120 protein-coding genes, 2 tRNA genes, 1 pseudogene and 1 riboswitch (1 of these 124 running past the window's edge) are annotated in these 114,541 nt (G+C 42.8%); of the genes and pseudogenes, 69 read left to right on the forward strand and 54 right to left on the reverse strand.

The genetic code is table 11. The features are described from left to right. The 6 genes from L3V32_RS03740 to L3V32_RS03765 all read right to left on the reverse strand — a co-directional run. A protein-coding gene (locus L3V32_RS03740) for an ABC transporter ATP-binding protein (RefSeq protein WP_104974192.1) crosses the window boundary here: on the reverse strand, positions 1-251 show its start. 742 nt of this gene lie to the left of the window's left edge; only the first 251 of its 993 coding nucleotides appear in the window; its start codon is at positions 249-251; its stop codon lies off the left edge, out of view. Between the two features lie 9 nt (positions 252-260). Then, positions 261-1,244 carry an ABC transporter ATP-binding protein gene (locus tag L3V32_RS03745; protein ID WP_182034924.1) on the reverse strand — a complete coding sequence of 328 codons (984 nt, stop codon included), beginning with the start codon at positions 1,242-1,244 and terminating at the stop codon, positions 261-263. Between the two features lie 10 nt (positions 1,245-1,254). Further along, the gene (locus L3V32_RS03750; protein ID WP_074191232.1) at positions 1,255-2,187 is read right to left on the reverse strand and encodes an ABC transporter permease subunit; all 933 of its coding nucleotides are present in this window, start codon (positions 2,185-2,187) and stop codon (positions 1,255-1,257) included. A gap of 9 nt (positions 2,188-2,196) precedes the next feature. Then, complete coding sequence (gene oppB / locus L3V32_RS03755) at positions 2,197-3,117, reverse strand: oligopeptide ABC transporter permease OppB (RefSeq protein ID WP_005377838.1); 921 nt, start codon at positions 3,115-3,117, stop codon at positions 2,197-2,199. 144 nt (positions 3,118-3,261) lie between these two features. Beyond that, positions 3,262-4,872, reverse strand: coding sequence for a peptide ABC transporter substrate-binding protein (locus L3V32_RS03760; RefSeq protein ID WP_237283827.1), 1,611 nt, complete (start codon positions 4,870-4,872; stop codon positions 3,262-3,264). A gap of 262 nt (positions 4,873-5,134) precedes the next feature. Then, positions 5,135-6,241: a M20/M25/M40 family metallo-hydrolase gene (locus tag L3V32_RS03765; RefSeq protein ID WP_237283828.1), complete on the reverse strand. Its 1,107-nt coding sequence runs from the start codon at positions 6,239-6,241 to the stop codon at positions 5,135-5,137. 538 nt (positions 6,242-6,779) lie between these two features. Between L3V32_RS03765 and hppD the strand changes: the two genes are divergently transcribed. The 8 genes from hppD (at position 6,780) to L3V32_RS03805 (ending at position 12,393) form a co-directional block, all read left to right on the forward strand. Next, positions 6,780-7,853 (forward strand): 4-hydroxyphenylpyruvate dioxygenase, encoded by a 1,074-nt coding sequence (gene hppD / locus L3V32_RS03770; protein ID WP_237283829.1) that lies wholly within the window; start codon positions 6,780-6,782, stop codon positions 7,851-7,853. After that, positions 7,846-8,976, forward strand: coding sequence for a homogentisate 1,2-dioxygenase (locus tag L3V32_RS03775; RefSeq protein WP_005388948.1), 1,131 nt, complete (start codon positions 7,846-7,848; stop codon positions 8,974-8,976). The genes hppD and L3V32_RS03775 overlap by 8 nt, the downstream gene beginning before the upstream one ends. A gap of 9 nt (positions 8,977-8,985) precedes the next feature. Then, the gene (locus L3V32_RS03780) at positions 8,986-10,023 is read left to right on the forward strand and encodes a fumarylacetoacetate hydrolase family protein (RefSeq protein ID WP_047008690.1); all 1,038 of its coding nucleotides are present in this window, start codon (positions 8,986-8,988) and stop codon (positions 10,021-10,023) included. A gap of 21 nt (positions 10,024-10,044) precedes the next feature. Continuing rightward, positions 10,045-10,713, forward strand: a complete 669-nt coding sequence (gene maiA, locus L3V32_RS03785; protein ID WP_161442322.1) for a maleylacetoacetate isomerase — start codon at positions 10,045-10,047, stop codon at positions 10,711-10,713. Between the two features lie 196 nt (positions 10,714-10,909). After that, on the forward strand, positions 10,910-11,569 hold the full coding sequence (locus tag L3V32_RS03790; RefSeq protein WP_046874874.1) for a DUF2726 domain-containing protein: 660 nt from the start codon (positions 10,910-10,912) through the stop codon (positions 11,567-11,569). Between the two features lie 120 nt (positions 11,570-11,689). Beyond that, entirely contained in the window at positions 11,690-12,028 is a 339-nt protein-coding gene (locus L3V32_RS03795) for a hypothetical protein (protein ID WP_046874875.1), read from the forward strand. A gap of 179 nt (positions 12,029-12,207) precedes the next feature. Further along, a tRNA-Val gene (locus L3V32_RS03800) sits at positions 12,208-12,284 on the forward strand. Positions 12,285-12,316: 32 nt separating this feature from the next. After that, positions 12,317-12,393: transfer RNA gene (locus tag L3V32_RS03805), tRNA-Val, on the forward strand. A 198-nt stretch (positions 12,394-12,591) separates the two neighbouring features. Here the strand turns inward: L3V32_RS03805 and L3V32_RS03810 are convergent. The 6 genes from L3V32_RS03810 to L3V32_RS03835 all read right to left on the reverse strand — a co-directional run bounded on the left by L3V32_RS03810 (position 12,592) and on the right by L3V32_RS03835 (position 19,804). Then, entirely contained in the window at positions 12,592-13,797 is a 1,206-nt protein-coding gene (locus L3V32_RS03810) for a tyrosine-type recombinase/integrase (protein ID WP_237283830.1), read from the reverse strand. Positions 13,798-14,035: 238 nt separating this feature from the next. Next, positions 14,036-14,224: a hypothetical protein gene (locus L3V32_RS03815; protein ID WP_021453797.1), complete on the reverse strand. Its 189-nt coding sequence runs from the start codon at positions 14,222-14,224 to the stop codon at positions 14,036-14,038. A gap of 324 nt (positions 14,225-14,548) precedes the next feature. Beyond that, positions 14,549-15,076, reverse strand: a complete 528-nt coding sequence (locus L3V32_RS03820) for a siphovirus Gp157 family protein (RefSeq protein ID WP_021453095.1) — start codon at positions 15,074-15,076, stop codon at positions 14,549-14,551. Continuing rightward, positions 15,069-18,233, reverse strand: a complete 3,165-nt coding sequence (locus tag L3V32_RS03825; protein WP_237283831.1) for a hypothetical protein — start codon at positions 18,231-18,233, stop codon at positions 15,069-15,071. The genes L3V32_RS03820 and L3V32_RS03825 overlap by 8 nt, the downstream gene beginning before the upstream one ends. A gap of 12 nt (positions 18,234-18,245) precedes the next feature. Beyond that, complete coding sequence (locus tag L3V32_RS03830) at positions 18,246-18,425, reverse strand: hypothetical protein (RefSeq protein ID WP_127463331.1); 180 nt, start codon at positions 18,423-18,425, stop codon at positions 18,246-18,248. A gap of 710 nt (positions 18,426-19,135) precedes the next feature. Beyond that, a complete protein-coding gene (locus L3V32_RS03835; RefSeq protein WP_024702645.1) occupies positions 19,136-19,804 on the reverse strand; it encodes a LexA family transcriptional regulator in 669 nt (222 codons plus the stop codon). Between the two features lie 108 nt (positions 19,805-19,912). On the opposite strand from L3V32_RS03835, the gene L3V32_RS03840 reads away from it, so the two are divergent. The 8 genes from L3V32_RS03840 (at position 19,913) to L3V32_RS03875 (ending at position 23,886) form a co-directional block, all read left to right on the forward strand. Then, positions 19,913-20,134, forward strand: coding sequence for a helix-turn-helix transcriptional regulator (locus L3V32_RS03840; RefSeq protein ID WP_021486590.1), 222 nt, complete (start codon positions 19,913-19,915; stop codon positions 20,132-20,134). Between the two features lie 19 nt (positions 20,135-20,153). Continuing rightward, complete coding sequence (locus tag L3V32_RS03845) at positions 20,154-20,618, forward strand: YmfL family putative regulatory protein (protein ID WP_025526421.1); 465 nt, start codon at positions 20,154-20,156, stop codon at positions 20,616-20,618. Beyond that, entirely contained in the window at positions 20,615-20,833 is a 219-nt protein-coding gene (locus L3V32_RS03850) for a hypothetical protein (protein ID WP_005495414.1), read from the forward strand. Before L3V32_RS03845 ends, L3V32_RS03850 begins: the two co-directional genes overlap by 4 nt. A gap of 65 nt (positions 20,834-20,898) precedes the next feature. Beyond that, a complete protein-coding gene (locus L3V32_RS03855; RefSeq protein WP_237283832.1) occupies positions 20,899-21,852 on the forward strand; it encodes a helix-turn-helix domain-containing protein in 954 nt (317 codons plus the stop codon). Beyond that, entirely contained in the window at positions 21,849-22,229 is a 381-nt protein-coding gene (locus L3V32_RS03860) for a hypothetical protein (protein ID WP_065766470.1), read from the forward strand. Before L3V32_RS03855 ends, L3V32_RS03860 begins: the two co-directional genes overlap by 4 nt. Further along, positions 22,222-22,872: a DUF1367 family protein gene (locus tag L3V32_RS03865; protein ID WP_065766468.1), complete on the forward strand. Its 651-nt coding sequence runs from the start codon at positions 22,222-22,224 to the stop codon at positions 22,870-22,872. Before L3V32_RS03860 ends, L3V32_RS03865 begins: the two co-directional genes overlap by 8 nt. A 168-nt stretch (positions 22,873-23,040) precedes the next feature. Beyond that, the gene (locus L3V32_RS03870) at positions 23,041-23,442 is read left to right on the forward strand and encodes a recombination protein NinG (RefSeq protein ID WP_203480291.1); all 402 of its coding nucleotides are present in this window, start codon (positions 23,041-23,043) and stop codon (positions 23,440-23,442) included. Between the two features lie 36 nt (positions 23,443-23,478). Next, positions 23,479-23,886 carry an antiterminator Q family protein gene (locus L3V32_RS03875; protein WP_025526414.1) on the forward strand — a complete coding sequence of 136 codons (408 nt, stop codon included), beginning with the start codon at positions 23,479-23,481 and terminating at the stop codon, positions 23,884-23,886. Positions 23,887-23,974: 88 nt separating this feature from the next. Here L3V32_RS03875 and L3V32_RS03880 read toward each other — a convergent pair whose 3' ends face one another. Continuing rightward, positions 23,975-25,405, reverse strand: coding sequence for a hypothetical protein (locus tag L3V32_RS03880; protein ID WP_115206455.1), 1,431 nt, complete (start codon positions 25,403-25,405; stop codon positions 23,975-23,977). Positions 25,406-25,414: 9 nt separating this feature from the next. Then, complete coding sequence (locus L3V32_RS03885) at positions 25,415-26,263, reverse strand: hypothetical protein (RefSeq protein WP_031855940.1); 849 nt, start codon at positions 26,261-26,263, stop codon at positions 25,415-25,417. 423 nt (positions 26,264-26,686) lie between these two features. On the opposite strand from L3V32_RS03885, the gene L3V32_RS03890 reads away from it, so the two are divergent. From L3V32_RS03890 to L3V32_RS03905, 3 genes are all read left to right on the forward strand, one after another. Beyond that, positions 26,687-27,811: a PIN domain-containing protein gene (locus L3V32_RS03890; protein ID WP_237283833.1), complete on the forward strand. Its 1,125-nt coding sequence runs from the start codon at positions 26,687-26,689 to the stop codon at positions 27,809-27,811. Positions 27,812-27,952: 141 nt separating this feature from the next. Then, positions 27,953-28,465 (forward strand): GNAT family N-acetyltransferase, encoded by a 513-nt coding sequence (locus L3V32_RS03900; RefSeq protein WP_237283834.1) that lies wholly within the window; start codon positions 27,953-27,955, stop codon positions 28,463-28,465. Positions 28,466-28,618: 153 nt separating this feature from the next. Further along, the gene (locus tag L3V32_RS03905; RefSeq protein WP_203480283.1) at positions 28,619-28,960 is read left to right on the forward strand and encodes an SH3 domain-containing protein; all 342 of its coding nucleotides are present in this window, start codon (positions 28,619-28,621) and stop codon (positions 28,958-28,960) included. 343 nt (positions 28,961-29,303) lie between these two features. Here the strand turns inward: L3V32_RS03905 and L3V32_RS03910 are convergent, their stop codons facing one another. The 3 genes from L3V32_RS03910 to L3V32_RS26215 are packed head-to-tail and all read right to left on the reverse strand — an operon-like array spanning position 29,304 to position 30,981. Next, positions 29,304-29,666, reverse strand: coding sequence for a hypothetical protein (locus L3V32_RS03910; RefSeq protein ID WP_229617336.1), 363 nt, complete (start codon positions 29,664-29,666; stop codon positions 29,304-29,306). Between the two features lie 50 nt (positions 29,667-29,716). Continuing rightward, a complete protein-coding gene (locus L3V32_RS03915; RefSeq protein ID WP_043037417.1) occupies positions 29,717-30,286 on the reverse strand; it encodes a hypothetical protein in 570 nt (189 codons plus the stop codon). After that, positions 30,286-30,981: an AHH domain-containing protein gene (locus L3V32_RS26215; protein WP_203480281.1), complete on the reverse strand. Its 696-nt coding sequence runs from the start codon at positions 30,979-30,981 to the stop codon at positions 30,286-30,288. The genes L3V32_RS03915 and L3V32_RS26215 overlap by 1 nt, the downstream gene beginning before the upstream one ends. A gap of 298 nt (positions 30,982-31,279) precedes the next feature. On the opposite strand from L3V32_RS26215, the gene L3V32_RS03925 reads away from it, so the two are divergent. From L3V32_RS03925 to L3V32_RS04060, 28 genes are all read left to right on the forward strand, one after another. Then, positions 31,280-31,615 (forward strand): YegP family protein, encoded by a 336-nt coding sequence (locus tag L3V32_RS03925; RefSeq protein ID WP_021454216.1) that lies wholly within the window; start codon positions 31,280-31,282, stop codon positions 31,613-31,615. Positions 31,616-31,791: 176 nt separating this feature from the next. Continuing rightward, a complete protein-coding gene (locus L3V32_RS03930; RefSeq protein ID WP_237283835.1) occupies positions 31,792-32,610 on the forward strand; it encodes a peptidoglycan-binding protein in 819 nt (272 codons plus the stop codon). Next, entirely contained in the window at positions 32,607-32,777 is a 171-nt protein-coding gene (locus L3V32_RS03935; protein WP_203480276.1) for a hypothetical protein, read from the forward strand. Before L3V32_RS03930 ends, L3V32_RS03935 begins: the two co-directional genes overlap by 4 nt. 459 nt (positions 32,778-33,236) lie before the next feature. Next, positions 33,237-33,725, forward strand: a complete 489-nt coding sequence (locus tag L3V32_RS03940) for a hypothetical protein (protein WP_021453976.1) — start codon at positions 33,237-33,239, stop codon at positions 33,723-33,725. After that, entirely contained in the window at positions 33,703-35,142 is a 1,440-nt protein-coding gene (locus tag L3V32_RS03945) for a phage terminase large subunit (RefSeq protein ID WP_237283836.1), read from the forward strand. The genes L3V32_RS03940 and L3V32_RS03945 overlap by 23 nt, the downstream gene beginning before the upstream one ends. Then, on the forward strand, positions 35,142-36,209 hold the full coding sequence (locus L3V32_RS03950; RefSeq protein ID WP_140296833.1) for a DUF1073 domain-containing protein: 1,068 nt from the start codon (positions 35,142-35,144) through the stop codon (positions 36,207-36,209). Before L3V32_RS03945 ends, L3V32_RS03950 begins: the two co-directional genes overlap by 1 nt. Positions 36,210-36,221: 12 nt before the next feature. Continuing rightward, positions 36,222-36,716, forward strand: coding sequence for a hypothetical protein (locus L3V32_RS03955; protein ID WP_021453511.1), 495 nt, complete (start codon positions 36,222-36,224; stop codon positions 36,714-36,716). Beyond that, positions 36,713-37,615: a hypothetical protein gene (locus L3V32_RS03960; protein WP_131169397.1), complete on the forward strand. Its 903-nt coding sequence runs from the start codon at positions 36,713-36,715 to the stop codon at positions 37,613-37,615. The genes L3V32_RS03955 and L3V32_RS03960 overlap by 4 nt, the downstream gene beginning before the upstream one ends. A 61-nt stretch (positions 37,616-37,676) precedes the next feature. Further along, positions 37,677-38,339 carry a hypothetical protein gene (locus L3V32_RS03965; protein WP_237283837.1) on the forward strand — a complete coding sequence of 221 codons (663 nt, stop codon included), beginning with the start codon at positions 37,677-37,679 and terminating at the stop codon, positions 38,337-38,339. Between the two features lie 111 nt (positions 38,340-38,450). Beyond that, positions 38,451-39,377, forward strand: a complete 927-nt coding sequence (locus tag L3V32_RS03970) for a hypothetical protein (RefSeq protein ID WP_203515855.1) — start codon at positions 38,451-38,453, stop codon at positions 39,375-39,377. A gap of 48 nt (positions 39,378-39,425) precedes the next feature. Continuing rightward, positions 39,426-39,725, forward strand: a complete 300-nt coding sequence (locus L3V32_RS03975) for a hypothetical protein (protein WP_139832014.1) — start codon at positions 39,426-39,428, stop codon at positions 39,723-39,725. Next, positions 39,725-40,261: a hypothetical protein gene (locus L3V32_RS03980; protein ID WP_237283838.1), complete on the forward strand. Its 537-nt coding sequence runs from the start codon at positions 39,725-39,727 to the stop codon at positions 40,259-40,261. Before L3V32_RS03975 ends, L3V32_RS03980 begins: the two co-directional genes overlap by 1 nt. Continuing rightward, a complete protein-coding gene (locus L3V32_RS03985; RefSeq protein ID WP_021454039.1) occupies positions 40,254-40,664 on the forward strand; it encodes a hypothetical protein in 411 nt (136 codons plus the stop codon). The genes L3V32_RS03980 and L3V32_RS03985 overlap by 8 nt, the downstream gene beginning before the upstream one ends. Then, on the forward strand, positions 40,657-41,688 hold the full coding sequence (locus tag L3V32_RS03990) for a hypothetical protein (protein ID WP_024701088.1): 1,032 nt from the start codon (positions 40,657-40,659) through the stop codon (positions 41,686-41,688). Before L3V32_RS03985 ends, L3V32_RS03990 begins: the two co-directional genes overlap by 8 nt. Next, positions 41,688-42,125, forward strand: a complete 438-nt coding sequence (locus L3V32_RS03995; protein WP_005495347.1) for a hypothetical protein — start codon at positions 41,688-41,690, stop codon at positions 42,123-42,125. Before L3V32_RS03990 ends, L3V32_RS03995 begins: the two co-directional genes overlap by 1 nt. Next, on the forward strand, positions 42,125-42,487 hold the full coding sequence (locus tag L3V32_RS04000) for a hypothetical protein (RefSeq protein ID WP_031819766.1): 363 nt from the start codon (positions 42,125-42,127) through the stop codon (positions 42,485-42,487). The genes L3V32_RS03995 and L3V32_RS04000 overlap by 1 nt, the downstream gene beginning before the upstream one ends. Before the next feature lie 159 nt (positions 42,488-42,646). Further along, a complete protein-coding gene (locus L3V32_RS04005) occupies positions 42,647-43,918 on the forward strand; it encodes a hypothetical protein (protein WP_029833099.1) in 1,272 nt (423 codons plus the stop codon). Further along, positions 43,915-44,496 carry a hypothetical protein gene (locus tag L3V32_RS04010; protein ID WP_237283839.1) on the forward strand — a complete coding sequence of 194 codons (582 nt, stop codon included), beginning with the start codon at positions 43,915-43,917 and terminating at the stop codon, positions 44,494-44,496. Before L3V32_RS04005 ends, L3V32_RS04010 begins: the two co-directional genes overlap by 4 nt. Further along, positions 44,493-44,813, forward strand: a complete 321-nt coding sequence (locus L3V32_RS04015; RefSeq protein WP_005495340.1) for a hypothetical protein — start codon at positions 44,493-44,495, stop codon at positions 44,811-44,813. The genes L3V32_RS04010 and L3V32_RS04015 overlap by 4 nt, the downstream gene beginning before the upstream one ends. Further along, the gene (locus tag L3V32_RS04020) at positions 44,803-45,246 is read left to right on the forward strand and encodes a hypothetical protein (RefSeq protein WP_005495338.1); all 444 of its coding nucleotides are present in this window, start codon (positions 44,803-44,805) and stop codon (positions 45,244-45,246) included. Before L3V32_RS04015 ends, L3V32_RS04020 begins: the two co-directional genes overlap by 11 nt. A gap of 115 nt (positions 45,247-45,361) precedes the next feature. After that, positions 45,362-45,634: a hypothetical protein gene (locus L3V32_RS04025; RefSeq protein WP_025579421.1), complete on the forward strand. Its 273-nt coding sequence runs from the start codon at positions 45,362-45,364 to the stop codon at positions 45,632-45,634. Then, on the forward strand, positions 45,631-47,289 hold the full coding sequence (locus L3V32_RS04030) for a hypothetical protein (RefSeq protein WP_237283840.1): 1,659 nt from the start codon (positions 45,631-45,633) through the stop codon (positions 47,287-47,289). The genes L3V32_RS04025 and L3V32_RS04030 overlap by 4 nt, the downstream gene beginning before the upstream one ends. Then, the gene (locus L3V32_RS04035; RefSeq protein WP_025818233.1) at positions 47,289-47,651 is read left to right on the forward strand and encodes a hypothetical protein; all 363 of its coding nucleotides are present in this window, start codon (positions 47,289-47,291) and stop codon (positions 47,649-47,651) included. Before L3V32_RS04030 ends, L3V32_RS04035 begins: the two co-directional genes overlap by 1 nt. A gap of 2 nt (positions 47,652-47,653) precedes the next feature. Further along, positions 47,654-47,956: a hypothetical protein gene (locus L3V32_RS04040; protein WP_021486499.1), complete on the forward strand. Its 303-nt coding sequence runs from the start codon at positions 47,654-47,656 to the stop codon at positions 47,954-47,956. Then, the gene (locus tag L3V32_RS04045; protein ID WP_025510244.1) at positions 47,953-48,771 is read left to right on the forward strand and encodes a hypothetical protein; all 819 of its coding nucleotides are present in this window, start codon (positions 47,953-47,955) and stop codon (positions 48,769-48,771) included. Before L3V32_RS04040 ends, L3V32_RS04045 begins: the two co-directional genes overlap by 4 nt. Positions 48,772-48,782: 11 nt before the next feature. Then, a complete protein-coding gene (locus L3V32_RS04050) occupies positions 48,783-50,261 on the forward strand; it encodes an Ig-like domain-containing protein (RefSeq protein WP_237283841.1) in 1,479 nt (492 codons plus the stop codon). Further along, a complete protein-coding gene (locus L3V32_RS04055) occupies positions 50,261-50,662 on the forward strand; it encodes a hypothetical protein (protein ID WP_237283842.1) in 402 nt (133 codons plus the stop codon). Before L3V32_RS04050 ends, L3V32_RS04055 begins: the two co-directional genes overlap by 1 nt. A 3-nt stretch (positions 50,663-50,665) precedes the next feature. Next, positions 50,666-51,709 carry a hypothetical protein gene (locus tag L3V32_RS04060; protein ID WP_237283843.1) on the forward strand — a complete coding sequence of 348 codons (1,044 nt, stop codon included), beginning with the start codon at positions 50,666-50,668 and terminating at the stop codon, positions 51,707-51,709. 36 nt (positions 51,710-51,745) lie between these two features. On the opposite strand, the gene L3V32_RS04065 is transcribed toward L3V32_RS04060, so the two are convergent. The 6 genes and pseudogenes from L3V32_RS04065 to L3V32_RS04090 all read right to left on the reverse strand — a co-directional run bounded on the left by L3V32_RS04065 (position 51,746) and on the right by L3V32_RS04090 (position 56,691). After that, complete coding sequence (locus tag L3V32_RS04065) at positions 51,746-52,300, reverse strand: porin family protein (RefSeq protein WP_237283844.1); 555 nt, start codon at positions 52,298-52,300, stop codon at positions 51,746-51,748. Between the two features lie 576 nt (positions 52,301-52,876). Continuing rightward, positions 52,877-54,139, reverse strand: a complete 1,263-nt coding sequence (locus L3V32_RS04070; RefSeq protein WP_025501418.1) for a DUF6575 domain-containing protein — start codon at positions 54,137-54,139, stop codon at positions 52,877-52,879. Positions 54,140-54,143: 4 nt separating this feature from the next. Next, positions 54,144-54,524, reverse strand: coding sequence for a hypothetical protein (locus tag L3V32_RS04075; protein WP_237283845.1), 381 nt, complete (start codon positions 54,522-54,524; stop codon positions 54,144-54,146). Positions 54,525-54,573: 49 nt separating this feature from the next. After that, positions 54,574-55,287 carry a site-specific DNA-methyltransferase gene (locus tag L3V32_RS04080; RefSeq protein ID WP_025501416.1) on the reverse strand — a complete coding sequence of 238 codons (714 nt, stop codon included), beginning with the start codon at positions 55,285-55,287 and terminating at the stop codon, positions 54,574-54,576. A 466-nt stretch (positions 55,288-55,753) separates the two neighbouring features. Beyond that, on the reverse strand, positions 55,754-56,050 hold the full coding sequence (locus L3V32_RS04085; RefSeq protein ID WP_237283846.1) for a YkgJ family cysteine cluster protein: 297 nt from the start codon (positions 56,048-56,050) through the stop codon (positions 55,754-55,756). Between the two features lie 72 nt (positions 56,051-56,122). Beyond that, positions 56,123-56,691, reverse strand: a pseudogene (locus L3V32_RS04090) (GNAT family N-acetyltransferase). A gap of 49 nt (positions 56,692-56,740) precedes the next feature. Here L3V32_RS04090 and L3V32_RS04095 point away from each other — a divergent pair. After that, complete coding sequence (locus tag L3V32_RS04095) at positions 56,741-58,306, forward strand: hypothetical protein (protein WP_237283848.1); 1,566 nt, start codon at positions 56,741-56,743, stop codon at positions 58,304-58,306. Positions 58,307-58,465: 159 nt separating this feature from the next. Here L3V32_RS04095 and L3V32_RS04105 read toward each other — a convergent pair whose 3' ends face one another. From L3V32_RS04105 to L3V32_RS04135, 6 genes are all read right to left on the reverse strand, one after another. Further along, a complete protein-coding gene (locus L3V32_RS04105) occupies positions 58,466-58,891 on the reverse strand; it encodes an N-acetyltransferase (RefSeq protein ID WP_237283849.1) in 426 nt (141 codons plus the stop codon). 154 nt (positions 58,892-59,045) lie between these two features. Beyond that, the gene (locus L3V32_RS04115; RefSeq protein WP_025787433.1) at positions 59,046-59,354 is read right to left on the reverse strand and encodes a hypothetical protein; all 309 of its coding nucleotides are present in this window, start codon (positions 59,352-59,354) and stop codon (positions 59,046-59,048) included. A gap of 143 nt (positions 59,355-59,497) precedes the next feature. Beyond that, entirely contained in the window at positions 59,498-59,998 is a 501-nt protein-coding gene (locus L3V32_RS04120) for a GNAT family N-acetyltransferase (protein ID WP_203496104.1), read from the reverse strand. A 183-nt stretch (positions 59,999-60,181) separates the two neighbouring features. Beyond that, on the reverse strand, positions 60,182-61,153 hold the full coding sequence (locus L3V32_RS04125) for a hypothetical protein (RefSeq protein ID WP_237283850.1): 972 nt from the start codon (positions 61,151-61,153) through the stop codon (positions 60,182-60,184). A 600-nt stretch (positions 61,154-61,753) separates the two neighbouring features. Next, a complete protein-coding gene (locus L3V32_RS04130) occupies positions 61,754-62,050 on the reverse strand; it encodes a YkgJ family cysteine cluster protein (RefSeq protein ID WP_074191235.1) in 297 nt (98 codons plus the stop codon). A gap of 223 nt (positions 62,051-62,273) precedes the next feature. Beyond that, positions 62,274-62,720: a DUF3291 domain-containing protein gene (locus L3V32_RS04135; protein WP_237283851.1), complete on the reverse strand. Its 447-nt coding sequence runs from the start codon at positions 62,718-62,720 to the stop codon at positions 62,274-62,276. Positions 62,721-63,108: 388 nt separating this feature from the next. Between L3V32_RS04135 and L3V32_RS04140 the strand changes: the two genes are divergently transcribed. Next, a complete protein-coding gene (locus tag L3V32_RS04140; RefSeq protein WP_237283852.1) occupies positions 63,109-64,605 on the forward strand; it encodes an EAL domain-containing protein in 1,497 nt (498 codons plus the stop codon). A gap of 173 nt (positions 64,606-64,778) precedes the next feature. On the opposite strand, the gene L3V32_RS04145 is transcribed toward L3V32_RS04140, so the two are convergent. Next, complete coding sequence (locus L3V32_RS04145; protein ID WP_237283853.1) at positions 64,779-65,666, reverse strand: DMT family transporter; 888 nt, start codon at positions 65,664-65,666, stop codon at positions 64,779-64,781. Between the two features lie 110 nt (positions 65,667-65,776). Between L3V32_RS04145 and L3V32_RS04150 the strand changes: the two genes are divergently transcribed. The 5 genes from L3V32_RS04150 (at position 65,777) to L3V32_RS04170 (ending at position 68,490) form a co-directional block, all read left to right on the forward strand. Continuing rightward, positions 65,777-66,259 carry a MarR family winged helix-turn-helix transcriptional regulator gene (locus L3V32_RS04150; RefSeq protein WP_005393451.1) on the forward strand — a complete coding sequence of 161 codons (483 nt, stop codon included), beginning with the start codon at positions 65,777-65,779 and terminating at the stop codon, positions 66,257-66,259. Between the two features lie 24 nt (positions 66,260-66,283). Beyond that, entirely contained in the window at positions 66,284-66,637 is a 354-nt protein-coding gene (locus L3V32_RS04155; protein ID WP_005393450.1) for an MmcQ/YjbR family DNA-binding protein, read from the forward strand. Positions 66,638-66,712: 75 nt separating this feature from the next. After that, a complete protein-coding gene (locus tag L3V32_RS04160; protein ID WP_012841889.1) occupies positions 66,713-67,147 on the forward strand; it encodes a DUF962 domain-containing protein in 435 nt (144 codons plus the stop codon). Between the two features lie 208 nt (positions 67,148-67,355). Further along, entirely contained in the window at positions 67,356-67,667 is a 312-nt protein-coding gene (locus L3V32_RS04165; RefSeq protein WP_046874879.1) for a hypothetical protein, read from the forward strand. A gap of 208 nt (positions 67,668-67,875) precedes the next feature. Next, positions 67,876-68,490, forward strand: a complete 615-nt coding sequence (locus L3V32_RS04170) for a sugar O-acetyltransferase (RefSeq protein ID WP_237283854.1) — start codon at positions 67,876-67,878, stop codon at positions 68,488-68,490. Positions 68,491-68,534: 44 nt separating this feature from the next. Here the strand turns inward: L3V32_RS04170 and L3V32_RS04175 are convergent, their stop codons facing one another. The 7 genes from L3V32_RS04175 to metA form a co-directional block, all read right to left on the reverse strand. Then, the gene (locus L3V32_RS04175) at positions 68,535-69,626 is read right to left on the reverse strand and encodes an outer membrane protein (protein WP_237283855.1); all 1,092 of its coding nucleotides are present in this window, start codon (positions 69,624-69,626) and stop codon (positions 68,535-68,537) included. Position 69,627: 1 nt separating this feature from the next. Further along, complete coding sequence (locus tag L3V32_RS04180) at positions 69,628-70,104, reverse strand: hypothetical protein (protein ID WP_104971622.1); 477 nt, start codon at positions 70,102-70,104, stop codon at positions 69,628-69,630. A 9-nt stretch (positions 70,105-70,113) separates the two neighbouring features. Beyond that, complete coding sequence (locus L3V32_RS04185; protein ID WP_374268750.1) at positions 70,114-73,281, reverse strand: response regulator; 3,168 nt, start codon at positions 73,279-73,281, stop codon at positions 70,114-70,116. A gap of 157 nt (positions 73,282-73,438) precedes the next feature. After that, complete coding sequence (locus L3V32_RS04190) at positions 73,439-75,598, reverse strand: GGDEF domain-containing phosphodiesterase (protein WP_237283857.1); 2,160 nt, start codon at positions 75,596-75,598, stop codon at positions 73,439-73,441. Further along, positions 75,598-76,527 carry a phosphate/phosphite/phosphonate ABC transporter substrate-binding protein gene (locus tag L3V32_RS04195; RefSeq protein ID WP_104971625.1) on the reverse strand — a complete coding sequence of 310 codons (930 nt, stop codon included), beginning with the start codon at positions 76,525-76,527 and terminating at the stop codon, positions 75,598-75,600. Before L3V32_RS04195 ends, L3V32_RS04190 begins: the two co-directional genes overlap by 1 nt. Positions 76,528-76,796: 269 nt before the next feature. Next, positions 76,797-77,522, reverse strand: a complete 726-nt coding sequence (gene pilW / locus L3V32_RS04200) for a type IV pilus biogenesis/stability protein PilW (RefSeq protein ID WP_109168405.1) — start codon at positions 77,520-77,522, stop codon at positions 76,797-76,799. Between the two features lie 178 nt (positions 77,523-77,700). Beyond that, complete coding sequence (metA, locus tag L3V32_RS04205) at positions 77,701-78,642, reverse strand: homoserine O-succinyltransferase (RefSeq protein WP_006741610.1); 942 nt, start codon at positions 78,640-78,642, stop codon at positions 77,701-77,703. A gap of 340 nt (positions 78,643-78,982) precedes the next feature. Here metA and L3V32_RS04210 point away from each other — a divergent pair, with 340 nt between their 5' ends. Then, a complete protein-coding gene (locus tag L3V32_RS04210; protein ID WP_047008701.1) occupies positions 78,983-79,369 on the forward strand; it encodes a DUF6559 family protein in 387 nt (128 codons plus the stop codon). 173 nt (positions 79,370-79,542) lie between these two features. Continuing rightward, on the forward strand, positions 79,543-79,878 hold the full coding sequence (locus tag L3V32_RS04215; protein ID WP_237283946.1) for an SMR family transporter: 336 nt from the start codon (positions 79,543-79,545) through the stop codon (positions 79,876-79,878). Between the two features lie 74 nt (positions 79,879-79,952). On the opposite strand, the gene L3V32_RS04220 is transcribed toward L3V32_RS04215, so the two are convergent. Further along, a complete protein-coding gene (locus tag L3V32_RS04220; protein WP_237283858.1) occupies positions 79,953-81,380 on the reverse strand; it encodes an APC family permease in 1,428 nt (475 codons plus the stop codon). Positions 81,381-82,076: 696 nt separating this feature from the next. Here L3V32_RS04220 and L3V32_RS04225 point away from each other — a divergent pair. Then, complete coding sequence (locus L3V32_RS04225) at positions 82,077-83,027, forward strand: LpxL/LpxP family Kdo(2)-lipid IV(A) lauroyl/palmitoleoyl acyltransferase (RefSeq protein WP_041853039.1); 951 nt, start codon at positions 82,077-82,079, stop codon at positions 83,025-83,027. A 70-nt stretch (positions 83,028-83,097) separates the two neighbouring features. Here the strand turns inward: L3V32_RS04225 and L3V32_RS04230 are convergent, their stop codons facing one another. Next, on the reverse strand, positions 83,098-84,570 hold the full coding sequence (locus L3V32_RS04230; RefSeq protein ID WP_237283859.1) for a carboxypeptidase M32: 1,473 nt from the start codon (positions 84,568-84,570) through the stop codon (positions 83,098-83,100). Between the two features lie 223 nt (positions 84,571-84,793). Between L3V32_RS04230 and L3V32_RS04235 the strand changes: the two genes are divergently transcribed. Both L3V32_RS04235 and L3V32_RS04240 read left to right on the forward strand, forming a co-directional pair. After that, positions 84,794-85,429 carry a LysE family translocator gene (locus L3V32_RS04235; RefSeq protein ID WP_005393419.1) on the forward strand — a complete coding sequence of 212 codons (636 nt, stop codon included), beginning with the start codon at positions 84,794-84,796 and terminating at the stop codon, positions 85,427-85,429. Continuing rightward, positions 85,429-85,995: a hypothetical protein gene (locus L3V32_RS04240; protein WP_005393418.1), complete on the forward strand. Its 567-nt coding sequence runs from the start codon at positions 85,429-85,431 to the stop codon at positions 85,993-85,995. Before L3V32_RS04235 ends, L3V32_RS04240 begins: the two co-directional genes overlap by 1 nt. Positions 85,996-86,109: 114 nt before the next feature. Here the strand turns inward: L3V32_RS04240 and L3V32_RS04245 are convergent, their stop codons facing one another. Continuing rightward, positions 86,110-87,486 carry a sodium:alanine symporter family protein gene (locus L3V32_RS04245; protein ID WP_237283860.1) on the reverse strand — a complete coding sequence of 459 codons (1,377 nt, stop codon included), beginning with the start codon at positions 87,484-87,486 and terminating at the stop codon, positions 86,110-86,112. Positions 87,487-87,608: 122 nt separating this feature from the next. Next, positions 87,609-87,708, reverse strand: a riboswitch (glycine riboswitch). 528 nt (positions 87,709-88,236) lie between these two features. Here L3V32_RS04245 and L3V32_RS04250 point away from each other — a divergent pair. Together L3V32_RS04250 and L3V32_RS04255 are read left to right on the forward strand one after the other, a co-directional pair. Next, entirely contained in the window at positions 88,237-88,395 is a 159-nt protein-coding gene (locus L3V32_RS04250; protein WP_005377784.1) for a hypothetical protein, read from the forward strand. A 31-nt stretch (positions 88,396-88,426) separates the two neighbouring features. Then, positions 88,427-89,161 (forward strand): hypothetical protein, encoded by a 735-nt coding sequence (locus L3V32_RS04255; protein ID WP_046874891.1) that lies wholly within the window; start codon positions 88,427-88,429, stop codon positions 89,159-89,161. 91 nt (positions 89,162-89,252) lie between these two features. Here L3V32_RS04255 and L3V32_RS04260 read toward each other — a convergent pair whose 3' ends face one another. Beyond that, positions 89,253-89,636 (reverse strand): hypothetical protein, encoded by a 384-nt coding sequence (locus tag L3V32_RS04260; protein WP_005393414.1) that lies wholly within the window; start codon positions 89,634-89,636, stop codon positions 89,253-89,255. Positions 89,637-89,736: 100 nt separating this feature from the next. Next, positions 89,737-90,102 (reverse strand): VOC family protein, encoded by a 366-nt coding sequence (locus L3V32_RS04265; RefSeq protein ID WP_005393412.1) that lies wholly within the window; start codon positions 90,100-90,102, stop codon positions 89,737-89,739. A gap of 219 nt (positions 90,103-90,321) precedes the next feature. On the opposite strand from L3V32_RS04265, the gene L3V32_RS04270 reads away from it, so the two are divergent. Next, positions 90,322-91,578: an MFS transporter permease gene (locus tag L3V32_RS04270; protein WP_237283861.1), complete on the forward strand. Its 1,257-nt coding sequence runs from the start codon at positions 90,322-90,324 to the stop codon at positions 91,576-91,578. A gap of 114 nt (positions 91,579-91,692) precedes the next feature. Here the strand turns inward: L3V32_RS04270 and L3V32_RS04275 are convergent, their stop codons facing one another. The 11 genes from L3V32_RS04275 to proV all read right to left on the reverse strand — a co-directional run bounded on the left by L3V32_RS04275 (position 91,693) and on the right by proV (position 103,804). Continuing rightward, positions 91,693-93,642, reverse strand: coding sequence for an LTA synthase family protein (locus tag L3V32_RS04275; protein ID WP_237283862.1), 1,950 nt, complete (start codon positions 93,640-93,642; stop codon positions 91,693-91,695). 186 nt (positions 93,643-93,828) lie between these two features. Beyond that, a complete protein-coding gene (locus tag L3V32_RS04280) occupies positions 93,829-95,241 on the reverse strand; it encodes a HAMP domain-containing sensor histidine kinase (protein ID WP_176320659.1) in 1,413 nt (470 codons plus the stop codon). Next, entirely contained in the window at positions 95,231-95,887 is a 657-nt protein-coding gene (locus L3V32_RS04285; protein WP_005393404.1) for a response regulator, read from the reverse strand. The genes L3V32_RS04280 and L3V32_RS04285 overlap by 11 nt, the downstream gene beginning before the upstream one ends. A 3-nt stretch (positions 95,888-95,890) precedes the next feature. After that, a complete protein-coding gene (locus L3V32_RS04290) occupies positions 95,891-96,526 on the reverse strand; it encodes a tetratricopeptide repeat protein (RefSeq protein ID WP_053807342.1) in 636 nt (211 codons plus the stop codon). A gap of 14 nt (positions 96,527-96,540) precedes the next feature. After that, positions 96,541-97,335 carry an SDR family oxidoreductase gene (locus L3V32_RS04295; protein WP_237283863.1) on the reverse strand — a complete coding sequence of 265 codons (795 nt, stop codon included), beginning with the start codon at positions 97,333-97,335 and terminating at the stop codon, positions 96,541-96,543. An 8-nt stretch (positions 97,336-97,343) separates the two neighbouring features. Further along, complete coding sequence (locus L3V32_RS04300) at positions 97,344-98,027, reverse strand: TenA family transcriptional regulator (protein ID WP_237283864.1); 684 nt, start codon at positions 98,025-98,027, stop codon at positions 97,344-97,346. A gap of 25 nt (positions 98,028-98,052) precedes the next feature. Continuing rightward, the gene (locus L3V32_RS04305) at positions 98,053-99,612 is read right to left on the reverse strand and encodes an AMP-binding protein (protein WP_237283865.1); all 1,560 of its coding nucleotides are present in this window, start codon (positions 99,610-99,612) and stop codon (positions 98,053-98,055) included. A gap of 80 nt (positions 99,613-99,692) precedes the next feature. Beyond that, positions 99,693-100,304, reverse strand: coding sequence for a thermostable hemolysin (locus L3V32_RS04310; protein WP_237283866.1), 612 nt, complete (start codon positions 100,302-100,304; stop codon positions 99,693-99,695). 216 nt (positions 100,305-100,520) lie between these two features. After that, the gene (proX, locus tag L3V32_RS04315; RefSeq protein WP_005393392.1) at positions 100,521-101,528 is read right to left on the reverse strand and encodes a glycine betaine/L-proline ABC transporter substrate-binding protein ProX; all 1,008 of its coding nucleotides are present in this window, start codon (positions 101,526-101,528) and stop codon (positions 100,521-100,523) included. Further along, positions 101,521-102,612 (reverse strand): glycine betaine/L-proline ABC transporter permease ProW, encoded by a 1,092-nt coding sequence (gene proW, locus L3V32_RS04320; RefSeq protein ID WP_237283867.1) that lies wholly within the window; start codon positions 102,610-102,612, stop codon positions 101,521-101,523. The genes proX and proW overlap by 8 nt, the downstream gene beginning before the upstream one ends. Positions 102,613-102,616: 4 nt before the next feature. Next, positions 102,617-103,804 carry a glycine betaine/L-proline ABC transporter ATP-binding protein ProV gene (gene proV, locus L3V32_RS04325; protein ID WP_005393388.1) on the reverse strand — a complete coding sequence of 396 codons (1,188 nt, stop codon included), beginning with the start codon at positions 103,802-103,804 and terminating at the stop codon, positions 102,617-102,619. Between the two features lie 438 nt (positions 103,805-104,242). Here proV and L3V32_RS04330 point away from each other — a divergent pair, with 438 nt between their 5' ends. From L3V32_RS04330 to L3V32_RS04360, 7 genes are all read left to right on the forward strand, one after another. Then, positions 104,243-106,123: a DUF294 nucleotidyltransferase-like domain-containing protein gene (locus L3V32_RS04330; protein ID WP_006741594.1), complete on the forward strand. Its 1,881-nt coding sequence runs from the start codon at positions 104,243-104,245 to the stop codon at positions 106,121-106,123. Beyond that, on the forward strand, positions 106,123-106,869 hold the full coding sequence (locus L3V32_RS04335) for a 3'-5' exonuclease (RefSeq protein ID WP_101911959.1): 747 nt from the start codon (positions 106,123-106,125) through the stop codon (positions 106,867-106,869). The genes L3V32_RS04330 and L3V32_RS04335 overlap by 1 nt, the downstream gene beginning before the upstream one ends. A gap of 191 nt (positions 106,870-107,060) precedes the next feature. Further along, the gene (locus L3V32_RS04340) at positions 107,061-108,722 is read left to right on the forward strand and encodes a BCCT family transporter (protein WP_005393381.1); all 1,662 of its coding nucleotides are present in this window, start codon (positions 107,061-107,063) and stop codon (positions 108,720-108,722) included. 313 nt (positions 108,723-109,035) lie between these two features. Then, positions 109,036-109,569 carry a diaminobutyrate acetyltransferase gene (ectA, locus tag L3V32_RS04345; protein WP_005393379.1) on the forward strand — a complete coding sequence of 178 codons (534 nt, stop codon included), beginning with the start codon at positions 109,036-109,038 and terminating at the stop codon, positions 109,567-109,569. Between the two features lie 34 nt (positions 109,570-109,603). After that, on the forward strand, positions 109,604-110,869 hold the full coding sequence (gene ectB / locus L3V32_RS04350) for a diaminobutyrate--2-oxoglutarate transaminase (RefSeq protein ID WP_005393371.1): 1,266 nt from the start codon (positions 109,604-109,606) through the stop codon (positions 110,867-110,869). Positions 110,870-110,884: 15 nt separating this feature from the next. Next, positions 110,885-111,271 (forward strand): ectoine synthase, encoded by a 387-nt coding sequence (locus tag L3V32_RS04355; protein WP_005393369.1) that lies wholly within the window; start codon positions 110,885-110,887, stop codon positions 111,269-111,271. Positions 111,272-111,355: 84 nt separating this feature from the next. Beyond that, positions 111,356-112,777: an aspartate kinase gene (locus tag L3V32_RS04360; RefSeq protein WP_005393366.1), complete on the forward strand. Its 1,422-nt coding sequence runs from the start codon at positions 111,356-111,358 to the stop codon at positions 112,775-112,777. A gap of 180 nt (positions 112,778-112,957) precedes the next feature. On the opposite strand, the gene L3V32_RS04365 is transcribed toward L3V32_RS04360, so the two are convergent. After that, positions 112,958-114,523: an arylsulfatase gene (locus tag L3V32_RS04365; protein ID WP_237283868.1), complete on the reverse strand. Its 1,566-nt coding sequence runs from the start codon at positions 114,521-114,523 to the stop codon at positions 112,958-112,960. Positions 114,524-114,541: the final 18 nt, after the last annotated feature.

The raw sequence follows: 114,541 nt of genomic DNA on the forward strand, positions 1-114,541 counted from the left end.
CCGCGCATGTCTTGACCTTTCCAAGTCAACTCGCCATGTGTAGGTTCAATTAAGCGAAGTAAGGCGCGTGCAAGCGTTGATTTTCCGCAGCCTGATTCCCCCACAATGCCAAGTGTTTCGCCTCGATAAACATCTAAGTCGATACCATTGACCGCTTTCACGATTTTACGTCGACTTGGAATAAGGTGACGCGACACAGGAAAGTGGACGTTTAAATCACGAGCAGACATGAGGACTTCTTTTTTATTCATAACGCCTCCTTAAGCTTTTATTTGAATAGGAGTGATAACACTGGGTGCGTTAACGTGACAGGCAATGGACTGGCTCGTGTTTAATGGAGAAAACCGTGGGGTTTCGTATTGGCAACGCGTCTCTCGATGCTCGCACCGCTCTCTAAACGGACACCCTTGATGGTTAATCAACGCACTTGGTGGGTTACCTGGGATGGTTGGTAAACGTGGCATATCTTCAGTGATAGAAGGAATAGCCTTTAGCAGGCCTTGAGTATAGGGGTGCGCAGGTTGAGCGAACAATGTCTCGGTATCTGATTGCTCCATTTTTTGACCACCATACATGACCAATACGCGATCACACATCTCGGCGACGACGCCCATGTCGTGAGTGATCAGTAAAATAGCCGTGTTGAACTCTTGTTGTAAGTCTCGTAATAGCGTCAAAATTTGAGCCTGAACGGTTACATCTAACGCGGTGGTTGGTTCGTCTGCAATTAACAGCTCGGGCTTACACAACAACGCCATCGCTATCATGATTCGCTGACGCATTCCGCCAGATAGCTCGTGAGGGTATTGATTCATCCGAGTTTCGGGAGAGGGAATACGCACCGCATCCAACATGTGAATCGATTCAACTTTTGCTTGTTTTCGGCTCATTCCTTTATGAATCATGAGAACTTCACAAAGCTGTTTGCCAATTTTCATGAATGGATTGAGTGACGTCATCGGATCTTGAAAGATCATTCCGATTTTCTCTGCACGGATGCGGTTGAGCTGCTTTTTAGACATCGCGAGTAAATCATCACCGTGGAACATCGCGCTGCCAGACACGGCGCCGTTGTCCGCGGTTAACCCCATTAATGCGAAAACAGACTGGCTTTTTCCCGAACCTGATTCCCCAACAATCCCAAGAGTTTCGCCCGCTTTAATCGAGTAGGAGAGATTACTGACCGCTTGCACTTGCCCATCTGGCGTATCGAAGCGCACGTTCATGTTTTCAATAGATAGCATGGGTTTGTCCTTATCGGTCTTTCGGGTCAAGAGCATCACGTAAGCCATCGCCGATGAAGTTAAAACAAAAGAGGGTGGCAACTAAAAACAGAGAGGGAAAAAGCAGCATCCACAATGCAACGTCAATCGTTTTTGCGCCTTCGGAAATTAGGATTCCCCAGCTCGTGTCGGGTGGTTGAACACCAAGCCCTAAGAAGCTTAAAAACGATTCGAACATAATAAATCCTGGTACCATTAAGGAGGAATAAACCATCACGATCCCAAGCACATTAGGCAGAACATGGCGTCGGACAATTGTCAATTTAGAAACCCCAATAGAGTGCGCGGCTTCGATGAACTCTCGCTTTTTGAGACCGAAGGTGACACCACGTACAACACGAGCAATGCCCAACCAAGATACCATTCCGATCACGATAAAAATCAGATAGATGTTATTGCCAAAAAGGGTAACGAACAGGATAACCATAAACATAAATGGTACCGAATCGAGCACCTCAATAATGCGCATCATTACGCTGTCGACAACGCCACCAAGATAGCCGGAAATACTTCCCCAAATCGTACCAATAACAACGGCGACTAAGGCCCCAACAAAACCCACCAAAATAGAGAGCCTGCCGCCTTGCATCGTGCGAGCAAAGACATCTTGCCCGAGGTCATCAGTACCAAAGTAATGGCCACTGCTCAGTGAAGGTCTCCCTAGCTCGTATGGATCGATGAGCACTTCCCAGTCAATTTCATCATGGCCAAAAGCGGCAAGAGAGGGGCCGAAGGTGATGCATAAGGTAATGAACGCCAAAACATACACTGATGTCATCGCGGCTCTGTTTTTACGAAATCGAGTCCATGCATCCTGCCAAAGACTGCGACCTTCGACGGCTTCAATATTGTCGACGACTTGATCTTGAAGAGCTTGTGTATCCAGTTTTTTGATCGTTAACATGCCGGACTCCTAAACGCGTATACGAGGGTCGATAATCGTATATAGCAAGTCGACCACAAGGTTAAAGAAGATAGTGAGTGAAGCGACAATCAGAGTAATGCCCATTACTAGGCCGTAGTCGCGGTTGAGAGCCCCAGACACAAAGTGTTGTCCCATGCCACCTGTACCAAAGAAAATGTCGATAATCACCGAGCCTGTCACGACAGACACAAACGCAGGGCCGAGCATCGCAACGACGGGAATCAAGGATGGTCGCAAAGCGTGATGGAATAAAATGTAGGTTGTGGACAAACCTTTGGCTTTTGCCGTTCGAATGTATGGTTGGTTGAGCGTTTCAATCATTGCGCCACGCATGACGCGTGCAATACTCGCAATGGAGCCAATCGCCAGGCTGAGCACGGGAAGAACAAGAAAAGCCAGTTTTCCTCCTTCCCAACCACCAGCAGGGAACCAGCCAAGCTGAATAGCGAAAATCATGACTAAAACTGGAGCAAGCACGAACGCTGGAACTACAACTCCAGTCATCGAAAGTGTCATCAGGCCGTAATCTAGGCGGCTATTTCGGTTCAATGCCGCAATGGTGCCAAGTAACATGCCAAGTGGAACGGAGATACAAAAAGAGAGTACGCCTAATACTGCTGAAACTGGCCATGATTGTGCGACGAGCTGTGTAACACTGAAGTCTTGATAAACGAAGCTCGGACCGAGATCTCCTTGTATGAAATTACCAATGTAAATCCAAAACTGAGTAAGGAAAGGTTGGTCCAGATGGAATTTTGCTTCAATATTCGCACGCACCACTTCTGGCATAGGCCGTTCCATATCAAATGGTCCCCCTGGTGCAATGTGCATCAGCCAAAATGATACGAGTGCGATGAATAGAAGCGTGGGGATAGCGATAGCTAATCGCTTAACAATGTACCAAATCATGATCCATCATCCTTTGGTCATCCGAAATCACTTCGAACGGTTATGAATAAAAAATGGTCTGAGCTCAGGTTGCCTTCTCCACCGAGAGATATGAGGAACGACAAGTAAACATTGAACTTGCCGACTCAGACCGAAAACATGCTTTTAGAGGGCTTTCACATAGACATTCTTGCGGTAATACGACGACTCAGGGTTTGTCAGTTCGTAGCCGCCCACATAAGGCTTGATGAGGTATTGATCGTTACCCGGACGATAAATAGGAATAATGGCCATGTCTTCAATCAGCATGCTTTCTGCTTGTAGATACAGTTCTGATGGATTGCTCATGGTCTTTGAACGAGCCATTAACTCGTCGTATTGCGGGTTGTTATAACGAGAATCGTTGTACTCGCCATTAGAAACAAAGATATCTAACCACGTAGAGGCTTCATTGTAGTCGGCCGTCCAGCCGCCGCGAGTAATGTCGGTCGGCTCTTTAAGTGCGTAGAACACTTTCGGTTCTAGCTGTTTTATTGTGACTTGCGCACCCAAGCGGCTTTTCCACATACCTGCCATGGTCGTTGCCACTTTTACGTCCATCGAGAAAGTTGGTACGGTAAACGTTAACTTAAGCGGATTGCTTTTATCGTATCCAGCTTCTGACAGTAATTGCTGCGCTTTTTCGATACGTTTATGGCGGTTCCAAGTTGCGAACTCAGGAGTGTGAGATTTAAAACCATCTGTTTGAGGTGGCACAAGGGTATACATTGGAACCCCACCGTTTCTCAAGATAGCACTCGTTAACAGTTGACGGTCAATGGCATATGAGAGGGCTTTACGGACCCGCACGTCTTTTGTTGGTCCTTGTTGAGTGTTGAGGTAATAGAATGTGGAGCCAAGAGACGCACTGGTGCTTGCCACTTCTTGCGGGCGTTGTTGAATTAACTTTTTCTTCTGAGCGGCAGGAATGGAAACCGCTTGGTCTATCTCACCAGCGAGGTAGCGGTTTAGCACTACGTTTGCATCACCAATTGGTAGCCAGGTGACTTTTTCCAGCACTACATTGCTTGCGTCCCAGTAATGTGGGTTTTTAACCATCACCATTTTTTCGTTAACTTTCCATTCAGAGACAGTAAACGCACCATTTGTAACGATATGTTCTGGCTGGGTCCAACGGTTGCCATGTTTTTCAACGGTCTCTTTGTGAACGGGGGCAAGCACTGGATGACTTAATAGTTTCGTAAAGAAGGGAATCGGCTCTTCGAGTGTTACCTGGAATGTTTTTTCATCCAGCGCCTTCACGCCCAAAGACTCGGGTTCGGCTTCGCCCTTCATAATGGCTTGTGAGTTTTCGATATTTGGAATGGCCGCAAACCAAGCGTACGGCGAAGCAGTGCTTGGATTCAGTAAGCGTTGCCAGCTGTAGACAAAATCTTGTGCAGTGACCGTTTCGCCATTTGACCATTTTGCATCACGTAAGTGGAAGGTATAAACCGTATTGTTGTCATTGACTGACCAAGACTCAGCAACACCAGGAATGGTTTTACCTTGCTTATCTTGAATGACCAGACCTTCAAACAGGTCTCGACCGAGATTAAAAGCGGGCTCTGCGGCTTGCTTGGCTGGGTCAATAGAAGTAACTTCAGCCCCATTGTTTAGCGTAATTTCCTGTGTCTCATCGAGGGTCACACCTGCGGGATACGGCGCGGCATAGCTTGATGTTGCCAGTATTGGACTCATCATCGACGCTAATAAAAGCAACTTAGGTAATTTCATCCTTGTCTCACTCTTTTCATCCTGAAAGATGCTAGAAATGTATATTGTATAAATTGTCCACACAATCGAGTTTTAACAATGTTGTAACAGGGTGCCAAATGTTGGGCTATTTGGTATCAAAAAGTGAGCTGGGGGGGATTGATATGGAGCTGGTGCTAAGTCTGCATTACGGGGTAGGCTTTGTTTCGCGCAAATAAAAAATCCCCTTCAAGCGCGCGCTAAAAGGGGAGGGTAGTTCGTCTGCTCTTCAAAAGGTACGACGTTAACTGACTAGGAAATGTTTTACGAACTCAGTGATTTTGACCATATCACTTACCGCGATAAACTCTTCTGTCGTGTGTACTTTTGCCATGCCAGTTGAAAGATTGACCGTTGTGAGACCTTTCTTGTTAAAGTTGTTAGCATCGCTACCGCCGCCAGTGCCTTTTGTGAAAGCCTCAATTCCCAACTCTGCAAACGCCGCTTTTATAGCGCTAACGTGTGGGTGGTTTTCTTCAATAACAAATGCATCGTAGGCTCGGCTAGATTCAATGTCGACTTCTGCACTGTGTTTTTCACAGACAGACTCTAATGTTGAGATCATATGATTGACCTGAGCATCTAGTTTATCGCCATTCAGTGAGCGTGCTTCTGCCACGATTTTTAATTCAGGCATAACAATGTTTGTGGCCTGACCGCCATTCACTATACCGATGTTGGCTGTCGTTTCTTCGTCGATGCGAAGCAGCTTCATTTGGTTGATAGCATCTGCCGCCACCATGATCGCACTGATGCCTTCTTCTGGCGCAAGCCCTGCATGTGCTGGTCGACCTTTGATTGTTGCCACGATTTTTTGCTGGCCTGGGGCTGCGGTCACAATAGTGCCAATAGGACCACCCGTATCTAACACGATTGCTTCCGTTGAAGTGACGTGTGACATATCGAAGTATTGTGAACCGAATAAACCGCCTTCTTCATACACGGTGAAAGCAAGTTCTAACGTTTTGTGCTCACGGTTTTCCGCTTGAATACAACGAACGGCTTCCATGATGGCAGCAATACCAGATTTATCATCGCCACCAAGAATCGTATTGCCTTTTGAACGGATAATGCCGTCTTCGGTGATTGGCTCAATGCCAACGCCCGGTGTGACCGTATCCATGTGGCAGCTCATTAGGATAGAGCCGTCTTTTTTGCCGTCTAAACGAGCGTACACGTTAAAGCCGTTAGAAATGTGCTCAGGCACTGGAAGCTTGTGCACGGTAAATCCTAGCCCGCCTAGCTGCTCTGCCAGTGTTTCTGCAATTTGTTTTTCGTTTGTTGATTCGCTATCGATACGTACTAGTTGGCAAAAATGTTCAACTAAGCGTTCTTGATTGATGTGTGTCATTAGATGTCTCTTTTTCTGATCGAGCGTGAAGCACTGTCGCTAGGGCTCGATAGGGAACAGAGCACCACTTATGGCACAGTTACTTTTGAATAAAACTGAGGTGAATCAATAAAGGGGGATCCATGACACGATTCTGACCGATGAGTCTTTCGAACTGTATGAAGCGTCACGAAACATTACTTTTGATGTTTTACAGGAGCAAATGAATAAATCGGATAGAGATAGGGTGCAATAGATTTTCAATCCCCTTTTACTTTTGAGCTACGTTGCCAAGATAAAATACCAAAGTAACAACTTGTTTACATTTTATGTGTTTGCGTAAAGCCGAAAATATCAATCTAAAATATTGAAAATAAGTAGTTTATTTGATGTTTACGAAAGTGGGTTCGATGAGTTTTCTGTGTGTAACATATATTTTACAATTATGCGTAAAAATCGCCAAGGTAAAGATTTCTCCCAACGTATTCCAATTTCTCAAGACCTGCGCCAAGTTAGAAAAATAAGTCCAAACAAAAGCTACTGAGACAAGGAGAAAGTCATGGTTGATGCATATAACCCACTAGGAACAGACGGATTTGAGTTTGTTGAATATACCGCTGCTGACAACAAAGGCATTCAACAGCTTAAAGATCTGTTTATATCGTTAGGTTTTGCGGAAATTGCAAAGCATCGCTCAAAAGAAGCGTGGTTATATCGACAAGGTGACATTAGCTTTATTGTGAATGCGCAGCCGCATAGCCAAGCTGAGGGATTCGCCAAAGTTCACGGTCCGTCGGTTTGTGGCATGGCATTTCGTGTGAAAGACGCCACCGTTGCTCTGGCGCATGCGTTAGACAATGGCGGTAAAGAATATAAAACGGAAATTGGGCCGATGGAGCTTAGCATTCCTGCTATTTATGGCATCGGTGAAAGCTTGCTTTATTTTGTCGATCGTTATGGAAAGCAGAGTATTTATGATGTCGATTTTCGTTTTTATGATGATGCTGATGAGCGTTTATCAAAAGCGAATGTTGGTCTTTACGAAATCGACCACTTAACGCACAACGTTAAGCAAGGCAACATGGATGTCTGGTCTGGTTTCTATGAGCGCATTGGTAACTTCCGCGAAATTCGTTATTTCGATATCGAAGGTAAGCTGACTGGTCTTGTCAGCCGTGCGATGACCGCACCTTGCGGCAAAATCCGAATTCCTATCAATGAGTCGTCAGATGATAAATCACAGATTGAAGAGTTTATCCGTGAATACAATGGCGAAGGTATTCAACACATCGCATTGACCACAGACGACATCTACGAAACGGTCAAAACTTTGCGTGAGCGAGGCATGGACTTTATGCCAACGCCAGATACTTATTACGAGAAAGTCGATCAGCGTGTTGAAGGCCACGGTGAAGATGTAAGCAAGCTTCGTGATTTGCAGATTCTTATTGATGGTGCGCCAACGAAAGATGGCATCTTGCTACAAATCTTTACTCAAACCGTTATCGGCCCTGTGTTCTTCGAAATCATCCAACGTAAAGGCAATGAAGGCTTTGGCGAGGGTAACTTCAAAGCGTTGTTTGAATCGATAGAAGAAGACCAAATTCGCCGAGGAGTATTGAGCGATGCATAAATGGATCACATTCCCTCACCGGGAGGGAGTGTGCTCTAAACAAGCGCATGCTGACTTCCCGGAAGAGGCAATTTATGAACGTGAGGCAGGTCGAAGTGGTTTTTTTGGCCCAGCAACACATTTTCATCATCAACATGCCCCAACGGGATGGTCTGAGTGGGAGGGCGAGCTACGTCCACGAGCGTTCGATTTTAATTTAGTCGAGAAAGCCAGCCATATTACCCCTTGGGCAGTCCCGCATCTATTACACAACGCGAATTGTAAAGTTCGTGTCTGGCGTATGGATGAAAAAATGGACTTCTTGGTGAGAAACGCTGATGGCGACGAACTGCTATTCATCCACCAAGGTACGGCAGATCTGTATTGTGATTATGGTCATTTGAAAGTGAGCGAAGGGGATTATGTCATGATCCCACGCTCAACGAGCTGGCGTTTAGAGCCTAGCGAGCCGATGTTCATTTTGATGATCGAAAACACCGATGCGGCCTATACATTGCCCGAAAAAGGCATGGTTGGAAACCACGCGGTGTTTGATCCGGCGGTTTTGGAAACGCCGTCGATCAACGATCAGTTCCGTGCTCAATATTCTGAGAATCAAACACAGGTTCAGGTGAAACGCCACGATAAAGTCAGTGTTATCACTTACCCATTCAACCCGTTGGATGCGATTGGTTGGCATGGTGATTTGGCGGTGGTAAAAGTGAATTGGCGTGATATTCGTCCACTCATGTCACATCGTTACCACTTACCACCTTCTGCACATACTACATTTGTAGGAGCAGGATTTGTGGTGTGTACCTTTGTTCCTCGTCCAATTGAAAGTGATCCTGGAGCGCTCAAAGTACCGTTCTACCACAACAATGACGACTATGACGAAGTCTTGTTCTACCATGCAGGTGACTTCTTTAGTCGTGACAACATTGAAGCGGGTATGGTGACATTCCATCCAGCAGGATTTACACATGGCCCTCACCCGAAAGCTTTCAAAGCAGGGCGAGAGCATAAGAAAACTTTTACCGACGAAGTCGCGGTCATGATCGATACGCGTCACGCACTTCAGTTTTCGGATGAGCTGGAAAAAGTAGAAAACAAAGAATACGTCTATAGCTGGCAAGAGAAGTAAGAGGCAAGGATGAAATTAGCAACCAAGAAAAATGGCACTCGTGACGGTTTGTTGATGGTCGTGAGCAAAGACTTAACGCGCTGCGTACCTGCGACAGAAATTTTCCACCCAATGAATTTGGCACCGACGATGCAGGTGGCGCTTGATAACTGGGATGCGCTAGCACCGCAGCTGGAAGAGCTGTACGTCGCACTGAACAACGGTACGGTCGCAGGGTATGAAGAGTTTGAAGCGCACTACTGTGAGTCGCCGCTTCCTCGCGCTTATCAGTGGGCTGATGGCAGTGCTTACGTAAACCACGTTGAGTTGGTTCGAAAAGCTCGCGGCGCTGAAATGCCTGAAAGTTTTTGGACGGATCCGTTGATGTACCAAGGAGGCTCTGATGCCTTTATTGGACCTTGTGACAACATCGAGTTTGCGAGTGATGAATGGGGTATTGATTTCGAAGGTGAAGTTGCTGTGGTAACTGGTGACGTACCAATGGGCGCGAGTGTTGCAGAGGCTCAGGAGTCGATTCGTTTGATCATGCTGGTGAATGATGTGTCGCTGCGTGGACTAATTCCCGCAGAATTAGCTAAAGGGTTTGGTTTTTTCCAATCTAAACCTTCCTCTGCGTTTTCTCCTGTGGCAGTAACACCTGACGAACTAGGCGATGCGTGGTACGAGAACAAAGTGCATTTACCATTGGTCTCGACATACAACCACAAGCCGTTTGGTCGCCCAAATGCGGGTATCGATATGACGTTTGATTTTGCAGACTTAATTGTTCATGCGACTAAAACGCGCCCGCTATCTGCTGGGGCGATTATTGGTTCTGGCACGGTATCTAATAAGCAAGGCACCGAACATGGCACTTCGATTGAGGAGGGTGGCGTTGGCTATTCATGTATCGCGGAAGTTCGCATGATTGAAACCATTCGTGATGGTAAACCGTCGACTAACTTCATGTCGTTTGGAGATTCAATCAGATTGGAAATGTTCGATGCGGATGGCAACAACATCTTTGGCTCGATTGACCAACAAGTTAGCCAATATCTCAAGCATTAAGAGCGCCAGTTGGGAGACGATATGAGCGATAGCATGGTTTTGTACGGATATTGGCGGTCTTCAGCGGCGTATCGTGTGCGTATTTGTTTGAATCTTAAAGAGTTATCGTATGATTCAAAATCGGTACACTTGGTGCGCAATGGTGGCGAACAACACAGTGACGAGTACCATGAGTTAAACGCTTCTGAACTGGTTCCTGTGTTGGTGGATGGGGAGGTTCAGTTAACCCAGTCACTGGCCATCATTCAATACTTAGAAGAACACTATCCGGATGTCACTGTGATCCCCGAGCAAACGCCGCTTCGATATCAAGCACTGGCTTTGGCTCAGGATATTGCAATGGAGATTCATCCCCTGAATAACTTAAGAGTTCTGCAGTATTTAGAGGGGGAGTTAGCTTGCGAGCCAGAGCGCAAAGTCGCTTGGATTCATCACTGGATTCACAAAGGTTTTACAGCATTAGAAGAGAAACTTCAGAAGCATCGTAAACTAAATGGTGATTGTAAGTTTAGCCTGACAAGCTCGCCATCTATTGTCGATATTTGTCTGGTACCACAATTTTATAACGCACAACGCTTTGGTGTAGATACTTCTCTTTATCCAACCATTAACGCGGTTGTGCAGTCATGCAATCAACTGCCTGCTTTTATTGATGCGATGCCAGAGAATCAGCCAGACGCTAATAGTTGATTCTTAGCATCATAATGTATTAACAAAAAATTTAAACGAGCCAATCCAAGTGTGTGATTGGCTCGTTTTTATTGGGGAGTCAAATTTTCTGTATCACGCTATCGTAGTGGCTCCTCAAAATTGCGAGGTTTTGTTGCTCTGCATAGCATTTCCATTTACGCTTTGAGCAACGAGTTGTTTTGGATGCACTTTATTTATGACCAACATTTTTATCATTGTTGTTCTTCTGGTTTTATTCTTCTTTGTTATTCAAAAGTACGTGATTAAGCACGACGACACGCGTGATTATCCTTATCGCTCGAAAGGTCCTCTGCTCAGAGGTCAAGAGGGTGCGTTCTATAATGCGTTAAGAGCGGCGGTAGGGGAGCATGCCGTAGTATTCGCGAAAGTAAACATGTCCAGTTTGGTTACGCCAAAAGAAATCAAAAATAAGAAGCAGTTTTTTGTCGCGAACAATCGCATATCTCGAAGTTATTTTGATTACGTTATTTGTGATCCTAGGACGCTAGAGCCGCGTGTGATCGTTGAATTGGATAACGGGCAAGAGTTAAGCAAGGGCAAGGTAGAAAGACAAAAGTTACTGATCCATGTTTGTAAGACGGCAAACCTACCTTTAATCGGCGCTTCGATAAAGCACAGTTATCAAGTTGGGCGATTACGTCGTTTGCTTGCGGCACATATAGATTTGATTGAGCCTGATAAAGAAGTGCGCTTTTGCAAAAAATGCGGCAGCCCGATGATCATTAAAACCGCAAGCCAAGGTGAATTCAAAGGTCGACGCTTCTTTACTTGCAGCCGCCAACCAAATTGTACTTACACCGAGAATTACAATGTGGTGTTTGAGTCGGACGACTAAAGACGACAGTTGAACAGCAAAACTGATGAGGCTTTGATTCGAGACAATCAAAGCCTTTTTTGTATCAGTCCTCAAGGCAAGACCTATACTTTGAAAAAGAGTGCAGAATAGGGAAGCCATATGCGATACGGATGGATTTTGTCAGCGTTGTTCATCGCATCTAATGTTAGTGCGATACCTAATTTGAAACCACTGGAGTGTGAGTTAACGGAGACACCCCAAGATCATTTCTTGTTTTACCGAGAGCAAATGGTTTACCACAGTGAGCAGTTTGTCATATTTCAAAACTTCAAAGGCAGGGTGAGCACTCAAGTGGATGTTAAAACAGGAGAGTTGATCCGTACAACCTATATCGGCGAACCATTTAAACCTAAATATCAGATTTTGTTTGGTACTTGCCCCAATGTATCGCAAACCTTACAGATTTGGATGCTCAGTGAAGTGCCTTACGACAATTAAGTGAGATAATAAAAGTTATATAGATCACACTTTTAAACCCTACAGGCCCAGTCCTTGTCGATAAAATCATCTGAAAACGCGTGTTGAGTTTACATTTTCGCCAAACGGTTCAAAGTTGGCAAATTTGTGCTTGCACCGTCGTTCGCTTATAGCTAATATCCTCGTCGTTCCAGAGAAATGCGTCCGTAGCTCAGCTGGTTAGAGTATCGCCTTGACATGGCGGGGGTCGGTGGTTCGAGTCCACTCGGACGCACCATTCTGAATTGAATGGTTAGGAACACAAAATTTGGGTCCGTAGCTCAGTTGGTTAGAGTACTACCTTGACATGGTAGGGGTCGGCGATTCGAGTTCGCCCGGACCCACCAAATTTTAGAAGAAGCCCACCTTTCTGGTGGGCTTTTTTGTGTCTGTAACTTATTGATATTCAAGTGAAATTCCTTCTTTTGTCCTTTTTTCTCCCCTTGTTATTACTCTGCGTTAGTACTGAGTAAAGTTCGAGGGGGTGGTAAAAGGGTGGTAAAAAGGTGGTAAAATACAGTAGTTTGTACAGCGCTTGAAATGGGCTATATTGCGACGCTTATGGCTGGTACTTCATGCCATTCTACGTCGTGACTATCAGTGTAAATCTGAGTGGTTCTATCACTGGCATGTGCCATGCGTTGGCGAGGGTTTACACCCATTTCATCGATGAGTTTTGCCGATAGTCTCCGGATTTCATGGAAAGTAGGGCGCTTTGCTTTTTCTACGTTAGAGTACAAACCGAGTTCGTCGCGTACTTTGGAAAATGTTTCGCTGATCATGCGACTGGTTACTTGGTAACGGTGGTCACACTGCTTAGCTATATTATTGTTTCTTGCAGGTCTACGATGCACTACGTAAGGGCAATGTAGCTTATCTGTTTTAGATAGCTCTACAACTTCTTTAATAGCGCTTGTCACCGGAATAGCAACATAAGACGTTTTAGCATTCTTAACCTTTGCTCGGTGTATGTACAAGGTACCAAATACCATTTCTCCGTTCTCTGGTTTTGGAGTATCAAACCAGACAATTCCACACGTATCCGGTTTTGGTTTTGGTATCCGGTATTTTATTCTATGTAGTTCAGCTACTGCGTGAGTCGATTGAATCGATAACCCCATAGCTACTTTTAAAAATAGAGGGGCCTCTTTTTCAATTGCTTTGAATGCCTCTATATCTAAATCCAAGCGTTCTTTCTTATTATCCGAAGCATTTAGCCGTTTCGGTTTTTTGTTCAACATGAAGTTTTCACCAATTGCGGATTCATCTGCTAGATAGCTAAAGATCTTCTTTAATCGAGAAAGTTTCTTGTTATAAACCTCTTTGGATTTATCACCATAATATGTATTTAGAAAGTCGTTCATGGTTTCTAAGTTAATTGACTTGGAAAACTTGTCTCCTAAAAACTCATTAAGTCGAGCTATATCACTCGATACTTGTCTAAGGATTTCTACTGACAGTTCTTCTTCGTTTTTAATTCTAACCATTACATGCTCAAGCCACTCATTCATCGGGCGGTTGAATTTGTCTTTTCTAGATCTAGGGGAAATTTGGAAGTGTTGTGTTGGTCTGTGCTCGTCATTGTATGCGTTAGCTGCTGCAATAATGTCATCTAAAGAAAACTCAGCTGGCATTAGCATTTTGGTACCATCGATAAGAGTAAAGCGATACCTTGTTTGGCCTTTTCGTTTTTCTACATACAAGTGTTTGGGAATGCGCTCACGACCAGTAGTTCGCTTGCGAGCATTCATAGGTTAACTGCCCCCGTTCATCAACTTTAGAAGCTGTGCTGCTTTGGGTGTAGTAGTTAACTCTGGGTCATTCGCTGCGTCAGGTATGCAAATGAGCCAGCGGCCGGTAGGTGTTTTACGAGCCTGAAGGATTCCTTGTCTGATCCAATTTCGAATAGTTTGGCTGCAAAGAGCAGGATAATAATTGCGTTTGTATTGGGGAATGGTCATTTCACGCATTTTAGAAGTCTCCGATTACCTAATCATTTGAACTTGTGTCAGAGTTCATTTCTTTGATTTCAATTTCGATGATTTTTGCTTCCAAGTTTGTAGCGCTACAACCACCATCCCATTTTAGGTCACAGTTATCACACCCTAAAATGTTGCATTTAGTGTTCACGACATTTATCAAACGTTCATTTAGTTCTTCTTTGTATGAGTTACTCATAGCATTACCTCTGTTTTTTGCAGATTGACGAGCGACGGTAATAGCGTCTCGATGAGACTGGTTGTTTATATTTAGCTCATGCAATGCAATAGGTTTCTTATTTTATAGTAGTGAGAAATTTCATTGCTTCAAGATGCAGCCCTATAGAGACAACGAGTGTACCCGTAGGCTTAGTCGATAGAGTGTGTCGGCTCGAACCACGCCTCGCTACTTGTGGTGAAGAAGGGCTCACTGGTGGGTAGATTGAATAGCCCCGTTGTTTTAAGTAGTGAAAAAATGCCTCAGCTAAGTGAGGCTCAATTTGTAGGGTGAATATACTCATTTTTATTTTCTCAGTACGACTTGTTGAGGCTGAGACTCATACCAAGCAAAATCTAGCTCTTCACCATCATCTAGCGCTTTTCTTATTGCGTCCTCATCAGGGACAAAACGAACTTCGCGTATTAGATATTTCTCAGGAAGGTGGGCTTCCTCGTATCGAAGTTTGGCTGGATTGTTTTTGATGTAAAAAGTACCGTATGCACCTTTCATTTTTTCGATATTTAACATTTGGAATAAATTCAGAAGCGGGTAGGTCATTCGACTGCGTTCGTCTTTTAAAGACTTGGCGCGGTCACCGTATGGTTTTGCTTGCTCGGCATATACTTTTTTCTCCGCATCTGCCAGCTTCGCTGCTGTTTCTAACTTATCCATGTATCGACGGTAGGCCATGAGTTTGTCATCAATAGAACACTCGATACCTGCCAAATTATCCGCAATGGTTTGCTCGTCCCATTCTTCTTGTTTGGCCAGCTCCAACAGGTCAAAGACCTGCTGGTTAATATTGTTCATGCTTTCTGTCTTATCAGCCATTTGCCTGATCCTTATCTTTAATGTCAGCGTTGAAGTCTTTTATTGCCGATTCTGCTTGCTCCGCGATTCGAGAAAGCGCTTTGTCTTTCTTGGCTTTGCTTGCCTTGTCGTGGGTAGGGATTGCATCCAGAGCTGTTTCAGCTAGCTTTTGAAGTCGCTTGATTTCTGCCAGAGAAGGAGCAGTAGAGAACTTGTCAGTGTATGACTTAGCCTTATCTAGCGCCTGTTGTGTTGCTTTCGCATCAAACTCAAGCTGTTTAAGCGCATTGTCGGTTGTCTTCGTCATTTGCGAACGGTTGATGATGTTTTCATCGTCGTATTCACCCATGTATACGTCACCACAAATGCCTAACATTGAAAGCGCTTTACCTGTCGCGTCGGTAAGTGACTTTTTACGGCACTCTCCGTTTTTGATCATGCGACTGTAATTGTGTGACCAATAGAAACGCTCAGTCTCACCAAAAGCTGTTAATGTGCATCGTTCGCCACTGTTAGGGTGGATGTACCAAAGCTCAACTTCCATGTTGTGGACGGACTCATTCACTCCGGTATACGTACCGTTAGCGAAAATTGGCAAACCGTCCTCAATCCACTCCCGCTTAACATCGACACCCCAACCTTTGCCACGAGGACCAAATATTTCGGTTGCTTTCATTTGGCGGTATTGAGCATTGATGGATAATCGACCTGTCGATGGGTCTTGCTTAGTGAAATTCAAATCGGTTTTAAATGACTGATTCCAAATACCCATATTTGAATTGCTTTCGTCTAAATCGACATCTGGAATTTCAGGATCGTTAGCTGGCTCTTGCTCTACAATATTTTGAGGAACGTCAGTGCCGCTAATGTTGTTATCAGAATCGGCAAGATGCTCATCATTAGCAGATTCGGGTAAAGGTGCGTTTTTGGTAACCTTAGGCTTTCCATTACCATCGGTTGGTTCTTTTTTGCCTTGTTCTGGTAACTTTTGGGCTTCTTTTTGTTCATTATTGCCACTTGAAAGCTCATTATTACCATCGGCTTTGGGTTGGCCGGTAAACTTCATTACTAGGTTAACCGACTCAGTTGAATGCCAAATGATCACCGGATTTTTAAGCTGTTTGATGTAATCAGCTAAAGCGTTAATGTCGGTGTCTTTGGTAATGATTTTTAATAAGTGGGTATAGGCACGCTCAGGTGTTACTGCGTGATTTTCATGTGCCAAGCGTTCAGCTATGGCGAGCAAGAGAGATGGATGCTCTACTTCTGATATCAGAGTGTTGGATGCTGGCTCCATACTTTCAATAAGTTCGATATTTTCTCGAAAGACAGCGCGAAGAGTTCGGATGTTTAGAAATGATTTTGACACCTCGCTTGCATCATCAAAATCAATGTTGCGTATGTTTTCTAGTGTTTTGTCTTTAACGAAAGTTAAGTATTTACCGTTGTGTTCCCGTTCTCCGTTGTGCCAATTAGTGAGTTCATCTACTACGGCAGCAAGCTTCTCTCCTGCCTCTTCATACTGCTCTGTTGTTAGATATGGGCTACCATCACTAATGCGAGAAAATATTTCAGCAATAAAGCATTCATACTCATTTTCTAAATTATGTGCTGGTTTGTGTTGAATGTTATTTTTAGTAACCGTACATCTGGCCACTAGATACTCAGCCTCACTTTCATTAAATAAAACCCCACATCTTTCCAAGCCGTTAATTGTCTCCACTAGTTCTTCGATGTCGGTTTGAGCTGTGATGTGAGGTTGTAGTGCATCCATAGCGAGTTTTACTTCGCCCTCTGTCATTCTTGCTGTAGGGCGACGAGCTAGGCGTTCACGTACTGCATTTTCTATTGGTGAACATTCGTTAGATGGTAAGTCTTCGCTATCCATCACCTCAATGCAATTTTCTTCGAACTCCTGAATGTATGGAGATTTCATAAAAATCTTAGCTAGACTTAATGAGCTATCGTACTTGTACAGAGCGTCAATAATTGCCTGACCAGCCATCTTGATCACTTCTTTTCGGGTGGTAGCAAACTCACAGCCAAAGTCGTTAGCGTCACCGAATGCGCGTTCTGCTTTCTGATTGCCTTCGACAGCATATTGCCACCCGTCGTCACCACAATCTCGGATTGCAATAACGACGTGTAATTCATCGGTTACAGGGAGAGCGGCTTTCCAGCATTTAGGTTCAATGATGGATTCATTGGCTGCTGGCTTGTCGATAACATCTTCAATATGTTTCATCGACTGTTTCGTTTTCTCGGTTAGTACGGCAGGAAGGTAAGGTTTTAAGCTCTCGGTGAAAGCTTCTAAATCGTATAGAACATCAATCGTTACCATTGAGTTCACATGCTCAATTGCTTGATTTGGGGATTTATCTAAAGGCCAGATATCCGCAAAATGACCTTCAACAACTTCTAAATAATCGCTGTGGGCTTCTAATGCGTTCTTTGCGTCTGGGTGCTGTGATAGTGCTGTTATAAACAGTTCACTGGGTTCTTGAAATGCATGATAAAAATCATGTTTCATCGTTGCGGAGACAAAGGTTTTTTGGTCTTCTGGGCCAAACTCATCTTGGTAATCTAGGAATTTTTCAAGGCGTTCCACCGCTTTATCAATCGCGTCGTCACGTTTTTCTTCGGTTCGGTCTAAGTTCATTTTTTCGTGCTTATCGAAGTCACCAAACTTAAATCGGAATCCGTAAGCATATTGGCTATGGCCAACTCTCAGAATGAAGACCTTAGCAGCTTTCATACTGTCGGTTTCGCTACTGTAAATGAAAGAGGAATCTTCAACTTGAGGATCTTTTGTGTCGTAGTATCCATCTTGGCCTAGGGTAGGGTACGGGGTATCCGGAACATTTATTTGTTGTTCATCTGAGTGAATGAACTCGCCTTCGTCAAACCCCTTGGCTTCTAATTCTATAATTGCTGCGTTGTAATCTTCTTCTGATATTTTTTCGGCCTTAACGCCTTTGAAGAAATCACTGTATCCGGAATTTTCATTTTCGGTGCATAGTGGGTGAGTTGCTTCAACCTTGCAAACAGCTTCCGATTTGGCTAGTTCTTGGGTTGCGGCTTTAATGTAGTGAATTACAGGTTCCAAATCGCCAGATTCTTTTACCGCTTTGTGCGATACCTTTTTATTACAGGTTAATTTGAAATACTTATCAGCCATTTTAAGGTGTCCTTATACAGCTAAGCTGCCTTGAATTTTGAGGGAAGATGCAGTTTCAAAATTTTCTTCAACCGAGTCAGGACTACGGAAACCATGCTTCCGGCAGTAATCGGTCATAATTTTTCGATCGTGCGGTAGTTTTTTTACCGAGAGCCAGAACTGCTCAACGGATTCTTGGGAAGGTCTGTCCACAGTCAATTCCTTAGTAGAGACATTAAACAGAACACGCATAAGCCAGAGCTGGCTAGGTGGGAGAGAGGTTGCAATGGGTGCGCTCTTTAATACCTCTAAAGAAAGTCTTGTGCTTGTTGGGACGTGTGTGTACTAGGGTAAATTGCGGTACCGGATAAAAATTAATACACAGATCTTAAAGACCGGTCCGATACCGCAATTTTGAAATGCCCCTAACGCGATTTATCAAGGCTCAGTCGGTTGTCACTATCAAAATCGACCGACCGTTAAGAGCATTTCAAAATGGCTCTCATAAGAAAGCCAAAGCCCGTTACTACTAGAGTACCTATGGGATAGGTCTAGTCACCTCACTATGTCGGGTGACCGTAGATTTACTTTCGTTACTCATCTATCAGCCCTTTGCTGATAGGTGCTCTCAAACGTTTTGTACCACCTAGTGGTCTCGCTCATCCGTTTAAGTGTTTCACGCCATCGAAAGCGGGGCGTATCAGTTTATTTTGGGTTTCCAACAGTTTTAAAGAGCCTCAAGGCATCGCCTTGGTATAATTAATATTCCATAATGGTATTTGAATGTAAATGCCAAAATGGAATTATTTTTGATGGTAGGATGAATTCTGAAATATGGGGGGCAGATTTTAGACAATAAAAAACCGCCACTAGGGCGGTTATCATCAAATTGGTGGGGGGATTACTCTGTGTAGATTCTATGCTCAGGTAAGTTTGACGTTAATCTTAGCATCAACCACTACACCTACAATCTTACAGTTACCATTAATTGGCAGTTTGGGGAATGATGGGTTTAACGGACTGAGAAACTTCTGTCCAGCGTCAATGATGAGTTGTTTGAATGTGGCTTCGTTAACATCATCAAGCTTGGCAACAACCAGTGACTTATTAACCGCTTCAACCTCAGGATCGACTAGAACGCGAACACCCGTAGGGAAACTAAGTGGTGAACCGGGCGGTGCGGTCATCGAATCGCCTTCAACTGTTAGCCAAAATGAACTTGAACTCGCTTTCTCAGTTGTTGCCAGCATTTGTGCGTCTTTAACGTTATACGGTTCGCAAGCTTCTCTCCATTGTCCCGCTTGCACCGAACTGATTAAAGGGAATAGCCCTTTGGTTTCAGGTTGGTCATCTATTGATTTTACATTAGCAAAACCATCAGGTGTAACAGAGCCGTCAGAAAGCAAAGTCATTTGACTAAGTCCGACGTGCTTCATCATTTCGGCAATCGTATCAAGGCTTGGTTCTCGCTTCTCGTTTAAGTAGCGAGCAATAGTTCCCTGAGCCACTCCCATTAATTCAGCAAGATCTGATTGGGTTATGCCTGAGGTCTTCATCCTGGATTTAACCAGTTCATTCCAATTTGTTTTCATTCGCTAATTATGCCACTGCGGTATTTTTTAAAAACAACCGTTATGGAATATATCGATTGCATGTGGAATTCCAAATTGGTATAAATGTCCTCATGTGACGGAGGACATATGAACCGAATTAAAGATTACCGTACCAATTTAGGAATAACTCAGCAGCAACTTGCTGATGAGCTAGGTGTTTATCAAGCAACAGTTAATCGATATGAAAAAGGGCGTAGCCCGAATCTAAAAACATGCTGGCAGATAATTAATGCTCTCTGCTCTTTGGGTGCTAAATGCAAGTTCCAAGATGTATTTCCAGATAATACAGCACCAAAGAAAACTGCATAACTACAAGGAGTTATTGATTATGTTAGTGAAGTTTGACTCGAAAAAAGAAGTGGTCAAAGAAATCATCAAGAAGACCAAGGGCGGTCGAGGTGCTTTAGCTGGCGCAATTGGTATGTCTGAAACCACCTTCAACAACAAGCTCTATGAACGAAACGGTTGCCGTTTTTTCGATGATGAAGATCTAGAAGCAATGGAAATCCACGCTGGTACCTACTTTCTGGCTCAATATCGCGCAGGCCAACGCGGTGGTTTGTTTGTTCCTATGGCGGAACTCGAACTTGACGCGGAAGAGCTTAGCGAAATCCAGATCAAAGAGATGGCTGCACTTGGTGAAGCGAATGTCGAGATTTGCCGAGCACTCGCAGATGACCAAATGATCGACAACAAAGAAGCGAAAGCTATTAAGTCAGCTGCTATTGAAGCAGCTGCACGAGTTATCGCGAGCAAGTTAGCTGCGATTCGAGTTTATGGGATGGACAAATGAAAAAAGGCGTAATTGATAAATCATTAATTCCCGTTTCTGAAATCGTAACAATCACTGCTCCAGTTCAAGTCGTCATCAGAGATGGAGAGTTTACGGTTAAAGAGTTAGTCGTGGCAGGAAAGACCGTTGATTGTTATCAGGGGCTTACGAATATATTGCTGGAAAAGCAGCGCGAGTTTGACCGCCATAAAAGTCAAACGCTTAACGATTGGTGAGAGGGTTGTTGGTTTTACCTCTAGGCGTATAAGAAAAGCGCAGCGTAGCGCTGGAAGTCAAGAATATGAGTAGACGAGCTACAGATTGGGCGTGGCGACAAGATATCAAGGCCACGATGAAGTTAATTCTTCTATCTCTTGCCGATCGAGCTGATGAGTATCATAGAGCATATCCGAGTGCGGAGCGTATAGAGCTCGATACTCGCTTAAACATCAAAACAATTCGTTCGAACCTAAAGGTAATGCAAGAGCTTGGGATCATTCGAGATTCTGGGAAAAGAAAGGGGTCAACGAATCAGGTTGTTGTATGGGAATTGTTAGGCATAGAAGACGATGTGAAGCATCAAGTCCCAAAATCATCAAGAACCACGAGCCCTGAAAAGAAGGTACCCGAAAATGGACACCTTCCGAAGGTACCCAAAATTGGACTTGAAAGGTACCCAAAAACGGATTTGAAAGGTACCCAAAATTGGGTAACAGAACCAGTCATAGAACCAACCATTGATCCTTTAAAAGATTTTATTCCAAGCAATGATGAATTGCTTGAAACCAGAAAACCTGAATCTGAATTTGAATTTCCAACGAATCGTCGTGGTGAGATTTATTCCGTGTACATGGAGGACATATTCGAGTTCAGAAAGCTGTATCCGTCTGTAGATGTTTATCAGGAATTTCGAAACATGCTTGGTTGGTTGAAATCTAATCCCACCAGACGCAAGACCAAAAGTGGAATCCCTAGATTTATCAATTCTTGGTTAGCCAAAGAGCAGAACAAGGGACGATGCAATAAAAACCTAGAGTCACCAGTTCAGCTTGACTGTACAGCCCAAATTGAGAACGAGATACGTCTAGCTGAATCTAAAGTAGCAGGTTTGCAGCAGAACATTATGCAGCATCAACAATGGAACATTCCTGGTGGCGATAAAGCTATTGTCAGTTTCCAAGCGGATATTGAAAAGTTAAAGAAATTCATCCAGCAACAACGACAAATCCGAGAGCGATTGCAGGGGGAGAGATGATCTACTACCTACCGAAGTTTTGGTATGCCGGTTCTAAAAAGTGGGGCATTCCATCTGATCTGCCGTTTATCGAGGGTAAGTTGCAACGCCTGAATATGGCAAATCAAAAAGTTGCTAGTGAACAATATGAGGATATCTACAAGCACTTTCACAATTGTGGAGAGTGGCGCAAAGCGCGTGAGTTAGCGAATCAGATGTTAAACGACATAGCGAATGATTATGGCATTACTCTCAAAGATTATGAGCAGATGACCGCGGCTAACGATGATGACTCTGAAAACACTCAGTTTCGTGTCGACTTGATGATAGAGAAAGCCAAAAAAGCTCAAAAGTTGGCGAAACCAAGAATTCACTTTAAGGAGTTGAAACGTGCGTAGTTGTTTAACTGTGAAGGCGAAAAAAGAAACGACAGAGATCATCGGTGCAATTGGTACTGGTGGTTATATTCAGTACGCAACACCTGAAATGCGCGAAAAGGCAGCTACGATGCGTGGACGCGTTGTGGCTATTAAGCCTAAGTCTAAAGCGAAAGCCCGTGTTTTGGATCACCACCGTAAGTTTTTTGCGTTGATACACCTAGGATTCGAGTATTGGTCTCCCGACGTAAGCCTAATCAGCGAACCAGAGTATTACATAGCACATGAAACTGCGAAGCAATTCTGTCAGTTGGCTGGACGAGAAGACATGTATGAAACACATGGTATTGAGATTGCCAACATCGTCTTATCGAAAATAAAAAAACAGCGAGAAAGTCACTGCGACCCAGAGGCTTACAAGTGTATTGAGAACTACCGATACCAAGTGATGATCGAAGCTGGTTATTTTGATTTAGAAATGCTCCCCAATGGTGGAACAGTAAAGCGGCCTTGGTCTATCGCTTTTGAGAACGCAGACCAAGAACAATTCGAAAAAATTTACAAAGGTTGTTTTAACGTCATATGGAACCAATCACTTTTTCAAGTATTTAACGACGAGCAAGAGATGCAAAACGCCGTATATCGCTTTATGGAGTTCGCATGATACGTCTGTTATTTGCCTTATTTACGGTGGTTAGTGCGATAGCAGTGGTATCGTCAGCATTCTTGCAATTCTGCTTTCTCTTCGCTGGGCGTGGCTTCCATTTCGATAGTTTGTTTCTCATCTACCTAACGGCTCTTTTTACTGGATTTGTGGGGCTGTGGCTGACAAATGAAAATTAAGAAATACGGGTGTCGAGTTCAAAAAGCTCAAGAACAATTTAACCGTTTTATCGTGTTACGCGATAGCGGAAAACCGTGTGCTAGCTGTGGACGCTACTTGCCTCTGTGTTGCGGCCACTTTCGTTCTGTAGGCGCAGCCCCTGAACTTAGATTCAATGAAGACAATGCCCATGGCCAGTGCTACGAATGCAACGGGAACAAATCGGGGAATTCGAAAGAGTACCGACGTGGACTTATCGAACGTATCGGACTATCTCGCTTAGAAACGTTAGAAAGTTATCACTCTCCGCAGAACTGGACGGTGTATGACCTATACGACATTGAGAAAGTCTACAAGGCCAAAGCTGACGTGATGAGTACTAATTTTGAGTATTTCTACGAGTCAGGTTAGTTCACACCAACATGTAATTGAAGTAATGGTATCAATATGAAAGATCAAGATTTAGAACGTACACGAGTACTGTTAAGAGGGTGGGGGAACTGGTCACACAACAATACTGGTTGTCATTGGTATACGCAGATGTGTGGGCTATCGAATGTCCTGCCTGTGACTCCAGACTTAAGATATAAGCTATGTGATGATGATGCTCTAGTCATTGATAAGTTGGTTGCTTGTATGATGGATGAGGAAAATCCAAGGCCAATGACATTTTTTGTTCTTCACTATGTCTATGGACTTAACAAAAGTGAGATTGCAAGAAGGGCGACAAGAGAAGACAAAAAGCAATGCACGGAAGGCAAGGTTCGCTCACTGTTGCTTTTAATGGAATCAATGGTTTGCGGAATGCTCATTCAGCGTGAACAAATGGGATTTAAGTTGCAGGTTGAGAATTAGTAACAATGTGTTGCTTGGTCGTTGTGAAGTACACAAGAGAGTTAATAGCCCAGATACGAAAAGAGGCCTGATATGGCCTCTTTGAATTTTAACTAAGCATAAAGTCATCTAACTCATTAGATGACTTTATTATTAGAGAGTCTGAGACGCCGTATGCTTTGGCTAACTTAACACTGCTATCAAGTAGGTTGTTGTTGAAATCGAAAGCTGCGGTAGTTAAATCTCCCAGTTTATCGAACTCTTTGTTGATACGTTCTAATGCTTGACGAGAAATAGCATCTAAATTTTTGGTGAATTCATCCATCATGCTGTTGAGTTCTTTAGCCAGTTGACTATTCGCTGAACCTGCCATATCTACAAACATTTTTCCAGCAATTGAACCAATAACAGCTCCTAGGACTGGGATAGGAATTATTGCTTGTCCTGCTGCTGTAAATACCCCAACCATCGCAGACTCAGAACAAACTACTAATCCCAAGTTCATATATTCGTCAAAAGTTATTTCTCCATTTATATACTGGTTAGTAAGTATACCTACCCCTTTTGACGCGGAAACGACGGCACTGGCAAAAGGAGCTGCCATCGAAGCGTAGTTTGTTAATCCATAGATTGCAGCCGAGGATACCGCACCAATAGCTGCCCCCTTGGATGTTTCCAGGCCTACTTCTTTCCAGTCATCTTGGTTAAAATCACCAGCAAAGACATTCTTACCAGATTTATACTTGTTGTAAATTTTAGACGCAAATGCAACTCCACCACCAACGGCACCGCCAGTGAGGGCTACTCTCCCCATCTCTTGAAAGGACGGTCCGTAATCTTGCTCAAGTTGGTCTTTTTGTCGCTCACTTTCTTTACGTAGATCTTCTTCATGCTTATTCAGAGTTTCATCGATGGCTCCGCGCTGAACTTCCGCGTAATCTGAAACTCCGGGTTGGACAACGGTATTAAACGGCTGACCAGTAACTTTCTCAATTTCAGAGACCTTCGCTTTTATTGCGTCAATGCTTCTTTGAGATAACCCATCAACGTCTTCACCTGACATGATTTTACTGATTAGCTCGTGTGTATCCTTCGGAATATGGTAGAACGAACCATCTCGACCAAAATTGGGATACTTATCCATGTGGTCTAATACATGCTTAAGGTTGTTGTTAGCGCCGTTGATAAATTTAGATTGTACTTCGGTGTTGTTCAGCAAATAATCGGCCGCACCAGTGCGCGATACGCTATCAATATCCGCAGGTAGATTATCTATACCTTCAAGAGCTGCCCTTGCGTTGCGTATCCCGACTTCTACTTGTTCTGCAATTTCACCATGTTTCGTTGCATCTGACCCCAAAATGCCTTCAGGGTTGCTGATAAAAGTCCGAACTTTATCAACTTGTTCCTGGGCCAGGTAAAAGGCTTCATTGACTTTGTCGATCTCCATGTCTTTCTCATAGAGACGAGTGTGGTTAACGTTATCGACTACTGCACCTAAAACTTGGTCTGTTAATGCGCTATTTCTAACAATACTCATAGTGAGTACCTACTTAACATTTTTGTTTAACAACTCAGACAAAGAGCGAATATGATTGATGAGTGCACCTAATGACATTTTGTTCTCTTCAGTAAATTGATTGTAATCTGAAGGTGCAGTGCTCTTCAAAGAGCTTAGAATGTGCTTCATACCTTGTGAGTGTTGTTTCGTCAACCCGATCAATAGCTTGATCTCTGTAGTGCTAACATCTAATTGAGCTGTATGTGCTTTGATTTCTTTTTCTTGCGCTTTTGCTTTTCTAGCGATTTCGCCATTTTTCTTTCGAGCTAGTAGACCACCACCAGCCAAAGCAGTTATGCCAATTCCCCAGCCAACTGGTCCTGCTAAAGCAAGCAATGCACTACCACCTGACATGCCACCGCCTCCAGCCACAAGCGCACCACCGCCAAGCCATGCTAACGCAGCGTTTGTTGCAGCAGCCCCGCTTAGTGACGCAATCGCGGTTCCTGTTGATGCTGTGCCAAAAGTAGTGGCAATCGCCATAGCAGCTGTTGGTGCAAAAGCAGCGACACCAGCACCGGCAGCAATACCAGCTCCAGCAGTTCCCCCAGCTTTGATGTTGGCGTCTGCTACTTCATCTTCTATTTGTTGAAGTACGTTCTTAAATTCTTTTACTTGGGCCTTATATTCACCAAAAGATTTTTCAAACTCTTTAGGTGAGTTAGCTAAGGTATTCACGAAACCTTCGCACTCAACAATTAACTCTGTACTACAATATTGTCGTAGCTCAAACAGCTCTACTGACGATTTTTGAACTGTTTTAACTGCTACTTTGTATCGACCGTCGGCGTGCTCTAAATCTTTGATAGCCTGCTTTTTGACGTCGTGATTAAACATATGAATATCCAGCCTTTATTTTCTGATTGGTAGTTAGAATCGGATTTCGAATTTACCACCTGTATTACATAAAAACTTTATGTTAGTTCCAATTATGTGCATTTGGTGGATTATTAAATCTTGCAAGCAAATCGGTTGAAGGTTTTGTATACAAAAACATTTTAGATTCAATGTTATGTGACGACGAAATCTAAAAGACCGCTCTAAAACCTGCTTTCACTACGGATGCTCTCGACACTATGTAGAAAAGATGTAGCCGTATTGTGGGTTGTGTATAGTTATGCGCTATTCGCAACCTAACTCCTCATTACTTTAAGTAACTTATTGATTAGTAATTGAGAATTAAAAAGAAAAAATGCACTATAGAGTGATGGGAAATGGCTTTCTACTGCATAGAAAGCGTTATGCCAATTTGGAGAAATAATGAGTTCAGTTGAATATGGTGCAATTAGCATCGACACATCAATATTTGATGGTAATGGTTTACGTATTGAGTCGGGGTTGTTTAAAAAGTTAGAGCAATTTAAACCTACCGATGTAGATGTTGTTCTTTCTGATATTGTTTATCAAGAAGTGGAGACGCATCTAAAGAAAAAAGTTAGTGACGCTAGATCTTCATTAGAGAAATCACTAAAAAGCACAAATGTGCATCTAAATGTGGATGAATCTGTTGTAATTGATGCAAAAGGCTTGTTATTGGCTAACTCCATCGATGAAGTAACAGCAATTCGATTACAATCTTTCGTGGAAAATACTGGATTACTAGTCATTGACTCAGAAGATCATCTTGACGTTAAATCATTAATCAGTGCTTACTTCCAAAATGAGCCTCCATTTGCACAAAGTGGCAACAAAAAAAATGAGTTTCCAGATGCAATCGCCCTTCTGACACTTGAAGCATGGGCTGAGGAAAATGATAAGAAAATAATCGCGGTCACCAGTGATAATGATTGGTTAAAGTATGCTGAAAACTCAGAATGGATTGATTGCACTCAAGACTTTGCTGAAGCATTGTCGATATTCCAACCAAAAACGGCGCCTTACACTTTCTTCACTTCGCTTGCGAAAACGCTGGTTGAGGAAAGCGACAGTCCTTTTTACTCGCAAATTGAAAAAAGTGCGACTAACTATACTGATGGTTTGGACCTTGATGTAGATGCTTGTTCAGGTTTTTTCTGGGAACAAAATGACATGGTTGAAGTGTCGTTTAACTCAATGGAGTTTGTATCAGACGGAGCTTCTCCAAGCTTACAACTAGTAGAAGTTGATTCTGAACAAGTTGTTGTACAAGCAATATTAAACATAGAGGCTGACGCCTCTTGTTCGTTTTCGTTATCGGTTCATGACTCCATTGATAAAGATTATGTATTTTTAGATGGATGCTCAGCTACCACTACATTTAATTACGAAACAGAGGCTCTAATCACTTTTTCTGGTGATTTTACAGATAGTGATGACTTTACCTCTGTTGAGATAACAGATATCGAGTTCTTGTCGTCACCATCGAGAGTTAATTTTGGTGAGCTAGAGCCTGACTTTTTGGGGTGAGTAAATTGGTATAACAAACTGTTTAAAAGTGATTCGTAACGCTTGGCATTTTTGCTCTGCGTTGTATTTACGGTGGTGTGGTTGAGTATCGTGATAGAGTTGCTCACACCTTAATGCTGCGTTATGTGAATGGGGTCAATCTTGAAAATATCAGTTGTTAAAAGTGGTCAGATTGAGGCTTACGAAGCTGAACTTAATGCTCATCTAAACTCCGTTTTTGGCCAAGATCCCATGTTCATTTTCAATCGAGAATTCGTCTGTGCAATTCTCATTGAAGATGATAATCAGATTATCGCTACTGGTTTTGCTTATAGCCGTTTAATGAAGCAGGACTCAATAAGCTTCAGAGGGGGAATAATTGGTGGTATTGCCATTACACCAAGTAAGCGTGGTTTGGGCTTAGCTAAAGTCATCGTGAAAGAACTCGATCGATGCTTAGTGTCTTTTGGGGTAACTCATTCTTTCCTCTTCGCTTATGAGCCAGATGTCTATCGAAGCTCAGGATATTCGGAGTTAGTTTTGCCTATCCATTACTTCGACGTGCAGCAGAATAAATGGAATCAGTTTGTCTACCGTGGAGGTATGGTTAAGTCTTTCGATGGCGGTCATACTTTAAGCGATCAACTCATTGAATTTAATGGTTGTGTATATTGAACACTCTGAAAAATACACACAACAAAGCGTTGCAGAGTTTGGCTCGCGTGGATTTTTAGTATGAGTTAAGTTCAATGTTTATCGCGCTGTGCGGGCGCTTTTGTATTGCGTGCCGGCACCTCTTAGCTCGGCCTTATGTACTTTGGAGAAAATATGGAAGTAGTTGCTACTGAAAAACACGTCTCAGAATATCCTAATCCGTTTTATTTGAAACCAGGTGATAGAGTAGCTCTCGGTGCAATTGACGACGAGTTTTCCAATTGGATCTTTATAACCTGTAGTGAAGGGATGCAGGGTTGGGCTCCAGTTCAATATATCGAAAAGATTGAAGGAACTTCAGAAGGTATTTTGCTTCAAGACTATGACAATGTTGAGCTCAATACAGTCATTGGTGAAAAGCTGTCAGTGTTGTTTGAACTCAATGAGTGGTATCGAGTTTCGAGGTCAACGGGTGAAATTGGTTGGGTACCAGCGCGCTCGGTACAACGTACATAACAAACAGTTCAAGAGGGAGGTTAGCAACGCGTGGAGTTTTGCTTATGCCGTAAGGTTGGTGTTGATATGTCATGCGGCGGTCTTCACTCGGAAATGTCCAGAAGTGAAGTGTGTAAGTATCAAATTGTTCATCATCTTATCTTTGCCAAAAGCGCTTGCTGATAGCAATATGCTCACTCATTGTTTGCTCTAGCAAAGTTTCCTTGCCAATTGAGCTCTCCTTTCCAAAAATATTATTAACTATCGGCTAAGGAGTGTTCAACGCTACAGTCTAACCTAAGTCATAACGCTAAAATTGACCTATAAGGAAGAACCAGAAGCGTTGTAACCACTCTTTAGCGTTCTATGAGCTTTGTGTTTTCAATTGGTGGTAATAAATGTAAGCGAGCCCTAAAGGTGCAACAAAAATAGCAGCTGCCCAGCAAAGAACCATCGTGAAAGCTTTTACAGTAAGCATCAATACTGCATTAACAAAGAAGACGTTGTTGCCCATCACAAACTCTACGATTCTTTCGTACACAAACCTTGAGTACGGGTACAACAAGGTATTAACAGTAAATACCGCTATTGTTGCGATGCTTAGATCCTGCCCATTCTTCGTTGCGGCACTGAAAAAAACAGCAGCAATCAACGCTCCGAAAATGTATTGTCTAACCAAGTACGACGTTTTGAGACCGCCAAAAGTACATTTTACAAATTCCTTCATTATTTCCTCTGCTTCCATGAAATAGTTGGATTAATCTTATACATCGCTATCTAAAACACGCTCAGCAGCTCTTCTTCAAACCGGAGTCCACGCAAGTCATAGTGGTCACATAAGCGTTTAAAAGATTCAGTGGCATACAGTCTTTGGCAACCTTCAAGTCGTGATTTAAATAGATATCGCTTCTCGATATCAGATTCTTCGAAATAAAGTGTTTCGTAACCATCTTCGATACCATCAAGATATTTCTTCACGCAAACAGATTCGTCTTCTTGGCCAAAGGAGAGGCAGTTAAAGACATAAACTTGTTCCTCACCGGCAGTTACCAATAGAAACTCACCTTCATTTTCTAAGATGGGTTTTAATATTTCGTAAGCACGATGGGACAGTACTAGGTATGTCATAGACCACAGCGACACATCAGGGATGTCAGCGTTGGTTCCTAAAACGTCATCGAATGAGGCGGATACATTTTTCCAAATATCTAGTAATGACGTGTTCTGAGAGCGCTGGCGGTGTATGGTCATTAGATGTTGTTTGCCTATGGCACCGAAGAGTTCCGTTGGACCTAATTGCAAAGCCTTGTAATCATGCGGCATCTCTTTCAATTGGTAGACGTTCATTATTCACCATTCCAGTTCGGGTTTTTGCTAGAAATCATACCTTCGGGGTAAGTAGAAGTTTTTAATTTAATTTTGATATTACGAAGACGGTTAATGAATACATCTTTTTTAAGAGAGTCATTGCTTAAATTTGTAACTATCCATGTTTCATAGTTATAGCGATGAACTTTTTTATGTGCTTCAGCATCTGGAGAACTCCAGTGTCCTTTGTCTTTCACATTTCGAGGCAACCAAACACCATTGGATGGGTCATTGATTCCAAGACCAAACGTATGAAGGTTGAGTCTTGCAAGCATCATTTCCATTTTTCGGAATTGCCCAGTTCCCATAATAATATGGTGAGGATCATGTCGTTTAGTTGGCTTGATTTCACCGATACTGGTTAGGTTTCTTGCCAAAACACGGGTAGGGTGATGAGGTTCATCCATTAAATCGTCTGGCGAAGTAGCTGCGCTTCGCTCTTGATATTCTGTAAGTTGTTTTTGTAATGATACCTGTGCGCTTAAGCTACGTCTCAAAGTTTTGAGGTGTTTCAAATCCTCTTGAGAAGCTTTTAAAGATTTAGGGTCGCTCTCATCCAAACTTTGATTATAAAGTTTAATAGCCGAAACCTCATATCGGTGTACAGCTAGTTCTAGTGCCGTTGGGTTTTTGGGACGTAGTGGTATAGAAAGTGGTTTGCCTCTAGGTTGCACAACATAATCTCCATTTACGATTGTGCGCTTACCATATGCACAACTACAGATAGCTTCAACGCGAATTAATTGATATTGAAATTAGCTCTCAAAAATGTCCTTGGTTGTTTATAACTCTATAGATGGCGGCTACTTGTGAGTGCATTAAGTTCTTTGAGAGCACACCTAAAGAAGCGAGTGCACATTACTCATTCAACATAATTGAAAGTTTTGAAAAATTGATTATGTTTTATATGGTCGGATGTGCATACATCTATGTCTTTAATGGTTGATTTGTCAATAATATTGTGGGGCTTCTATGTCTGGAAAATTTGAACTTTATAAAGATACAGCGGGAGAATATCGCTTTCGTTTAAAAGCAGGAAATGGACAAAATATCTTAGCTAGTGAGGGCTACACAACAAAATCAAGTTGTGAAAATGGCATTGATTCAGTGAAAAAGAATGCGCCTGACGATTCAAAATATGAAAGAAAACAAACTGTAGCTGGAAAATACATGTTCAACCTAAAAGCTGGTAACCATCAAGTGATAGGTACAAGCCAATCTTATGAAAGCGCAGCGTCTCGAGATAACGGTATTGAATCGGTAAAAACCAACGCACCAAACGCACCAACTGAAGACCTTACACAATAATTCTTTAATTAGTCGCTCGCGATGAGTTCCTTTTAATTATGTGAAAAGGGTATTCGTTACGAATTTTTCAGTCTATTGTGACAGCATGAGACTTCGCGACTCACTGTTGCAACATCTAAATTATCTTATAACCGCCCATTGTGGCGGTTTTTTTATGTCCAAAATAGAGTGTTCTAATGTTGAAATTTTTCTCGTCCCAAGCGGTATCGACGCGCATAAATGCAGTTTTGTTTCGGGGTGAAATGACAAAGGAGCAGTCATTGGGTTGTGAGCGCTATATGCTTGCTTACTTTTTACTGCGCTCTAAACGAATGCGTATTCCACTGAGTTACTTAGCCTACTCACTAGCTACTGTATATCACGAAACCGCATACAACATGCAGCCTGTCGAGGAGTATGGTAAAGGCGTTGGCCATGAGTATGGGATACCAGATCCAATAACAGGGCAAGCCTATTACGGGCGAGGTGATGTTCAGGTCACATGGAAATACAACTACGAACGTTTAAGCCGGTTGCTATTTAACATTTATACGTTAGAGCTGGGTGTCGACTTGGTGAATAACCCTAACTTACTGCTTACTCCAATCTACTCTGCACAAGCGACTTTAATTGGGATGGCCACCGGCTTGTTTACCGGCTCAAAGTATTCAGATTATTTAGACCAAGAAATTCCCGATTATGTAAACGCTCGTCGAATCATCAACGGAACTGACAGAGCCGAAACTATTGCCGGATACGCACATGATTTTGAGCGTGCCCTAAAACTCGCTTTTGGATTTTCACTGGATAGAACAACGGTAAGAAATGGTGCTCGCGGCGTGGATGTGCGAGAGCTACAACTAAACCTTGGCTTAAATGCTGACGGCATTTTCGGTAATGGTACCGAAGCAAGCGTTAAAGCGTTTCAAAACAAGTACGGCCTTTCCAATGATGGAATTGTCGGTAAAAACACATGGAAGAAAATTGAAGCAGTATTTTATTGGGGCGAAGCATGAAAACTTTAGCAGTGGTTGTGTTTGTACTACTCATCAATGGTTGCACATCGGTAGCCTATGTCGAGAACGGGGTAGTAAGTGGCTCGCAGTGCAAGAACACGGTAAAAATTGACGATAGTGGTTTGCGCGCTGTCAGTATGTGCTCGGGAGACAGTGAAGAGAAATGAGAGCGTTATTAATGTTAAGTGTTTTGTTAGCTGGTGGGTGTACTAGTTACCACGTAGAACAAAACAGTCGTAATGGAATGGCTTCATGTGGAGAGAAAGGGTCATCTGGAAACATCATTCTAAAGAAAGAGTGTAAAATCGAAGTTGATCCAAAAGCAGGGAAATAGCGATTTTTGAAGAGTACTTGTGCGTATTCAATAACTCCCCAAAAGCTTATAGAAAGTAGTATCTAGTTGTTTATTTCTATGCGCTTTTAGTTCAAAACGAATATCAAGCCCAAACGAAAAGCATCAAAAGTGCACTTTTCGGAAATCACGATTTGAGAAAAAGCCGTTTTGCTACTCCCACATCATGGGAGCGGCTGCGGCTTTTTTTAATTTTTATTTTTCTCATTTTTCACAAGAAAGAGCAAAAGCGCATTTAACGAAAATAAAGATTTTCTAAATTTGGAGATTTTCAGTGTCCAGACAGACGAAACGAACGAGGGCACGAGACAAGCGATTTTTTGAAGCATTAGAACAGGGAGCGACTATAGGCGAGGCTGCTAAAAACGCTGGTTACAATCGTCGCTCTATTTATCACTATTCTGAAAACGACCCTACGTTCGCTCAGCAGTTAGAAGACGCAAAAGCAGACTTAATTGAGAAGCTTGAAAAGGAAGCTGACCGAAGAGCCATTGATGGTGTCGTTGACTACAAATCACTAAAGGTTACTCAGGACGGAAAGACCATTAGCAAGATAGTCCCTATTCGCCGTTATTCAGATTCGCTGCTTCAATTTCGCCTTCGAAGACTGGACCCGAAAAATTATCGAGAGAATTACAAGGAAGATGATTTGCCAGATGATTTCGACGATTTAGAACTTGAGGACATTACTCAGGACTTGGGGAGTGCACTAAAAGCCTTTTTAGAAGTAGAGACTAACGATGAGTCAACAGATAACTCCTGAAGAAGTTGTAGAGATGTTGGCTAAGGTCGATGTTGACGGTCTGATAGGAAAGCTAGAAAGACGAAATAACAAAAAAGAGGCATTACACCTACGGAGAATGATAAAGGCGTTTTCTAAGAAAATGCTTTTAAAGACTAAAGAGAAATTTAGCATTCCTCCTATTTACCGAAAGATATTCGGTGATGAAGCTGCTAAGTACATCGTTTTAAAAGGTGGCCGCGGTTCTGGTAAAACCTTCGCAATTATCTGTTACATGCTTGAACAATCGTTTGAGGAAAAATACCGTGATTCGCTTTTTTTGGTTTTACGTGAAATCCAGACTTCAATTGAAGATTCCGTTCACTCAGTCGTTAGTGACTTAATCAAGCAGGCTGGTCTTGAACAATATTTCAAAATTACCCATAGCAAAATCATCAACAAACTAACGAATGTTGAATTTGCATTTACTGGCTTGCGCTCCACAGGCGGCAAAACATCCTTTAGCCAAGTAAACAAAATTAAGGGTAAGCATAAAGTGCGCATGGTCTTCATGGACGAAGCGCAGGATGCGTCACAAGATTCTCTTGATGTGCTTTTCCCTACAGTAAACCGTTCAGGCAATGTTTCGTTTACGTCTGAATATGAGCGCTTGTTGAGATTGGCATTTGGTGCGGAAGAGGTTGACTTAACAGAAGCTCGTTTCTTCTTCGCAATGAACCCTAACTTTGCAGAAGACCCGGTAATCACGAAAGTGCGATCATTTGGTGATCGCGCTGTCATTAAGCACATCAACATTTTCGATTTACCTAAACGCTACCAAGACACCCAATTACTTGAACAAGCAGAAAGGGAGAGAGGCGAGGTTACTTGGCCACACGTTTGGCTTGGTGAGCCTTCACCGAAAATTTCCGGCTACCCATTCGCAGAAACGCCGGTGGTTACAGCTGAGGAAGATGAAGAGCTGTTGCCGTGTGTTGCCTTTTTGGACCCTTCCTACAAAGGCGGCGACTTTACGGCTCTATCCTTCGTTTCCCAGACTCGCGGATACGTATTCGCGTGGGGATATTGCTTTCCTCATTCTTGGAACTCAGCGATTGACCAAATTGCCGAAAAAATCAATTCGTTTCCGGTTGTTGAGTTTTATTACGAGGACAACGGAGTCGGGACTGCACCTCAGGATTATTTCTCCGTTCGTGGCATTGATGCCATACCACGTACAACGCTAGGTAATAAGCACGACAGGATATTTCGTGTCGGAGCGTTTTTGAACTTAATGCGTTTGCGCCTTGTTGAAAACTGGTCAAATCAAGAATGGCTCACCCAACACAAGAAATTTAATAAAGACGCTGAGCATGATGATGCACCGGACGCTACAACAAACTGCGCCGTAAGAAGCGGTATTGTTTCAGACAAGATCAAAATAAGAGGTAGACACTAATGGGCATATTTGACGAGCCAGAAGATAAAGCTGGTGGTTCTGAGTCGCCTCCTGACAAAAAACAGGATTTTGAAAAATATTACCAGTTCCTTCGCGCCAAAGACCCACGATTGCTCCCGGTTATTACTGAATTTGACCCGTTCTCATTGGCAAGAGAGCGATATATTGAAATAGCTATTCGAGAGCTCTATTCGCGCATTATGTATGTGACGTTAGAAATTGTCGCAATACCAGATGAGATAGGAAGCTCGGATTTTTCAAAAACGATTTACGATTCTCACTCACCAAAACTACAGCGTGGTTTGATGTATTACGTCATTGAGGCTATGTCGGAGGAGAGCAAGGTTGTGCTTCGTAAGCGGCCAATCCACGGTCGTGAGCACGCTTTCTATTTCGAAGAGCGCACGTATACCGTTTTCTCTAAAAAAGTAAATAAGCTCGATTTTGTTGAGTTGGATTTTGAAGAATTCCATCGGACAGAATTGTTAGAGGCCTATTTCGGAATGGTGTTTGATGCCATCGTTGGTGCAGCAAAGCTAATACGTGTTGGCGGGGCTGTACTTCTGAAGATTAGTGATTTGAGCGAACTCATTTCAGACAAAGAGGTGCTAACGGCAGTCGAAACGCAAATCAATAAAATCAACGATGCGCTTAAGAAAAGCAGTGTGGCGTACATTGATGCTCAATCGGCTTTAGAAATGCCAAAGGTCGATGTTAAGCCAGTAAAAGAGCAGCTTGAGTACGCTTACTCTCTAATCTGTAACGCAACAGGCCGTCCAATGTCATTTATTAACGGTCAGTTGGTCGGTTCCCTTAATTCAACGGGTGACGGTGACCGCAAGCAAAACCGCTTGGCTTCAGTACGTGATTTTAACGAGGTACTAAGGGGCGTATTTGAATCGGTCTTTGGTGCCGACTTTATGATTAAGCCCGACATTGAACAATTGCCAGAAATATCCAACTTCTTAAATTCAATCGAAATGAGCTCGCTTTTCACTGACGGCGAAAAGCGAAAAATGGTTGAAACCGTTCTACCCATTGCCGAGCTAGGAATTAGCAAAAATTAGTAAGGGGACAGCATGTATCTGTATCCCTACACAATGGCTGAAAACCTACTTGATTGGTTTGGGATTAACTTTGAGCGTATTTACAACGAGCATGGAGGAATGCAGCGTGAACAGCTAAAACTCATCAATAAATATTCAATTCTCATGGACGCCAAGTCCAACGCCTACATGACGATCAAAAGGCTGGAAAAATCCAAAAACAAATCAAACTTGGATTTCGCAGCAAACATCAAAAACACAATGACTGGCACGCTCAGCAGCGAGATTGTTCAAACCCTCTCAAGCTCAGAACACGCCGACGAAATCATTATTGAGTGGCAACCATCTTCAGCAGAAGAGGAACGCGCCACGCACGCTCTGCACTACGGTAAACGCATGACCATTAAACAGGCTGAAAAATTAGGGCTTGGGGTTGAGTACAACTGTCAGTGTGGAATGAAGATTACATCTGGGCAATCTCACGCTCAGCAAATTGTTAATAAAATCAACCGAGGTAAAGCAGCATGAATTTACATCAATTACTTGCACTACTATTGGCCGGCGGTAATCAAAACCAATTTAGCAACGAACAACAAAACCCACTAATCGCGCTTTTGAGTGGTAATCAACAACAGGATCCAACGGAGCAATTAATTGCGTTATTAAGTGGTGCTACTGGTCAGCAGCAAAATGCGATTAATCCGAAACTGTTACAGCTCTTGAGTGGTGGTCAGCAACCAAATGACGCGAATGCGCAATTATTGCAGTTATTGGCTGGTGGTAAGCCACAACAACCTAAAGATGATGCATCAGAGTTGCTTTTGCAATTATTGACCGGAGGTCAACAGCAGCAGCCTAATGTTACGCCTGATGTCAATAAACTGCTTGAACTGTGGGGTGGCAAGCCAACGGCTGGGAATGAAGATGATGACATTCTTGCAAAACTTCAGCAACGCCTAGAAAAGCAGAATGAAGAAGAGAACACAGAGGCGGACTTAACTGACGCTATCAAGTTCAACCTTGAATTCGACAAGTTCATGGAAGATAACTCTGAAATGTTTCCTGATTGGTTTGATATTAAGGAAGTCAAAGAAGACGTTGAAAAATGGGCTAAGACACCGGCTGAACGCGCTCAGGGTCTTGCGGCTGCCACGGTTCGCGCCTTTTTCAAAAATGAAAAAATGCTCGATTTATTAGAAGAGCGTGACCGCAATACGGTTAAAGAAAAAATCATCAAAGACGGTATTAAGTCTCACGAAATTGATCGCAAGCTTGCATGGCCTTTGATTGAACGATCAATGTTTAACAAAGGCAAGCTGGAAGAAGGTGGTCGTGAAGTCTCTGTCACAAAAGATAGTGAAGCCATGAAGGACTACGGCTCCATTTTCGAAATGGGCCAACAGGCAAACAACGCCGAATCTGCGTAAACGAAAACTCAATTCGTACATTTAAATCAAAATAATCAATTCTAGAAATAAGGAGATCATCATGGCTCGTGAAATTCCGTTAGGTGCAACTCGTTACGCTGGTAATAGTGACGTCGTTTCCCCTTGTGCGTTTGAAGGTGATTTGGTTGCTGGCGTTGCGCTTTCCTCTGTAGCCGTTAATGGTGAGCAACCTAAAGTAGCTCTGTTTAATGGATCTGCGTTTGCTGGGTTCGCAGTCCACGACCTTTGTAACATCCGTAAGGTAACGGGTGTTGTTGAACAAGGTAAGGGCATTCCTGTTCGTGTAAAAGATGGTGTAACGCTAGCGGCTGGTAATGGCTTTGCCGTTGATAATGCCACTGGCGAAGTGGTACCGATCGGCACCGCTGACTCGACAGCTATCATGGGTAAAATTGACGAACTAGACATTAACGGTTTGGATGAAAATTGCGAAATCGTTGAGGGCTGCGTTTTAGTGACACTTTATGGTGGTTCTGCTCCTGCGGGTTCTGATGGCGCAGCTGGCGTAACGAGTGTAAATGGCAAAACGGGTGACGTAACACTAGTTCCTGCTGATATTGGTGGTGTGGAAGAAGCACCTGCGGATGGCACGCCTTACGAACGCCAAGACGCGGGCTGGGTTGCGGCTTCGGCTCCAGCCGGTGCGCCAACGCCAGAAAGTGCGGATTCTAAAACAGTTTCTCGCTCTACAGCGAAAAAATAATTGGTGCCAAACTCACACTATGCAGAGTAAGGCCAAAATTAATTTGATACCAAAAGGGCTTAGCCAGGATGACCGGCAAGCCCTTTTTTGATACCAGAAGGAAATCAAGATATGGCAACTAACGTTGTATGTAAATCAAAGGTCGAGCGTCGCTACAATGCAAAAATCATGGGTAGCAACAAGCGCACATACGTACCTTATACCGCTAATCTCGCAGGCACTGATGAAGATTACTCAGACGGTAAATTGCAACAGGCAACAGTAATTCACATTAACTATGATGTGACTGGTAAGTTCCCAGACGATAAGTTTGCTGAGGCATTAACGCCATCAACCACTGAACTGGCTCAAGCGCATGCAAAAGAGGTTGAGTTCTCTTACCATCGTCAACCTACTCACATTGAATTTCGCTTGTCTAGCATGCAGAACGTCAATGACGTAAACATCAATGCGGGTCTTTTAAACCGCCTATTGATGCAATACGACTATGAGCACTTCCACGGCAAACACGGTAACAGTGGCATGATGCAAAATAAAAATGCCATTGAGTATGATGAAGCAGTAGTAACCGTATCGGATATTTCTGGCGTACTAACGGTGATTAACGCCATTTACGAAGAGCAAGCCAAAGCTCTTGGCCTAGGCGAAGCCGATCACGTAAACATGACTTTAAGTTACACATCAGATATTGCAGCAATTATGCGCAAGCCGATCACGTCGTCTGGTGGTGACGTGGTGACGGGCAAGTCTGCGGTGCAACGAGCTTATGAGAACGTGAAAATGTTAGAGGTTCCATCCATTCTAGGGACTAGCTCTCATATTTCATTGACTTACCGACCTGCGGTAAATAACCACCATGGTTCAGTACCCGGTATTTACTCAAAAGAATCTGGCGATCACGGTTTGGTTCAGAAAAGCTTATTTACTTATGAAAGTGCAGCTAACGAGCTTGAGGCCAAAGGTTCTTACGTTTACCAGCTCACTGAAACGGCAGCGTCTCGCGCTTTGAAAGAGCGTGCGAAAGAAGCAAATAAATAACCGGTCAAAGTAGGGGCTCATTGTTGAGTCCCTTTTCTTTTGGAGAGAATGATGATTTCCGAAGATTCACAAATTCTCATCGACACAATACTTCGAAACTGCGGATCAGAAGCAATGCTTCAGGATGAGATTGATTTTGCCAACGCTATCAATGCAAATCCAGAAGGTGAATGTGAGTGCTATCAGTTTTCACAAAAGGTGCTAATTGAACGAGTTTCTCAAGATAGCAATAAACGTTTCACTCTGGTTCGCTTAAAGGCGCTGGCAGAGGCTAACGGGTGCTCTCTTTCTGATAAACAGCCTGTTGTGAAACCTGCCCGAATTCCAATCATTGGCGGAGGGTTTTAATGTTCACGTTAGACATTGAACTGGATTTCACCAATTTAGAAAAAGAGATGAAAAACTTTAATTCCCACCATATTCGAATTGGCGTTTTAGACAAAAGCAAAACGGCAAGAATGGCTGACCACGAAAAACCACTTAAATCGTTTCAAGGAAAGCAAGCGTCTCGGGTTAAGACAGGTACCCAAGGTAAGACCAACCTAAAAATGACCAAACTTGCCGAATACATGGACACCCGTTACGGGGTTTTCTCAAAAGCGGAAAGTCATTTTCAAAACCAAGATGTTATCCGAGTCACCAACGAACTGATAAGGCTATTCAATGCTGGCTCAGTAAGCCCTGAAATGATTCGTCGTATTGAGAGCGCAGCCCGCGCTTTAGTGCGCAACCCGATCATGCGAAAAGACTATGGCAGCAACGCTCGAACAACGATTAAGGGCGGGACCGGTTACAACGGATACAACGTTCAAGGTAAAGGTTTTGACTGGCCTATGGTCGATACTGGCTCATTCTTTAACTCGATAAAGGCTCAGTATGTTTAGAAAAGCTCTACATGATGAGATCCGCAATATTTTCGGTCTGAAGGCGGTTGATTGGGCTGGGGCGTTACATGACGGTGCTGACATTGTTTATGTCGAATACCTAAGTGTGCGTGAGCAGTACTTCTCTGAATCACACATTCGCTTTTTTGGGATCATTCGATTGTCGCTCGCTGATATGGGGCGAGATAAGCCTGTTTTTGGCGTCCTAGGTAGCAAGTTTGATCGCTACAAAAAGCGCAGTGGCAGTAAAACCTCACTGGCTTCAGTAAATATGGAAGCCTCATCCGATTGGCTCTCTGTTGGCGTCCTTTCAGTGGCTAAAGAATTTCACTTTGCGTGCGAAATCGAGTTCGACAAAACACGCGAAAAAATCAAACATTTTAAGTGGATAGACTATGAGTAATACACTTGTTTTCGATTATGCGGTGAGCATCAGCGAAGCTCAATCCGCTACAGAGGCCGACTACAGTTTTTTGTATAAATGCCTAGTTATGGTTACTGGTAGTTACACGCCACCAGCGGAAGAGGGCGAGGAAGCCCCAGTAAAAACCAGTAAAAAATCAGCCAAGGCAACACGCGATATTATTGACCCTGCGTTGTACAAAGTAGTGCCAATTTATGATCCGACGCTTATTGCCAATTACACGGAAAATACAGAAGTTCAATACTTGATGACTGGTGGCTTGGAGAAATTCTATTTGCTAATTCTTGCAGATGAAGTTGATCCAGAAAGCACAGATGCAATCGACTTTGATCCGACCGATTACTTTACGCTTTGCTTTTCTAAAGAGATTGATATTGCCACGGCGCAAACTATCGACTTTACGGATTTTGACGGCGTGAGAGCTTACGCCACCAGCGACGAAGCATTGGCTGAACAAATCGCGATGAAAGATACCGTCTTTCTTGATGATGCGGGTTCATACACTGGATGCTATGAAGCGTTTGGTCGATTACTGTCACAAGCTTACTGGCGAAATTGCCAATACTACGTGCTTGATTCATCCAATCCTGCGTCAGTAGTGTTTACTGTAGGCAAAGCCGACGATTTGTTTAACAAGCGTATTTCTTTCTTCTTGAATGGCTCTGATGGGCCGACTTTAGGCTTCTTTGGTAATGGTGGTTCCGCAATTACTAAAGCTTACATCGACCGTCAAGCACAGCTAAAAACACAAGAGGCGATCACCTCTTACATTCAAACCAACGAACCGAACAATACAGCCGTTCAGCGAGTAAACATTGAAGAGGCCGCGTCCGAAGTTATCGAGACTTACGAAGGCTTCCCATATTTCTACTTAGATCCTGATGCAAATAACTACATTTCCATCGTCAAATCTGATGAGCAATATGTGGTTGGTGGTAAAGCAGAAGTGAAAGACGCTGAACCTATTTGGCGTGCAAGAATTGAAGTAACGGAGGCTCAATAATGGCTGGCAGCAATTTTCGAATTGGGGAAATGGAAACTACCGTTGTTTATGACGGTGAGGAATACAGCTATATCTCGGTGATTGAGCTTGGACGAAACAACCAAAAGGTAGTGCAGATGTTTTGCGATCCTAATGGTTATGGTGACGGTGAAATTGTCGGTACCGGATTAACTCAGCCTATCGAGCTATCAGTAAAGCTTCGAAACGTATCTCAACAGCATTTGGAGCTTTACGTAAAATTGTTCTTAGGCGAAGAGCGTTTTCAGTTCACATCGTACAACAAGAAAAACGGACGAACTCTTGTTTCCAAGCAATGTATTTTGAAAAACGATCCTCGCAATGGCACGGCTAATGAATCCGAATCTACGTTAGACGTTGAATTGACTATTCAAGTCGCGCCTAAAAACTTCAAAGACGAATTTAAAGCGGTGGCGTAATGATAGCTAAATTTAAAGGGTCAAAAGCATGGAATGCTTATATGGCTTATTTAGGGTTCATTCTTCACCTTCCACGCGCTAGAACCATGCGCATTCAAGGGCTTGTCGATCACGACCAAGCAAAACAGTATTTCACTTCGCTGGATGCAGAAAACAAGAAAACGGTCATCATGGATTTAATGGAATTTCAGCGAATTGACTATTACGACATGATGGCGCTGGTGGCTGTCCATGAAAATAAACATGGTATGTCAATCGACGCTTCGAGCATCGACAACTACGAGTTGCCAGAACTTGCAGAAATGGTGTTGGAAACTTTGGTTAAGTGCTCGACGCTAAAAGACGCAGGGCTTTTTTTCTAAGCCCTACCGAACTTGAGGAACTTGCTAAGTTCCGAGTCGCTGGTGATGGGTTTGCCGCTGACATTATCGAGAATAGTCCCGATATCGACGGCGGCGATCTTATTGGTCTGATTTTGCGAAAAGCTTATCGACAGTTAAAACAACAGGAGGAGATGGTTAATGACGGCTAGTTCAGAATTTATCCTCGCTCCTAGGCTCGATGAACGCAAAATGAAAGAAGAGTCGAAGAAAATGGAAGTGCAGCTTCGACGCGCTTCAAAACAGGCAGCAGATGACTTTGAGTTTTGGTTCGGTAAAGGCTTCGAGAAGGGAGCTGAAAAGGGCAGTCAAAAAGTAAAATCTAAACTTGGTAAGTTACAAGGCTTCATGATCCTTACTGGTGCCAATCTTGCCAGTGAAGCGATTGCAACGGCGGCTGGTGTGGCAAAGGATATTGCCACTAAAGCTTTTCAAGGCGCAGAGGAATACACCCAAATAGCCAGAGAGCGCTTAAATGAAATGTCGGACATTAGCGATACGGCTGATGCTTTAGGCATCAACAGAGGGCGCTACGCTGCTCTTAGTGCGGTTGGCATATCTGCTCGTCTAGATCAATCTGACATTCGAGGTATTTTGTCTGGTTTTGTCGGTGCCCTAGAACGTCCAGAAATGGCATCGTACAAAGAGGCAGCAAACCAAAACGGTATTGATAATGCGTTTCTGGATTTTGTCGGAACAATGGCAAAGCTTAAACCGGAAGTTGCAGCCCAATACATGAATGATGTTTTCGGTGATGAAGATGCATTGCTGGCCTCAAGATTCATGAAACCTTTCAAAGCATTACTCGCTGAAAATAAAGACCTCACTTTTCAGAACATCATGGACACAATGCTTGGCTCAAAAGTAAGGACAGAGGAACTAGACAAAGCGCTAAATCGCTCTGACAAATCATCAAGCATTTTGGCAATCGGTGACGCCAAGGCTTTTGAAAAGAAAATCATAGACGGTGTGACGCAAGGCCAAGCCCAAGCGGTGGTTTCTTCCGACGCTTCCGAGGCTAAACGCATTCAAGCAAACTTGGATGTTTTGGATCTCAAAGTAAAAGGCAAGATCATTGCCGACGAAGCAGAAATAGCCGCTGTTAAAGTAGAAAACTCTTTTGTCAAAAGCACCATATCTTACGCTAGCGAGTTAGCCAAGCGAGGCAGCGATCTAATCAAAGCTGGACAGCAGCCAATCAATAGCATGGAAACTTGGGAGGCGTTTTTCGACAAACTCATTCAGTTTGGTACCTATACGCCAATTGAGGCTGCAACAGGTAAAACCCCAATGCAAATGTTTGGTGATTACGTTGAAAAACGTGGGGGCGAGATTAACCAAATGATGGTTGATATTGCTGAGAAAGAGTCACGTAACAACAAAACCAGAACAGACGTAGGACCGTTGAAATGATTTCAGAGAAAGCACCTCCGCTGTTCCTCATTTATCTCGATGATACGTTGTCGAGCGAAGAGCAAAAGGAACTACTTGAACTAGACGCCAAGGCTGATTTAACGAAAGACGATCAGGCGCGCATTAAGGTTCTGACCGAAGAATATCAAGACTTGCGAAAAACTACGCCAATTCCCATTCCAATAATTGGAGATTTAATCGGCATGATACCGGACGGATACAAACAGTCCGTCGTTAAAACTATCGACGTTGCTGGTGGTACGCCAGTGTTAAAGGGGAACATCAACACTTCGACTATAACGCTCCGAAGCAGTAGTAGTGACTTTATAAACGCCATGATTGGTTTAGCTAGTTGGCTTTTCCAAAAGCAAGATTCGTTACCGCGAGTTTCCTTTTTCAGTCCAGAAATGGTGATTATTGGTGGCACGCTATTAAACATGACGTTGGCGACCAAATCGGATACGACAGAAAAAGTCTTAACTTTCGAAATGCAAAAAGGTGACACATCAATTATTGGTAGTTCGTCATCGCAAAACCAAGTAACCAATATTCCCAAAACAGTTGAGGTTTTAACATGAGCAAAAATCTCGTCCTAATGGGGATTGCAGTTGATGATTTCACTTGGTACGAAGTGGGAAAGGTAGAGTCATTTATTGCTCGAAGTCTTCCTCAAATCGTTAACGAGCTGGCGGTCGACGGTGAGCCACTAACGGTCGTCACGGTAAACCAAACAGAGGTGACAGGATACGAAGAAATGCAAGTTGCCTTGATATTCGAAAACCTGTTTTTGCCTGTTTATGAAAATGGCGATTTCTACATCAAACCTAATGGTAAATATGCCACCAGAAAGCGCGGTGACGGGTACGCGCTGCTAGGGATTAGAAATGAGAGTTAGAGCTACGTTAAACAGTGACTATCTCCTCTCGATGGAATATTGGGAGAGAAACCACTTTTACGCTTCCTCTTTGCCTGAACTCGTACCCACAACGCTAGGCTACACGTTCGCCAAATATGACGAAGTGCCCAAACAGATGATCCAAGGCGCAGAGTTTCTAGAAGAGCCCCAACCAAGGTCGAGGGCAATTAGCTGCGCAACAGATTTTCTCGAAGAGCTTGGTTTTACACTGGATGTTAACGCTGGTGATTTTGTGAAAACGGAAAACATCCTAGAAAGAGCAAATCGAACAATTGTCACTGACGCTTATCGTTTTGTCTGCAACCACATTCCCCAACTCAACTATCCATACAACGGCAAACGTATCGTTGCCATCGACGGCGACTACGATCTAGCTACCCAAACTTTCAAGGGATCGCTTTCGTTTCAATAGCCTCAACTGAGGTTTTAAAAAGGAAGCAATACCCAAACAAGCTGCGCTGGTTACTGCCGTGATGTCAGTTTGATTCGCGCAATCTGGCCAAGCGCTTAAATACCAAAGGTGAATTATGACGACTTTAGCTAACCAAGCATCGGTGTTTGGTGAATGGACCGATGCTGGCGTTCCTGATGGCTCAGCTGTACTTGTGCAAAACCAAAGTTCCGATGGTATTGGTATTTACATTTATACCGGGACTGATGTGCCAGCTGAGTTTGAAGGGATTTTAGTGAGAGACTGGATTTCTTTTACGATGAAAGCTGGCGAAAAGCTTTTCCACACACCAGCACAAAAACCACACGAAGCATTTAACCAAACATCAATTAGAGTCGATGCGTCATGAGCTATTTCGTGCACATCCCATTTCAACGTGGAATGGTGGCACCACCTACGGGAAGTGGAGCCAGCGTTATCTCACCTGTAAGTGTGACTATTAACGAAACCATTAGTTCGCTTAACGTAGGGGATTTTGGGTTGTTAACGGCTACCGTGTATTACAGTGACAGCTCACAGGTAAACTCTTCAGATGCACCAAATGTTGTCAACTGGTCTTCATCTGATGCGACGGTAATGTCGATAGATACAACCGGAAATTACGAGGCTGTTTCGCCTGGTACCGCAAGTATCATCGTTCAAGTTTCAAGCGACAGTTCAATACAAACATCGACTTCGATTGAGGTAAGTTCAGCAAAGTTGGTTGAGCTGTACAATTTTGGCATTTTTGATGAGCCAGAATCGGACGGCGGTAACTTAGTTTATGACACTGGATATTCCAATAAGCAGCCTTGGCTAACCGTCGAAGAATACGAAAACAACATGTCAGACTTGGGCAACAAGCTTATTGCTCAGGCTGGCGACGTTGTGTATGGCGGTGTGATGATTTTTAGCTCAGAGCTAGAAAGGGCAATCGTCTCTCTCTACAAGCGAGTCGAAGGTGGTTATGAGCTTGTGCTTGATAGTGGCGAATTATTCGGTGTGGTTGGTATTAACGAATTTCACTTAGTCGAGTTCTCGGTGCCAGAAACAGTGCTAGAAGAAGGCGAACAATACTTTTTAGGCGTAATGAATACGTCATCGTCAGAGGAAGGGGCCGCTGTGGTTTCATCACTCAACGAGCTATCAAATAAATATCCACCAGCATTAGCCGATGAATCTCCTGCGCTGTTGCTCGACTCCGAAGTCGATTCTACGTCGCTATGGTCAAGAGCTGCGATATTCAAAATCTCTCGAGATGTTACTGACTGGCACAGCATGACTGCCGCGAGAATTGTTGATGGTGAAGTCAATGGTTTTAACTCCTCCCATGGCAGCATTGTTCCTAGCGATGTAAATGGCGGCACTATCATTGCTCTGGAAGCGTCGACAACCAGTAATTGGATTCGAGTAACTGTAGATACCGCCGCTTTAGGTAAACCATTCGCTGCGATTTACCTTGAGTACAAGGGTAAGCAGTACGTGGCACCATTCACTACTGGGTTCCGATATGAACTGCACGATACAGCGAAAACGTTGGATCTATTTAACGCCCTTGAACAAAACATAGGCGTAGAAAGCAAAATGCAGATTATTGGCCTAACTTCCGAGTCTTACGACTTTACGCTTGGGATCGGCACACACAGCACTGCGTCAACGGAAAACTCTGGCTTTAAGTCTTCTTGGGCTATGGGTAGCTGCAATGGCGAGTTCCCTGTTACAAAAACTCAAGTTGATATGCTCTATGCCTCAAGTGGTCTTGATGCTGATAGTAATCCGCAGTTTAAGATTTTCTTTGGAACGGCAAATTCCGAAAAGTGGTTTAGCGCAAACGCAGTAGTTCTCAAGATTACTTTTGAGGATTCAACAGAAATTACCACGCCAAGCCTTCCTTGGGTTTCAAGTAAATATCAGATTATTGATGCGTCGGCTCAGGCGGTTTTTGATGCCCTCACAGCAAAAGATGGCCAATCGGTGGTTGTGCATGTTGAAGCTGACCTAAGCCTACGAACGAAGGATTTCTGATGAAACTACTAAAAGCAATAATTTCAGATGGAAAGCTTGAGGTCGAAATTGACGGTAAAACCTACCAGCCAAACGATGTAATCAACGTATCCGCAGGGGAAGCTGACAGTGAAGGTTTTCTCATTATGGGCGAAGAGTTTTCAATCTACATTACAAATACTCAGTTAGACGCTCAGACAATCATAGACAAGGCGATTGGTATTGCTGAACAGGCTATCTCAATTGCAGGTCAAAACGTTGTGGTGTCCGTTACGGGCGGCTCTGGTTCACCTGCAGTTGGAGAGGTAAGAGTGCTTGATGAAGGTGCCAAGAGCCAACTTGAACAACTCAAATCAGATCTCGAAGATTTAAAACTGAGGTAATTATGGCATCGCTAAGTGGGTATTTAGGAAAAGGGAGAAACGTTGCTCGCTTCGAGAACAACTTTCAAACCAATCAAGGCAGTTTGTACTACGCGCCTAGTATTGGTTTTGATTTTGATTACTGGTACATGCCAGAGGTTAACTTTAACGCAGCAGCTTTTAACACATGGATTATTAACGAATCAGTGAAACGTTCGATTATGGTTCTTAACAGTAAAGTCGAGGTAGAAGGCTTTACGTTAAAAATGAGTTACACGTTAGCTGGCACCGCAGAAACTCAATATGTTACAGGTTCATACACATGATATGGGATTCATCTACGGGTCTAACTCCTGATGACTTTGACACGATAATTGAAGCGTACTTTGAGGCGTTTAAAGAGTCAGATGATAAATTCTCTGGCTTGGCGTTTAACACCTTTGTCGCTAGTGATGAATACAAAGTGTTTTATGCTAGTGCGCAAATCGATATGACCATCGAAACCATCATTGCATCTCTCTTCGTGAAAATGTCCGAGTTTATCCAAAACTCAAACTTAAAAATAAACAATCCAACAACAACCCCAAATGCCCTCATTGCCGGGCTTGAAGAAAACTTTGGGTTCAAGTCTTCCATTATGCAAATGACGGAAGAGAATTCAGGGAAAATGCACGTTGCCATTGATTACACTCCTTCGGCTAACATCAACTACCAAATCGCGTCGTATATGGAAAAAACGGCTGTGGTTGCGAGTACCTACATGGTCGGTGATATCGAGCAAGACATTGTTCTAACCAAGGGTGGCGTTGAGACTTACCGATGGACCGCAAAAGAAGAAAAGCCGATTTTGTGGAAGCTCACTCTCACTAAATCAAGAAACACAAATGCGGTGGTCGATAACCAAGATGACATTGTGAGTAAGTTTCTTGCCAACTTTGATGCGTTTTTTTGGATCGGAATGGATATCGAACCAGAAAAGTATTTTGAAATAAACCGTGATGCTTTGTATGCGTCAAACATCAAAGCCGAGTATTCGTTAGATGATGGTACCAGTTGGTCGGAAGGCATTTATAAAACACCCTATAACGTAAAATTCATTCCGGATTTGCCTGTAGAGAATGTGATTATTACTGATGCTTAATTGGAGGGGAAATGACGCAGTTATTTCGAAACGATGAAGCGTGCGAGTTTTTCTATAATATAACCCTCACAGCTAAGCAGCGAGTGATCATTAATGAGTTAGTTCAGATGAACTCTGAAATGGTTGGTTCAAAACCATTTGGTTACTTGCTTTACGATAACAACACATTTCCGGTGCTTACCGGACTTAACCGCGATTTCTTTGCCGAAAACTACATGGCCATTTTGCAGGCAATGCAAACGGCTGGCACTTACGATTCATATACATTGGTCATTGAGCAAGTCGTAGGTAATGGAGTAGGGATACAGTATTCATCACCAAGGCCAAGACACTTAGTTATCAATATCTACAATGTTGAGTCGTACCAATCGAGACTGATCACTCCATCGAATCTATGGCTGGTTACGCCTTCTAATTTTGGATTGCTGGTACCGCAACCAGTATCGGAGTTTAAGTTGGCCCAACTTACCAAAATATTAGAAGTTCTCGCTAACCCATCTGGTACCTACTTAGAAATCACGTTTATTGAACCTATATTGCCAAACACAGTGACAATATCTGGCGTTCCAGCTTCGGTATTTCGAGGTGATACTGGTACGTTGTCAGCGACAGTGACTTATAGCGACGGCAACTCATCAACTACAGCGGAAGATTCTGGAATAGTCACATGGTCATCTAGCGATGAGTCAATACTTACAATCGATAGCTTAGGCAATTTTAATGCCTTAGACGCTGGCTCGGTAACGATAACGGCTTTAGCTACATCCACCGATCCTGCTTATGGCAATAATATAAGTGGCGATGCAACGTTTGACATTTCACCAGTCGTACCTTCATCAATTATCGTGTCTTCATTTCCAGATACGGTTTTTTCTGGCGATACTGGAACACTTACCGCGACAGTAACGTATGTAGACGAGCACGTCATAAGTACGTTAGATAACCCTAGCGTTGTGCAGTGGACGTCAAGTAATGAGTCAATATTAACGATTGATTCTAATGGCGCCTATACAGCTATAGCTGGTGGTGACGTTACAGTTACTGCCTTAGCTGTATCGGAAGATGAAACTTACGACGACAGCGTTTTTCAAACCATCACAAAAACTATCACTGCGGTTGTTCCTACCGCTGTTTTTATTACATCGCCAGTTCCCGAGCTTGCAGTTGGCGACACTGGCAGAACTACAGCTAGTGTGACGTACAACAACGGGATTGTTGTCAGTTCTACAGATAACCCATCGGTTGTGAATTGGAGCTCAAGTGATAGTACGAAAGCGTCCATAGATGCCAACGGATATTACTCGGCCTTAGCGAAATCTGATGAAGTGACATTCACTGCTACATCATCCGAGGACGCCACTTTAAGCAATGGCGCAACTTTCAAAATTACGGATTTTGACTACACAAAAACAAAACTGGTAACACCATCAAACCTATGGTTAATCACCCCAGCTAATGAGGGCATTGCCGTACCACTGGAGACTAAATAATGAGCGACGTTGAGAAGTTACAATCAGAATTAGAAGCTATGGCAAAGCGAGTTGTAATGCTTGAGCAATTTATAAATTCAGCAACAAGAAGTGAGCCGGCAGGAACAACGACGGTAGGTTCGCTAACTAATATTTCAGACACTCAGCTTGCAGATAACCCACTGTTTTATGTTGAGCATGCTGATGGTGGATTGAATGTATATTTGAGTCAGATGGTGGCTCAAGCACAAAAAGATATAGATGCTGAATCTATTACCTCTGGTACGTTAAACACTGGTCGATTGCCAGTTATTCCAATAGCGAAAGTACCAGCAGCAAACAACTCTTCAGCGGCGGGATCTGGTTTCGGTGGTTTTCGTTATACCGTTTCTGGAAGCATGTTAAACCTGTATACGAGTTAATTTATGGCTATCTATTTTAATGGTGTAGAAATCGGAACGTTAAAGTTAAATGACGTTAATATTGATGAAGTTTACCTTGATGGTGAAAAGGTCGCACGCAAACCGATGATAACCACTCAACCAGTGGGTGGCACAATTACGGACTCTCAAAACTTAACACTGTCCGTTGTCGCTGATGGTCTAGGATCCACGTTGTCTTATCAGTGGTACAACGGAAGCACTCCAATCTCTGGCGCTACTGGATCTAGCTACGTGTTTGCTCCGTCATCAACTGGCAACAATGCGTTCTTTTGTCGTGTATTTGGCTTTGGTGGATATACGGATACAAGCACGGTTACGATTGTTGTTGAACCGTCAATTGTGGCACCCACAATCACAACAAACCCATCGAGCGGAACAATTACAGAGGCACAAGACTACACTGCTTCAATTACCGTTGATTGGGGCGGGGAAACGGGAACAATCGTTTGGTTCTTGGATAATGTCGCACAACCTAGCAGCAACTCAACAACTTACACATTTGTTGAGCCAAGCTTAGGGACTCACACAATCAGAGCTGAAGCAACCAACTCAAAAGGTAATGCTGTTTCAAGCGATGCAACACTCACAGTTGATCAAGTTATTTCTGTGATGACTGTTACTGATAAAGGAGTTACCAAGCCAACAATGAGAGGCTATCAGCTCAACGTATTTGGCTCTTTGACTAATCCAGAATATACAATACGGCCACCAGTAGGAAAACTATACGACATCATTGCTAGGGATGGTTTGATTGATGGCGCATCAGGTGCGCATATCATGGATATTAAATTCTCAGCAGATAAGACGACATATACAACCTTTGTTGTAAAAATGGGCGGTCTTAGCGTAACTTTTACTTACAACACAGATAATTGGTTTATTAATACAGAAGTTGATGCGGATGGTAATTACACATATACGGCATTGCTTTTAGATGATCTTGTGGTTGGTGATGTAAGAACACTTTGGGATCTTATCTGGAATGGAGTTGGAAACGATTATCCATTTGAAATCGATATTTCATAAATAAAAAACGCCGCTCGGTTTAAGCGGCTTTTTTGTTTAAAATTTATATCCAACGCTTAGATTTAATCTAACGTCTCGATCATCAAAATAATCAACATCTGTTACACCAATACCATAAGCAAGGGAATTACTTATCATCATAAAATCAATGCCATATGAGATGCCGTAATTGTCTTTTCTGTCCGTATTGATGAAATCCTGACAACCTAACAAAACTGAACAATTTGTGTCTGCAAATTTGTTTTTGTATTTGCTATATGTAAAGCCAATTTTTGGTATAACATAAAATTCATCTATAACACCATAAGTTAAACCGCCCATGATGTTATAATGTTGAAATGATTCCGATTCTTTGCCTACGTTTTCTACAAAATTACCATCTTTATCAAAATTTTGTGCATCAGCAGAAAGAGTAAAGCCAACATTTCCAGTACCGCGAATATGAGAGAATGCAATGCCAAATAATGCTTGGTTTTCCCCAGCAAATTTAGTATCCGAATATCGCAATGATATTATCTCATTTCCATCTGGTTCAATTGTCGATGCATTAGCAAAGAATGGTATAAGTAAAGCGAATAAGATTTTTTTCATAACTTCTCCAATATCAATAAATTAAAGGTTTTTAGACTTAATGTAATAGGGCATTTCAGGCTCGTTAAGTTAGCGGGTTGTCAGTAGTTTTCTTTTTGAGTTTCCTAGTCACGTTTTTTGAGTGCACGAAAGAAAAAGAGTGGGGGATTAGACTGGTTGAGAGGGTGAGTTTACGGTCGGAGTCTGCAAATAAAAAAGCCCTTGCAAAATAGAAAGGGCTTTTTTATTTATAATGTCTAACCGAGTTACCAAGCGAAACCAAACTGGAACCTTAAAATGCTATGGGTATGCGTCACTTTTAGGGAAGTTATTAGTTCCTTACCATTCCATGGGAAATTCCACCAAAACCGCTTGTATACAAAACTATTTTACAGGCGTCACTAAATTAGCAATTAATGAATTTAGAAACTCTTTCGGTTTTAAGTGAATGAATCATGTAGTTTCTTGGAAGGGTCAAAAACTATATTTTTCGTGAGTTAGGATGAAGGTTCTCAGTTGAAGAGTCTACTAGACTTTGTTTTTAAAGTGTCAGGATAGTACCAATGAAATGAAAAGAACCCCAATTGGGGCTCTTCACTAACGTAGTACTGCTTTGAATATTCTTAACCAAGAGTTTAAAGTTTTGGACCTTCTTCTTGCTGTGTTTGAGTTGAGTGAAGGTACACAGTCGAGCAAGAATTGATAACCGCTACCATCTTCAATATCTAGCAAAGTTTTACCGGAAGACCACTTTATCCAAGCCCAGCCACAATCACTACTTTGGAACCTCATAGCTGCTGACAGTAGCTTTTCCTCACGAGATAGCATGTTGAACTGCATAGCTGCGGAAGTTGGCTGATTTGATTGATTGAGGTATCCCAATGTTCTAGCTGCATGTAGGTAGTAAGCGACCTGTCTTGGAGTGATCTTTAAGGTATATTCATTAACTTCTTCAAAGCAAGCCTTGGCGTCGACCACCGAAAATACTCGGTAAAGGTCATCAGCTTGAGGCACTTTTAAGCTCGATAAATAGGTTAACTCAGAAGTTTTTATTTCATTTAGTATGCGTTCAGCATTTACTTTTGAGAGGAAATGCTGACTTCCAAATTCACCTAAAGGAGTTACCTTAAAATCATAAGAAGAGTCTACAATCAGAGATAGAAAGTCTTTAACTACTTCGACATCTATCCCCATCTCAATGAAGGTGAGATGTATATCGTCGGAGCTAGCCATCACACCAAAGAAATCATCGATTACCGGTGCAACCTGGTCATAGTGGTTAGATTCTAGGCGTAAAGTAAAAGAGCCTGGTCTTGCATCCACCGGAATTAATCTATCTTTTAGGTTAATAGTACGAACAAACTCACCGTATAGGGATGACCAACCATCTAGCACTTTAGAAATGCTGTTTAGTTGCATAGTCCCTCGACGACTAGGACGAGAAATGTGAATTTCGTGATTTACAGATAGAATTGATTCTTCGATTTCTTCCGACTCAATGTCTTCTATTCTGAAGTCGCATGGTGGAAGATCCTCTTCTGGGATATCTTCTGCAGCTAAGATCTCAATATTATGGTTATTACCATCGAATGCAGTAAAGATTTTGAAAATTGAATTTTCTTCAGGGTAAAGAAAAGCATCTCTCAAAAGGCGAGAACCTGTTTCGAGAGATTCTAATCGTTTGGCAGACATAGGAACGTAAAGCCAGACGTCTCCATCTTCTAGTTCATCTATCCAATAAACTAAGAAATAGAGGCCTAGGGCATTCACTACACTAAATAGTTTAGGCCCATCGTATTCTTCGTAGACCTTATTTATCTCTATAGTGCCTAAGCTTTTCTCTTGAACTAAAGGGTACATTACATCATTCTTCTATACATTCGAATCGCGTGTGTGGTTCAGAGTCCGTTTTAAACCATACAGTTATATGGTGGTGGCCTCCGGTTTCTTTCATCACTCCGTCGTCTTCAATAAGCGCGCCCGTTGACAATAGCTTTTTTCGAAGAGGTTTGAACAACTTCTTCTTTTTGAGCGCTTCTTTTTTCTGAGTGAATAACGATGAGCCATAAAGCATTTCTCTATCAGTTGGCTTTTTCGCTTTTCTTCCAGGGTTTTCTTCAAGTGTAGAACTAAAACAGGTTTTTACAGGTGGATTACTATTCACCAATCGGAAAGCTGTTCCAGATGCAGCGATCGCATCTTTTGGAGGCATATCATCGGGATAGTAATCTGGGTAATCACTCATACATATGCACAGGTTCGTAAAAAAAACATTGTTGCATATTAGTTAGGTTCTATTTGTTAATCAACGGCCTAATACGTGTTTGTGTGATAGAAATCGCTTCCTCTGATAGATCATTACCCCAAAATTTGCGGTCATGACTCAAAGCTGAAACACCTACAGCGCCAGCTCCCATAAATGGGTCACAAACAAGTTCGCCTTCTGTCGAGCTTTGTTTTATTAGAATATCCATCAATTCAACGGGTTTTTCTGTAGGATAACCTCTATGAATGCGGGGAACTGAAAGCACGTCCGGAACACCCAAATCGTTTAGCTTTCGTTTTCCCTTTTCGAAAAACAATATGAACTCATATCTTGCTCTATAGTGATACCCCATACCAATGCGAACTTTGTCCCAAATTACCGGTTTCCAAAATTTAAATCCTACGGATTCAGCAATTGGTTTTACTATAAAAGCGGTTTCCTGATCACAAAACAGATAGAAGTGAGAGTTCTTTTTTAGAACTCTATAAACCTCTGTAAGTAGCTCCTCAAACCTTTCATTCGGGAATATTTCAAACCACTGATTACTAGATGCTTTACTGTTTTTAAGGCGTGTAGTTGTACCGACCTTTCTATGTTTCTCCAAGGACTCATATGGAGGATCAGTAATGAGCAAATCTATTGAAGCGTCGTCAATGCTTTTGAGCCACTCGACCGCATCTAGATTGTATAGACCACAATGTAGGCCTCTAGCGCTATTATTAAACAACTTAAATTTACCCATACCTGTAAAAATTCGGTGATCAAAAACGCCGTATTTTATACGAAATTGCATGCAAATACAGCTTCAAATTTGAGGGTGTAAGTTATACCTCATTAATAGGTAGTGCAAGTTTACATTTACAAGATGTGCATGAATATTTAATCTAAGTGGTTTTGGGGAAAAAGTGAGCTAGAGTAATAGGTCAGATCACGTCCTGACTAATCCACATAAAAACAACCATCGATACAAAAGGCATTTTTTATCGACAACAGTGACTTCTTGTTTGTCATTTTCAGCGGACATATCTCTTTCCTTATCGCCGATAATAAGTCGTTAGTTTAGTCTAGTAGGTTGCATAGTTCTTTGAGAGGAAGATTGTTTTTGAAGGCTCATACACTACAATGCAAATACTGATTCGAAGGAAAGCAATATACGCAACGCACGATAGCGCGCCTTGCGAATCACTCGCTCAGTCCGGACCGCGGTTTTACAATAACTCTACTCGTTCATCTAAACATTCATTAGAACCCATTTCGAATTCACGGCAAATCCAAGGTCTATTTTCATAAATAGTACACATTAATGTGCCTCTGTCTAAAGCTGAGCACCAACCATCATTTAGCCGCATCATGGTTTCGCCTCCATGCTGGTCACGTACAATAAATTCTTCAGGTACGCCAGTATCTGAAATAATCATAACCTCGAGACGGCAACAACAAGCCTTACAGTTGGAGCAAGATACATTTGAGGGAAGGGGAGAGGAAATTCTAGTTGGTATAATCATGAATAACTCAATTGGGTCAATTGTGCATGATACCGTAAATTCAGCGCGAACTATGTTTATTTCTGAAATGACTCATTTATGAACAGAAATCCATTCTTTAAGTTTTGCTGTGTCTTGCCATTCAGTTCGAAGGACTGCCAAATTACTGTATCCCACCACTGGCCTTTGAAAAAGCGATGCTCTCTAAAATGAGCTTCTTGACGCATACCTAAAGACTTACAGAGTTTAATTGCTGGTAGATTCCTACTAATGGTCTTCGCATAGATACGGTGAATTCCCAATTCCGAAAAACCAAAATCTGCGAGAGCTAAGGCGGCTTCATAGCTCAACTTATCACCCTGAGATGCTCTAGAGAACGCACACCCAATTGAAGCTTGCTGATTGCCCTCTAAACGTAAACAAATAGTCCCAACGAACTTTCCTGACACCTTACACTCAACAGCTAATTGATATGATTTTCTTGGATTTTCAGAGGCCTGAACAATGAATAAGTCTGTTAGTTCTCTGTATTTACTAGGGTCACAATCACTCTCATCATAAAAACGTTGATATTTAGCATCCTGAGACATAGCAACAAAAGCGCTTTTATCTTTTAGGCTCATGTCCCTAACAATCAATCGCTTAGTCTCAATCTTAAACATAATCAGTTCCTTTTTCTTTGCGAATCACTCTTGAATGCCTGTTAGTTTTGTGCAATGGATTGCACAAAAAAAGGGGTGTGCTATTCTGTTCTGCGTGTCTATTCGAGGGTTTACAATGTTAGTTTATGTTAACGATTTTGAGCTAAGTGGCAACAATGCTACAGAACGTGCACTTCAATCGGTATGTGGCTGGATTAAATTCAAAACAAAGGAAGAGTTTGATGTTGAAACGCTAAAAAGCGGTTGCAACTACAAATTTGATAATATAACCGTGCGTACATTCTGTGCAGTCGCACTAGAACCTAAAATGTACTCTGTACTTCTTACTCACCCAGATCATGAAATTAAAGGTCGTCACTGGGAAACTGAAATCGGAATTAAAGAAGAGGACGGAATGACCAAGTTCTCGATTCAGTTGAAAGTAAACGATATTAGTACTCAGGTGCGAGGAACAGTCGTTACTACGCGACCTTTAATTGTTAAATACCTTTCTGATAGTCGACTGCTTAAACGTGATACCGTCGGACTAAAAGTAAACTTCTTAAATACTGAAGACGATATTCGCGCGCTAAAATGGGAAATTTTTCGGCCTGAGAGAGACTACCCACTAGTGCTTGTTAGTAAGAACAAATACATCCATAACATCGGACTACAGCAACAATTACTTGGTCTTGCGCAAGTGGTGGTTTTTCCAGAAGATACAGATGATGGCTTTATGGAAAGCGTATTGACTAAACGCTATTCAGCTTGGGATGGAGCCGTTAATATTGTTCAACCACTTTTTGGTGGAGATGTTCCGCGCAATTCATTAGTTCTTAGCGATCAAATCGAATCGTGGAAGCAAGAAAATATACACGTGTTACATGAGTTGCTGTCTCTCGTAACACACACAACAAACGGGAGATATCGTAAAGAGCACTTTTCACCGACAGATGTTCGAGCTAAGCGGCAAAAAGATCAGCGAATTGCTTTAACTAGAAAAGTTTCTTCATTAACAGAAGACTCAGATTACAAGCAGTTGCTAGAAGAAGCGATGGAAGAGCTTGATCGCCAACAAGAAACGTCTAATGCAGAGATTGAAAAGCTAACCACTAACCTTACAGATACAGAAAGTATGTATTATGATTCCGAATCAGATAAGGAAGAGCTGGAAAACAATTTGTTGATCCTAAGAGCTAAAATTGAACACCTTGAAACGCGTTTTGAAGGACAACACTTTGGTGTGCCTGCATTGAATATGGGTAAAGAGCGTGAGCTTTATGAAGGTGAGATCCTAAACATTTTAGTCGATAGTCTCAAACTGGCCTATGAGTCAGCAAAACAATATTCACGCCGTAAGGATGTCCTTCTAGATATCATCCAGAACAATGAGACATCCGAATTGAAAACGAAGTTTTTTGAAGAACTTAAGAAAGAACTGAGGGATTATCGCTCTTTGACACCAAAGCTTCGAGAAATTTTTGCCATGGCGAATATAGAAGTTATAACTGAAGGTAGCCACAACAAAGCCAAGTTTATTGGTGATGAGCGATATGGTGTTACATTTGCTAAAACGGCTAGCGATTCGCATGCTGGCAAAAACAATGTAGCCATTATTCGAGACAACTTATTCTAAGCCTTCATTTAATTCCCGTATTCTATTAGAGCACGGGAAAACTTACGCCTTGTTAAGGTGTGAGGCACGCAATACCGAAGCTTCTGCATACCACCTTAACCACTAAAAACAACGCATAATGAAAATGCCACGCGTTGCGAACCCCTCTTGAACAGTTTGTTATATGCCCGAACTCATTGTGTATTCGGAATGTCCAGTGTGCTCATCCAATTGCTCAATCACGACTTTGAAGCCTTGAGACAAATAGAATTGATAACTAGCCTGATTTTCCTTGTATACAGAAAGACTCAATACCGCCCTCTGAGTTTTAGCATGACTCAATAGTTGCTTACCAATGCCTTTACCTTGAAGTTCAGGAGAGACAAATATAGCAGCTAGGCTATTTTCATACAGTGCGTAAAAGCCGACTACTTTCGACTCAGCTTCGTAAACGTAAGTTTCTGAAGCTGGAATGTAGATGCTACGCATGTTTTCTACTTGAGATTCCCAGAACTCAGCCGAAATGAAATCGTGAGCTTTAACTGACGCTTTAAGCCAAATTTCAAGAACTGAATCCATGTCATTTTCGTTGTACTTTCTTATCATTTTAAAGCTCTAAATAGCCGAATTTATCGGGGCAATATAACGCCCAATTAAGGGGTGAGTAACGCAATACCAATGCCGCTGCAAACCACCTTAATCACAAAAATCAACGCATAGTAAAAATGCCACGCGTTACGAATCCCTCTTGAATTGTTTGTTAGCTGACAATTTCACCGAGTGCTTCTATCCATTGCTCTGGCTTCGCTACAATAAACTCGTAACACGTATTGTTGGCTAATTTTATACGAAATGCATCCGTAGTGATTGGAATTACACCACCACCTTTGCCCAAGCACTTAGCTACGGCAGTAATGTCTTGGCGCTTTAATTGATATGGACCAAAACCCAACTTTTCGTTGTACGGAATAAAAATTAAATCCGACTCCGTTAGTTCTAATTTCCCATCTGCTTTAGTCGCACCGACTTGAATTGTAGTTGTTGAAGACTTAATTACTTTATCAGACATAATGCACCCTCTTCCTTGATTTACTTTTGTCTGCTAACGCCGCATTAAGGTGTGAGCGACGCTTGGCTATACTTGAGCGAAGCGAAACTGCCAAGCGTTGCGAATCACTCTTAAATGCCTTGTTAGTTTTTGCTACTCAACACCTACAAAAACTTCTCTATGAGGACTTCGTCTACGTATTCCCCGCGAACTTTTGCATGCTTCTTCGCAGTACCTACAATTTCAAAGTCTTGTTTAAGATAAGCTGCCAAAGCTCGCTCATTATCACTACGGACGTAAGCAAATAGCTTTTCATAGCCCTTTTGCTTTGCAACTTCGAATGTCGAGTTGAAAAGCTCTTTTGAAACACCTTGACCACGAGCATTTTCACTGACAAAAGTACCAATTATGCCTACGTGGTCAAAAGCTTTTGTGTATTGTGCGAACGGCTCAATATTTTGGAAACCAATAACCGTTGAGTCACTTCCGGACAACGCAACTGTAAACACACCGCGCTCAGGAAATTGAGCAATAAACTCTTTTTCTTCTTCAGGGGTAAAGGTTGTGTCCAATACCGTGTATAAGCCTTCAATAATGATGGGATTGAGGACATTTGTAATGCCTTCAGCATCATCGAGAGTCACCTGACGTACAACTAAACTCATGCAACTTAACTCCTATTGTAATTGGAATTGCTTTGTACATGAGTTCAAGATTTCCGGCAACAACTAACGCCGCATTAAGGTGTGAGCCACGCTACCACGAAACTTAACCATACCACCGTAAACACGAAACCCAACGATGGAATGAAAAATGCCAAGCGTTGGGAATCACTCTTAAATGCTTTGTTAGTTAACTTCTAAACGAGTAAATATTTTCTTTTTTAGATCTTCATTTTTTAGTTCTAGTTGATCGACTTCGTTTATCAGCTCTTCAATCTTTGAAAGATCAACTAGTATGTAATACAGACGGTACGCTATCTCTTTCAAGTTATCTCTTGGAGGTTTGCCATAATGATGATGGCGCGAATCAGAGACACGCTGTAACGCGTAATTATGATCCTTACATAATTCAAATATCTCAACCGATGACTGATAACGATCATCAAAATCAACTAACAAGTCTAAAACTTTAATGTTTAAATCTCTTGATTCAAAATGCTTTATATAAAAAGAGTTATCTAAGTCAGGCACTTCAATAATTTCATTAGAGTAATCCTTGCGAACTGACGTGAATGGCATTAATAAATCTTTATATAATGGTAATATTAAATTACGCAATGCAAGAATTTTTTTATCAATAACGCTTTTAACTTTTCTTTTAGATCTGTCCTTTATAAACATAAATATAGCATAGGAAAAAATAACATTTACATAAGCTTTCAATACATTAACCAAACGATCTACATTATCATCTGATTGAAGATCAAGTTCCTTAATTAACTGAGCAACCTTACTTTCAAACTCTCGAGAAAGAGAAACTGCATTAGAATAGATATCAGATGTAAAGTCATCTTCCTCATCATGCATTTCGATGAAATCCAACAGGATGTTATATTTAACCTCTAGTTCGCTATATTCCTGTTTTAGATTTTGCTCTTTTATCTTACATAACACTTCTTTTATATCAAATTGATATATATAGTTATTGTTAACTTGAATAAATGTATTTGGGAAAATTTCTGATTCATGTCTAGATTTTTTTTCAAATCGAACAACTTGTTTTGTTCGATTATCCCTTACTACAACTTCATCTCGCTTAAATTCGCCAGCTTCAACCTTTTTATCAATGTCAGCTTGAGATAACTCTGAATAACCCATTACTGTTCCTAGCCAATATTCTCAATAGGCATTTATTATAGCCTATCGCTTATTACTGATGAAGCTAAATACTTACGTGTTGTTAACTAACGCTTGTTAAACAGCTACAAGCCGTCTTTGATTTTTAATCATGCAGTTTTTTACATGTACCTTCAAAGATAAATTAGAAAGTTAGTGATTGTGGTGGTTAATTAGATTGCAAAAAGCAGCTTGATACATTGCTTAAACTTTGTGCCATCTCGTTGGCAAGGTTAGGGCTCGTTAGGGTGGTAAAATACAGTAGTTTCATTTCAGTAAGTGGTTGATTTTTAAGTGTGCACATTTTGCAAATTCCCGCTTTTTTGAGTGATAAAATACATAGAGAATTATGCGCAACCTTATGAAAATAAAATGAAAAAATATAATTTTCATCCTATCTTGACATGGTAGGGGTCGGCGATTCGAGTTCGCCCGGACCCACCAAATTTTAGAAAAAGCCCACCAAACGGTGGGCTTTTTTGTATCCATAATTTGTTGATACTCAGATTTAAACACCTTACTTTTCCTTTGCACACTTTCTACAAATACTCCGCATTGCCATCAGTGTAAATTTGAGTGGTTTTACAAGAATTTAACTCGTTCATCTAAACATTCATTGGAGCCCATTTCGAATTCGCGGCAAATCCAAGGCCTATTTTCGTAAATCGTACACATTAATGTGTCTCTGTCTAAAGCTGCACACCAACCATCATTTAGCCGCATCATTGTTTCGCCTCCATATTGGTCACGCGCAATAAACTCTTCAGGTACGCCAGTATCTGAAATAATCATAACCTCGAGACGGCAACAACAAGCCTTACAGTTAGAGCAAGATACATCAGAGGGCAGGGGAGAGGGAGTCTTAGTTGGTATAATCATGAATAACTACAATTTGGTCAATTGTGCATGGTACCGTAAATTTAGCACGAATGAACTTTATTTCTGAAATAGAACACCCTATGAACGATAAACCTAGTGAACGCATTTCATGCGTTCACTTGCATTTCTTTCCGAGTAAGTCGGTAGAACTGACAGTGATTCACACCAATTAACCTTATAGTCAGTGTAAATTTGAACGCCGGTTCTTTGGCATACATGTACTTTACACAAGAGCTGCTTCTGTAAAGTTTGTTTTAAATGTGAAAGCAAATGGCGTATCTCCGTTTTCGCGCAAATGCTGAAGGCGTAACAAGGCTTCTTGTGGTGTTGGTATATAACCGTCTTCTACCCACCACAGAACATAGCTATCCTCCGCTAGACGATGAAACCATTCGCTTTTTCGGCGCATAAAATCTCTATGACCGGTACGAAACATAAAGTTTTTAAGTGAGTCAGTACTTTCCCAAATAGACATGTTTACAATCATGTTCGGGTCATTAAATAATTTAATGCTTGTTGCATCACCGGAGTCGTCTTTTAGACGCCAGATAAAGCCTTCACTTTCTTCAGCTATACCATTAATTAAGTCCAAATTGTCTACGAAATCTTTAATTTCTGGTGCATCCAAAGGATATTTAGCAAGCGCAATATTTAATTGAGCTAATTTCATTTCATGACCCTCCCTGGTCGATAAGCCTGTAATGCTGGTAAAAAGCTCTAAGTAGCTTTTCCTATTTTATCATGCAGTGTGTTGCTAGTGCCTTCAAAGGTCAATTGGAAAGTTAGTGACTGTGGCGAGTCATTGGATGGCAAAAAAGTCGTTTTATACATTGGTTATGTTGAGCATAAGCCCCTCTTTTCTCGCGATTATCGTCGGTAAGTCTCACTCAAGAGAGTTGCTATCTTGGATATGCAGCAGTACTCTCATTTTCTGTGGCAAGCCTTGCGCTTCTATACTTCTTATTGAGATTCGATCCTCACTTTTTGGTGTGTGAACGTGAGATAGTGTTCATGTCACTCATTAATTTAAGTTGTTTGGCTGAACGTTAGGAGGAGCTTTGATTACAAAGATAACAAGAAATGCCATTTTGCTTGGCCTAGTTCCCATTGCTGTTTTTGTTGTGGCTTTTAATTCAATAGCCAATTTTTACATCAGCTATATCAAAGAGACTAAAATAGACACCTATGTCGATTATTTACACCAACGATCCATGTATTTGGATGAGGCGATTGTAAAGCAGGTTGCGCAGTTAGATTTCACGTGCAGTAATAGTGATGTTAGAACATTACGCGATCCACGTTTTTATAACCATTACATCCGTTTTATTGCGATGGAAACGAGTGACGGTAAAACATGCTCCACGATTGGTCGTGAAGTATCTCATTTATCCAATGCGCAACGATTTCAGCTTGGCGAAAACTTTTTTGCATCACTTATTTTACCGGAACACCAAGATCAAGTTGAGTGGATGGTCATTTATGAAAATGAACATGTTGAAGTTGTCTGGGTTCTCGATAATAGTTGGGTTAAAGAAGTGATAAAAACGCCTTGTGAAGACTGTTTGTTCGTCGAGTTTATATATGATGAGCCTGTATTTGGAGATTTAACAATAAGTCGAGGAAAACCAGCCATTGCAGCAGAAGAAGCGGCAGTTTCAAAAGAGTTATTCTTCTCGGCTGATTCTCAAGCCAATATGCTCATCAAAATACACAGTGGCGAGAAACTGAAGAGTTATGCTCAGGAAAGAGTCTTTCTATGGGGAGGCCTAGTCAGTGTGCTTATGGGGCTGGCTTTTGCGTTTGTATATGTGTTCAGTAAGAGCTTGAGAAAGTCTATCAAAGGCTTGATCCAGAATGGGATTAATAATGCGGAATTTGTCCCTTATTACCAAGCGATTGTCGATAGCCGTGATGGTGTAACAGTGGGGTATGAAGCACTGATTCGGTGGTCTCGCCGTGATGGTATGGTGCCGCCAAACATGTTCATCGGCGCTGCAGAAGAAAGTGGTCTGATTGTCCCAATGACGAATCAGCTTATTCGTAAAATCATACAAGATCTTAGTGTGTTACCTGAGCATGTGTGGGTCAGCATCAATATTGTTTCTTCCCATTTAGAGTCAGGTGAACTCACTAAGTTACTGTCAGAACTGAATTGGCCATGTCCGAAGAGAGTGCATTTTGAGTTGACCGAGCGAATTCCTGTAAAAGATACAGAGGCAGCGAAAAAAGAGATTTTGTATCTGGCGAATAAAGGCTACAAGTTCAAAATTGACGATTTTGGGACTGGGTATGGCGGCTTTTCTTATTTGCAAGATCTGGGTATCCGATGCTTAAAAGTGGATAAGATGTTCATCGATCCAATAGGCTCTGATGACCAAAAATTGAAAGTGTTAGATTCTATTGTCTCGGCAGCAAAGAAAGCGGAATGTGAGATGATTGCAGAAGGTGTAGAGAGCGAGGCTCAAGTCGCGTATTTGGCTCAGCATTCTATTTACCTTATTCAAGGGTATGTCTACGCTAAACCAGAGCCTATTAACAACCTTGTGATGACTTAAAGCAAGGCATAATGGGGCGTATTCATTATTAAAGGTGTCTTTCGGCACCTTTTTTATTACTGAACCTTTTTGGGTTCACTGTTCGATAAAAAGCCTGTTGAAGTCTTAGAATTCAAACAGAGTTTACAGAGAATATGAACGCCCGATTTTAGCACCGGGCGTTAGGATTTTACTTAGGAAGAAAGGGCGGCTTTTTTGGTTTTTAATGAAGCGATCAATTGAGGGAGCAATGACATAACAATCATCCCTAGCATCAAGCTGTATTGGAGAGGGGTGAAAGTCTCACCTAATAGCAGCAAACCTGACACAATGCCCGCAACGGGGTTGGCAATGCCACCAAAAGTAAAGTCAACGACCGACATACGCTGCAATAGCCAAACATACATGCCGTAGCCTAATGCAGTGTTCAGAATGATCACCCACAGCAGCCCAAGGGTGTTCGTCATTGATAAGTTTTGAATGGCTGTAACGTATGGCTCTGGATTGTTTATTGCCAGCACGCTTGTTGCGACAGACATAATCACACCACCCAAAATGAGCTGCCATGTTAATACTGTCCACCAATGTATTTTCGTTCCTAGTGACTTCGTTACGCTACTGCCTACCACAATACACATGATGGCGGAGATCATCGCCAGCAAACCCATAGGGTTGAGCGAAATAGAGCTAGGATCAAATAAGAACCAAGCCAAAGCAATCAAAGTCGCTCCACTTATTGCCTGTATTGCGCTTGGCTGGCGCTTATAGACTGCCCAGCCAAACAGCATCGCAAAAACGGGCACTGATACCATACCGACACCTGAGATCGCAGAAGGAAGCGTCAACGCCATGACAAAAATGAGACCAAAGAAGCAAGCGATGTTGATAGTTCCTAAAACAAGCAGCACTTTCCATTCACTCTTTTTTGGGAAAGATGGCTTTATTGCGAGGAGCAAAAGACCCGCAGGCAATGCTCTTAGCGCACCAAGTAAAACGGGAGGCCAGTCCGGAAGCGTAAACTGAGTAACAGCATAAGTTGTCCCCCAAAAAAAAGCCGGGATCATTGCAAGCAAAATGTTCATGTTAAATATCTTTACGTTGAGGTAATTAATTGTAAAGATATCGGTAAGGTTACTTTTTGTAAAGTATCTTTATGTTAAAATAAAAATTAAATGACGTTTGGAGAGAAACTATGGACGCAATTGATAGAGTGGTAGAGCAGTGGGCTAAGGAGAAGCCAGAGCTCGACACTGAACCGATGGCAATTATGGGTCGGCTAATGCGAATTGCTAAGCACATGGAGTGTCGGGTCGCTGACCTACATAAGAAGTACGATCTTAAGATGGGTGAATTTGATGTGTTGGCGACACTTCGACGAGCAGGTTCACCATATTGCCTTACTCCCTCGGCGCTAATTGATTCGATGATGCTCACTTCGGGCGCGATGACGAACCGATTAGATAAACTCGAGAAGAAAGGCTTTATTACCAGAACACACAGTAAAGAAGATAGACGCAGTGTCACCGTTGAGTTAACTGAAAAGGGCTTAACCTTAATTGACAAGTTGATCTTAGAGCATGTGGACGTTCAGCAATCGCTGCTACATGGTTTAGAAGGTAATGAGAAAGCGCAGGTTAACCAGGCGTTAAGACTACTATTGCCTTTGTTTGAGTAAAAGATACAGGAAGGGTGGGACGGAATGAGAAGCAAAGAGTTAGAAGGTTATTTAAGTACCTTTATGTGTGCAGAGAGTGATTTCCCATTTGGGCCAGAAGCGCTTGTATACAAAATCAAAGGTAAAATGTTTGCGATTATTGCAGAGAGAAACGGTCGGGAGTATGTCAGCGTAAAAGTAAAACCAGAAGATGGAGAAGTCTTAACATCGCAGTTTACGGACATCACTCCTGGTTATCACTTAAATAAGCGTCACTGGATAACGGTTTATTTTAATGGTGATGTGGAAGATGGATTGATTCAGGATTTATGTGAACGCTCTTATACTCTCGTCGTTGCCAAACTACCAAAAGTGCAACGAGCATTGCTTGGTCAGTAATAGTTATTACAGAAAAATTCGCACCTTTTCCATCCTCAAGCTATATAAGTAAGTAGGCGGAAAAGTAGGAATGATATGCGAGCATTATCTGAATGGCTAAAAGAATATGGGGAGAGCCATCAAAATCCCATCAACCAAAAGATTCACACAATCGCAGTTCCGGGTATTTACCTATCTGTGGTCGGCCTAATTTGGTCAATTCCTCAAATCTCCATCTTGGGTTTCGAGTTTAACTGGGTCTGGATTGCTGTCATACCCGTATGGGTTTTCTATTTTCGTTTGTCTCTCAGCGTCTTTATGATGATGTTAGGGTATACATTAGCGTGCATCGGCCTGATATGGTCTTTGGAGGTATTGGCGCTGCCCGTACTGCATATTTCGATGCTCCTATTCGGTGTACTGTGGATCTTGCAGTTCATTGGTCACAAAATAGAAGGGAAGAAACCGTCTTTTTTCGAAGATTTGCAGTTTCTTCTTATTGGTCCAATTTGGGTGTTCCGAAAACATTAACTCACTCCGTGATTAACAAGCTGATATCTCCCTGTATTGCGCGATCATGCTAGCGTCCATAAAGTCGTAAAATGCGCAGCATGATGTGCAGCTTTCTCATTGCCATGACAAGCATTCGCTTCTAATTCACACTATCATTAGAGTGCAGCTAAAGCCTGTTACTTTGCCTGAATGTTTGTGGCTAGTGACATTGTCACTTGGGGGATGAATGTACGACCGACAACATAAATATGCCTATTGGCGAGAAGAGCGTAAAAAAGGCAAATGGCATTACATCATGAAGTCTTTTTTTATGATTTGTTGCGCACTATTGCTTGGTAAAGTCATTGGTTTATTCATTTTTGGTGAGCTGCACTCCCTGAGTGATATTTTGGAGCAACTGCCCGCGGATCTTTTTATCATGATGCTAGTGGGCTTCCCGGTTAGTGTTATCGGCTGGTATCACGAGGAGTCGAAGTTTTTCCGAGCGTTACGACGTAAAGAAAAGCGCTTGAAAATGAAACGAGATAAACAAAGCTAACTCTGCACCGAGCTTTGTGTTATTTACTCGTCTGATTCACATATTTCTTTCAAGTTATTCGGTATTTTGCGTTAGGCCTCGTACGCATGTCATTAAACTTATTGCAAAAAACGACATAGTGCATTCTGTTAGCCAATCTTGACAGGAACTCGTATGGCGAGGTGTTCCAGCAGCCTGAAGCTACTGGGCAGATAGAACGGAGGATATTATGGATAGTGAATCAATGCTTCATAGTCAGCAAATATATTTTTGTAATGATGAAGCGTTAGTCGAGCAGCAAACACAGTGTTTAGAAGTTCTTTACGATTACAACCAAACTCGGCCTTCTGAATCTGAAAAGCGTACAGAAATATTACGACGTTTGCTCGGCGCTGTTGGTGACAACTGCTATTTTGAGCCGCCGCTTCGAGCGAATTGGGGGAGGCATACATACGTTGGTGATAACGTGTATGCAAACTTTAACTTAACCCTAGTCGATGATACGTATATCTACATTGGCAATAGTGTCATGATTGGTCCCAATGTGACACTAGCAACGGCAGGCCACCCGATTGAACCGGAGCTCAGAAGAGAAGTTGCGCAATTCAATATCCCTATTCATATTGGTGATAATGTATGGATCGGCGCTAACTCAGTGGTATTGCCTGGCGTCAAGATTGGAGAAAACAGCGTAATTGGTGCTGGTAGCGTGGTAACGAAAGATATACCAAGTAATGTTGTTGCGGTAGGGAACCCGTGTCGTGTATTGCGAGAGATAGGCGAACATGACAAAGAATTCTATTACAAAGAGCGTCAAATCACGCACAACATGTATCAACGATAACAAAGGTAAATGCCCATGATTTATACGATGTCAGTATAGAAAAGTTAAAAAACGAAATTTAACATCAGGGTGTAAAGATTGGCGCTGTTATCTTCTGGTATTGATGAAAACGCGCCAGTATCGTTATTGTGGGCGTTAAACTTTTGCCATTCAGCATTCAGTGACACGTTATAATCTAGGTCGTATCTCACCCCAAACAGATAGCTGTCCCCATTCTTTGTATCACTGCTATTAAACTGTTGGCCGTAAACTATGTAGGGGGTCAATTTATTCACGTTGTAACTCGTTGTTGCGTACCAAGAGGAGGAAATGTTGCTGGTTTGTCCTTCCGCCATTATCACAACGTTATCAAGCTCATACCTTACGCCTAGAGAAAACTGGTCAATCGTATTGCCTTTTTCTTTTAGAACCAAACGGTCAATTAACATGGCTCCTCCTTCAGGTGTGGATTGCTTGGTATTGGAGAGAACCGTAGTTTGGTCATAATCGCCATGTAGATAAGAAAAGTTCAAACGGTAGGCATTTCCGCTGAGTGTTAAGTTTATTCCGGCTGTGTTGTCTGATTCGATCTTCAGTTCAGTGTCTTCGTTGAGGGTGACATCACTGCTGTCTTTAAACCCTATAAACGGCATTGCAGTAAGCATGATTTGCTCATTGAGGTCGTGATTCCAGCGAATGGATAAACCATTGTAAGCGGTGATGCCTAATATGCTGTCATACACTTCATTTGGTGGTCGAGCTTGAGTAAAAGCGTGACCGACATAATTATACTCAGACATCAAAAACAGCGGCAGCCTCAATCGTCCCCCACGTATCTCTACATTTTTATAGGTATAAGCTAAATATGCCCACTCTAATTGGGGCGAGTTCCAATGATCTTGCGGACGCTTGACTATCTGTGCGGATGCTCGAAATGCCTTGTAAAAGTAATCAAGTTGCAGGCCGAAGGTTGTGTCACAATCGTAGCAGGCTTCATCATGAATAAAGCGGTTGACGAGAACCGTTGTGGAGTTATCCGACTTAGACCAAGATGTCGAACCAAAACCACTCAAAGACAGGTGATCTGATAACTCAATGGTGGCTAAGCTCGGAAAGGCGACAACACTCAGTGATAACATGGTCAAATATTTTTTCATATTAATCCTCCGAGCTCACCACACACAAAATACGAGCATTTCCAGGCACGCTCGACGCAGGGGCATAACCAATCCGATTGGGCTTTTCTTGCATCCACGTGATCAGCGCATCAATGCTAGAGTTTGCAATCACTTTGGGTGGTCTCGCTTTGCCTGAAAAAGACAAGCTTGCCCAGTGCGCGTTCATTTGCGCCAAGTTTTTATTGAGAAGGTAGCGATAGAACTCCGCTCTCTCCGCTGATGTCGCTGGCCAGTCAGATAGCTCAATTCTCTGCCCTTGTAAGAGTTGCGTTTTTCCTCTGTACAACTTTCGCGCTTTATTGATGGTTAGGGGCGAGAACTCATTATTAAACGAGAAAACGGCGTAGCTCTCTGCAGCAAGTACTTGACTATCTATGGGTAGAAGGAAAACAACAATGAATAGGTAGCGTTTTATGCAGCGCAAAAGAAAACAGAGGAGAGAAATGTCGCCGCTCATCATCGCTGCCTATATCGCATTTTCAATCTGGTACAACAGCTTTTCTCTACGAACAGGCTTGGGTACATAAGCGTCCATGCCTGAATCGAAGCAGCGTTGAATGTCATCATCCACAACACTTGCCGTTAGCGCGATGATGGGAGTCTTCGGAAGACCTTTACTTGCTTCGTAGGCGCGTATTTGTCGCGAGGCTTCGAACCCATCCATGATCGGCATCATGCAGTCCATCAAAATGATGTCGAACCCACCATCTTTTTGGAACATTTCGACCGCAACCTGTCCGTTTTCGGCAACTTCAAATTGATAACCAGCTTTGGATAAAAGCAGCGAAGCGACTTTTTGATTTACTCTGTTATCTTCGACGAGCAAAATCCGTTCTGAGCGAATAGGCGTCACGGTCGCTTCTGATTGTTCAGCATGCGAGGTTTTTTCAGGAGTGTGAGTGGTGTTTGTTGCCAGTCGCTTTTCATCAGAAACAATATTGGAAATGCGTAGTCCAATGGCTTTATCTAATTTCTCTTTCAACAAACCCGCTTTAAAAGGTTTGGGCACATAATCATCCATTCCAACATCAAAACACTTTTGAATGTCATCATCGACTACACTTGCTGTTAGCGCGATAATTGGGATTCTGACCGTCCGTTTTTCTTTTGCTTCAATTTGACGGATCATTTTGGTTGCTTCAAACCCATCCATCACAGGCATCATGCAATCCATTAAGATTAAGCTGTATTGATTCTGTTGAAACATATCTACGGCTTCTTCTCCGTTTACGGCGATATCAAAGTCGAAGCCCGCTTTTGTGACGTGTAATCCAGCGATTTTTTGATTAACGGTGTTGTCGTCGACCACCAAGATTTTTGGGAGAGTCTTAGCATTGGGTGTTGTCGTGTTCTCCTGGTTTGCTTGAGGGAAGTTTGCAGCACAAGTTTCAAGTGCTTTTACTAAGCGCTGTCCTAAGAGGGGTTGAGTTACCAATGCACTAATGCTGTTACCAAAATCACGTTGGGCACTATGAAGGTGTTTAATAAGACAAACTCGAACATTTTGCATGCAAAGTCTTTTCATTTCACCTAGATGTTTGGCTGCGGTATTTGGAGAAGTTTCTACGTTGATAACAATGATGCGCTCGTTATCAATCCACGTTGGCAGAGCATCCAGTGTATTTACTGATTGCTGAACATTGATGTGGAAAAAGCTCAACTCGTCACGCAGCTTTTGCTCCAAAGTAGGGTTGTTGCAAACTATCCATATATCGTTGTGATTAAGGGAGTGATAGCCATTGAACTCTTGAGTCACAATTGGAGCCGTAAGTTCGAAGAAAAATCGGCTACCTTTGCCTTTCTCGGATTCAAGCTGAATCTCACCGCCCATCAATTCTACCAGCTGCGTGCTAATTGCAAGCCCAAGCCCTGTCCCTCCAAACTGTCGGGTGGTGGAGTTATCTTCTTGGGCGAAAGGAGCAAATATCTTCTTTTGTTGCTGCTCATCAATACCGACCCCTGAGTCTTTGACTGAAAACTCGATGCTCGCTTCACCATTTTTGATTTCTCTAGTGATGACAGAGAGTTCAACGCAGCCTTGTTCGGTGAACTTTACGGCATTGGACATGAAGTTCATGATAATTTGGCGTATACGGTGATCATCCAACATAACGTGATAGGGCGTATTGCGGCTGATGCTGACTTGAACGTCGATGCCTTTTTCTTTCGCTTTCGGGGAAATAATAGAAGCAATATCGTAGATGGATTCACGAACACAGGTTGAATGAGGGCTGATAAGCAACATACCAGATTCAATTTTAGAGAAGTCCAGAACGTCATTTATTAGGCTCAACAGTAATTGCGAGGAGGTTTCTATCGTGTCGACATAATCACGCTGTGTCGCCGTTAGCGGCGTGTCTGACAAAACTTCTGAAATGCCAATAACGCCGTTTAACGGGGTTCGAATCTCATGAGACATATTCGCCAGAAAGCTACTTTTGGCTTTGCTTGCCTCGATGGCATCATCTTTCGCCTTTTCAGCATCTTCTTTGGCTTGAGTTAACTTTTGTCTTGACTGCTCACGTTCGTAACTCAGTTTTTTTACCTCTTTAGCAAACTTACTGAGCTCATCTTTCCCTTTGGTCAACTCTGTCAGTGGTGAGTTTTCATTGTTGTCCTCTTCGTAAGTGTCTCGACTTAGGAATTCGAGGACTAAATTCAAGTTGCCAGTGACTTTGCGCACTAACCTCAGTGTCAAACTCACAACCAGCAATGTCACGAGGCTCATTAGCGCAATGAAGCCAATGCGGTGCTGTGTTGTTTCACTGATCGTCTTGGATATATCCTTAATAAGTTGCTGTTCCATCTGGTCATCAACGTTACGTAATAAACTTAAGCGTTTATAAAGCGCAGATAACCCGTCATCTATTTGAGTGGGTGTCAATACTCTAAGGTTTGATGGCTGCAACAAATTGGCTCGAAATGCTTGGCTTTTAGCAAAGACATTATCGGTAAAGGTTTCGATGAGGAGGTTGACTTGCTGCTTATTCGCATTAAGTGTGACAAAGCGTTCGAACAGCAGTTGTTGGTTCTGGATTAATGATTGGATACTGGCTTGGATAGCTGGATCGTAAATCTGCCCCTGCTCTGTAGATTCCACTAAGTATTTGCTGAGTCTATGCTCTTCTGTTGACCAAAACATTAACCACTCAAGCTGCATCAATGAGGAGAGGTGAGTATTGGTTTCATAACTTACATGGCTGAAATAGACTCTATCCAAACTCAAAAGAATCTCTTTGAATGTGTCGGCACGCCACTCAGCAGCATCTAACTTATCTTCTGTATTATTGGACGAGAGCATTGACAGTGTTGCTTCTTCGAAATTCGTGAGCTGATTTAATATATCGGCATTGTCGCCAAAAACAGGTGAAGCTGTATCTTGTAAAGTTTGAACGAGCTGGCGGGTTTCTTGAGCGTTATTCGCGACCCTTGGATCGCTCGTCAAATAATACAGTGAGGAAACACGATCTATATATTGGGAGAAGAGTTGTGCTTTTTGAAGTTCTTGAGCTTGGATAGAGAGGTTTTGTACATGTTTACCTGCAAGAAGCAATAACAATAAGATTGGTAGTAGGACCAATCCAAAAAGTTTCTGCTTTACAGACAGGTTGTTCCAAGCAAATATCCCGACCACACGCGTTTCCATATCCAAAGAGTTGATATGAAAAGTGTAGTTTACCTATCTCAAATGTTAGAATTTAAGAGGAAATTCATACTTGTGAGATGGCGAAGTGTGACCAATATTGCAGAACGAATCCCCTTTAATTCAATGAACGCGATAAATTATTCAGTTAAGCGTAGTTGCTGGCGGTTGAATCATCTATTGCTTGACGTTGTTGCTCAAACTCTATGATTTCTTCTGCCGGCACCGGTCTACCCAAGAAAAAGCCTTGAACAACGTCGCAGTGAAGTGATTCCATTCTTGTTAGTTGGGTCTGGGTTTCTATGCCTTCAGCTACCACTCTCATTCTTAGGTTATGAGCCATGGATATAATCGCACGGATTAATGAATCATCTTGTTCATTTTTTTTGATTTGAGCGATAAATGAACGGTCAATTTTAAGCCCATCAAACGACATTTGTTGTAGGTAGGCGAGGGCAGAGTACCCAGTTCCAAAATCATCTAGCCACACTTCTACGCCGTTATCTTTTAATTTTTTGAGCACGTACTGCGCTTTCTCAATATCATCAATAAACAGAGACTCTGTCACTTCAACATGAATGGTTTGAGGGGAGACTTGATATTGTTGTAAATATTTCGAAAAGATCTGACTTAAATCTTGGCGGTAGATCTGCCTAGGAGACAAATTTAATGCGATATGAAAATCAGCAGCGAAATGATCCGCCCATTGTGCTCGCTGGCTAATTGCTGTCTCGATGAGGTATTCACCAAGCTCTAAAATTAAGTCACTTTGTTCTGCAATCGGGATAAATAATTCTGGGCTGATATAACCCTTCTCTGGGTGATTCCACCTAACCAATGCTTCGACACCAATCAACTGGTAGGTGTTGAGGTCGAACTGGGGTTGATACCAAAGCTCGAACTGAGATAAATCACGTATTGAGCGGCGCAGTTCTTTTTCTATGTATAAGCGCTGCTTCACTGTCTCATCAAACGCGGAATCGTATATCGTCATGATATCTTTGCCGCGTCGTTTAGATTCTTGCGCCGCCAGTGAGGAGAGTTGTAAAAGAGACTCTGCATTCGAGCCAAATTCCGGATACACCGCGACTCCAAGGCTTGCCGTAATTTGAATATCGTTCTCTTCCAAATTAAAAGGAGAAAGCAATTGGCGATGAATATCGTCCGCTTTTTCTCTAGCGTGGAGGCTGTCTTTGCATGGAAAGACCAGCACAAATTCGTCAGCGCCGACTCGGCTTACGATGGTTGAAAGACGGTAAAGAGGCTGGAAGTAACTCGGCAAACGACCTTGAAGTTCAGAGGCGAGATGACCTAGCAATTTATCCCCGATGTTATGCCCGTAGTTATCGTTAATATGTTTAAAGTCATCCAGATCAATAAAAACAACCGCGAGTGAGGGAGATCTGCGGTTCGTTATTTGCTTTTGGATATCAATGAGCAATTTTTCTCGGTTAGGCAGGGAGGTCAGAATATCGTGATACGCCATGAACTCCACCCGGCTTGTGTATCGGTTCACTTTGTTCGACATTTTGTTATACGCCGAAATAAGATCACCCACTTCATCTTTACTTTTTATATCAGTGATTGGCAGTGCTTGAGTATTTGACTCTGTAAATTGTTCTTTAAGTTGTTTGAGTGGTTTTATTAATGAGCGACCCAAAGCATACGCGATGGTACTTCCGAGCAGAACGGATATCGCACTGATCGTGAGCAGCAAGTTAAACATCTTTTGCTTATCGTTTGAGGTAAGCGCTTGTACTTGCGCAATGTTTTGTTCTTTCTCTTCTAATAGATGTGCTAGGTTGAGTTCAAGATACACTGCGCCCAGTGTGATATTCGATTGCTGAATCGGTGCCGCAATTTCTAATTGATGATTAGAAAAAGAAATGAGAATTCTAGACTCTTCTATTGCTTTTAAAATAAAGCGAGAACGGTAATGAGGCTGGGCAAACATACTCAGCTGAGTCGTACCGTCGTGAAAGATTAGCCCTTCATTATCAACAACGTGTATCTTCGAGACATCTGGTTGGCTTAATGTCGCTTTAATTTGCTCGTACGCTTGGCTGATATTATCCGTATAGAGTGGGTCAAAAAGTTGTTTTGATAATAACTCTGCGTAAACCAATCCTTTTTGCTTGACGTAAGACTCTGTTTTTTCTTGTGAGTTCTCGGTGATTTGGCGGGTTAAGTTATTTGAGTACGTATCGTAACCATGCATATATAGTGCGAGGTTTATCACTACGACAAACAGGACAACAAAAATGGTCGAGCAAATGTATTTAGTTTCGAGTGAGAGTTTGTGGAACATCAATCCACCTTCGGTAACAAGTGAATAGATGTTCGAACGGTATTTAAGGACGCGGACATTTCTGGCGTTAGAGCGGTGATCTTTTTCGTGTTTTGGAACTGTTTAAGTGCTAGAGCACCTTGCTGAGATGTCTCCATACCGAGCAATATTGACGTGATTTTATGTTGCTGATCTTGGCTTAAGGTCGGAGAGGCGAGAATTAAGTCTCTAGGTATTTCTACCGAGCGAGCGAAAATCGTTAGTTTGTCTTTCATGCTTTCTGGAAGATCTTTAGGGTTGCTCCAATTGAAATTGCTGAACGCTCCTGCTGCGACTCTCTGCTTATACACCCATACTGAAAGGTTGATTTCATTCGATTGAGCCAAGTGCTCGTCAAGGAATAAATATCCAATACTGTCTTTGGCTGGTTTGTCATCGGAGGAGGGGAGGTATTCTAATTTCTCCCCTTGATTAAGCAGTGTAATAGCGGGTAAGTAATAGCTGCTGGTGGATGTACGCTTTTCAAAAACAAGTGTTTTTCCGCGCAGGTCAGAAATCGACTCGATACCACTCTCTTTGTGGGTAAAGAATACCGTATGATATTTTTGTAAACCTTTTTTCCAGCGTATGGCAATGGCTTGGCTACCAGACTCTGCCTCGAGGGTCATTGCATTGAAGGGGGTGGCTGTTGCAATTTGAACGGTGCCATTTTCAAGTGCCACCGCGAGCTGGCGATAATTTTTAAATACTTTTACAGCACCCTTGGTGTATCCGTATTCAGCCAAACCATTGGTCACGTACTGCGTGAAAGGCGTCGACTTTTTGATTTTGCTTTGAGCTTTATTGGAAACAATGCCAAACGTGAATGTTTTTTCAATATTTTCTTGTGCACTGACGACAAAAGGCGAACTCAGCAAAGTGAGTGATAACAGAGTGCAGGCAGGTTTCATCCGGCTTCAACTTCCTTCTGGTGCATGTCAGTAATATTTAGCATTTATCAATGCGCCCCAAATCAATAGTAGAAACAGTATGATGTACAAATTTCGTTTTACTAGCGCACTTTTATAACGTGACTTGGTCACTTATTCCGTTCAAATAGTACCGAATTTGAAGTTTATGTACAGGATGAATGTTTCACCGTGGGTTTTAATTCACTGGATTCTTAGTCAAGTTCAGTAGTGTCTGTGAGCGAGTACACCTTCTTTATCATGATGTCGTGTTAAGAAAATATCTCCAATTGCTTTTGATATTTTTTCTCGAGTGCTTCATTACCTGCTGCACGTTCAAGTTGAATCATGAGCTGTAAAGAGGGTTTCTTAACGCCATACATTTGATTAAATCTCATTAATCGAATTCTGGCTTCAGTGTAATTGCCGCTATCAATTTCTAGCTTGGCTAGCTGCAAAATAGATTTTGGCCTATGAGGGTCATGATCAATAGCTCGGGCGAAGTAGTATTTCGCTTTGTCTTTATCTTGTGACTTCAACGCGCAAAATGCGGCGTTTTCATAACTGGCCGGAATGAGATAGTAATAAGGTTGCTCAATGGCTCGATTAAACATTTGATCGGCTTTCTCGAAGTCACCCCGCTTGCAAAGAAAGGTGCCGTAGTTATTGAGCACGTTACCGTTTTTGGTGTGTTGGCGTAGAGAGCGTTTATACATTTGCTCGGCTTTAGCATCTTCACCAACCGTTTCATAGTAGTGAGCCATCGATAACTGAGCACGATAGTATTGAGGTGCGTGGGTTAAGGCTTGTTGCAAGTTATCATGCGCGCGAATCATATTGCCGCCTTCTAAATAACCTAGGCCAAGTGCGATACGTGATTCTGCCATTGCTACAGGATCGGCTTTAACGACAGGACTACCATCTTCTTTCACCGTCACGCAGCCCACAAGTGCAAACTGAGAGATTAATAGTAGTGCACCGAGCTTTGTTGTTTTCATTCTTTGTCCCTACATCCCTGAATCTCCCAGCATGATATGAATTACGTAGCAAAAGCCTATGGAGGAAAAAACACTATGCGATCAGGTTTGCAAACTGGTATGAAAAAGCCGCCATATGGCGGCTTGGTTCACATATTACATTTAGGCATCATAAGCGCTTTGTTTGCGTGCTTTGAGGTTAATCGTCTTTAGTAAAAGCGTCTTCACTGAAGTGATCAAGATCATAAGGTGTTTGCTGGTAAACGCAGTAGTTCAGCCAGTTTAAAAAGAGGAGATGTCCATGGCTTCTCCAACTGGCAATTGGTGGATTATCAGGATTGTTGTTTGGATAGTAGTTGACGGGAATGGCTGGTTCCATGCCTTCGCTTAAATCGCGGATATATTCGTTATGTAAGGTATGCGAATCGTATTCAGGATGCCCAGTAACAAACACATTTCTCTTGTCTTTTGTTGTCGCTAAGTAAACACCTGCAACATCCGATGTGGCTAGGATGTCTAAGTCGGTATGTTCTTCTAAAAAGTGAGGTGAAAAGTCGGCATAGCGTGAATGAGGCGCTAAAAATGTGTCATCAAACCCACGTAACATAGGATGGAATTGATGATGAATCTGGTGATGGTACACGCCTGAAAGTTTCTCTTTACGCGTTTTTTTAGGTAGATCGTAGAGCAACTTCAGTCCTGCTTGTGCTGCCCAGCAGACATAAAGAGTCGATGTCACATGATCTTTTGCCCATTCCATGATGGTTTTTAGGTGGTCCCAATAAATGACATCTTCAAATTGAACCAAACCTAGTGGGGCACCAGTAATGATCATGCCATCGAAATTTTTATCTCTCACCATTTCAAATTGACGATAAAAAGTATCCAAATGTTCGGTTGGCGTATTTTTGCTTGGGCGGTTATCAATGCGCAATAACTCGACATTGACTTGTAATGGGCTGTTTGAGAGTAGACGCAAAAACTGAGTTTCAGTTTCTATTTTTTTGGGCATCAGATTCAGGATCAGCACTCGTAAAGGACGTATTTCCTGACTCGCAGCACGCGTTTCACTCATTACGAAGATGTTCTCTGTCCTTAGCACATCGGTGGCTGGTAATTGATCTGGAATTCTAATTGGCACGACTTTCTCTCCCTAAGTATAGTCAATCTAGACGTCTATACTTCTAAAGCTAACTTAATTAAGTTTAGATGTCGATACGAAATATGACTTTTCAATCTACTCTTTACATTATGGTAAACCGAGCTTAAAGCTGTCACACAATTGTGACTAGAGCGGAGTTTCTGATGAGATATGTTTGAAACGCTGTTCGTACTATTTGCTGGTAATTATGTGATCACGTTAATATGCGAAAGTGACTTCGTTGTAAGGAAGTCTCAGATTAATGAGCCATACTAAAAACAATCAGCTCACCAATATGCATTGAAGTGTATATTTGGAAACATCGTCAGTGGAGGACATTATGTTCGGTATTTTTAAAAGAAAGACAAAAATTCAGAGCATCGCTCAAGAGGTTCCTAGCGTACTATTGCGCTTGTTTGGCGATAAAGACACTTATACGCCGAAAGAAATTGATCAAGCCCTTCAAGAGCTTGGTTATGATAAGAGCAAGGACCTAAGTCATTATCAGTATGCCTATGGAATGTTTGCCAATGAAGCTTCTTACGAGCAGCTAGGGCTGACGGATGAGTTAGGTAATTATGGTCACTTTCAACGAGAAGTGGGCAAGATGCTGCTCAATACACCAGAGCCAATTGATATGCACATCTACTTTGAAATTGCTCGGCAGCACCAAAAAGCAGGCTTGTCGCTTACTCATCAAGAAGTGAGTGAAAGCGATGGCGTGTGAATGTCTCTATATTCAAATAATCACGCTGTGAATCCTGCATTTTGAAGCCGCTTGAGTCAGAGGTATTCCATCGAGAGATGAGTTGGGTATAATGCGCGACCTAATTATCCGGACGTGTTGTCGGTTACATTTCTGTTGAGCGTTAATGCCTTATGTTCAAAATGCTTGTCTCTATGCCGCCAATGTTGGCGCTGTCGATCGCGATTGTATGTGAAGTGATTGCCACTTCCTATATTCCCAAAACAGAGCAATTTACGAAAATGATGCCGAGTACAGTCGTTCTGATTGGTTACGGCATTGCTTTCTTCTTGCTTTCCGTCACGGTAAAAACGATGCCTGTTGGGGTTGTTTACGCCATATGGAGTGGAGCGGGTATTGTTTTAGTTGCGACGGTTGGCTACTTTGTTTATGGACAGCGGCTAGATTTGCCTGCGCTTGTTGGTATTGGGTTTATCCTCACTGGTGTGATGATCGTTAACCTGTTATCCAGGACTGTAGGACACGGATAACCAATACTACTTGTGATGCCAAATAAAAAGCCGTAGCGAGAAATTGCTGCGGCTTTTTAATGTCAACCCAATAGTTAACTTACTAGTACCTCAAGCATTTTGCTTTGTTGACGATGTTTTCGAGTGCGATACATCACGGCGGCGAACGCTGGGAGGCTAAATGTGATAAACCCTAATATCAGTACATATGCCCCAGTTTTTGCGCTAATTCCTGCTGGCACGTCAAAAGATACAACAATCGTCACCAAGCAACTTATCAAGCCTAACCCTGCCACTAAACACATTCCTATTTTTCCGCCCGCAACTCGAAATGGGCGCTCAATATCTGCGTGTTTGTATCGTGAGACCAAAAAGCTAACAAAAATACAGATGTACATCACCATATAGAGCTGAGTCATCAGGATATTCAATAGCCACATGCCTTGATTGACGTTAGGAACAAAAACGAAAACCAAAGAGAGCACGCTAACAATCGCGCCTTGCAAGAGCAACAATGAGACGGGGGCTTGGTTGCGGTTTTCTTTGGCGAGCGACATCGGCATGAAACTATCTTTTGCGGCAACATGCAGACTTTTAGTTGGGGCGATTATCCAGTTATTCAGGCTTGCAAGCGTGCCAAAAACAATAGCAAGGGCAATGACAGGCAGCAGGAATGAGAGGTGCAGATCATCAAAAAAAGCTTTGAAGGCAAGTATCACTCCTTCACTCAAACTAGAATGGTCACTTGAGACGACCGAAGAAATAGACAGTGAGCACGCCGTCAGAGAAACCAAGATTAAGATTGTGGAGATCAGCAGAGCTTTGGGATAGGCTTTTTGCGGATTTTCGACTTCGCTTGCATAAGAGGTCGTGATTTCAAGGCCTGTAAGTGACAGGACTACCGCAGTAAACCCCGCTCCTATCCCATCTTGAGAAAGGTCCGGTAACCAGTCAGATACGTGGCGAAGCGAGATATGAGACTCTCCAGGATGGGTATACGCCCAGTACCCGCCTAATCCGATAATCAATAGAATCGGAAATATCAAACCTAGGGTGCCGAATACATTTGTAATCAGGGAAGAGAGGCGCAAGCCAAAGATATTAACTAAAGTTAACGCCCAAAAAATCACATTAATCATCACCAACATAAACATGTTGTTTTGCACCAGATCTGGGAAAAAAGGGTAGGCCCCCGTTGCAACAATGAATGAAATTAAAGGTGGATAGTAAACAATATTTTCAGCGTATTGATACCACACTGTGGCAAAGCCAAAGTTTGGCCCTAGTGTTTCTTTGCCCCAAAGATATACACCACCTTGCTCTGGATAAGTGGTACTTAGCTCAGCACACACTAGCGCTGTAGGGACAAAAAAACAGAGCCCAGCAAGTAAGAAGAAAGAGATGGCATGGCTACCAAACAAAGCCGCCCCAGGAATGTTCCTTATGCTGTCGACCGAAGTTACGGTGATCATGATGATAGAAAAAACACTCAATTTAACGGCGGATTTAACGATATTGCTCATTCGATACCTTTAATGGATGAGCGCACAACTTCTAGGTTGTAAAAGTAGCGTGCTACAAGTAAGACTCGCGTATTGTAGATTCCTCATAAATAGTGGGTATATAGCGAAAAACGGTATGTATTTATCCGAAAATGAGCTGAAAACAACACGCTTTATTTCCATGGGATATAAACGAGTGATATATCGGATAAATAAACACTTATAGCGATAAATTAGAACCTTTAGGTAAAGGTTTGACTTTCCCCTAAGGTCAAGGAGTACATTAACGCCATATCGAAATGAAACGATGGAGAAACACAATGGGATGCTGTAATCAAGCGCCAAAAGGTGGCACCGGAAAGTTGTCTTACTTGTTCAGGGTAATGGTTATCATGTTTATTGTTATTTTCATGATAGCTGCATTATGGGGTTAAAAAAACACCATTATCTAGAGTATTGAAAACACAAAGTTATGTTTGTCCAAACTTTATGAAAGTGCGGTAGATTAATCACTCCAATCGATGTTAACGTGGTGATTCATCTTTGCTGCTTTTTCATCCCCCTACATATTTCTGCAAAGTTCTTATTGTGTAGTGTGTCGAAGAACCATAGAATCCGCGCGCTTTAATTTATGTTATTAGCGCTATCAATGATAAAAGTGCAGTCCATTATCATTGTTTTTATCACTTATAGATGGGCACATCTGACAATACTCACATGAATAAATACCAAAAGCCTGAATTCAAGGCTGAATTTCTTTTGCCTCGTTACTGGGGAACCTTAATTATCATCAGCGTAATGTACTTACTCAGTCTCCTTCCTTTCAAAGTTCAGTTAGCATTAGGACGTGGCATTGGCCGTTTAGCTATGCGAATCATGAAAAAACGTCAAGTTACGATTAGGCGCAATCTTGAGCTTTGCTTTCCTCAGATGGAAGAATGCCAACGCGAAGCAATTTTAAAAGACAATATCGACAATACAGGTATTGCGCTATTTGAGACGGCGATGGCATGGTTTTGGTCTGATAAACGGGTAAACAAACACGTTACGATAAAAGGAATGGAGCACCTCGAGGCTTTAGAAAAATCAGGCAAAGGGGCATTAATGTTGGCCGTACACTCGATGAACTTAGAGTTAGGTGCTCGTGCTTTTGGCATTAAAAAGTCTGGCACTGGTGTTTATCGCCCAAACAACAATCCGTGTTTTGATTACTTTCAATACAAGGGGCGTTCTCGCTCTAATCGTACGCTTATTGATCGCAAGAACGTTAAAGCCATGCTTGAAGCGCTTAGAACGGGTGAGCGGGTCTGGTATGCACCGGATCATGATTATGGAAACCGACGCTCAACGTTTGCGCCATTATTTGCCGTTAAAAATGCTTGCACGACGACAGGTACAAGTCTGCTGGTTGATTCGACAGATTGTGCCATCGTGCCTTTTACGATGGTAAGAGGAAAGGACGGACACTATACCTTGACGATTAGTGCGCCAGTCGACGGTTTCCCGAAAGAAGATCCTCAAGGTGCGGCAGTTTTCGTGAATAAGATAGTTGAAACGTCAATCATGGCAAGTCCGAGCCAATATATGTGGCTTCACCGTCGGTTTAAAACCAGACCTGAAGGCGAGGATTGTTTGTACAAGCCCAGACTTATCCCTAGCTTGGCATAGCATAGAAAGAGCTTAAAAAAGCCCAAGGAACATACGAACCTTGGGCTTTTACGTTCTATTCTTTTTCTATTTACAAGTAGCGGCCTTTTAGGTGCGCTTGGAAGTGCTTAGCATTTAGTGTTTCACCCGTTGCTTCTCTTACGAGATCATCTGTTGTTAATAAGCTGCCTTTACTCCAGATGTTCTTCGACAGCCAATGGAATATCGGCGTCAGATCGCCAGAGCGAATAACCGCGTCCACATCTACTGTTTGCTTCATTGCGGCCATGAACTGGGCTGCGTACATCGCACCGAGAGTGTAGGACGGGAAATATCCAAAACTTCCATCCGTCCAATGAATGTCCTGCATACAACCGTTTTTGAAATTGCCTTCCGTTGAGAGTCCCAAATACGCTTTCATTTTTTCGTTCCAGAGCTCTGGTACGTCTGTATGCTTGATGGCACCGTTCATAAGATCACGTTCAATCTCATATCGAAGAATAACGTGGGCAGGGTATGTTAATTCGTCCGCATCTACGCGAATAAAGCCTTTCTCTACGCGAGTGTAGATTTTGGCTAGATTGTCTTTTTCAAACTCATCTCCAGAAAAATGCTTGGAAGCCATGTGAGCAAGATGGTCGATAAATGCGTTGTTTCGTCCTATTTGCATTTCAAAGAAGAGCGACTGTGACTCATGAATTCCCATAGAGCGGGCTTGACCAGCTGGTGTTCCTGCTAAATCTTTTGGTAGCCCTTGCTCGTATCGGGCATGGCCAGTTTCGTGGACGATCCCCATCAATGATTGGACAAACTCGCTTTCATCATAACGTGTTGTAATACGCACATCTGTTGGCACACCGCCACAAAATGGATGGACACTTTCATCAAGCCGACCGTGTTCAAAATCGAATTGAAGTAGCTTCATGACTTCCAGTCCCAGCGCTTTTTGTTTTTCCGCAGGGTAGTGCGCAGTTGGCAATAAGATGTTGTCTGATTGCTGTTTTTCAAGCGCTTCGTCTATCAAGGAAGGTAGCCACGTTTTTACGTCAGCAAAAAGCGTGTCTAACGATGCAGACGTTGTGCCTGGTTCATAAATATCAAGCATGGCATCGTAAGGCGTTGTGCCGTTTGCTTCGGCTCTAATTTGCGCTTCTTCTTGCGATAGCTTGACGACTTCTGCCCAGTTCTTTTCAAAGCCAGACCAGTCATTTTCTCCGCGTTGCGTACGCCATGCATGTTCACATTTGGAGCCAGCAAGAGATTGAGCTTGAACTAATGATTCTGGTAGCAAGTTAGCTTGTTGCCATTCACGTTTCATTTCTCGTAGGATGGACTTTTCACTTGCAGATAGCGTCTCTTCTTCTGCCTGAGCGAAAAGCTCGCCCAAGTGTGGCTGAGTCATCAATGAGTGGATGTGTACATTAAGTTCTGCCATAGCATTGGAGCGCGCTTCAGCGCCACCAGATGGCATGACCGCTGCTTGGTCCCAACCTATGATGGCAGAGAGGTGCTCAAAATTTGCCACTTTTTTGGAATGTTCAATGAGTTTTGTAAATGCTTTCATGTGACTACTCTTATTCTTTTGTTCTTTCCCTAAACACCCGATAACGGGTCCTTTACGTCGAGTTGCACGAAACAACCTGCGTTAATTTACTAATAATTAACAATTAATCGTCACTCATTGTCCATAAATTCACCCAGTTGTATAGCTCTCTTAAAAAAGAAGCTTGCGAATCTCGTGGATTGACGGTATTGATGACGGATTAACAATTAATTATCACGATAATATGGATATCTTGAATTTTGAGGCATTTATTATTGCCATCACTATTTTAACGCTAACGCCGGGTTTAGATACGGCCCTTGTTATCCGTAATACCAGTCGCGCGGGTTTAAAAGACGGATGTACAACCAGTTTAGGGATTTGCTTTGGCTTATTTGTGCATGCTTTCTTTTCAGCGGTTGGTATTTCGGCCATTCTGGCGCAATCTGCAGAGTTGTTCCAAATCGTAAAAATGATTGGTGCAGCTTATCTTATTTGGCTTGGTCTGAGCAGTTTAAAAGCCCTGATGTCGTCGAAGAATGGTTTGTCAGTGACTGAGCAGGTTCATGAAGTGTTTAATGGCAAACGCTCTTTTAGAGAGGGCTTTCTTTCTAACGTCTTGAACCCAAAAACGGCAGTTTTCTACTTGGCGTTCTTGCCACAGTTTGTGAATCCAGAAGGTTCTCCTTTGCTTCAATCAATGATGATGGCATCCGTGCACTTTATTATTGCGATGGTTTGGCAGTGTGGTTTGGCTGGCGCACTTAACTCAGCTAAGAGCCTGTTAAAGAATGCAAGCTTTATGAAGTGGATGGAAGGGGCGACGGGCGCTGTCTTAGTCGCACTTGGCGTAAAGTTATTGATTGAAAAGCCCGTGTAATGCGCAATATTTACCACCTTTTGATATTGCTCGTTGTGTTTATTACTGGCGTGGTTGGTGCCATTGTTTGGCAGACATGGCCACAGGTACAGTTTGCGCAACGTGGCATGACCTGGTCTTGGCACTGGGGCTATTTCGAGCCATTTTCCAATGGAATACAACAGACGCGAACTCAAGACACGAAACAGCTATTACTTCGACGTGTGTATATGAATGACGGTATTGTCGTTTTTGTCTCGACAACAATGGACAATAAATTTGAAGTTGATGTTGTAAAAGAGCAAAGCTGCGAACCTAAAACGACAACTTGGGCTTCAGTATCCGTCAACCATCAACGCATGAGACATGTGCCGATGGTTTGTGATGCACTGGGGCAGAGCTACTTTTATCGCTACATCGGGAAGCATCTTGAATCGATTGAAGTTGGGGTTGGAGATTCGTTCGTAACAGAGGCGTTTTCAGACTGGCCGCTATCAGAGCTGAAGTCGGATCAATTCAAGCAAAAAAATGCGAAGTTTTTTCAAGAACGTGGAGAAAAGGTTGAGCATCAATGGTTGAGAGATTAACCGCTTAACTTAAGATAAAATAAAGCCCGCTGAATACCAGCGGGCTTTATGTTTTTACCATTTCCAATTTACTTTCAGCGATTGACGGTTCATTACTGAACACTTGTCATGTCACTAAGCTTTTACTGCTTCAATTTCATCAGATTGCGATGCTGAGCTAAAGAACAGCTTGGTTTCTGCCAGCACGACGTGACGCAGTGCGATCAAACCGATTAGGTTAGGAATCGCCATCAGACCATTTACGATATCGGCGAGTAGCCAAATCATGTCTAGATGGAGGAACGCGCCTGATGCCACCAAACCAACGAAAATCAGCTTATAAGGAAGCACCGCTTTTGTACCAAAGAGGAACACAACGCAACGCTCACCGTAGTAGTTCCATCCAAGAATGGTTGTGAATGCAAAAAACATCAAACCAATTGACACCAGCATTGGGCCAAATGTATCCGCATTCAAACCTACCGCAAAGGCATGAGTCGTCATTGCTGCACCAGAAAAGTCGCTTTGCCATGCGCCAGTAAGGATCAAGGCTAGGCCCGTCATGGTACAAATAATGATGGTATCAAAGAAGGTACCTGTCATTGAAATCAGGCCTTGTTTCACACAAGAGTCTGTTTTCGCTGCCGCTGCTGCCATAGGCGCGCTACCCAAACCAGATTCGTTTGAGAATACGCCACGAGCGATACCTGATTGGATCGCCAGCATGATACTTGCACCTAAGAAACCGCCAGTCGCTGCTGTTGATGTAAATGCTGATACCAACACTAATTCAACGGCGTTGAACAATTGGTCTGCATTCATGATGATCACGCTTAAACACGCCAACACGTAAAATGCAGCCATGGTAGGAACCACTTTTCCTGCAACGTTAGCAATGGATTTGATGCCACCCAAAGTTACGAAAGCAACCAAAAGAGTCAGTACAAAGGCAGAGAGCTCACGGTCAACACCGAGAGATATCTCACTTGCATCCAGAATCGCGTTTACTTGTGGAAACGTACCAATACCAAAACAAGCAACACCCAAAGCAAACACTGCAAACATGATCGCGAGGGCTTTTGAGCCAACACCGTATTGCAGATAGTACATTGGGCCACCAATCATTTGGCCTTTATCATCTACTCTTCGGTATTTAACCGCTAACAAACATTCGGCGTATTTAGTCGCCATTCCGAAAAGGGCGGCGAGCCACATCCAGAATAGGGCACCTGGTCCACCAAGTTTGATCGCGGTGGCAACACCAACAATGTTACCAGTACCAATCGTTGCTGAGAGCGCAGTACAAAGTGCTGCAAAGCTAGAAACGTCACCTTGTTTATCAGATGACTTATCTTTACTGAATACCATCGCTAGCGCTGTTGGGAGATGTTTAAACTGGATCAAGCCGAGGCTAAAAGTGAAGTAAACACCGGTACCCACTAGCAAAATAAGCAGTGGTGGACCCCAGACAAAATTATCGATGGTTTGTAGTAAAGATTGTAGGTCGTTCATGATTTCCCCTTAATAAAACAACTAATAAGGAGAAGAGGGAAAGGACGAGATCAACGATCTCTAAAAGAACTAAGCTATTGGTTGTAGGCGGGAAGGCCAAGCAAAATAGTTAGGTTGTAACTTTCCACTCCTCTGTCCTTTTGCCTGAGAGTTTCACCTTGCGTGAGTGCAAGACTTGCTCCTTCGGCGACCGATTTAACGGTTCTCTCCAGAGGTTCCTCCAACTACAGTCCCCGCTACCTAGGTAGCACCTGAAATAGTTAATTCTTCGGCGAGTTATGCTAATCAAATGTTAAAATTTGATTAATAACCACTCTCCTGCAGTCTTCATCGGAACAATTACTCAATTAAATGAGTAAAGGTTAGTTAATGATGCTGGTCATCATTAACGTGTGAACTCTATCATGTTTTTGGTCCATTTCAACACCCTATGTCAATTTATTTTCAACGAAATAACCCCACTTATTTTCACGAAGCTATGTTTACCAAGTTTTTTGTGTGAGCAACTGCATAAACAAAACTCATTGGGCTAGGGAATAGAACCAAGAACACACTTCAGAACGATAAATGTGTTTCGATTATTACGACATAAGTTATTCAATTAAGGACACAAATTTGATTAAAATCGGAGCACTTATTTTAAAATCTACGCTAAGTTGACCTTATGGGGCGTATAAATGAGTTACAATAAATCTTTGTGAAACCGTCTATGGACCTAGGCAGTTTTTCATGAGTGGACAAGGAGGCGGTATGACCAGATTATTAGCCATTGCGGTGTTGATTGCAGTAGCATTTGTGCTGTTTCGTTATCGAACCAATGAAAAAGTCCAAAAAGCGACCGTTATAACATTAATTGGCGCCTTTCTGATTTATACAGCATCGATTATGTTTGCGGAATTGATCCGCTAGCAAAGTAAAAGAGTCCTTGGAGTAGTATACGGTGAGTTCTCAGAACAAGATGGAAGAACAAGACGACGTTGTTGTCATTGAAGAGCGTGACAAACGTACTCATATCTATATCGCGATTGCTGCGGTATTAGGCTTAGCATTTGGTGGCCTTGTTGGATCGATTGTCACTGCGAACAAGTGGGAATCGACTTATCATGTGCTAGAAGAAAAATACCAAGCGTTGACGCAAGATAAAACGCAGTTGGTGTCTCAAGTAAAAGTGCGTGAAGAAGCGCTCGACCAAGAAATACAAGATAAAGTCACTGAACTGCTCGCAGCGAAAGATGAAGCGCACGAGAAAGCGCTTAAGAAGTTACAAAAGCAATTGACTGAGGTCGAGAAAGTTAACCTGTCGCTAGAGTCTCAATTGAAACAACAGGCAGATAAGATCAATACGACAAAATCAGAAAATGAGAAGCTGAGTCGTCAAGCGGATATGCAAGCGACTATCTTTGAACGATCGCGCGAGGTGTTTCAAAAAGAGCTGAAAATTTCGCAAGAATTGGAGTCTCTAGAGAAAGAAAGGGCGAAACTATTGCCTAAGATCGAGAAACTCAAAAAAGAGTGTGATGTGTTTTTGGAAGGTAAATCTTGGGACGTGAAATCGGACGCGTGTGATAAACACGATGAAGCCAATTCACGACTAAGTCAGGTCGATCAAATGATTGAAGTTTATAAAATGGATCTCAAGCAAATCAAAGCAATAACGGAGGATATCGGCCTCTAGATCTTTTATACCTGATTTTGGAAAGTAAAAGGAGCTCTTTAAGAGCTCCTTTTTCGTTGCTAGCTTTAAACTCGGGAGCTAGCGTTTATTCTTAGATACGCGAGGCGTCATAGCCTGAAGCAAGCAGCAATTCTCGCTCATGTTTAATCAGTTGGGCGCGATCTTCAATCAGTTCATTGAGAGCTAGTGAGGGCTTGCCTGCTAAAGCCTTGAACGACTCAAAAGATTCCGCGGTGTCGATTTTATCAATCATCTGACTGATGACATTACGAGCCTCACACGGGTTACTCGTAGTGGTAAAGTATTCCACTTGCTTTGCTGCCGATTTCATCTCTGTCAACAGCTCAAGTGGGCTGCTCTCTTTTGCTACCGCCATGTAGTTATCCAGCACGCGCTTTGCATAAAGCAGTTCTTTGAGGGGGATATCTCTTCCACTCTCGATTAGAGATTCGCTAAGGATCATACTTGAGCTCATGGGCATTCCTTCTTATATACAACGCAGCTTTTGATGTTTCCCTGAGTCTAATTTATTGAAGTCACATTGGGAATGGGTAAAAAGCATTTTTAACGCATTTTTATTCACTAATGAAAACGCGAATGCGATGTTTATCCGGATCGGTAGCCACAAAATTTAAGCCATACACCGAAGTCATTGGTGGTTGAGCAAACTCAACGCCCATGTTTTTCCAACTGTTGTAAACGTGCTCTAACGTATGGCGGTTGCGCACTGCAAATGATAACTCGGTGCCACCACCTTTGATGTCGCTGGAAGGGGAAAGAACATCACTTTGCTTGAGTGTCAGTTTTAAGCCATTTGCGAGTGGCATAGAAGCAAATGTTGGAGACAAAAACGTGACCTCACAATCAAACAGTTTCGAGTAAAAAGCTTGGCTTACGTGGATGTCCTCAACATAGAGGACGAATGAATTGATAGTTAGCATGGTCTGTTTCTCAATTTACTAGAAGTATGAGGTTGAATCTAACGGAAGGGTAAGACAGGCTTTGTCAGTAGACCAAGTTAAAGTACCTTGTTTGAAATAGTGAGAAGTATCACTTTCAATTTTATTGGCTCAGGATCGAGCATATGAACATATCGTTTGCTTTGTATTTGATTCCATTTATCTTCTCGACATTTCCTTGTCAAAAGCAATCCCGTTCATATGTGTAAAACGATTAGTTCACTGTTAATTATTATTTTTTGTGTTACATGTTCATTAAGTATTTCAGCAAAAAATATAGAAAAGAAAGAAAGTCAAATTTTAACTATCAATGAAATTAATAATAAAGAAAAAATTCGTGATCTTACAGAAATAGAAAGAGTGAGCCTTTCAACTATCTATCTTCTTTACAAAAATGGAGTGATAACGGAGAGTGAAGCAAACCAAGAGTTTGGACACTTTCTCGAAAATGAAGACAGAAAAAATGCCTTATTGAAACTCGCTCACATTGATGACGCTCAAAAAGAGCTGAAGCAAGCCGAAGAAAGCAGTGACTGGGTGAAACTATTTAACTTAGTTAACCTGATGAAACTATGTGGAGTGTTGCTTCTTATCGCTGCTGTTGCTTATTTTATCGCTCAAACCTACGAACTTCTTCAAGATATCGGTAGGGTATTTTGGCGACTTATTTGCACATTACCCGCGATTTGTTACCAGATTCTATTTGTTATCATTGGCTTAACCCTAGCCTTAGTTCCAATGATTATCAGTATCTCAGAAGCGCAATATGTTGTCATTTTTGGTGTGTTGCTCGCTTATGTCGCACTAGTATGGTGGACTATTCATTACGAAGAGCAGTCAGAAATTCTCCTAGAAAAACTCTCTTTGGGTTTACCAATTGGTATGGTTTGGTCTTTTTATCATGCTATTTACTTTGGCTTTTTTGCCATCCGCGAAGAGATCGCATTTTTACAGCTAGTGACATTTGCATGGGTTGTTCTTGGTATTGCAGTGGGAATTTTTAGGTTATTTAACTTTGAAGACAAACCTTACAAAGGAACAAAGTGTTTTTCTTTAGCGTTATCATCGACCATTGTTACTTGCATAATACTATTCTTAAACCAGAGTTCAGATTGGATTACGCCATATTACAAATTTACTTATTATGGGTTAGTGCCATTGCTGTTGTTGTCCTTTTCTATTTCGGGTTTTTATCTACAAAAACCAAGTTGGGTTAAAAAAATTTCAAATATTATGATGTTTTCACTCCTATTTATTAGCGCACCCTTACCAAGTTTTGGTCTGGATAATTTGTACGCTATGATTAATAGTGGTGTATTTGCCTATGGTTTTATCACGATAACAACGATGGTATTTCGGGTCAGTTTTCTGTTTGGCTTGATATCAACAAGCCTCGTTGTTTACGTGTTGGCCTTAGTCATCGAACACAATCCTGAAAAGTTCATTCTCTACATATGAACTATGATTTTCTAGATACAAAGTGTGCGTTCCTCCATGTACTCTAAGAGTGAAGAGTCTTACAGAATAAAGAAAAGGAGCCATTTGGCTCCTTTTTAACTGAAGCAGCGGATATTAGTCGGGACGTTTCGAAGCGTACCAGTTGTTTTGATACGCCTTAGATGCAAACAATGCGTTTGCTTTTGCGCGTTCAATAACGGATTCATCGACTTCTAGCGGTTTCATGGTTTGGCTATCAAAGTCGTACGCCAGGGTCGATACTTTTTCACCAGGAGAAAGCACAACTAGGTTGTCACGCGTTAAATAACCAAAGTTTTTGTCGTATTGCATCATTGCGCGTTCATCTTCGCGAGCCAGTGGTTTCGTTAAATCACGACCAATCATCGGCGTTTTGGCGTCTACGCCAATAAGAGACAACAGCGTAGGCGGCATATCTATGTTGTTTGCGATACGGTCATCTTTACGTGGTTGAATGTCTTTACCAATGATCAATGCAGGAATGTGGAAGTGCTTAACTGGAACCAAGTTAGCGCCAGACACGCGGGCATCGTGGTCTGCAATGACAATGAAAATAGTATCATCCCAGTAGGATGAGTTTTTCGCTTTGTCAAAGAACGTACCCAAAGCGTAATCTGAATATTTTACCGCGTTATTACGCGTCATGTGTTCGGAATCGTATGGCTCAATTTTACCTTTCGGATACTCATAAGGACTGTGATTGCTTGACGTAAAAACTAAGCTGAAAAAAGGTTTGTCGCTTTTTGAAAGGCGTTCAAACTCTTCGTCTGCTTTGTTGTATAAGTCTTCATCACTGACCCCCCAAGAGCCAACAAAGCTTGGGTTATTGTAATCATCTTCTTCGACGATTTGATCAAAACCATTACCGAAGAAGAAGGTTTTCATGTTATCGAAGTTTGCTTCACCGCCATAAATAAATTGCGTGTGATAGCCTTGTGCTTTGAGTAAGTCTGCGATGGTAAAGAAGCCTGTTTGGCTTTTGCTTAGTTTCACCACTGCGCGAGAAGGGGATGGTGGAAAACCCGTGGTTACAGCTTCGATACCACGAACAGAACGAGTGCCCGTTGCGTACATTTGCGTGAACTGCCAACCTTCAGCCATGAGTTCATCTAGGTTTGGCGTAAGAGGCAGACCACCCAAAGAACCCACAAATTGCGCTCCTAAGCTCTCTTGTAGCAAGATCACTAAGTTCTTACGTTTACCATGGTAAGTCGCGGGGTTACTGTTCATGGTTGGAAGCAATGTTGGATCAAAGTCGGACTTTTTTGACGAAGCGCGAACTAGCTCCAGCATCTTTTGATTATCCATCTTGCCGTAGAACTGCTCTGCGCTTTTTTCTGACTTCATGCTGTTGACAGCAAACAGCAGTGAGTAAGATGAGTTTAATGCTAAGTCGTTAAGCAGTGGATCGTTAGAAAATGCCACCATAGCAGGGTTTAGTGGGCGGTGGCCTAAAGACGAGCGTGCGCCTGCAACACCAAGAAGTACAACAAAAATGGCTAATAGTGGGCGCCACTTCCATTTGATCTGCTGTGCATTGTCGGTCAGTTTTTTGCTCCACTTCCAACCTAAAACTAGAGTTAATGCCGTGCCTAACGCGCCAATAAACAGCTCTAGCTTATAGCCAGTCCAAAGCATGCCCATGACCTCTTTCGGATAGATAAGGTATTCCACAAACAGACGGTTTGGGCGTAGGTCATATTCTTGAATGAATGGTGCCGTTGCCAGTTCCATGTACACGAGAATCCAAAGCCCTACAACCATCCATATGCGCAATATCCATTTCCAGCAATGCCCAATCTTGCCGTTTAATGGCATTAGGGCTGAAAGCAGTGCAGGGAGGATGAATAACCAGCACAGTGTTGCAATGTCTACGCGTAGGCCTTGGCCTAGGATGTAAATTAAGTCGTTGAAAGAGTCAATTCGATCAAGTTGCCAAAAGGCGAGCAAAACGCGTGAGATAGACAAAAATATAAGTGAAAACAAAGAAAAAGCAGCAATTGGCTGCAAAGGCCCCCACACAGAGCCCTTAGATAAGTTTTTCATATTTATTCGAATAGTTTAATTGTTATGTTGTGTTGTTTTTAACAAAGCAAGCGTGAAATAAACGTGAATTATAATGTGGGTTTATGGTCGAGTAGTGTAAGTGTTGGTATGTCTATGTAAGTGTGGAATGAAGCTCATGTTCGGCTGGAACATAAATTAAACAGGTTATGGTCTGTATCGCTTTTGTTAGCACTTTGGGAAAGTGACGACAAACGTATTCCTACTATTTTCTCTGGGAATGAGCTCAAGTGTTGCACGGTGTAGTGCTGTAATGTCTTTGCAAATTGACATCCCTAAACCTGCACCGTCGCCATGTTCAGAATGACCCCGATAAAACTGTTCGAAGATTCTTTCACGAGTTTCTTTCGGGATTTCTGGGCCAGTATCGGAAATTAAGACTTTGATTGTATTATTGTTCTCAGTGACGCTGACTTGTATGTCACTGTGCTCGCCGGAGTAACGAATCGCATTATCGACGAGGTTACGAAATAACACCTCTAACAACATTCGATCACCGGATATAGCGATGTTGGAAGATGATAAACTGATGTCTTGCTTATGCTTCAATGCTAACGGTGCCAAATCAGCAACAACGGTTTGCAACAAAGGGGTTAGCTCAACGGTGTCGAATACACGTTCTGATAAGCTATCTACTTTAGCTAAAGTCAGTAGCTGATGGATAAGGCGGTCAGTGCGTTCAATGCCTTGCAGAATGTTGTGTAAATCTCCTCTCAGTTGCTCCGGATCATTACTTTCAAGTGCATTTTCTACGTTAAGACGAAGGATTGTTAGTGGGGTTTTTAGTTCATGCGCTGCAGCACGTGTAAAGCGTTTCTCTCTTTGCCAGGCTAACTCTAGTTCAGAGAGGAGAGAGTTGAGCGAATCGACAAGTGGTGCGAGTTCAACGGTGTTGTCTTTTACATGAATGCGATCTAATCGGTGTACGTTTCTTTGTGTGATGGCGGTGCGCAGGTCGTTAATCGGTCGGAAATGTTTATCGATCAACCAAAACAGCAAAAGCAACAAAGTTGGTAGTATCAGCAATTGTTCTATTGATGTGGATAGGGCAATTTCGTGGATGATCTCTTTACGTATCTTGTATTTTTCTGCAACCACGACGTATTCATTATCATGTTTTGTTTGTGGCAGTGAAATCTGAAATGTACGCCATTGTGTACCGTCTTTTACGATATCAGCGTAGCCGTTATTATCAAAGGACGTAGAGAGTGCGTGCAAGGTTTGATCAGAGCTCCAGAGCAGTGTGTTGTCTCGATAGAATTGGAAAACCAAGTTTTGTTCATAAGGGTGGCCGAACTTTGTGACATTGTCATCGTCAGACTTTGATATTGACTCAATGTTTTCCATCCACTCATTAAATAACTCTCGATGGTTAGCGAGAGTCCTCTCTTCCGTTGAAATTGAGAGCGTCAGCAACATTAATTTTGCGGATTGTCCAAGCCTAGCGTCATAAACTTCTTCGACCTCGTGCTTCGCAGATTGGAAACTGAAATAAAGTGAGATGAGTAAGAGAACACTTACCAACACGCCGACTGATAGAGTTAACTGACGTTTGATCGAGTACGATTTCTTATCTTTCAAGAATGTACCCCACACCGCGAATATTTTTAATGACCACTTTGGGCGCTTTTTTACGCAAATTGTGAATATGAACTTCGATAGCGTTGTCGCTTGAACCTTCATCCCAGCCGTGTAGTGATTGTTGCAATTGCTCCTTACTTTGCACGCGTCCGGCGTTCGTCATCAAACTGGTGAGGATTTTAAATTCATTGCGTGTGAGTTTAAGCGGCGCGTCATCGTAGCGAATGCTTTGTTCCGATAAGGATAAAGATAACTGTCCAACTTGAATGATTTCTTCTGCACTACCGGATTGACGGCGAATCAACACACGCAAGCGAGCGAGCAACTCTTCGAGTGCAAACGGTTTTCCGAGGTAATCATCTGCGCCGCCATCAAGGCCTTGAACGCGATCGCGAATGTCGTCTCGTGCGGTAAGTATCATCACTGGGAGCTTAAATCCGCCTTTGCGAATATTACGCAGAACTTCCAATCCATCGATATCGGGGAGAGTGAGATCCAATATTACGGCGGTGAACGCTTCTGTTTTGAGTGCGCTAGTCACGCCAGAGCCTTTTTCCACCCAATCCACGGTGTACCCATGGCGACTTAATGAAGTCACCATGGATTGACCGAGTAGTTTGTCATCTTCTACGAGTAATAAGCGCATGGATTATTTCAAACTCCCAAGAGTCGCTTTAATTTCCAGTTTTCGACCTTTATCAGCCAAAGGTCGGTCAGGGCGAGGTGACGCCTGCATTGCGCGAGTCAAATACACTTTCGCTTCCTTGTCTCGACCTTCTTCTGCAAGGAAGTCTCCATAAAAATAGTTCGGATCGATGCCTTTTGGATTGATCTCTAACGCTTTTTTCAACATTTCTTCGGCTTTATCGTCATCACCAAAGCCAATTGGCCACCCCGGAACTTTGTAATACAGAGAACCTAAACTGGTGTATGCAGATCCATCAAGCGCTTGCGGTGAAGTTGCAATTACCCCTTCGAGTAAAGATTTGGCTTCTTTGGCGAGTGATAGTGCACCCAAGCCACCTTGAGCACCAGCCAGCGATGCTTTATTGATTGCCAGCCAAACAGTGAGTTCGGGATTGCCCGGTTCTCTGTCGAGATAAATACTGGTTTTGGCAATCGCGCGATGGAAGCATTGTTCCTTTTCGTCACCATCGGGCGTGCTGTACTGACATTCCGCCCATTTCTTTTGAACCTGTTGCAGTGGAGCATTACCTGCCAACGCAGCGGTCGAAGCTAACGTTGAACAAACCGTCAAAGCGCAAAGTAGTTGTTTGGTATTCATCGTCCATGTCCTCTTCAGTGACTGACTCGGTTTACGTACTGGTGAATGGTTTCTTGTTGCTTACGAATCGCAGAAGAAACCACACTTGGAAGCAATTGGTTGATGCGAGCAAAAAGCTTTTCTGGCCAACCAATCCATTTCGCGGAAATTTCTTTTTCCAACATGGTGACAACGTGATCGGCAACAACTTGCGGCGAGTCCGTTTTGTTACCTAGCTGTCGATTCATTTCATTGACGGCATCGCTATTGAGTGAGGTTTCTGTCGCTCTTGGTGCCAAATACAGCGCACGGATTCCGGTTGCGAACAGTTCTCTGTCGAGCGATTCGGTAAAACGGTGCAACCCCGCTTTTGCCGCGCAATAGGAGGTATAGCCAGGGTAGCCAATTGAGCCGAATGTGGAACCAATATTGAGAATTACCCCAGGCTGTTTTAACCACGTCAACGCCGATTGGCACAGCAGCATCGGCGCAACGAGATTGAGTTGGATATCGTCTGCAATCTGCGTTGGTCGTTTGTGGCTTAACAACGAGAAATCGTTGCTGCCCGCATTGTTAATTAGTGCGTCCACTTTTTGATGTTGGCGCGCTCGATCTTTAATCGCTGTTAATCCTTCTGATGAGGTGATGTCTGCAACGACTAGGTTATGGCGCTCTGGATTCGACAGTTCACGCTGTAGTGTTTGCAAGCTCTCTTCGTTTCGCCCAACAAGAATGAGGCTGGCACCGCGTTTTGCTAACTCTTGCGCGATGGCTTGCCCAATTCCGCCCGTTGCGCCTGTCAGGAGAATGGTGCTGTTGTTAATGATCATGCTTCACCTCACGCCGCTTGTTGGGTTGAGAAAGAAGGCAAAGAACGCAGCATTTGTCCGTACAATGCGAACACCATTTTTGCGGAGTCGATGATGACTTGTTGATCTTCCACTTTGGTGATTTTGTTCATCAGTGATTCAAAAAATTGCAGATGATCTTGGTCTAACACGCTGTGTGAAATTAGGTAAGTCATTGCTGAAGGCGGTAGGCTTAGCGTTGACTGGATTTTTTCTGCCATTTGGCCACCAATGCCGACGCTGGTGCCTTCTAATACCCACACCATGCCAAACAGCGCGAGTGGGTTGTGGCGGTCAATGTTGTGGTAAAGGTAGGAAACCATCAATTCAATCGGCGCACCAACTTGGCCTACATCTTTGTTGTTGCGCACTGCTTCGGCATCGCCGCCGCACGCTTTGATGTCATTTAAAATCCATTCTTGATGGCCTTTCTCTTCCTCGATGTACTCGGCAATGGCATCTCGTACCCATTCGTATTCGCCAGATAGTCTGCCTCCACACGCCATCAGCAAGGGAACAGTGTGCTTAACGTGATGGTAAGCTTGGGTTAGAAAGGCGATATACATATCTTTGGAAATGTTGCCTTGTTGAACGTCTGCGATGACTGGCGCAGTTAACATTGCTTGTTGAGCAGCGGTAGTGCTTTGTTTGAGTTGTTCGAAAAATAAAGTCATAACCTTCTCCTTAAGAAGCCGTTAACTAAGATGCAGTTTGGAAAGACGTAATGTGTTGCTGGAAGGGCAAATCGATGCGTTGGATCTTTTGCGCTTGCAGCGTTAATTCAGGCGTTGTGCTCGCTAATAACTGAGCCACATCATGTTCGATTTGATTTCGTTTGAGCTTGCCGTTATCCGTGTACCAACCAGAGATGGCTCGTGGGTTGTCCAGCAGCAATAAGGTTCGGATTTGAGCATAATCGGGTAGCGTTCGGTTTAATGCATGAACCTTTGCTTCGACGTCTTCGCTATTGGCAATGACAGCACATAATGTTTGTTGGCTTTCGCCTGTAACGATCAGTGGCGTCATCGGAAAAAACGCCAACGCTTCTGATTCAATCCACTCCGGTGAGACATTTCTGCCATACGCGGTGACAATAAGGTTTTTCTTACGCCCCGAGAGAGAGACAAAGCCTTGTGCGTCAATTTGGGCTAAGTCGCCAGTCGCTAACCATTCTTGAGTAAACGGCTCATTCAAATAACCAAGAGCAACGTTGCCTTTGACGAGCAGTTCACCATCTTCCGCGATACGAATCTGAGCGTGGGGAAGTGGTTTGCCACACGTTCCTGCTTTAAATGCGGCTGGTGTATTCAAACAAACGACGGAGCCACATTCAGACAAGCCATAACCTTCAAATGCAGGGATGTTCAGCGCATGCGCGGTGTTAATCAGTTGTGGCGATACTCTTGCACCGCCAACGGCGACAAATTTTAGAGAATCCACAAGAGAGGGCTGCTGTTTCGCGATGTGAATGAGCGCAAGCAATAAAGCCGGTGTTAGCACTAAACTTTCTGGTTTGATGGTCGCTAATGCTTGTGCAAACAAACGCGGTTCGAATTGGCTTGAACCGAGTAGGCCGGTTTGCTCTCCGGGTAAAATATATGACGTCACGCCCAACATGAGTGGAACATAAACGCCTGTTATGTTCTCGAGAAGTGTCGATAACGGAAGCAGCACTAAGTGCGAGTGCGCCGCGCTGTTTACTGCGTCGGCGAGCGATTTCGCCACCAAACACAAATGATCATTGCTTAAACACACGCCTTTAGGCTGACCAGTCGAGCCAGACGTAAATGTGATTTTTCCGGTTTCTGGTAGATAAGCTACCTGTGTACCTTCATCTCCCAACTGGTTACGACGCAGCAAAGGCAAATTTGCAATGGAAAACGAATGGTCTTGCTGGTTAAAGCTTTGCTTAGGATGAGAAGCCAACCATGCTTGCCAATCGCCGACTAAAGCATCGACGCCTGATTGCTCTAATGTGTGTTCAACTTGTGCATCAGAGAAAAAAGTCGGAATAGGTACGACGACTATGTCTGCCGCCATCGCCGCCAAATCAACAATGGCCCAATCGATGCTGTTTTCTGCGCGTAGCGCGAGTGCTTTGATGTTCTGTGCAATAAGCTCGGCGGCAACGAGTTCGATCTTGTTTAACAATTCAGAGTAAGTCAGTTCAACCGTTTGATTCGCTTCGTAGCCGACAAGTGCTACTCGATCTGGTGTCGTTTTTGCCCATTTTGTAATGGCATCGAGGAGAATATTCATACATCACCTATATTCTGGCGTTGTGTTTAACCAAGTTGTTCTGGTTGTGTTTGCTTTTCTAACGACGTTTACTTTTCTATCTAGGCTTGTTTGCGTTTTCTTTCTTGGATTAATCGAAGACGTTCGAGTCCTTTTTGCAAATTGCCAGCTAACACACGCGGTTGATGTTCGTAGTACGACCCCCAAGTGGACTCGGCATCGGGGACTTTGTTTTGATCGGCCTGCGCGATGATATGAGGCTCCAACCCTAGGCGCGCCATCATGGCGTGAAGTGGGTCTGTCGCGGTGAAGATGCACCATTCAAAACCGAGATTGACCAGCATTTCTGCGATGAGGTAGAAGTGCAGAGACGACATGCCCTTAGCAAAAGATGCCAAGTGACCGAATTCCACTAAGTTCGAACGTTTTACGTCGCAGTTAAATACGTTAGAAACCAGCTTTTGGGCATCGTCTTCCAAATACTGTTCAAGGAACAAGGGCTCATTTTCGGCGATGCGAAAGCCGCATACGGAAATGATTTGACCGCCTTCGATGAGGGTTAAATACGCCGGCATAAACTGTTTGAGCTCGGCAAAGAATGCTTCTTGATAACGCTGAGAAACATGCTCGATAACTTGGCTCCAAAGCGGATGCATTGGATAGACGATGTCTAAAGTAAAGCCATCTGCAGAAATTTGTGCATGGTGTTTCATGAGCGCTTCCTTTGTTTGATTGGTTATCAACAAAATAAAACGCGAAACTTAAGAAACTCTTAAGGAATGAAATTAAGTAGAAACTTTAAGAAAATACTGAGGAGCAGGGCTCAATATTGTTGTAACCCTTTTTACTACGGTGAATAAAATTAGAGCCAACCGATGTGAACGGTTGGCTCTAAAGTTAGGTGTCACGTATTTTAATGGTTGTGCCGATTACATGGCTGCTTTTTTAGCTTCGTCTACCCATGCGTCGAACTTTTTCTGGTTCGCTTTGATCCAGCCATTTACATGAGACTCGATGTCTGCTGAGCTGTTCTTACCTTGGCTCATCATCATATTCTGCGCACTAACATCATTGATGTTTAGCTTGATGATTTCAAACAGCTTCGCTGCTGCTGGGTTCTTTTCAGTAAACTCTTTGTTCGCAACGATGCGCATAGAGTTCATCTCAAAGCCGTAGTTCTTACCGTTCTCTAGTGTTGTGTCGATGTCCTTACGCTCACCAGGAAGTGAAGAGAATGGCACTTCTAACCAAACAACATCTTTACCCGGAACTAAGACGCCACTTACCCAGTAAGGTGTCCAAGTGTAGTAAAGAATCGGATCGCCTTTTTTGTAACGAGAAATCGTGTCAGCGATAATCGCAGCGTAGTTACCTTGGTTGTGCGTTACTGTGTCACGAAGCTTGAACGCATCCAACTGATGCTCAACGACCATTTCACAACCCCAACCTGGGTTACAACCTGTTAAGTCCGCTTTACCGTCACCGTTGGCATCGAAAAGTTTCGCCAGTTTTGGATCTTTTAATTGACCAATATTTGTGATGCCATATTTTTCAGCGGTTTTTTTATCGATCAAGTAACCTTGAGCAGCACCACTTACATATTGACCTTTGCGGAAAAACTTATCATCACCGCCAGACATCGTGTACTTATCGGCGTGAAGAGGGAACCAACCTACAGCTAAGAAAGTGGCGTCGCCTTTAGCAATAGAGGTATAGCCTACGTTGTAATCGACTTCTTTAGTCGGTTTTACGTCGTAACCAAGCTCTTCAAGTGCACGGTTTACGATCAATGTTTGAAACGTTTCCTCTGCAACGGTTGATTGAACTGGCTGAACAGTCACACCTTCACCCGGTAGTTCGCTTGCCACACCATAAGTTGAAAATGCGATAGTACTTAGAGCTCCAACAGAGAGCGCTTTCTTCCATGAATTATTCATTGATGTTTCTCCTAAGTTTTAGATCGTCTTGGTTCGTCTTTGTTTTCAGTTTTAATAGGTATGAAACAGGACCTGTGTGATACCAGCGAAGCTTGGTGTTACCCGCATTAACCCCTAATACTTGGGTAATACGGTCTAATAAAATGGCAAGAATTACGATGCCTAAGCCACCGACGGCAGCAAGACCCATATCAAGTCGGCCGATACCACGAAGTACCATTTGGCCCAAGCCGCCAACCGCAATCATTGAAGCGATCACAACCATAGAAAGTGAAAGCATCAAGGTTTGGTTTACCCCTGCCATAATCGTTGGTAACGCCAATGGCAATTGGATGCGGTAAAGCATCTGTTTTTTGTTTGCCCCGAAAGAGTGGCCCGCTTCGATTAGCTCTTCAGGTACTTGCTGAATCCCTAAAATAGTCAGGCGCACAACGGGAGGCAGTGCGAAAATGATGGTTACTACAACGCCAGGAACGTTACCAATACCGAATAGCATAACGATTGGCACTAGATAAACGAACGCGGGGGTCGTTTGCATTGCATCGAGTATTGGTCTAACAAATTTGGCTGCGGTTTGGCTTCTCGCCAACCATATCCCCATCGGTAGCCCGATAAGCAAACAGAAGAAGACGGCGGTTAAAACCAGTGCGAGCGTTGTCATCGCCTGTGACCACGCACCAATTAGGCCGATAAAAACAAGGGATACAAGTGTTGAAAAACCGAGTTTTACATTGGAAAACTGCCACGCCAGCAAAAATAAAATGAGCACCATGATGGGCGCAGGTGTGGACACCAAAGCAGTTTCAAACGAGGTAAGAATAAAGTCGATTGGAACTCGAATTGCTTGGAAAACTGGGCGACCATGTTCCACCAACCAGTTCAATCCCGATTCTACCCAGCTATCAAGTGGTAGAACCGCATCTTGGAATGGGGTCATAATGTCGAATGGCGCTTGCTCTACAGTTTCTGAGCTTAACCAGTCATTACTTGGGGCAGCGTCAGCACCTACACCTTGTGACCAAGGATCATCTTGTGCAGGAGCGGTATTCGACCAGGGATCATTGTTAGTTTGCTCTGAAGACATCGTGTTAATCCTTATCTAGTGTTTGTAGAAGACGTGATTTAGTCACGACACCAAAGTAAGTACCTTGCTCATCAACGACAGGTACGGCATAAGGAACGCCTGCAACTAGCCCCAAAATGTCATTGATTGACTGCTCTGGCTGAAGAGTGACTTCATCCGTCAATTGAGCACTGGCTAGAGAGCGGTTTTCTTTGTGAGCCAAACGTAGTGAGTCAAGAGACACGATGCCGGAATATCGGCTAGATTTATCGACGACAATGCCGTAATCACGGTCATGATCCATCAGAATCTGCATCGCGGAGCCTGGGCCATCATTTTCCGATTTCTTAAAGACGGCGGCTGGCTTCTTGCGAGCGATATCTTTTGCTGTCAAGACACTTGCGATGTTTACGCCGCGGAAAAACGCTTCGACATAATCATTTGCTGGACTGTGCAATATTTCATCAGGTGTGCCAACCTGAACAACCTCACCGTTTTGCATGATGGCGATACGATCACCAATACGCATTGCTTCATCCAAATCATGAGAGATGAAGACAATTGTGCGTTTGTCATCGTTTTGTAGACGAATAAGCTCATCCTGCATCTCAGAACGGATTAATGGGTCTAAAGCGGAAAACGCCTCGTCCATTAATAGAATGTCTGGGTCACAAGCCAATGCCCTTGCTAAACCCACGCGCTGTTTCATACCACCGGATAACTCGTCAGGGAAAGATTCTGCATAAGGGTCTAAGCCAACTCTTTCCAAAGCGGAAAGGGCACTTTTCTGACGTTCATTAACATCAATGCCAGCAAGTTCTAAACCGAATGCAGCGTTTTCGATCACCGTCATGTGAGGCATAAGTGCGAAACTTTGAAACACCATTGAGATATTGTTGCGACGAACTTCTCGAAGTTCGTCTTCAGAGATATGGGCAATATCTTTCCCTTTTAGATAAACACTGCCTTTCGTTGGCTCAATGAGTCGGTTTAGGAGTCGAACGAGAGTAGATTTTCCCGAACCAGAAAGCCCCATGATTACGAAAATTTCACCTTCGTTAATGGTGAGAGATACATCGTTTACGCCGACTGTTAAACCTGTCTGTTCAAAAATACCGTCCTTATCGATACCTTTTTCGATAAGCGAGAAGGCTCTTTCTGGGTCTTCTCCAAACACTTTATACAGTCCCTTAACTTCCAGTATGGGATCCATGTTATCTGTCCTTTTTTGTGTGTTTATAACTGTTTAACGATTTGTACTCTAATTAATTTTAGTTCAACTTTCAACGAATGGGGTTCGGTTAATTGGATTTTATGTGCATACAATAAACAATGAAGGTGGTGTGGTTAAATAGTGTTTTTATTAACAAGAATAGATATTTACGATTGGTTTTGTCTTCGCTTAACTTTTCCATGACATTGGTTTGAATTTATTTTGAAGTTTTTAGTACATTTCAACTCAGCCCATCTGCATAGCTATAAGGAAAAATAGATTAGAGGTCTATATTTAAAAACATTAGAGCTCTAATTTTTGGTTGGAGTTTTATTCTGCGAACTAGGTTAGGTGTTGTTATTCTTAGATTTATTCATTGATTGATTTCAATCTTGGTGATATTTATCGCTGTAGTTTAGGCAACGTATGGAATAAAAGATGGAAGCCGAACAGTTAGAAGTGCTCAACTTCATTAGCCAGTACCCACCTTTCGATGATCTACCCGAAGAGCAGTTAAAAAAGATCGCTCTAAATGCCGAGGTTGCATACTTTCGGCAAGGCACAGAGATACTCAATTTTGGAGACACGATCCGCGACTTATATATGGTGAGAAGCGGCGCTGTGGAGATCTACCGACGTAAAGGCGAACTCTATAACAGGATTGACGCTGGTGGACTGTTTGGACAGATGGGGTTGTTAATGAACAACCGTGTGCGTATGCCTGCCAAAGCGATAGAAGACACCTTGGTTTACTGTATTCCGGAGGATATTTTCAACGAGCTTTGTGATGAGTTTGAAAACTTTGCTGACTACATGGAACTGGAAGACAGCGCGCGTTTGCGAAGCGCAATATCCAGCCGCTCAGAAAGCAATGACTTTACCACTGCCAAGGCACGTAAAATCTTAGCGAGAGATCCGGTAACGTTGGAGGCGACGGCATCGATTCAAGAAGCCGCGATACTGATGGCGGAGGAAAATGTCACCTCTTTGCTTATTGTTCGCCCAGCAGAAGAACTCACAGAAGAAGATGATGAACAACTACTTGGAATATTGACTGATCGCGATCTATGTATTCGCGTATTAGCTCAGGGCATTGATACCAATATCCCAGTGAGTGAGGTCATGAGTTATGACGTGGTGTCTCTGGATTACAACGCTTATGTCTTTGAAGCCATGTTAACCATGTTGCGCTACAACGTGCACCATCTCCCTATTTTAAAAGATAAAAAGCCGATAGGAATTATTGGCATGACGGATATTGTCCGTTATGAATCTCAAAACAGTTTGTTACTCGTTAGCTCCATCTTCCAACAAACCAGCGTTGAAGATCTCAAGCAAGTTTCTGAACAAGTGAAAGACTGCTTTGTACGAATGGTGAATGAAGATGCCAACGCTCATATGATTGGTCGAGCCATGTCGGTAATTGGTAGTAGCTTTAAACAGCGTTTGGCTGAATTAGCAGAGCAAGAGCTTGGCCCTGCGCCAATTCCGTATTGTTTGGTCGCTATGGGATCGATGGCCAGGGATGAGCAGTTAATTGTAACGGACCAAGACAACGCCCTTATTCTCGACAACAGTTATGATGTTGAGATGCACGGGGAGTACTTTGAAAAGTTTGCCAAATTCGTTTGTGATGGTTTAGCAGCATGCGGCTATGCTTACTGTACTGGCGACATTATGGCAACCAATCCAGAGTGGCGAAAAACCCGAGCGGAGTGGGAGGAGTGCTTTGGCAACTGGATAGATAACCCAACTCCTGAAAGGTTGTTAAACAGTAATATCTTTTTTGATTTGTTAGGTGTTCATGGGCGAGTGAAGTGGGCGGAACAGTTAAGCAGCTTTATTGTTAGGCGCGCGAAAAGAAACAACCGCTTCCTTGCATGTATGGCTTACAACGCGATACGTCGTACACCGCCATTGGGCTTCTTCAAAGATTTTGTTATGGAGAAAGATGGTCGTCACCGCAATTCTATTAACTTGAAAAGAAGAGGTACTGCGCCATTGGCAGATTTGATTCGAGTACATTCATTGGCAATTGGTTCCCGTTCGCAAAACTCGTTTGACCGTTTAGACGATATCAATGATGCGGGCATTTTACCTAAAGGGCGAGGAATGGACTTGAGGGATGCAATGGAATTGATTTACATGGTTCGAATTCGTCATCAAGCACTCGATATCGAAAATGGAGATGAACCAGATAACAACATTGAGCCAGAGAACATGTCAGAGTTTGAGCGCCGAAACTTAAAAGCTGCTTTCCAAATCCTTAGTAATGCGCAGAACTTCATCAAGTTCCGATACCAGAGAAGTAGCAAATAATGTGGTTCTCAAAAAAGGCAGCAAAAGATCAGCCGTTGTTGGATACGTCTCGGACGCCAGAGTGGTCAACGTTATTCAAACAGCTCGCGAAAGAAGCAAGAGACGAGAGGCTCAAACGTTATTACTCGACACCGATGGTTAATGGGGAAACACCAATTGAGGAAGTGCCGTTTGTCTCGGTAGATTTTGAAACGACAGGTTTGAATGCGGAAGAGGATGCAATTCTCACGATTGGACTTGTGCCGTTTACCATTGATCGTGTTCAATGTAGTGGCTCTGCGCATTGGGTTGTTAACCCTAATCGTGAGTTAAACGAAGAGTCAGTTGTGATTCATGGCATCACTGATTCTGAAGTCAAAAACGCGCCCCAATTAACCCACATTTTAGGGGAAATATTGGATGCGCTGTCAGGCAAAGTTGTGCTTGTTCATTATAAAAATATCGAAAGGCAGTTTTTTAATAACGCGTTGCTAAATAGCATTGGGGAGGGGATACAGTTTCCCGTTGTCGATACGCTAGACATTGAACACGCGATACAGCGCCGTGAATGCAGTGGCCTATTCAATAAGTTAAAAGGTAAGAAGCCAGGCTCTGTCAGGCTGGGGCATGCTCGTGAAAGGTATCGCCTTCCTGCTTATCAACCTCATCATGCTTTGACCGATGCGCTGGCAACTGCTGAACTGTTTCAAGCACAGTTGCAATATCATTTTAATCGAAGCATGCCAATCTCTTCGATTTGGCAATAAGCGTTGTTTATGATGAAGACAATAAAATGCAATGAAAGGTAGGGGGCTTTGCGATTATTATGGCGGACTGAGTAACCGCTTATAAGAACTATGTTTTTTGAACATGTGCTTGGTAGTGATGGGAGATTTCATCACTCAAACTCCGACGAAAGTAATTTAAATTTGGTCACGTATTTTTAAGGAGATTATCCGTGAGCACCGATAATAACGGTGGCATTCAACGCCCCGATGGAAAGGTAAACGCGATAGACACTGACTATCAAATTGGTCAGGATAACGTCGCGTTAAAAGTAGGCCCGTTTGGCCTTGATATTCATAACCGTGTTTTTGCAATTTCTGGTTTAGCAATCATCCTATTTGTTGTAGTAACACTATTATTTCGAGAACAGGTAGAGCCGTTTTTCGCAGATCTAAGAGCGGGTTTGTTACACCATTTGGATTGGTTCTTTCTCGCATCTGGTAATATTTTTGTCATTGTCTGTGTTGGGTTGATTTTTACACCGCTAGGTCGGGTACGAATCGGCGGTACAGAAGCGACGCCAGATTATTCCTATGCGGGTTGGCTGGCAATGCTCTTTGCAGCAGGTATGGGTATCGGTCTGGTGTTCTTTGGTGTATCAGAACCTATGTCTCATTTTAGTTCTGCTATTGGTGGCGTGAACGTTGAGAACGGTGTTCGTACTGACTGGGCCCCTCTAGGTGGTGCAGAAGGCGATGCAAGTGCTGCATCTGCACTAGGCATGGCGGCGACGATTTACCACTGGGCGCTTCATCCGTGGTCAATCTATGCGCTATTGGCTCTTGGTTTGGCGATTTTCTCGTTTAACAAAGGCTTACCACTTACCATGCGATCCATTTTTTACCCACTGTTTGGTGAGCGTGTATGGGGTTGGACTGGTCACATTATCGACATTCTTGCCGTTGTCGCGACAGTTTTTGGTCTGGCAACGTCTCTAGGTTACGGTGCGTCTCAAGCCGCAACGGGTTTGAACTTCCTGTTTGATGTTCCAATGACGAATACTACGCAGGTACTATTGATTATTGGCATCACCGCACTCGCTTTAATCTCAGTTGTTGCGGGACTAGACAAAGGCGTGAAAATCTTATCTGAGATCAACATGGGTCTCGCTGCGCTTTTACTGCTTTTTGTTATTGTTGTCGGCCCGACGATCGCGATTTTAACGGGCTTCTTCGAAAATATAGTGTCATATGTGGCTAATATTCCTGCCCTATCAATGCCATTTGGACGAGAAGACGTAAACTATTCTCAAGGTTGGACAGCATTCTACTGGGCTTGGTGGATTTCTTGGTCACCATTTGTAGGTATGTTCATTGCGCGTGTATCTCGTGGTCGTTCCGTTCGTGAGTTCATTATTTGCGTTATCCTTATCCCTTCTTCTGTTTGTGTGTTATGGATGACCGCTTTTGGTGGTAACGCTATAAGCCAATACGTGAGCGATGGTTATGAAGCCGTGTTCAACGCGGAATTACCGTTAAAACTATTTGCCATGTTAGATGTGATGCCTCTAGCTGAAATTACATCTTTCGTCGGTATTATTTTGGTGGTGGTATTCTTCATTACCTCTTCAGACTCTGGTTCACTGGTTATTGATACTATTGCTGCGGGCGGTAAGGTCGATGCGCCAACGCCTCAACGCGTGTTCTGGTGTACGTTTGAAGGCTTAGTTGCGATTGCATTGATGCTTGGTGGTGGCCTAGCGGCAGCTCAAGCAATGGCCGTGACCACAGGCCTACCATTTACGATTGTTCTGCTTGTTGCAACGGTTTCTCTAGTAAAAGGCTTGATGGATGAACCTCGTCCAAAAGCGGTTTCTAAGAAGAAATCGAAATAACCAACATCAGCAGTTAAATATTTGAATAAAGCGGCATGCGAAAGCATGCCGTTTTTTTTGATTTTTGAATTTTTTGCTGAGAAATGAAGACCATGGAGGACTGTTTTTTCTGTTCATTTTTTATACTTATTCTTTAAGTGATTTTTTAATAAATTAGACCTCGAACTATTTTAAGATTTGGTTAAATGGGGTATTTTTGTGACATTTGTCACAAAAATACCGATAAAAAGGCGGATTATTTGATTTTTAGTCGCGAGGAATGCCCATAATAAAAAGGAAATTTAATTAGACCTCAAAGGATATGTATTTCCACATGATCACATCAGCACCTTGGGTTCTTTATCCAGAGATTGGAGAAGACTCAAGTAAAAAATGGATTTTTCGTGAGCCTAAAATCTCTGATGGTGACGACATTTACAGCTTAATTGCAGACTGTCCTCCATTGGACATGAACTCATCTTATTGCAATTTCCTACAGTCTACGCATTTCAGCAAAACCAGTATTTTGGTTGAGCAAAAAGGCGAAATCGCAGGTTTCATTTCCGGTTATCAGAAACCAGACGAGCAAGACGTTTTATTTGTCTGGCAAGTTGCAGTCTCACCTCGCTTTAGAGGTCACGGTTTAGCATTCCGCATGTTGAAAGAACTTCTCACCCGAGAGGAATTGGGCGGTGTTAAATCGGTAGAAACTACCATCACGGAAGATAATAAAGCCTCTTGGGCATTGTTCAAAAAGTTAGATGCGATGAACGGCAACTCTGGCCAAGTAAGCACATTTTTGGACGAAGAAGCCCACTTTAAAGGCAAACACGATACAGAATATTTGTATCGCATTCCTCTCAAATAATCCTCAAACAATAGGAATTAAAAACGGTCTCATCATGGATATTTTCAAAAAGCAGGAATCCAATGTACGCTCATATTCAAACAATTTCCCAGTCGTTTTTCGTAAAGCGAAAGGCTGCTGGCTGGAAACAGAACAAGGTGAACGATACTTAGACTTCCTTGCTGGAGCGGGATCTCTAAATTACGGCCATAACAACCCAGTACTTAAGCAAGCACTGCTTGAGTACATTGAGATGGACGGTATTACTCACGGTTTGGATATGCACTCAGAAGCGAAAGCATCGTTTCTTGAAGCGTTGGATACTTACATCCTTAAACCAAGAAACTTGGACTACAAAGTTCAGTTTACTGGCCCAACCGGTACTAACGCCGTTGAGGCAGCACTTAAGTTAGCGAAAAAAGTAAAAGGTCGCGACAGCGTTGTTGCATTTACCAACGGTTTCCACGGTTGTACAGCTGGCGCACTGGCTGCAACGGGTAACCAGCATCACAGACAAGGTAACGGTTCTAGCTTAAGTAACGTCACTCGTATTCCATTTGAAGGTTACGCTGGCGTTGATGGTCTAGCATTGTTCGAAACCATGCTAAACGACAACTCTGCAGGTATGGATAAACCAGCCGCTGTACTTCTTGAAACTGTGCAGGGCGAGGGTGGTTTAAATGCTGCTTCAAACGAGTGGTTACAACGTTTGAGCAAAATCTGTAAAGCCAATGACATTCTTGTGATTGTCGATGACATTCAAGCTGGTTGTGGACGCACAGGTACTTTCTTTAGCTTTGAGCCGTCAGGTATTCAACCAGATATCGTGACACTATCGAAATCGATCGGTGGTTACGGTTTGCCAATGGCCGTCGTTCTACTTAAACCAGAGCTAGACCAGTGGAAGCCAGGTGAGCATAACGGCACGTTCCGTGGCAACAACCATGCATTTATTACCGCGGCGAAAGCATTAGAAATTTATTGGGCAAATGATGACTTTGAAACACACATCAAGCAGTGTTCAGACAAAGTAAGTGCTGTTATTGATCGCTGCGTTCGTCGCTTCCCACAAATGTTTGTGCAGAAAAAAGGTCGCGGCATGATGGTTGGTATTGAGTGTATCAACGGTGATATGGCATCTGAAATCGCGAAAAACTGTTTCGAAAACGGAATGGTAATTGAGACAGCTGGCCCTGACGACGAAGTCGTTAAGTTCTTCTGCCCACTTACGATTAGCGAGTCAGAATTAGACCAAGGACTAAGCATCTTTGAAAGTGCAGTGGAAACCATCGCTGCGAAACATTTCAAACAAGCATCTTAATAAGGATTATTAATTATGATCGTCAGAACACTCGATGAGTGTCGCAACAGTGAGCGACGTGTGGTTTCAGATAACTGGGAAAGTGTCCGTATGTTGTTGAAAGATGACAACATGGGTTTTTCTTTCCACATTACTACGATTTATGAAGGTACTGAAACACACATTCACTATCAAAATCACCTAGAATCGGTTTTTTGTATGAGCGGTGAAGGTGAAATTGAAGTCGTTGGTGGAGAAACTTACCCGATTAAACCGGGTACGTTATACATCCTTGATAAACACGATGAGCACTACTTGAGAGCTTATAAGAACAAAGAAATGGTAATGGCGTGTGTATTCAACCCACCAATTACCGGCGCTGAAGTGCACGATGAAAATGGTGTTTATCCTCTCGTTGACTAAAAGATAGAGGTGGGGTGCTTGTCGCCCCACGATCAACTATCTCTTCTTTTTTCTTTTAAAGTTACCAATCAAAAAAGGCTTATCATGACATTTACCGTAGAAAAAATCGGCGGTACATCAATGACAGCATTTGATGCTGTTCTCGACAACATTATTCTTCGTCCTAAATCGCCATACAATCGTATCTTTGTCGTCTCTGCATACGGCGGTATGACCGACGCGCTACTCGAATGTAAAAAAACCAGTAAGCCAGGTGTTTATCAGCTTATCGCGAAACGTGATGACAAATGGGAAGAAGCGCTAGCATATGTAGAAAGCCGTATGCTGCTCACAAATGAAAATATTTTCGCGGACCCAATGAACCGTATCCGTGCAGACAAATTCATTCGCTCACGTATTGCTGAAGCAAAAAACTGTATTGCGAACATTTTAGAAACGTGTCAGTACGGTCAGTTTTCGCTACGTCAGTATTTGCCTCAAATTCGAGAGTTTCTGTCGTCTATCGGTGAGGCGCACAGTGCTTACAACACGGCACTGAAACTAAAAAATATGGGTATTAACGCTAAGTTCGTTGACCTGTCCGGTTGGGACAATCAAGCGCCAAGAAGCCTTGATGAATCGATCAGTGATGCGTTTGCTGATATCGATGTGTCAAAAGAACTGCCAATCGTTACAGGTTATGCTTACTGTAAGGAAGGCCTAATGCACACTTATGACCGAGGTTATAGTGAGATGACATTTAGCCGAATTGCAGCGATAACAAAAGCGGATTTAGCGGTAATTCACAAAGAGTACCACTTGAGCTCTGCAGACCCGCGTGTTGTTGGTCCTGAAAAAGTTTTGCCAATTGGTAGTACAAACTATGATGTAGCAGACCAACTTGCTAACCTTGGCATGGAAGCGATTCACCCAAATGCAGCCGCAGGTTTACGTGAGAGTGGTATTGAGCTACAGATTAAAAATACATTTGAACCTGAACACGAAGGCACTTTGATCTCTTCAAGCTACCGCCCAGAAGAAGACAAAGTCGAAATTATCGCAGGTAAAGAAAAAGTGTTTGCACTGCATTTGTTTGACCAAGCGATGGTGGGAAAAGCCGATAACGTTAGCTACGAATTAATGGAAATTATCTCTGATGCGCGCGTAAGTTTAGTTGGTAAAGAGATGAACGCGAACTCTATTACTTACTATCTAGGTGGCAGTACTGATAGCTTGAACAAAGTATTGTATAAAGCTGAAAAACGCTATCCGAATGCGTCGATTAAAGGCCGTATGGTCGCGCTGATTTCAGCCATCGGTTCTCAAATTGACACTAACAAGACACTAGCGAAAGGTGTACTTTCTTTGATGAACAATGGCGTAACGCCAGTTGCACTTCACTCATCAATGAGAAATGTAAACGTTCAGTTCGTAGTGGGTGATAAAGAATATCAGCGTGCGATTTGCGCATTACATGATGAATTCTTTCAGAGCAATAGTTTAACTAAATCGGTTAACGTCGCTTAGTTTGTTCACGGTTAAAATACAAAGGAGAGCAGGTTTGCTCTCCTTTTTTGTTTTTCTGTGTTCTCAATATAGGCCCGCTTTGCATGGAGTAAACTACCGAGCTAAGTGTGTCCGTAGAGATACAGATAAGCCAGCAGAACTCTGCTGGCTCAGTAACGCAATCTAGAGTGATTAATTAAATTACTTAACTTTATTCACTTCTTGTTTAAGCATTTCTAACTGCTGCATCTTTTCTTGCATCTGCAAAGAGTCGTAATTTAAAGAAGCAGGGTTCATAGTTGTACCGCGTTGCATTGGGTATTCAGGTAACGTTTTAAAGAAGTCGCCAACAACGTCTTGAATTGGTACAAACAACCACATGTTGTCTGCCATCCAACGTAGGTACATTTGTGACTCGCTAGGACCTTTTTCAAATGGGTCAGCACGTAAGTGAATGATCTTAGGCCAGTTTGGTACAGATCGCACGGCGTCGCTTAGGTTTCCTTCCAGAGTTGCAAAGTGAAGTTTCCAGTCATTCCAGCGTACTGCGTTTAGTTCACCATTTGAGGTGAAGTAGAGCAGAGACTCACGTGGTCCTTTCTCTTCTTTTCCCTCGAAGTATGGCATGAAGTTGTAGCCGTCTATATGGACACGCCAGTCTTTACCATTTGCTTTGTAACCTTCAGCAAGCTTTTCTTTCACGTCAGGAACGCCAGCTGCCGCCAACAATGTTGGCAACCAGTCTTGATGAGCCATCATTTCGTTGATTTTCGTTCCTGGCTTAATGACACCTGGCCAACGCACAAGTTGAGGCACACGCATACCGCCTTCCCAAGTCGTGCCTTTCTCACCATGGAATGGGGTTGCGCCCCCATCAGGCCAAGTCATGGTCTCTGCGCCGTTATCTGTTGTATAAATAACGATGGTGTTGTCAGCAACGCCTAACTCATCGAGTTTGTCGAGCAATACGCCGACTTGATCGTCATGCTCTAACATGCCATCAGCGTAAATGCTAACACCGGATTTACCTCGGTACTTTTCTTGTAATCGGGTCCACACGTGCATGCGCGTAGAGTTATGCCAGATGAAGAAAGGCTTATCTGCTTTAACAGCTTTCTCCATAAACGATAAAGTGCTTTCGAGGAACTCTTCGTCCGCGTGTTCCATGCGTTTACGCGTCATTGGGCCAGTATCTTCAATCTTACCGTCGGCATAAGATTTAATTACACCACGAGGACCATAGTTTTTACGGAACTCTGGGTCTTTAGGGTAATAGTAGGTTTCGGGCTCTTCTTCTGCATTAAGGTGGTACAAGTTACCAAAGAATTCATCAAAACCATGATTGGTAGGTAGGTGCTTATCTTGATCGCCCAAGTGGTTTTTACCGAACTGAGCTGTCATATAACCTTGGTCTTTTAGTAAGTCAGCAATAGTTGGTGCCCAATCTGGAATCCCATGGTCGGAACCCGGCATACCAATTGTCAGCAAGCCAGTGCGAAATGGTTCTTCGCCAGTAATGAATGCTGCTCGACCCGCAGTACAAGACTGTTGGCCGTAATGGTCTGTAAACAAAGCACCTTCGTTCGCGATACGATCGATGTTAGGGGTTTTGTAACGCATCATACCTTGGTTATATGCGCTGATGCTCCAGTAACCGACATCGTCACCGAAAATTGCGAGTATGTTGGGTTTGTCTGCCGCCATCGCTGCGCTGGACGTTGCTAACAGCCCGACGCCTACTGCGATTTTTCTCAATTGGTTTGCCATAAAAAACTCCAGATGGTT

Origin of the sequence: Vibrio sp. J2-4, from assembly GCF_021728155.1 — a bacterium.
Taxonomy (GTDB): Bacteria; Pseudomonadota; Gammaproteobacteria; order Enterobacterales; family Vibrionaceae; genus Vibrio; species Vibrio diabolicus.

Bases quoted from the DNA above. Each gene is read 5' to 3' on its own strand.
- L3V32_RS03745 (WP_182034924.1), bottom strand. From the start codon at position 1,244: ATGCTATCTATTGAAAACATGAACGTGCGCTTCGATACGCCAGATGGG.
- L3V32_RS03750 (WP_074191232.1), bottom strand. From the start codon at position 2,187: ATGTTAACGATCAAAAAACTGGATACACAAGCTCTTCAAGATCAAGTC.
- oppB (WP_005377838.1), bottom strand. From the start codon at position 3,117: ATGATTTGGTACATTGTTAAGCGATTAGCTATCGCTATCCCCACGCTT.
- L3V32_RS03760 (WP_237283827.1), bottom strand. From the start codon at position 4,872: ATGAAATTACCTAAGTTGCTTTTATTAGCGTCGATGATGAGTCCAATA.
- L3V32_RS03765 (WP_237283828.1), bottom strand. From the start codon at position 6,241: ATGACACACATCAATCAAGAACGCTTAGTTGAACATTTTTGCCAACTA.
- hppD (WP_237283829.1), top strand. From the start codon at position 6,780: ATGGTTGATGCATATAACCCACTAGGAACAGACGGATTTGAGTTTGTT.
- L3V32_RS03775 (WP_005388948.1), top strand. From the start codon at position 7,846: ATGCATAAATGGATCACATTCCCTCACCGGGAGGGAGTGTGCTCTAAA.
- L3V32_RS03780 (WP_047008690.1), top strand. From the start codon at position 8,986: ATGAAATTAGCAACCAAGAAAAATGGCACTCGTGACGGTTTGTTGATG.
- maiA (WP_161442322.1), top strand. From the start codon at position 10,045: ATGAGCGATAGCATGGTTTTGTACGGATATTGGCGGTCTTCAGCGGCG.
- L3V32_RS03790 (WP_046874874.1), top strand. From the start codon at position 10,910: ATGACCAACATTTTTATCATTGTTGTTCTTCTGGTTTTATTCTTCTTT.
- L3V32_RS03795 (WP_046874875.1), top strand. From the start codon at position 11,690: ATGCGATACGGATGGATTTTGTCAGCGTTGTTCATCGCATCTAATGTT.
- L3V32_RS03810 (WP_237283830.1), bottom strand. From the start codon at position 13,797: ATGAATGCTCGCAAGCGAACTACTGGTCGTGAGCGCATTCCCAAACAC.
- L3V32_RS03815 (WP_021453797.1), bottom strand. From the start codon at position 14,224: ATGAGTAACTCATACAAAGAAGAACTAAATGAACGTTTGATAAATGTC.
- L3V32_RS03820 (WP_021453095.1), bottom strand. From the start codon at position 15,076: ATGGCTGATAAGACAGAAAGCATGAACAATATTAACCAGCAGGTCTTT.
- L3V32_RS03825 (WP_237283831.1), bottom strand. From the start codon at position 18,233: ATGGCTGATAAGTATTTCAAATTAACCTGTAATAAAAAGGTATCGCAC.
- L3V32_RS03835 (WP_024702645.1), bottom strand. From the start codon at position 19,804: ATGAAAACAAATTGGAATGAACTGGTTAAATCCAGGATGAAGACCTCA.
- L3V32_RS03840 (WP_021486590.1), top strand. From the start codon at position 19,913: ATGAACCGAATTAAAGATTACCGTACCAATTTAGGAATAACTCAGCAG.
- L3V32_RS03845 (WP_025526421.1), top strand. From the start codon at position 20,154: ATGTTAGTGAAGTTTGACTCGAAAAAAGAAGTGGTCAAAGAAATCATC.
- L3V32_RS03850 (WP_005495414.1), top strand. From the start codon at position 20,615: ATGAAAAAAGGCGTAATTGATAAATCATTAATTCCCGTTTCTGAAATC.
- L3V32_RS03855 (WP_237283832.1), top strand. From the start codon at position 20,899: ATGAGTAGACGAGCTACAGATTGGGCGTGGCGACAAGATATCAAGGCC.
- L3V32_RS03860 (WP_065766470.1), top strand. From the start codon at position 21,849: ATGATCTACTACCTACCGAAGTTTTGGTATGCCGGTTCTAAAAAGTGG.
- L3V32_RS03870 (WP_203480291.1), top strand. From the start codon at position 23,041: ATGAAAATTAAGAAATACGGGTGTCGAGTTCAAAAAGCTCAAGAACAA.
- L3V32_RS03875 (WP_025526414.1), top strand. From the start codon at position 23,479: ATGAAAGATCAAGATTTAGAACGTACACGAGTACTGTTAAGAGGGTGG.
- L3V32_RS03880 (WP_115206455.1), bottom strand. From the start codon at position 25,405: ATGAGTATTGTTAGAAATAGCGCATTAACAGACCAAGTTTTAGGTGCA.
- L3V32_RS03885 (WP_031855940.1), bottom strand. From the start codon at position 26,263: ATGTTTAATCACGACGTCAAAAAGCAGGCTATCAAAGATTTAGAGCAC.
- L3V32_RS03890 (WP_237283833.1), top strand. From the start codon at position 26,687: ATGAGTTCAGTTGAATATGGTGCAATTAGCATCGACACATCAATATTT.
- L3V32_RS03905 (WP_203480283.1), top strand. From the start codon at position 28,619: ATGGAAGTAGTTGCTACTGAAAAACACGTCTCAGAATATCCTAATCCG.
- L3V32_RS03910 (WP_229617336.1), bottom strand. From the start codon at position 29,666: ATGAAGGAATTTGTAAAATGTACTTTTGGCGGTCTCAAAACGTCGTAC.
- L3V32_RS03915 (WP_043037417.1), bottom strand. From the start codon at position 30,286: ATGAACGTCTACCAATTGAAAGAGATGCCGCATGATTACAAGGCTTTG.
- L3V32_RS03925 (WP_021454216.1), top strand. From the start codon at position 31,280: ATGTCTGGAAAATTTGAACTTTATAAAGATACAGCGGGAGAATATCGC.
- L3V32_RS03930 (WP_237283835.1), top strand. From the start codon at position 31,792: ATGTTGAAATTTTTCTCGTCCCAAGCGGTATCGACGCGCATAAATGCA.
- L3V32_RS03935 (WP_203480276.1), top strand. From the start codon at position 32,607: ATGAAAACTTTAGCAGTGGTTGTGTTTGTACTACTCATCAATGGTTGC.
- L3V32_RS03945 (WP_237283836.1), top strand. From the start codon at position 33,703: ATGAGTCAACAGATAACTCCTGAAGAAGTTGTAGAGATGTTGGCTAAG.
- L3V32_RS03950 (WP_140296833.1), top strand. From the start codon at position 35,142: ATGGGCATATTTGACGAGCCAGAAGATAAAGCTGGTGGTTCTGAGTCG.
- L3V32_RS03955 (WP_021453511.1), top strand. From the start codon at position 36,222: ATGTATCTGTATCCCTACACAATGGCTGAAAACCTACTTGATTGGTTT.
- L3V32_RS03960 (WP_131169397.1), top strand. From the start codon at position 36,713: ATGAATTTACATCAATTACTTGCACTACTATTGGCCGGCGGTAATCAA.
- L3V32_RS03965 (WP_237283837.1), top strand. From the start codon at position 37,677: ATGGCTCGTGAAATTCCGTTAGGTGCAACTCGTTACGCTGGTAATAGT.
- L3V32_RS03970 (WP_203515855.1), top strand. From the start codon at position 38,451: ATGGCAACTAACGTTGTATGTAAATCAAAGGTCGAGCGTCGCTACAAT.
- L3V32_RS03975 (WP_139832014.1), top strand. From the start codon at position 39,426: ATGATGATTTCCGAAGATTCACAAATTCTCATCGACACAATACTTCGA.
- L3V32_RS03980 (WP_237283838.1), top strand. From the start codon at position 39,725: ATGTTCACGTTAGACATTGAACTGGATTTCACCAATTTAGAAAAAGAG.
- L3V32_RS03985 (WP_021454039.1), top strand. From the start codon at position 40,254: ATGTTTAGAAAAGCTCTACATGATGAGATCCGCAATATTTTCGGTCTG.
- L3V32_RS03990 (WP_024701088.1), top strand. From the start codon at position 40,657: ATGAGTAATACACTTGTTTTCGATTATGCGGTGAGCATCAGCGAAGCT.
- L3V32_RS03995 (WP_005495347.1), top strand. From the start codon at position 41,688: ATGGCTGGCAGCAATTTTCGAATTGGGGAAATGGAAACTACCGTTGTT.
- L3V32_RS04000 (WP_031819766.1), top strand. From the start codon at position 42,125: ATGATAGCTAAATTTAAAGGGTCAAAAGCATGGAATGCTTATATGGCT.
- L3V32_RS04005 (WP_029833099.1), top strand. From the start codon at position 42,647: ATGACGGCTAGTTCAGAATTTATCCTCGCTCCTAGGCTCGATGAACGC.
- L3V32_RS04010 (WP_237283839.1), top strand. From the start codon at position 43,915: ATGATTTCAGAGAAAGCACCTCCGCTGTTCCTCATTTATCTCGATGAT.
- L3V32_RS04015 (WP_005495340.1), top strand. From the start codon at position 44,493: ATGAGCAAAAATCTCGTCCTAATGGGGATTGCAGTTGATGATTTCACT.
- L3V32_RS04020 (WP_005495338.1), top strand. From the start codon at position 44,803: ATGAGAGTTAGAGCTACGTTAAACAGTGACTATCTCCTCTCGATGGAA.
- L3V32_RS04025 (WP_025579421.1), top strand. From the start codon at position 45,362: ATGACGACTTTAGCTAACCAAGCATCGGTGTTTGGTGAATGGACCGAT.
- L3V32_RS04030 (WP_237283840.1), top strand. From the start codon at position 45,631: ATGAGCTATTTCGTGCACATCCCATTTCAACGTGGAATGGTGGCACCA.
- L3V32_RS04035 (WP_025818233.1), top strand. From the start codon at position 47,289: ATGAAACTACTAAAAGCAATAATTTCAGATGGAAAGCTTGAGGTCGAA.
- L3V32_RS04040 (WP_021486499.1), top strand. From the start codon at position 47,654: ATGGCATCGCTAAGTGGGTATTTAGGAAAAGGGAGAAACGTTGCTCGC.
- L3V32_RS04045 (WP_025510244.1), top strand. From the start codon at position 47,953: ATGATATGGGATTCATCTACGGGTCTAACTCCTGATGACTTTGACACG.
- L3V32_RS04050 (WP_237283841.1), top strand. From the start codon at position 48,783: ATGACGCAGTTATTTCGAAACGATGAAGCGTGCGAGTTTTTCTATAAT.
- L3V32_RS04055 (WP_237283842.1), top strand. From the start codon at position 50,261: ATGAGCGACGTTGAGAAGTTACAATCAGAATTAGAAGCTATGGCAAAG.
- L3V32_RS04060 (WP_237283843.1), top strand. From the start codon at position 50,666: ATGGCTATCTATTTTAATGGTGTAGAAATCGGAACGTTAAAGTTAAAT.
- L3V32_RS04065 (WP_237283844.1), bottom strand. From the start codon at position 52,300: ATGAAAAAAATCTTATTCGCTTTACTTATACCATTCTTTGCTAATGCA.
- L3V32_RS04070 (WP_025501418.1), bottom strand. From the start codon at position 54,139: ATGTACCCTTTAGTTCAAGAGAAAAGCTTAGGCACTATAGAGATAAAT.
- L3V32_RS04075 (WP_237283845.1), bottom strand. From the start codon at position 54,524: ATGAGTGATTACCCAGATTACTATCCCGATGATATGCCTCCAAAAGAT.
- L3V32_RS04080 (WP_025501416.1), bottom strand. From the start codon at position 55,287: ATGGGTAAATTTAAGTTGTTTAATAATAGCGCTAGAGGCCTACATTGT.
- L3V32_RS04085 (WP_237283846.1), bottom strand. From the start codon at position 56,050: ATGATTATACCAACTAGAATTTCCTCTCCCCTTCCCTCAAATGTATCT.
- L3V32_RS04105 (WP_237283849.1), bottom strand. From the start codon at position 58,891: ATGATAAGAAAGTACAACGAAAATGACATGGATTCAGTTCTTGAAATT.
- L3V32_RS04115 (WP_025787433.1), bottom strand. From the start codon at position 59,354: ATGTCTGATAAAGTAATTAAGTCTTCAACAACTACAATTCAAGTCGGT.
- L3V32_RS04120 (WP_203496104.1), bottom strand. From the start codon at position 59,998: ATGAGTTTAGTTGTACGTCAGGTGACTCTCGATGATGCTGAAGGCATT.
- L3V32_RS04125 (WP_237283850.1), bottom strand. From the start codon at position 61,153: ATGGGTTATTCAGAGTTATCTCAAGCTGACATTGATAAAAAGGTTGAA.
- L3V32_RS04130 (WP_074191235.1), bottom strand. From the start codon at position 62,050: ATGATTATACCAACTAAGACTCCCTCTCCCCTGCCCTCTGATGTATCT.
- L3V32_RS04135 (WP_237283851.1), bottom strand. From the start codon at position 62,720: ATGAAATTAGCTCAATTAAATATTGCGCTTGCTAAATATCCTTTGGAT.
- L3V32_RS04145 (WP_237283853.1), bottom strand. From the start codon at position 65,666: ATGAACATTTTGCTTGCAATGATCCCGGCTTTTTTTTGGGGGACAACT.
- L3V32_RS04150 (WP_005393451.1), top strand. From the start codon at position 65,777: ATGGACGCAATTGATAGAGTGGTAGAGCAGTGGGCTAAGGAGAAGCCA.
- L3V32_RS04155 (WP_005393450.1), top strand. From the start codon at position 66,284: ATGAGAAGCAAAGAGTTAGAAGGTTATTTAAGTACCTTTATGTGTGCA.
- L3V32_RS04160 (WP_012841889.1), top strand. From the start codon at position 66,713: ATGCGAGCATTATCTGAATGGCTAAAAGAATATGGGGAGAGCCATCAA.
- L3V32_RS04165 (WP_046874879.1), top strand. From the start codon at position 67,356: ATGTACGACCGACAACATAAATATGCCTATTGGCGAGAAGAGCGTAAA.
- L3V32_RS04170 (WP_237283854.1), top strand. From the start codon at position 67,876: ATGGATAGTGAATCAATGCTTCATAGTCAGCAAATATATTTTTGTAAT.
- L3V32_RS04175 (WP_237283855.1), bottom strand. From the start codon at position 69,626: ATGAAAAAATATTTGACCATGTTATCACTGAGTGTTGTCGCCTTTCCG.
- L3V32_RS04180 (WP_104971622.1), bottom strand. From the start codon at position 70,104: ATGAGCGGCGACATTTCTCTCCTCTGTTTTCTTTTGCGCTGCATAAAA.
- L3V32_RS04190 (WP_237283857.1), bottom strand. From the start codon at position 75,598: ATGTTCCACAAACTCTCACTCGAAACTAAATACATTTGCTCGACCATT.
- L3V32_RS04195 (WP_104971625.1), bottom strand. From the start codon at position 76,527: ATGAAACCTGCCTGCACTCTGTTATCACTCACTTTGCTGAGTTCGCCT.
- pilW (WP_109168405.1), bottom strand. From the start codon at position 77,522: ATGAAAACAACAAAGCTCGGTGCACTACTATTAATCTCTCAGTTTGCA.
- L3V32_RS04210 (WP_047008701.1), top strand. From the start codon at position 78,983: ATGTTCGGTATTTTTAAAAGAAAGACAAAAATTCAGAGCATCGCTCAA.
- L3V32_RS04215 (WP_237283946.1), top strand. From the start codon at position 79,543: ATGCCGCCAATGTTGGCGCTGTCGATCGCGATTGTATGTGAAGTGATT.
- L3V32_RS04220 (WP_237283858.1), bottom strand. From the start codon at position 81,380: ATGAGCAATATCGTTAAATCCGCCGTTAAATTGAGTGTTTTTTCTATC.
- L3V32_RS04225 (WP_041853039.1), top strand. From the start codon at position 82,077: ATGAATAAATACCAAAAGCCTGAATTCAAGGCTGAATTTCTTTTGCCT.
- L3V32_RS04230 (WP_237283859.1), bottom strand. From the start codon at position 84,570: ATGAAAGCATTTACAAAACTCATTGAACATTCCAAAAAAGTGGCAAAT.
- L3V32_RS04235 (WP_005393419.1), top strand. From the start codon at position 84,794: ATGGATATCTTGAATTTTGAGGCATTTATTATTGCCATCACTATTTTA.
- L3V32_RS04240 (WP_005393418.1), top strand. From the start codon at position 85,429: ATGCGCAATATTTACCACCTTTTGATATTGCTCGTTGTGTTTATTACT.
- L3V32_RS04245 (WP_237283860.1), bottom strand. From the start codon at position 87,486: ATGAACGACCTACAATCTTTACTACAAACCATCGATAATTTTGTCTGG.
- L3V32_RS04250 (WP_005377784.1), top strand. From the start codon at position 88,237: ATGACCAGATTATTAGCCATTGCGGTGTTGATTGCAGTAGCATTTGTG.
- L3V32_RS04260 (WP_005393414.1), bottom strand. From the start codon at position 89,636: ATGAGCTCAAGTATGATCCTTAGCGAATCTCTAATCGAGAGTGGAAGA.
- L3V32_RS04265 (WP_005393412.1), bottom strand. From the start codon at position 90,102: ATGCTAACTATCAATTCATTCGTCCTCTATGTTGAGGACATCCACGTA.
- L3V32_RS04270 (WP_237283861.1), top strand. From the start codon at position 90,322: ATGTGTAAAACGATTAGTTCACTGTTAATTATTATTTTTTGTGTTACA.
- L3V32_RS04275 (WP_237283862.1), bottom strand. From the start codon at position 93,642: ATGAAAAACTTATCTAAGGGCTCTGTGTGGGGGCCTTTGCAGCCAATT.
- L3V32_RS04285 (WP_005393404.1), bottom strand. From the start codon at position 95,887: ATGCGCTTATTACTCGTAGAAGATGACAAACTACTCGGTCAATCCATG.
- L3V32_RS04290 (WP_053807342.1), bottom strand. From the start codon at position 96,526: ATGAATACCAAACAACTACTTTGCGCTTTGACGGTTTGTTCAACGTTA.
- L3V32_RS04295 (WP_237283863.1), bottom strand. From the start codon at position 97,335: ATGATCATTAACAACAGCACCATTCTCCTGACAGGCGCAACGGGCGGA.
- L3V32_RS04300 (WP_237283864.1), bottom strand. From the start codon at position 98,027: ATGACTTTATTTTTCGAACAACTCAAACAAAGCACTACCGCTGCTCAA.
- L3V32_RS04305 (WP_237283865.1), bottom strand. From the start codon at position 99,612: ATGAATATTCTCCTCGATGCCATTACAAAATGGGCAAAAACGACACCA.
- L3V32_RS04310 (WP_237283866.1), bottom strand. From the start codon at position 100,304: ATGAAACACCATGCACAAATTTCTGCAGATGGCTTTACTTTAGACATC.
- proX (WP_005393392.1), bottom strand. From the start codon at position 101,528: ATGAATAATTCATGGAAGAAAGCGCTCTCTGTTGGAGCTCTAAGTACT.
- proW (WP_237283867.1), bottom strand. From the start codon at position 102,612: ATGTCTTCAGAGCAAACTAACAATGATCCCTGGTCGAATACCGCTCCT.
- proV (WP_005393388.1), bottom strand. From the start codon at position 103,804: ATGGATCCCATACTGGAAGTTAAGGGACTGTATAAAGTGTTTGGAGAA.
- L3V32_RS04330 (WP_006741594.1), top strand. From the start codon at position 104,243: ATGGAAGCCGAACAGTTAGAAGTGCTCAACTTCATTAGCCAGTACCCA.
- L3V32_RS04335 (WP_101911959.1), top strand. From the start codon at position 106,123: ATGTGGTTCTCAAAAAAGGCAGCAAAAGATCAGCCGTTGTTGGATACG.
- ectA (WP_005393379.1), top strand. From the start codon at position 109,036: ATGATCACATCAGCACCTTGGGTTCTTTATCCAGAGATTGGAGAAGAC.
- ectB (WP_005393371.1), top strand. From the start codon at position 109,604: ATGGATATTTTCAAAAAGCAGGAATCCAATGTACGCTCATATTCAAAC.
- L3V32_RS04355 (WP_005393369.1), top strand. From the start codon at position 110,885: ATGATCGTCAGAACACTCGATGAGTGTCGCAACAGTGAGCGACGTGTG.
- L3V32_RS04360 (WP_005393366.1), top strand. From the start codon at position 111,356: ATGACATTTACCGTAGAAAAAATCGGCGGTACATCAATGACAGCATTT.
- L3V32_RS04365 (WP_237283868.1), bottom strand. From the start codon at position 114,523: ATGGCAAACCAATTGAGAAAAATCGCAGTAGGCGTCGGGCTGTTAGCA.